101 protein-coding genes and 2 pseudogenes (2 of these 103 only partly in view) are annotated in these 115,343 nt (G+C 58.9%); 46 read left to right on the forward strand and 57 right to left on the reverse strand.

Annotated features, from left to right (window positions below; translation table 11 throughout):
• Positions 1–971, reverse strand: the 5' portion of a protein-coding gene (locus CFE47_RS03930; RefSeq protein ID WP_286835580.1) for a hypothetical protein. It extends 442 nt beyond the left edge of the window; 971 of the gene's 1,413 nt are visible here — the first part of the coding sequence; it begins with the start codon at positions 969–971; the stop codon falls past the left edge of the window.
• Between the two features lie 706 nt (positions 972–1,677).
• Positions 1,678–2,700, reverse strand: a complete 1,023-nt coding sequence (locus CFE47_RS03935) for a zinc-dependent alcohol dehydrogenase family protein (protein WP_286835581.1) — start codon at positions 2,698–2,700, stop codon at positions 1,678–1,680.
• Positions 2,701–2,968: 268 nt separating this feature from the next.
• Between CFE47_RS03935 and CFE47_RS03940 the strand changes: the two genes are divergently transcribed.
• The gene (locus tag CFE47_RS03940; protein ID WP_233081312.1) at positions 2,969–3,883 is read left to right on the forward strand and encodes a LysR family transcriptional regulator; all 915 of its coding nucleotides are present in this window, start codon (positions 2,969–2,971) and stop codon (positions 3,881–3,883) included.
• 371 nt (positions 3,884–4,254) lie between these two features.
• Complete coding sequence (locus CFE47_RS03945; protein WP_286835582.1) at positions 4,255–4,890, forward strand: LysE family translocator; 636 nt, start codon at positions 4,255–4,257, stop codon at positions 4,888–4,890.
• A gap of 27 nt (positions 4,891–4,917) precedes the next feature.
• Here the strand turns inward: CFE47_RS03945 and CFE47_RS03950 are convergent, their stop codons facing one another.
• From CFE47_RS03950 to thrC, 13 genes and pseudogenes are all read right to left on the reverse strand, one after another.
• Positions 4,918–5,682 (reverse strand): methyl-accepting chemotaxis protein, encoded by a 765-nt coding sequence (locus CFE47_RS03950; protein ID WP_286835696.1) that lies wholly within the window; start codon positions 5,680–5,682, stop codon positions 4,918–4,920.
• 93 nt (positions 5,683–5,775) lie between these two features.
• Positions 5,776–6,810 (reverse strand): annotated as a pseudogene (locus CFE47_RS03955) (HAMP domain-containing protein); the annotation flags it as partial.
• Between the two features lie 32 nt (positions 6,811–6,842).
• Entirely contained in the window at positions 6,843–7,346 is a 504-nt protein-coding gene (locus CFE47_RS03960) for an Lrp/AsnC family transcriptional regulator (protein WP_286835583.1), read from the reverse strand.
• Between the two features lie 12 nt (positions 7,347–7,358).
• A complete protein-coding gene (locus CFE47_RS03965) occupies positions 7,359–8,120 on the reverse strand; it encodes an ABC transporter ATP-binding protein (RefSeq protein WP_041021173.1) in 762 nt (253 codons plus the stop codon).
• Positions 8,121–8,172: 52 nt separating this feature from the next.
• Positions 8,173–8,883: an ABC transporter permease gene (locus tag CFE47_RS03970; RefSeq protein WP_041021172.1), complete on the reverse strand. Its 711-nt coding sequence runs from the start codon at positions 8,881–8,883 to the stop codon at positions 8,173–8,175.
• On the reverse strand, positions 8,880–9,608 hold the full coding sequence (locus CFE47_RS03975) for an ABC transporter permease (RefSeq protein WP_286835584.1): 729 nt from the start codon (positions 9,606–9,608) through the stop codon (positions 8,880–8,882). Before CFE47_RS03975 ends, CFE47_RS03970 begins: the two co-directional genes overlap by 4 nt.
• Positions 9,609–9,659: 51 nt before the next feature.
• On the reverse strand, positions 9,660–10,442 hold the full coding sequence (locus CFE47_RS03980; protein ID WP_060752886.1) for a transporter substrate-binding domain-containing protein: 783 nt from the start codon (positions 10,440–10,442) through the stop codon (positions 9,660–9,662).
• A 173-nt stretch (positions 10,443–10,615) separates the two neighbouring features.
• Positions 10,616–10,933 carry a DMT family transporter gene (locus CFE47_RS03985; RefSeq protein ID WP_041021439.1) on the reverse strand — a complete coding sequence of 106 codons (318 nt, stop codon included), beginning with the start codon at positions 10,931–10,933 and terminating at the stop codon, positions 10,616–10,618.
• A 142-nt stretch (positions 10,934–11,075) separates the two neighbouring features.
• Complete coding sequence (locus tag CFE47_RS03990; protein WP_139645610.1) at positions 11,076–12,278, reverse strand: trans-sulfuration enzyme family protein; 1,203 nt, start codon at positions 12,276–12,278, stop codon at positions 11,076–11,078.
• 51 nt (positions 12,279–12,329) lie between these two features.
• The gene (locus tag CFE47_RS03995) at positions 12,330–13,748 is read right to left on the reverse strand and encodes an aldehyde dehydrogenase family protein (RefSeq protein ID WP_286835585.1); all 1,419 of its coding nucleotides are present in this window, start codon (positions 13,746–13,748) and stop codon (positions 12,330–12,332) included.
• Between the two features lie 2 nt (positions 13,749–13,750).
• Positions 13,751–14,800, reverse strand: coding sequence for a homoserine dehydrogenase (locus tag CFE47_RS04000; RefSeq protein ID WP_286835586.1), 1,050 nt, complete (start codon positions 14,798–14,800; stop codon positions 13,751–13,753).
• Positions 14,801–14,917: 117 nt separating this feature from the next.
• Complete coding sequence (locus tag CFE47_RS04005) at positions 14,918–15,355, reverse strand: Lrp/AsnC family transcriptional regulator (RefSeq protein WP_027606629.1); 438 nt, start codon at positions 15,353–15,355, stop codon at positions 14,918–14,920.
• Positions 15,356–15,369: 14 nt separating this feature from the next.
• Positions 15,370–16,773, reverse strand: a complete 1,404-nt coding sequence (gene thrC / locus CFE47_RS04010; RefSeq protein ID WP_286835587.1) for a threonine synthase — start codon at positions 16,771–16,773, stop codon at positions 15,370–15,372.
• A 238-nt stretch (positions 16,774–17,011) separates the two neighbouring features.
• Between thrC and CFE47_RS04015 the strand changes: the two genes are divergently transcribed.
• Positions 17,012–17,494 carry a DinB family protein gene (locus tag CFE47_RS04015; protein WP_286835588.1) on the forward strand — a complete coding sequence of 161 codons (483 nt, stop codon included), beginning with the start codon at positions 17,012–17,014 and terminating at the stop codon, positions 17,492–17,494.
• 55 nt (positions 17,495–17,549) lie between these two features.
• On the opposite strand, the gene CFE47_RS04020 is transcribed toward CFE47_RS04015, so the two are convergent.
• Positions 17,550–18,443: a dihydrodipicolinate synthase family protein gene (locus tag CFE47_RS04020; protein WP_286835589.1), complete on the reverse strand. Its 894-nt coding sequence runs from the start codon at positions 18,441–18,443 to the stop codon at positions 17,550–17,552.
• A gap of 29 nt (positions 18,444–18,472) precedes the next feature.
• On the reverse strand, positions 18,473–19,168 hold the full coding sequence (locus tag CFE47_RS04025) for a B3/B4 domain-containing protein (RefSeq protein WP_286835590.1): 696 nt from the start codon (positions 19,166–19,168) through the stop codon (positions 18,473–18,475).
• Between the two features lie 160 nt (positions 19,169–19,328).
• On the opposite strand from CFE47_RS04025, the gene CFE47_RS04030 reads away from it, so the two are divergent.
• Entirely contained in the window at positions 19,329–19,931 is a 603-nt protein-coding gene (locus CFE47_RS04030; protein WP_286835591.1) for an XRE family transcriptional regulator, read from the forward strand.
• Between the two features lie 298 nt (positions 19,932–20,229).
• Here the strand turns inward: CFE47_RS04030 and CFE47_RS04035 are convergent, their stop codons facing one another.
• The 3 genes from CFE47_RS04035 to CFE47_RS04045 are packed head-to-tail and all read right to left on the reverse strand — an operon-like array spanning position 20,230 to position 24,537.
• A complete protein-coding gene (locus CFE47_RS04035) occupies positions 20,230–21,891 on the reverse strand; it encodes a N,N-dimethylformamidase beta subunit family domain-containing protein (protein ID WP_286835592.1) in 1,662 nt (553 codons plus the stop codon).
• A 14-nt stretch (positions 21,892–21,905) separates the two neighbouring features.
• Positions 21,906–23,237, reverse strand: a complete 1,332-nt coding sequence (locus tag CFE47_RS04040) for an MFS transporter (RefSeq protein WP_286835593.1) — start codon at positions 23,235–23,237, stop codon at positions 21,906–21,908.
• A gap of 49 nt (positions 23,238–23,286) precedes the next feature.
• Positions 23,287–24,537: an MFS transporter gene (locus CFE47_RS04045; RefSeq protein WP_286835594.1), complete on the reverse strand. Its 1,251-nt coding sequence runs from the start codon at positions 24,535–24,537 to the stop codon at positions 23,287–23,289.
• Positions 24,538–24,639: 102 nt separating this feature from the next.
• On the opposite strand from CFE47_RS04045, the gene CFE47_RS04050 reads away from it, so the two are divergent.
• The gene (locus CFE47_RS04050) at positions 24,640–25,608 is read left to right on the forward strand and encodes an AraC family transcriptional regulator (RefSeq protein ID WP_286835595.1); all 969 of its coding nucleotides are present in this window, start codon (positions 24,640–24,642) and stop codon (positions 25,606–25,608) included.
• Positions 25,609–25,645: 37 nt separating this feature from the next.
• Here the strand turns inward: CFE47_RS04050 and CFE47_RS04055 are convergent, their stop codons facing one another.
• From CFE47_RS04055 to CFE47_RS04070, 4 genes are all read right to left on the reverse strand, one after another.
• Positions 25,646–26,407 (reverse strand): SDR family oxidoreductase, encoded by a 762-nt coding sequence (locus tag CFE47_RS04055; protein WP_286835596.1) that lies wholly within the window; start codon positions 26,405–26,407, stop codon positions 25,646–25,648.
• A 28-nt stretch (positions 26,408–26,435) separates the two neighbouring features.
• Positions 26,436–27,263, reverse strand: a complete 828-nt coding sequence (locus tag CFE47_RS04060; RefSeq protein WP_286835597.1) for an EamA family transporter — start codon at positions 27,261–27,263, stop codon at positions 26,436–26,438.
• Between the two features lie 74 nt (positions 27,264–27,337).
• Positions 27,338–28,243: a transcriptional regulator GcvA gene (gene gcvA, locus CFE47_RS04065; protein ID WP_286835697.1), complete on the reverse strand. Its 906-nt coding sequence runs from the start codon at positions 28,241–28,243 to the stop codon at positions 27,338–27,340.
• A gap of 185 nt (positions 28,244–28,428) precedes the next feature.
• On the reverse strand, positions 28,429–29,346 hold the full coding sequence (locus CFE47_RS04070) for a LysR substrate-binding domain-containing protein (RefSeq protein WP_286835598.1): 918 nt from the start codon (positions 29,344–29,346) through the stop codon (positions 28,429–28,431).
• A gap of 188 nt (positions 29,347–29,534) precedes the next feature.
• Between CFE47_RS04070 and CFE47_RS04075 the strand changes: the two genes are divergently transcribed.
• From CFE47_RS04075 to CFE47_RS04090, 4 genes are all read left to right on the forward strand, one after another.
• Positions 29,535–30,284: an SDR family NAD(P)-dependent oxidoreductase gene (locus CFE47_RS04075; protein WP_286835599.1), complete on the forward strand. Its 750-nt coding sequence runs from the start codon at positions 29,535–29,537 to the stop codon at positions 30,282–30,284.
• A 96-nt stretch (positions 30,285–30,380) separates the two neighbouring features.
• Positions 30,381–31,682 carry an MFS transporter gene (locus CFE47_RS04080; protein ID WP_502695431.1) on the forward strand — a complete coding sequence of 434 codons (1,302 nt, stop codon included), beginning with the start codon at positions 30,381–30,383 and terminating at the stop codon, positions 31,680–31,682.
• 17 nt (positions 31,683–31,699) lie between these two features.
• Positions 31,700–32,548: a transketolase gene (locus CFE47_RS04085; RefSeq protein WP_286835600.1), complete on the forward strand. Its 849-nt coding sequence runs from the start codon at positions 31,700–31,702 to the stop codon at positions 32,546–32,548.
• On the forward strand, positions 32,545–33,573 hold the full coding sequence (locus CFE47_RS04090; RefSeq protein ID WP_286835601.1) for a transketolase family protein: 1,029 nt from the start codon (positions 32,545–32,547) through the stop codon (positions 33,571–33,573). Before CFE47_RS04085 ends, CFE47_RS04090 begins: the two co-directional genes overlap by 4 nt.
• A 52-nt stretch (positions 33,574–33,625) precedes the next feature.
• On the opposite strand, the gene CFE47_RS04095 is transcribed toward CFE47_RS04090, so the two are convergent.
• The 4 genes from CFE47_RS04095 to CFE47_RS04110 all read right to left on the reverse strand — a co-directional run bounded on the left by CFE47_RS04095 (position 33,626) and on the right by CFE47_RS04110 (position 36,057).
• On the reverse strand, positions 33,626–33,946 hold the full coding sequence (locus CFE47_RS04095) for a hypothetical protein (protein WP_185709938.1): 321 nt from the start codon (positions 33,944–33,946) through the stop codon (positions 33,626–33,628).
• Positions 33,947–34,210: 264 nt separating this feature from the next.
• Positions 34,211–34,669 carry an acyl-CoA thioesterase gene (locus CFE47_RS04100; RefSeq protein ID WP_286835602.1) on the reverse strand — a complete coding sequence of 153 codons (459 nt, stop codon included), beginning with the start codon at positions 34,667–34,669 and terminating at the stop codon, positions 34,211–34,213.
• Positions 34,663–35,400, reverse strand: coding sequence for an SDR family oxidoreductase (locus tag CFE47_RS04105; protein WP_286835603.1), 738 nt, complete (start codon positions 35,398–35,400; stop codon positions 34,663–34,665). The genes CFE47_RS04100 and CFE47_RS04105 overlap by 7 nt, the downstream gene beginning before the upstream one ends.
• An 84-nt stretch (positions 35,401–35,484) precedes the next feature.
• Positions 35,485–36,057 carry a TetR/AcrR family transcriptional regulator gene (locus CFE47_RS04110; protein WP_286835604.1) on the reverse strand — a complete coding sequence of 191 codons (573 nt, stop codon included), beginning with the start codon at positions 36,055–36,057 and terminating at the stop codon, positions 35,485–35,487.
• An 88-nt stretch (positions 36,058–36,145) separates the two neighbouring features.
• On the opposite strand from CFE47_RS04110, the gene CFE47_RS04115 reads away from it, so the two are divergent.
• Complete coding sequence (locus CFE47_RS04115; protein ID WP_286835605.1) at positions 36,146–36,730, forward strand: 2-hydroxychromene-2-carboxylate isomerase; 585 nt, start codon at positions 36,146–36,148, stop codon at positions 36,728–36,730.
• Between the two features lie 56 nt (positions 36,731–36,786).
• A complete protein-coding gene (locus tag CFE47_RS04120; RefSeq protein ID WP_286835606.1) occupies positions 36,787–38,382 on the forward strand; it encodes an AMP-binding protein in 1,596 nt (531 codons plus the stop codon).
• A 79-nt stretch (positions 38,383–38,461) separates the two neighbouring features.
• On the opposite strand, the gene CFE47_RS04125 is transcribed toward CFE47_RS04120, so the two are convergent.
• The 5 genes and pseudogenes from CFE47_RS04125 to CFE47_RS04145 all read right to left on the reverse strand — a co-directional run bounded on the left by CFE47_RS04125 (position 38,462) and on the right by CFE47_RS04145 (position 44,367).
• The gene (locus CFE47_RS04125) at positions 38,462–40,732 is read right to left on the reverse strand and encodes a penicillin-binding protein 1A (RefSeq protein WP_286835699.1); all 2,271 of its coding nucleotides are present in this window, start codon (positions 40,730–40,732) and stop codon (positions 38,462–38,464) included.
• 107 nt (positions 40,733–40,839) lie between these two features.
• Positions 40,840–42,750, reverse strand: a complete 1,911-nt coding sequence (mrdA, locus tag CFE47_RS04130; RefSeq protein ID WP_286835607.1) for a penicillin-binding protein 2 — start codon at positions 42,748–42,750, stop codon at positions 40,840–40,842.
• 35 nt (positions 42,751–42,785) lie between these two features.
• A complete protein-coding gene (locus CFE47_RS04135; RefSeq protein ID WP_286835608.1) occupies positions 42,786–43,415 on the reverse strand; it encodes a penicillin-binding transpeptidase domain-containing protein in 630 nt (209 codons plus the stop codon).
• 56 nt (positions 43,416–43,471) lie between these two features.
• Positions 43,472–44,008, reverse strand: a pseudogene (locus tag CFE47_RS04140) (penicillin-binding protein 2); the annotation flags it as partial.
• Positions 44,009–44,046: 38 nt separating this feature from the next.
• Entirely contained in the window at positions 44,047–44,367 is a 321-nt protein-coding gene (locus tag CFE47_RS04145) for a peptidoglycan-binding domain-containing protein (protein ID WP_286835609.1), read from the reverse strand.
• A 168-nt stretch (positions 44,368–44,535) separates the two neighbouring features.
• On the opposite strand from CFE47_RS04145, the gene CFE47_RS04150 reads away from it, so the two are divergent.
• Entirely contained in the window at positions 44,536–45,447 is a 912-nt protein-coding gene (locus CFE47_RS04150; protein WP_286835610.1) for a LysR family transcriptional regulator, read from the forward strand.
• Between the two features lie 7 nt (positions 45,448–45,454).
• Here the strand turns inward: CFE47_RS04150 and CFE47_RS04155 are convergent, their stop codons facing one another.
• Positions 45,455–45,859: a hypothetical protein gene (locus tag CFE47_RS04155; RefSeq protein ID WP_286835611.1), complete on the reverse strand. Its 405-nt coding sequence runs from the start codon at positions 45,857–45,859 to the stop codon at positions 45,455–45,457.
• A gap of 325 nt (positions 45,860–46,184) precedes the next feature.
• Between CFE47_RS04155 and CFE47_RS04160 the strand changes: the two genes are divergently transcribed.
• The 5 genes from CFE47_RS04160 to CFE47_RS04180 all read left to right on the forward strand — a co-directional run bounded on the left by CFE47_RS04160 (position 46,185) and on the right by CFE47_RS04180 (position 53,750).
• Positions 46,185–48,611 carry a TonB-dependent receptor plug domain-containing protein gene (locus CFE47_RS04160; RefSeq protein WP_286835612.1) on the forward strand — a complete coding sequence of 809 codons (2,427 nt, stop codon included), beginning with the start codon at positions 46,185–46,187 and terminating at the stop codon, positions 48,609–48,611.
• Between the two features lie 62 nt (positions 48,612–48,673).
• The gene (locus tag CFE47_RS04165) at positions 48,674–50,284 is read left to right on the forward strand and encodes an ABC transporter substrate-binding protein (RefSeq protein ID WP_286835700.1); all 1,611 of its coding nucleotides are present in this window, start codon (positions 48,674–48,676) and stop codon (positions 50,282–50,284) included.
• Positions 50,281–51,231: an ABC transporter permease gene (locus CFE47_RS04170; RefSeq protein ID WP_185709858.1), complete on the forward strand. Its 951-nt coding sequence runs from the start codon at positions 50,281–50,283 to the stop codon at positions 51,229–51,231. Before CFE47_RS04165 ends, CFE47_RS04170 begins: the two co-directional genes overlap by 4 nt.
• Before the next feature lie 3 nt (positions 51,232–51,234).
• The gene (locus CFE47_RS04175; RefSeq protein WP_185709859.1) at positions 51,235–52,134 is read left to right on the forward strand and encodes an ABC transporter permease; all 900 of its coding nucleotides are present in this window, start codon (positions 51,235–51,237) and stop codon (positions 52,132–52,134) included.
• Entirely contained in the window at positions 52,131–53,750 is a 1,620-nt protein-coding gene (locus CFE47_RS04180) for a dipeptide ABC transporter ATP-binding protein (protein ID WP_286835613.1), read from the forward strand. The genes CFE47_RS04175 and CFE47_RS04180 overlap by 4 nt, the downstream gene beginning before the upstream one ends.
• Before the next feature lie 141 nt (positions 53,751–53,891).
• Here CFE47_RS04180 and CFE47_RS04185 read toward each other — a convergent pair whose 3' ends face one another.
• Both CFE47_RS04185 and CFE47_RS04190 read right to left on the reverse strand, forming a co-directional pair.
• On the reverse strand, positions 53,892–54,455 hold the full coding sequence (locus CFE47_RS04185; protein ID WP_286835614.1) for a carboxymuconolactone decarboxylase family protein: 564 nt from the start codon (positions 54,453–54,455) through the stop codon (positions 53,892–53,894).
• 12 nt (positions 54,456–54,467) lie between these two features.
• Positions 54,468–55,796: an aspartate aminotransferase family protein gene (locus tag CFE47_RS04190; RefSeq protein ID WP_286835615.1), complete on the reverse strand. Its 1,329-nt coding sequence runs from the start codon at positions 55,794–55,796 to the stop codon at positions 54,468–54,470.
• Positions 55,797–56,052: 256 nt separating this feature from the next.
• On the opposite strand from CFE47_RS04190, the gene glnH reads away from it, so the two are divergent.
• From glnH to CFE47_RS04215, 5 genes are read left to right on the forward strand one after another with little or no spacing between them, the layout of a single operon-like run.
• Positions 56,053–56,796, forward strand: coding sequence for a glutamine ABC transporter substrate-binding protein GlnH (glnH, locus tag CFE47_RS04195; protein ID WP_286835616.1), 744 nt, complete (start codon positions 56,053–56,055; stop codon positions 56,794–56,796).
• A gap of 30 nt (positions 56,797–56,826) precedes the next feature.
• Positions 56,827–57,483: a glutamine ABC transporter permease GlnP gene (glnP, locus tag CFE47_RS04200; protein ID WP_185709864.1), complete on the forward strand. Its 657-nt coding sequence runs from the start codon at positions 56,827–56,829 to the stop codon at positions 57,481–57,483.
• Positions 57,480–58,202 carry a glutamine ABC transporter ATP-binding protein GlnQ gene (gene glnQ, locus CFE47_RS04205; protein ID WP_185709865.1) on the forward strand — a complete coding sequence of 241 codons (723 nt, stop codon included), beginning with the start codon at positions 57,480–57,482 and terminating at the stop codon, positions 58,200–58,202. Before glnP ends, glnQ begins: the two co-directional genes overlap by 4 nt.
• 9 nt (positions 58,203–58,211) lie before the next feature.
• On the forward strand, positions 58,212–59,273 hold the full coding sequence (locus CFE47_RS04210; RefSeq protein ID WP_286835617.1) for a C45 family autoproteolytic acyltransferase/hydrolase: 1,062 nt from the start codon (positions 58,212–58,214) through the stop codon (positions 59,271–59,273).
• 34 nt (positions 59,274–59,307) lie between these two features.
• Positions 59,308–60,213 (forward strand): MurR/RpiR family transcriptional regulator, encoded by a 906-nt coding sequence (locus CFE47_RS04215; RefSeq protein WP_286835618.1) that lies wholly within the window; start codon positions 59,308–59,310, stop codon positions 60,211–60,213.
• On the opposite strand, the gene CFE47_RS04220 is transcribed toward CFE47_RS04215, so the two are convergent.
• The 5 genes from CFE47_RS04220 to CFE47_RS04240 all read right to left on the reverse strand — a co-directional run bounded on the left by CFE47_RS04220 (position 60,197) and on the right by CFE47_RS04240 (position 66,406).
• Positions 60,197–61,015 carry a sugar phosphate isomerase/epimerase family protein gene (locus CFE47_RS04220; protein WP_286835619.1) on the reverse strand — a complete coding sequence of 273 codons (819 nt, stop codon included), beginning with the start codon at positions 61,013–61,015 and terminating at the stop codon, positions 60,197–60,199. The genes CFE47_RS04215 and CFE47_RS04220 overlap by 17 nt on opposite strands.
• Before the next feature lie 9 nt (positions 61,016–61,024).
• Entirely contained in the window at positions 61,025–61,726 is a 702-nt protein-coding gene (locus tag CFE47_RS04225) for a hypothetical protein (protein ID WP_286835620.1), read from the reverse strand.
• Between the two features lie 69 nt (positions 61,727–61,795).
• Positions 61,796–63,610: a thiamine pyrophosphate-binding protein gene (locus tag CFE47_RS04230; RefSeq protein WP_286835621.1), complete on the reverse strand. Its 1,815-nt coding sequence runs from the start codon at positions 63,608–63,610 to the stop codon at positions 61,796–61,798.
• Entirely contained in the window at positions 63,603–65,186 is a 1,584-nt protein-coding gene (locus CFE47_RS04235; RefSeq protein WP_286835622.1) for a GMC family oxidoreductase, read from the reverse strand. Before CFE47_RS04235 ends, CFE47_RS04230 begins: the two co-directional genes overlap by 8 nt.
• Before the next feature lie 17 nt (positions 65,187–65,203).
• The gene (locus CFE47_RS04240) at positions 65,204–66,406 is read right to left on the reverse strand and encodes an MFS transporter (protein WP_233081585.1); all 1,203 of its coding nucleotides are present in this window, start codon (positions 66,404–66,406) and stop codon (positions 65,204–65,206) included.
• A 317-nt stretch (positions 66,407–66,723) separates the two neighbouring features.
• On the opposite strand from CFE47_RS04240, the gene CFE47_RS04245 reads away from it, so the two are divergent.
• Entirely contained in the window at positions 66,724–67,590 is an 867-nt protein-coding gene (locus CFE47_RS04245) for a helix-turn-helix transcriptional regulator (protein WP_185709872.1), read from the forward strand.
• Between the two features lie 42 nt (positions 67,591–67,632).
• Here the strand turns inward: CFE47_RS04245 and hisD are convergent, their stop codons facing one another.
• A complete protein-coding gene (gene hisD / locus CFE47_RS04250; protein WP_185709873.1) occupies positions 67,633–68,916 on the reverse strand; it encodes a histidinol dehydrogenase in 1,284 nt (427 codons plus the stop codon).
• Between the two features lie 352 nt (positions 68,917–69,268).
• Between hisD and mexE the strand changes: the two genes are divergently transcribed.
• From mexE to CFE47_RS04270, 4 genes are all read left to right on the forward strand, one after another.
• Positions 69,269–70,510, forward strand: coding sequence for a multidrug efflux RND transporter periplasmic adaptor subunit MexE (mexE, locus tag CFE47_RS04255; RefSeq protein ID WP_185709874.1), 1,242 nt, complete (start codon positions 69,269–69,271; stop codon positions 70,508–70,510).
• Between the two features lie 15 nt (positions 70,511–70,525).
• On the forward strand, positions 70,526–73,705 hold the full coding sequence (locus CFE47_RS04260; protein ID WP_185709875.1) for an efflux RND transporter permease subunit: 3,180 nt from the start codon (positions 70,526–70,528) through the stop codon (positions 73,703–73,705).
• Positions 73,702–75,117 carry an efflux transporter outer membrane subunit gene (locus CFE47_RS04265; protein ID WP_286835623.1) on the forward strand — a complete coding sequence of 472 codons (1,416 nt, stop codon included), beginning with the start codon at positions 73,702–73,704 and terminating at the stop codon, positions 75,115–75,117. The genes CFE47_RS04260 and CFE47_RS04265 overlap by 4 nt, the downstream gene beginning before the upstream one ends.
• Before the next feature lie 137 nt (positions 75,118–75,254).
• Positions 75,255–75,785: a hypothetical protein gene (locus tag CFE47_RS04270; RefSeq protein ID WP_286835624.1), complete on the forward strand. Its 531-nt coding sequence runs from the start codon at positions 75,255–75,257 to the stop codon at positions 75,783–75,785.
• A 760-nt stretch (positions 75,786–76,545) separates the two neighbouring features.
• Here CFE47_RS04270 and CFE47_RS04275 read toward each other — a convergent pair.
• Together CFE47_RS04275 and CFE47_RS04280 are read right to left on the reverse strand one after the other, a co-directional pair.
• The gene (locus CFE47_RS04275) at positions 76,546–80,106 is read right to left on the reverse strand and encodes a hypothetical protein (RefSeq protein ID WP_286835625.1); all 3,561 of its coding nucleotides are present in this window, start codon (positions 80,104–80,106) and stop codon (positions 76,546–76,548) included.
• A gap of 114 nt (positions 80,107–80,220) precedes the next feature.
• A complete protein-coding gene (locus tag CFE47_RS04280) occupies positions 80,221–81,237 on the reverse strand; it encodes an AraC family transcriptional regulator (protein WP_286835626.1) in 1,017 nt (338 codons plus the stop codon).
• 167 nt (positions 81,238–81,404) lie between these two features.
• On the opposite strand from CFE47_RS04280, the gene efeU reads away from it, so the two are divergent.
• From efeU to efeO (CFE47_RS04300), 4 genes are read left to right on the forward strand one after another with little or no spacing between them, the layout of a single operon-like run.
• Positions 81,405–82,250, forward strand: coding sequence for an iron uptake transporter permease EfeU (efeU, locus tag CFE47_RS04285; RefSeq protein WP_286835627.1), 846 nt, complete (start codon positions 81,405–81,407; stop codon positions 82,248–82,250).
• Between the two features lie 10 nt (positions 82,251–82,260).
• Entirely contained in the window at positions 82,261–83,463 is a 1,203-nt protein-coding gene (gene efeO / locus CFE47_RS04290) for an iron uptake system protein EfeO (RefSeq protein ID WP_286835628.1), read from the forward strand.
• A gap of 14 nt (positions 83,464–83,477) precedes the next feature.
• Positions 83,478–84,782 carry an iron uptake transporter deferrochelatase/peroxidase subunit gene (gene efeB / locus CFE47_RS04295; RefSeq protein ID WP_286835629.1) on the forward strand — a complete coding sequence of 435 codons (1,305 nt, stop codon included), beginning with the start codon at positions 83,478–83,480 and terminating at the stop codon, positions 84,780–84,782.
• 27 nt (positions 84,783–84,809) lie between these two features.
• Positions 84,810–85,628, forward strand: a complete 819-nt coding sequence (gene efeO, locus CFE47_RS04300; RefSeq protein ID WP_185709883.1) for an iron uptake system protein EfeO — start codon at positions 84,810–84,812, stop codon at positions 85,626–85,628.
• A 45-nt stretch (positions 85,629–85,673) separates the two neighbouring features.
• Here efeO (CFE47_RS04300) and CFE47_RS04305 read toward each other — a convergent pair whose 3' ends face one another.
• Together CFE47_RS04305 and pssA are read right to left on the reverse strand one after the other, a co-directional pair.
• Positions 85,674–88,571, reverse strand: coding sequence for a hypothetical protein (locus tag CFE47_RS04305; RefSeq protein ID WP_286835630.1), 2,898 nt, complete (start codon positions 88,569–88,571; stop codon positions 85,674–85,676).
• Between the two features lie 267 nt (positions 88,572–88,838).
• Entirely contained in the window at positions 88,839–90,182 is a 1,344-nt protein-coding gene (gene pssA, locus CFE47_RS04310) for a CDP-diacylglycerol--serine O-phosphatidyltransferase (protein WP_286835631.1), read from the reverse strand.
• A 124-nt stretch (positions 90,183–90,306) separates the two neighbouring features.
• Here pssA and CFE47_RS04315 point away from each other — a divergent pair, with 124 nt between their 5' ends.
• Positions 90,307–90,870, forward strand: a complete 564-nt coding sequence (locus tag CFE47_RS04315) for a TetR/AcrR family transcriptional regulator (RefSeq protein ID WP_286835632.1) — start codon at positions 90,307–90,309, stop codon at positions 90,868–90,870.
• A gap of 54 nt (positions 90,871–90,924) precedes the next feature.
• Complete coding sequence (locus CFE47_RS04320) at positions 90,925–91,404, forward strand: nuclear transport factor 2 family protein (protein ID WP_286835633.1); 480 nt, start codon at positions 90,925–90,927, stop codon at positions 91,402–91,404.
• A 160-nt stretch (positions 91,405–91,564) separates the two neighbouring features.
• Here CFE47_RS04320 and CFE47_RS04325 read toward each other — a convergent pair whose 3' ends face one another.
• Positions 91,565–92,722, reverse strand: a complete 1,158-nt coding sequence (locus CFE47_RS04325; RefSeq protein WP_286835634.1) for a PQQ-dependent sugar dehydrogenase — start codon at positions 92,720–92,722, stop codon at positions 91,565–91,567.
• Between the two features lie 11 nt (positions 92,723–92,733).
• A complete protein-coding gene (locus tag CFE47_RS04330) occupies positions 92,734–93,048 on the reverse strand; it encodes a hypothetical protein (protein ID WP_286835635.1) in 315 nt (104 codons plus the stop codon).
• Between the two features lie 184 nt (positions 93,049–93,232).
• Here CFE47_RS04330 and ku point away from each other — a divergent pair, with 184 nt between their 5' ends.
• Positions 93,233–94,066 carry a non-homologous end joining protein Ku gene (gene ku, locus CFE47_RS04335; protein ID WP_286835636.1) on the forward strand — a complete coding sequence of 278 codons (834 nt, stop codon included), beginning with the start codon at positions 93,233–93,235 and terminating at the stop codon, positions 94,064–94,066.
• Between the two features lie 3 nt (positions 94,067–94,069).
• Entirely contained in the window at positions 94,070–96,493 is a 2,424-nt protein-coding gene (gene ligD, locus CFE47_RS04340; RefSeq protein WP_286835637.1) for a DNA ligase D, read from the forward strand.
• Between the two features lie 17 nt (positions 96,494–96,510).
• On the opposite strand, the gene lpxO is transcribed toward ligD, so the two are convergent.
• A complete protein-coding gene (lpxO, locus tag CFE47_RS04345) occupies positions 96,511–97,410 on the reverse strand; it encodes a lipid A hydroxylase LpxO (protein WP_286835638.1) in 900 nt (299 codons plus the stop codon).
• A 256-nt stretch (positions 97,411–97,666) separates the two neighbouring features.
• The gene (locus tag CFE47_RS04350) at positions 97,667–98,983 is read right to left on the reverse strand and encodes an LPS O-antigen chain length determinant protein WzzB (protein ID WP_286835639.1); all 1,317 of its coding nucleotides are present in this window, start codon (positions 98,981–98,983) and stop codon (positions 97,667–97,669) included.
• A gap of 397 nt (positions 98,984–99,380) precedes the next feature.
• Between CFE47_RS04350 and CFE47_RS04355 the strand changes: the two genes are divergently transcribed.
• The gene (locus CFE47_RS04355; RefSeq protein WP_286835640.1) at positions 99,381–99,767 is read left to right on the forward strand and encodes a TIGR03067 domain-containing protein; all 387 of its coding nucleotides are present in this window, start codon (positions 99,381–99,383) and stop codon (positions 99,765–99,767) included.
• Positions 99,768–99,903: 136 nt separating this feature from the next.
• On the opposite strand, the gene CFE47_RS04360 is transcribed toward CFE47_RS04355, so the two are convergent.
• Complete coding sequence (locus CFE47_RS04360) at positions 99,904–100,716, reverse strand: class I SAM-dependent methyltransferase (RefSeq protein WP_286835641.1); 813 nt, start codon at positions 100,714–100,716, stop codon at positions 99,904–99,906.
• A 155-nt stretch (positions 100,717–100,871) separates the two neighbouring features.
• Here CFE47_RS04360 and CFE47_RS04365 point away from each other — a divergent pair, with 155 nt between their 5' ends.
• The 4 genes from CFE47_RS04365 to CFE47_RS04380 all read left to right on the forward strand — a co-directional run bounded on the left by CFE47_RS04365 (position 100,872) and on the right by CFE47_RS04380 (position 105,604).
• Positions 100,872–102,110, forward strand: coding sequence for an MFS transporter (locus tag CFE47_RS04365; protein WP_286835642.1), 1,239 nt, complete (start codon positions 100,872–100,874; stop codon positions 102,108–102,110).
• 43 nt (positions 102,111–102,153) lie between these two features.
• Positions 102,154–102,480: a DUF2388 domain-containing protein gene (locus CFE47_RS04370; RefSeq protein WP_286835643.1), complete on the forward strand. Its 327-nt coding sequence runs from the start codon at positions 102,154–102,156 to the stop codon at positions 102,478–102,480.
• A 198-nt stretch (positions 102,481–102,678) separates the two neighbouring features.
• A complete protein-coding gene (locus CFE47_RS04375; RefSeq protein WP_010210624.1) occupies positions 102,679–104,265 on the forward strand; it encodes an ABC-F family ATPase in 1,587 nt (528 codons plus the stop codon).
• 163 nt (positions 104,266–104,428) lie between these two features.
• Positions 104,429–105,604 (forward strand): MFS transporter, encoded by a 1,176-nt coding sequence (locus tag CFE47_RS04380; protein ID WP_286835644.1) that lies wholly within the window; start codon positions 104,429–104,431, stop codon positions 105,602–105,604.
• On the opposite strand, the gene CFE47_RS04385 is transcribed toward CFE47_RS04380, so the two are convergent.
• Positions 105,598–106,635, reverse strand: coding sequence for an alpha/beta hydrolase family protein (locus tag CFE47_RS04385; protein ID WP_286835645.1), 1,038 nt, complete (start codon positions 106,633–106,635; stop codon positions 105,598–105,600). The two genes, CFE47_RS04380 and CFE47_RS04385, sit on opposite strands and share 7 nt — an antisense overlap.
• Positions 106,636–106,876: 241 nt before the next feature.
• Positions 106,877–107,488, reverse strand: coding sequence for an FMN-dependent NADH-azoreductase (locus CFE47_RS04390; RefSeq protein ID WP_286835646.1), 612 nt, complete (start codon positions 107,486–107,488; stop codon positions 106,877–106,879).
• A gap of 124 nt (positions 107,489–107,612) precedes the next feature.
• Here CFE47_RS04390 and CFE47_RS04395 point away from each other — a divergent pair, with 124 nt between their 5' ends.
• Entirely contained in the window at positions 107,613–108,521 is a 909-nt protein-coding gene (locus tag CFE47_RS04395; RefSeq protein WP_185709944.1) for a LysR substrate-binding domain-containing protein, read from the forward strand.
• Positions 108,518–108,874: an MmcQ/YjbR family DNA-binding protein gene (locus tag CFE47_RS04400; protein ID WP_185709900.1), complete on the forward strand. Its 357-nt coding sequence runs from the start codon at positions 108,518–108,520 to the stop codon at positions 108,872–108,874. Before CFE47_RS04395 ends, CFE47_RS04400 begins: the two co-directional genes overlap by 4 nt.
• On the opposite strand, the gene CFE47_RS04405 is transcribed toward CFE47_RS04400, so the two are convergent.
• Both CFE47_RS04405 and CFE47_RS04410 read right to left on the reverse strand, forming a co-directional pair.
• Positions 108,863–109,246: a DUF1294 domain-containing protein gene (locus tag CFE47_RS04405; RefSeq protein ID WP_185709901.1), complete on the reverse strand. Its 384-nt coding sequence runs from the start codon at positions 109,244–109,246 to the stop codon at positions 108,863–108,865. The two genes, CFE47_RS04400 and CFE47_RS04405, sit on opposite strands and share 12 nt — an antisense overlap.
• A complete protein-coding gene (locus CFE47_RS04410; protein WP_286835647.1) occupies positions 109,243–110,073 on the reverse strand; it encodes an undecaprenyl-diphosphate phosphatase in 831 nt (276 codons plus the stop codon). Before CFE47_RS04410 ends, CFE47_RS04405 begins: the two co-directional genes overlap by 4 nt.
• A gap of 219 nt (positions 110,074–110,292) precedes the next feature.
• On the opposite strand from CFE47_RS04410, the gene CFE47_RS04415 reads away from it, so the two are divergent.
• From CFE47_RS04415 to CFE47_RS04425, 3 genes are all read left to right on the forward strand, one after another.
• The gene (locus CFE47_RS04415; RefSeq protein ID WP_286835648.1) at positions 110,293–111,927 is read left to right on the forward strand and encodes a methyl-accepting chemotaxis protein; all 1,635 of its coding nucleotides are present in this window, start codon (positions 110,293–110,295) and stop codon (positions 111,925–111,927) included.
• Positions 111,928–112,028: 101 nt separating this feature from the next.
• Positions 112,029–112,592 (forward strand): nicotinamide riboside transporter PnuC, encoded by a 564-nt coding sequence (pnuC, locus tag CFE47_RS04420; RefSeq protein WP_286835649.1) that lies wholly within the window; start codon positions 112,029–112,031, stop codon positions 112,590–112,592.
• Positions 112,589–113,137, forward strand: coding sequence for an AAA family ATPase (locus tag CFE47_RS04425; protein WP_286835701.1), 549 nt, complete (start codon positions 112,589–112,591; stop codon positions 113,135–113,137). The genes pnuC and CFE47_RS04425 overlap by 4 nt, the downstream gene beginning before the upstream one ends.
• On the opposite strand, the gene CFE47_RS04430 is transcribed toward CFE47_RS04425, so the two are convergent.
• Positions 113,099–113,539, reverse strand: coding sequence for a MarR family winged helix-turn-helix transcriptional regulator (locus CFE47_RS04430; RefSeq protein WP_286835650.1), 441 nt, complete (start codon positions 113,537–113,539; stop codon positions 113,099–113,101). The two genes, CFE47_RS04425 and CFE47_RS04430, sit on opposite strands and share 39 nt — an antisense overlap.
• A gap of 73 nt (positions 113,540–113,612) precedes the next feature.
• Between CFE47_RS04430 and CFE47_RS04435 the strand changes: the two genes are divergently transcribed.
• Complete coding sequence (locus CFE47_RS04435) at positions 113,613–114,743, forward strand: FAD-dependent oxidoreductase (protein ID WP_286835651.1); 1,131 nt, start codon at positions 113,613–113,615, stop codon at positions 114,741–114,743.
• On the opposite strand, the gene ggt is transcribed toward CFE47_RS04435, so the two are convergent.
• On the reverse strand, positions 114,737–115,343 hold the final stretch of the coding sequence (gene ggt / locus CFE47_RS04440) for a gamma-glutamyltransferase (RefSeq protein WP_185709907.1). Its footprint extends 1,118 nt past the window's final position; only the last 607 of its 1,725 coding nucleotides appear in the window; the start codon falls outside the window, past its right edge; its stop codon occupies positions 114,737–114,739. The two genes, CFE47_RS04435 and ggt, sit on opposite strands and share 7 nt — an antisense overlap.

The raw sequence follows: 115,343 nt of genomic DNA on the forward strand, positions 1-115,343 counted from the left end.
AGATCACGCAGGCATTCCCCCTGCAGGCCATGCAGATGAGCCATCAGTAACGGATTGGCATAGGCCGGCTGACTAAAGTGAAAGTCGAGCGGATCTGTCGCATAGGCCATGAAGTCGTTGAGCAAGGACGAGGATGCGGGCACCACACTTTCCAGCAGGTCGGCAATGCCGATATAAGCCAGATGGCGATGACACGCCTTGCTGGGGTTGCTGCTGGCGACGTAATGCTCGCCGTACATATCGCGGTAGTACCCCTCGCTCCATTCGGTCATGCGAGTGAACAAGCCGTTGAGAGTCGGCGGACGGGCGCTCGGTATGGCCACGCCCGCGCCTTGGGCTGACTTCTTGAGCCAGGCGAGCAGTTGGCTCTGCTTACGCGGGGAATCACCGCTGACCAATGCATGGACGCCGCCATGCCACGTGGTGACGCGTTGATGGAAATCACCCAGTGCCAAATAGGTGTCACTGCACAGTATCGCCCTACAGTCTCCTGAGGTCAGGTGGCCCGCCATCAGCATATTGCGCTGACTGGTTTCGCGACCCATGCTGGACGCCGGGCGCTGATGGTTGAAGGGGTGAACTTCCTGGTTGTCCACCATCAGCAGTTCTACCCGCGAGTCGTCATGGAAAAACAGCCGGCCGTAGCCACGGTTGAGCGTATCAAGCGTGCCTTGGGTCATGCCTGCATGCCGTAGGGTTGCGACTCGCAGCTTGAAGGTCCGAGGGGACCGACCCGCAATCGTCAATTGTGCGGCCCGCAACAGCGCCAGGGTGTAGCTGCTCACAACACCGCCGCCATGGGCGATCAAGACTTTGTAGTCGCCGATCTGCTCCATACCACCGGCTGACACAATGATCCGCTGAATCAACAATTGAAGTACCGTGCGTTCCTCTCGAGTAAAGTGCCCAATCAACCGTTTCAGAACTTGCTGGTAAACATAATTCATGGCCTGTTCGTGAATAGCGCTCATTGTTCTACTACCTACGTTTAAATATCAGTTTCGAGCAGCTGAAAAGTATGTGCCCGATCTATTGTGCGTGTAAGAGATTTGCTCGGCGCACCGTACGCCGATGAATAAACACTAGCACTCAGCAGCCATTCAAAATCGACACACTCACGGAGGATCCGAGCATGTCTCATGCACGCAAATGCAGCATTTACCGAGTGTTTAGGGCGGAAAGCACCGCCCTAGGATCGTTCCGACAAACTCCTACACACCTTTAACCAATCAATTAAAGAAGCGTCCCACCTACAGAACTCAAACAACTTATCCATTTGTTGAATTGAGACTTTCCTCGGGCCTTGTTGTTTCCATGATCCCACATGAGTGCTGCGTTGTTAGTTATGGCAACTACCAGCTGCGACTTCGAAGATTCAATCATTGCTCAGTCCTTGAGATGAAAGTGAAGATGCAATTATCAATGCTGGAGTATCGATTAACAGATACAGAACCTGGCCGAAAACCAGTCCAGATTGACACCAAGCGACAGGATGATGGCGCGCACACAACGACGCCGCGCTGGAATCCGGCGCGGCGTAAAGGAGAAAGGTAGATTTTGCTGGGCTAAAGCGCCAAACCGACGCTTTAGAGGTAGAGCAGGATGAGTCCTGTCAAATGGCGCTTTTGCCCCATTCGCCAGCGGGCTGGAAGAGTCGTTTGCGAATCTTCCTACACCCTAAACAGCTTCTACCTGCAACGCTACGCGTTCACGGCACGGACATTCGTCCATATAGCGGTGTGCTTCCACGAACTGGTTGAATGGAAACACTGTAGTTTTCAATGGCACCAGCACGCGATCAGCCGTGAGTTGGTTGATGTCACGCAGGGCACGTTGCAAAGCCACTTGGTCTTGGGTAATGCCCAGCTCCGGCTTGCCGGTGAAATTGCCTATGCAGTGCACAAAGAACTGAATGTTTTTCTGGAATGCAGCGCATGCCGGGAATGGCGTCTGGTTGCCACCCTGCAGGCCGTAAAGCACCAAGCTGCCACGGGGTGCCAATACATCACCGAGCAATGACATCTGCGGACCGCCAAGGCCGTCGAATACGACGTCCACGCCACGGTTATCAGTGAACTTGTTGACCTGCATCAGCAGATCCTGCTCTTCGGTGACAATGACTTTTTCCGCCCCGAGAGACAGCAAGTACTCGCGCTCTGCGCTGTCTTTGGTCGCGGCAATCACCCGCACACCCAAGGCTTTGCCCAGCTGTACAAAGGACGGGCCGGCGCAGTGGCTGGCGTCGGTGACCAGGGCGAACTGCCCAGGTTTGACGCGTGCCAGGTCCATGTACGCAAAGTAGGCAATCAGCAGCGGCGTGTAGTGCACGCTGGCTTCGATCGGGCTCAAGACATCCGGGTAACGGGTCAGGGCCGAACGGGGCAGGACGATCTGCTCGCCATACACCGGGTAATCATTGGGGCTCTCGGCCGGAAAACTGGCCACCTTATCGCCCACCGACAAATCTTCCACGCCGTCGCCTACTGCGACCACGACTCCGGCCATCTCATGGCCAAGCCCCGAGGGCAGGCGTGCATGGGAAGACGCCAGGTTCTGGCGCCACAAAATGTCATACCAACTGATGCCAATCGCTTCGACTCGCACCTGCACTTCGCCCGGTGCGGGCAACGCGGCTGCATGCTCTTCGCACTTGAGCACCTCGGCCGGACCAAACTTGTGAAAACGGATCGTGCGGGACATCGCAAACCTCGTCAAAGTAACCTCTAATGCCATGAACTCTATCTGGGCTTTCCCGGTAAGACCACAGGTCGCCGTTAATAGTCGACATGCCTGTCATTGATTCCGCACATGGGGAAAAGACTTCAGCTAACGTAGGAAAATTCAATTAGCCGGTGCAGAGTACCAGCCTTTCCCCGTAAGATTCATGCCGGTCATGCTTCTAAATGGAATCTGAAGGGTTCTGATATGGCCGCTCTCGTCAAGCAAGCTGACTCTTCCAGGACACAAGATGAACCGTAACGACCTGCGTCGTGTCGACCTTAACCTCTTGATCGTATTCGAAACCTTGATGCACGAGCGCAGCGTAACCCGCGCCGCCGAGAAACTCTTCCTCGGCCAGCCGGCCATCAGCGCGGCATTGTCACGCCTGCGCAGCCTGTTCGACGACCCGCTGTTCGTGCGCACCGGACGCAGCATGGAACCTTCGGCGCGCGCCGTGGAAATCTTCGCCCTGCTCTCTCCGGCCCTGGACTCGATTTCCACCGCCGTCAGCCGCGCCGCCGAGTTCGACCCGGCCACCAGCACCGCAGTGTTCCGTATCGGTCTGTCCGACGACGTCGAATTCGCCCTGTTGCCCCAACTGCTCAAACGCCTGCGCGCCGAAGCCCCGGGCATCGTACTGGTGGTACGCCGCGTCAACTACATTCTGATGCCCGGCCTGCTGGCCTCTGGCGAGATCTCCATCGGCGTCAGCTACACCGCCGACCTGCCGGCCAACGCCAAGCGCAAAGTCCTGCGCCGCAGCCTGCCCAAACTGCTGCGCGCCGACAGCGTGCCCGGCTCCCTGAGCCTGGACGACTTCTGCGCCCGCCCCCATGCACTGGTGTCGTTTGCCGGTGATTTGAGCGGCTTTATTGACGAAGAACTGGACAAGCTCGATCGCAAACGCCACGTAGTACTCGCCGTACCGCAGTTCAACGGGCTGGGCACTTTGCTGGCGGGCACGGATATTGTCGCCATCGTGCCGGACTACGCCGCCGAGGCACTGACCGCAGCAGGCGGTTTGCGTGCGGAAGAGCCGCCGTTGCCAGTGCGCTCGTTTGAGTTGCACATGGCGTGGCGTGGGTCGCAGGACAATGATCCTGGGGAGCGGTGGTTGCGGTCGCGAATTCAGATGTTTTTCGGGGACCCTGAGAGTCTCTAGGGGCCGGATGGCGGGCTGTTTATCCGATCACTTCTGCCTGTTCAAGGGCCATGGAGATCCATCCACCTCCAGCGCATTGCTACATTGGGGGCATATCTGAGGGCATGCTTTGGATGGTTAGAAAAGGATGGCCCCAGTCTAAGGTCTAGCAGCCCAAATCTCGAAAAATCACACGCTGATGACGGGATTGGCAGGGGCAAACTCGGCGTAGGACTACAGGAAGTTGGCGATGGAAAACATCCCATTGAGCGCGATCCAGTCCCACGAGATGAGAATCAAATAAGCCAGAAAATTCAGCTAAAGAACCCAATGACGAATAGCTTATGAACACTTAAGCTGCGAGCTATTACAAGCAGCTCGAGGGTCGACTGATGTCATTTGATTTCCACCACCTTCTACTCGTTTTTACCGCCTACATTGTTGGAGCGGCAAGCCCGGGGCCCAGCAATATGCGGATCATGGGCGTTGCCATGCACCAAGGCAGAAAACCTGCGCTGATGCTTGCAGCCGGAGTGATCAGTGGTTCTTTTTTTTGGGGATCGATGGCCGCCACAGGCGTCTCGGCCATTCTGCTTCAGTTCGCAGAGGCACTCTTCGTGCTCAAGATCGTCGGCGGAGCATACTTGCTTTTCCTAGCCCTGAAAGCGGGACGTTCTGCCCTGACACCTGACGAGAAAATTGAGAAAGCGCTGGGCGCAGCACCGCCTATCTCGGGTTTTGGCCTCTACCAGCGGGGCTTGCTTATGCACCTGACCAACCCAAAGGCATTACTGGGTTGGATCGCCACGATGACGCTCGGCCTGGGACCACAAGCGACACCTGAAACAGTTATGATCATCCTGGCTGGCTGTGCCGTGTTGAGCATTTCTATTTTCTGCGGTTATGCGATCGTTTTCTCCACGGCACCGATGATTCGGGGTTATCGCAGGGCGCGCCGATGGATTGAAGGCACCCTTGCGTTGGTCTTTGGCGCAGCAGGTTTTAAGCTGCTGTTCTCGCGCGCGTGATTCTATGCCTGCTCTTGTAGGGATGGCCTAAGTTCGAAAGCCATCCACCAGCTGCTTGAGTCGTGTGGCTTGTCGTTCAAGATCGTCACAAGCAAGCAGTGTGGCCTGCAGGTTTTCCACCCCTTCCTGGTTGAGGTTTTTGATCTCGGTGATGTCGATGTTCAGTGAACCGATGACCGAAGTTTGCTCTTCAGTTGCTGTCGCCACCGACTGGTTGATTCCGTCAATCTCGCCGATGCGCTGACTGACGCTGCCCAGCCGCTCACCGGCCTGGTTGGCGATAATCACGCCGTCCTTACTGTAGCGCTCGCTTTCGTTCATGGTGAGTACCGCCTCACGTGCGCCCATCTGAAGCTCTGCAATCATTGTATGGATCTCTTGGGCTGACGTCTGCGTGCGGTAAGCCAGGCTGCGAACTTCGTCAGCTACAACAGCAAACCCACGCCCGGCTTCACCCGCCCGCGCGGCCTCGATCGCGGCATTGAGTGCCAGCAGGTTGGTCTGTTCGGAAATGCCCTTGATGACTTCAAGAATTCGACCGATATTTTCGGTCTTACCATTCAGCGACTCTATGTTGCTGCATGACATGCGGATTTTCCCAGAGAGCGCGCCCATGGCATTTATCGTTTGGGTCACCACCTCGCGGCCATCTTCAGCCTGGCACCGGGCATCCGAAGCCTGAAGGGAAGCGTCACCCGCGTTACGCGCGATTTCCTGGGCCGCCGCGCCGAGTTCGTTAATCGCGGCCGCAATACTGTTGGTGCGATTGGCCTGGTCGTCCGAGTTCGACATTGACGCACTAGAGGTCTGCGTTACACGCCTGGCCACTTCATTGACATGCTCGGTAGCAGAAGACACTTCACGTATTGAGTGCTGAATACGTTCCACGAAAAGGTTGAAGTCTGCGGCCAGTTCTCCGAACTCATCTTTCGAATGCGCACTCAAGCGGCGGGTAAGGTCGCCCTCTCCCTGGGCGATATCCCGCATGGTTGTACCTATCAACCTCAGGGGCCGCATCAGTACGCGAATAAGCAAGCCCAGCAAAAGCAGCGTGGTCGCAACGGCAATAACCATCGACAAAATGGCGGAAGTGCGAAAATCATCAAGTGCCGCATAAGCTTTGCTTTTGTCGAGGGACAAACCGATATACCAGTTCACCGAAGGCAGTCCCTTGATCGGCGAGAACATCAAAATTTGAGGTTTTCCGTCCTGCTCCGTCTCGCTGATATGGGAGCTAAGTGATGGCGTGTTCAGGGGGTAAATATCGCTCAATTGCTTCATCACCCGTTCTTTTTCTGGATGAACCAACACCCTGCCATCTGCGTTGACCAGAAAGGCATAGCCAATTCCACCTAGGTCGAGCGAGCTGACAATGGTCGCCAGCGTCTCCAGTGTAAGATCCCCGCCTACCACTGCAAGCGGCTGGCCGTCCTGACTGACCGGCGTTGCAATGGTAATCATCAGTTGCCCTGTCGTCACATCGAGGTAAGGCTCAGTCAGCGTTGTCCCTCCTGCAGCCATTGCGTCGGTATACCAAGGCCGGGTGCGAGGATCGTAATCAGCAGGTAGATCGTCCTTTGGCCGGATGACAAAACTACCGTTACGACTGCCTAGATAAGTGAAGGTAAACGTCGATAGCAACGACCTCTGCTCCAGCAGCCGCGTGATGTTTTGCGACGCGGGATCATTGGCAACCGTCTGGGCAACATGATCTATTAGAAGTACCCGCCCAGAGAGCCAGGACTGAACGCTTGCAGCCGTGATCTTGCTCAGTTCCTCTAGGTGGTTTTCAAGGTTCGAGCGAATGGTTTTGCGCTGGATCGAGTCGTTGTAAAGCGTAAAAAGCGAAAACGCTGCGACAACAACGAATGATGCCGCAAGCAATACCTTATGACTGAACTTCAGGTTCGCAATCATCATGGTTTATCTCTAGGCGTGAAGTGTTGTAATTGTTATTCAATACCAAGGTGCGTCGATGAAGGCTTGATGACGGCCAGCTGTGGATAGGCCACCAGTTTCTCGAGGTGCAGTTCAGTGCTCTCCAGCCATGATTCAGTGATTGATCGGAAATGTTCCATATCCCGGCAGCGTATTCGGAGGCAGTAATCAAGCGCACCACTCACCAGGTGACACTCAATGACTTGCGGGCAAGCACTGACAAGCGCCTCAAATACCTTTTGCGTGCTGCATCCCCTGCCCTCAGCCAGTGTCACTAGAACCACCAGTGATAAACCGGGTAATAGCTTGCGCTCGTCAATAAATGCCCCGTAACCGCGGATGACGCCCAGCCTCTCCAGCTTGCGAACGCGTTGCTGACAAGGGCTCTCGCTCAAGTGCACCAGTGAGGCGAGTTTTTTATAGGTGATGCGCCCATTGCGGCGCAGTACGTCGACGATGGCCGCGTCGATGCGTCCCAAACCCTCATGGGCCGCGTGGTTCTTTGTTCCGCTGGTCATAGCCAAAGCATTTCACTTAAGCCCGTTGGACAGAAACTGCTGCAGGCGCTCGCTTCTGGGGTTATCCAGAATTTCAGGTCCGCCCTGCTCTTCAACCAGTCCTTGATGAAGGAACAGCAGTTGGTTCGACACTTTGCGTGCAAACCCCATTTCATGGGTCACCATGATCATGGTGCGCCCCTCTTCAGCAAGCCCCTGGATGACTTTGAGCACCTCGCCCACCACCTCAGGGTCAAGCGCCGAGGTGGGTTCGTCGAACAGCATGACTTCGGGCTCCATGGCGAGGGCGCGGGCGATCGCTACCCGCTGCTGTTGACCACCGGAAAGAAATGCAGGGAACTGATCGGCAACACGGGCAGGCAAGCCGACTTTATCCAAGTATCGCCGCGCACGGTCTTCTGCGTCTTTTTTGCTGACGCCTAGCACCCGGCGCGGGGCAATGGTGATGTTTTCCAACACGGTCATGTGTCCCCACAGGTTGAAATGCTGGAAGACCATGGCCAAGCGGGTACGCAGTCGTTGCAGCTCGCGGTCATCCGCCACACGTAATCCAGCATGATTTTTAACCATGCAAATTGGTTTGCCATCCAAACTCATGGCACCGTCGTTGGGTGTTTCGAGAAAATTGATACAGCGCAGGAACGTACTCTTTCCCGAACCGCTCGCGCCGATCAGGCTAATGACATCGCCCGTTTTGGCCTGCAGGGAAACACCCTTGAGTACTTCATGGGTACCGTAACTCTTGTGTAGTCCGTCAACCGTCAATTTGTACATGTTCGCAATCATCCTCTAAGCGGGTTGGGAGCGGCCCTGTCAGATACAGGGCTCAGTGAGTCGGCCCTAAAAAGGCCAGCCAATGACGTTCGGCAATTCGGAACACTCCGACCAACGCAAAGGTGACCGTCAGGTAAATCAGTGCCGCAATCCCAAACGATTGAAAGGTTAAAAAGGTCGCTGAGTTCGCGTCACGGGCAACTTTGAGAATGTCCGGCACCGTGGCGGTGAATGCCACCGTGGTTGAGTGCAGCATCAAGATCACTTCGTTGCTGTAATACGGCAGCGAGCGACGCAAGGCTGACGGCATGATCACAAACGCATAGAGTTTCCATCCCGAGAGGCCATACGCTTTTGCCGCCTCGACTTCGCCATGAGCGATGTTGCGAATGGCCCCGGCAAATATCTCGGTGGTGTAAGCGCACGTGTTCAGAGCGAAGGCAAGAATGGTGCAGTTCATTGCATCGCGAAAGAATGCGTCCAACACAGGCTGAGCGCGTATTGCGGCGAGGCTGTAGATTCCGGTGTAGCAGATCAGCAGTTGGATGTAGAGCGGTGTCCCCCTGAACAGGTAGGTATAAAACTGCACTGGCCAGCGCACGTAAAACCTGGGGGACACGCGTGCGATGGACAATGGAATAGATACGATAAAGCCGATGAAAAGCGATGCGCTGAGCAACCATAGTGTCATGGCCAGACCAGTGATTTGCTGGCCATCGCTGTAGACGAATGACCTCCAGTACTCCTGCAGTAGTTCGATCATCGCACTGCCTCCCGTAAACCCGCGGCGTAGTGTTTTTCCAGACAGCGCAGGACGAAGTTGGAGATGCTGGTGATGATCAGGTAGGTCAGTGCAGCCAGTACCAGGAAAAAGAACAATTGATAGGTACTTTTTCCTGCGTCCTGGGCAGCCTTTACCAAATCAGCCAGGCCGATGATCGACACCAATGCGGTGGCTTTAAGAATTACCATCCAGTTATTACCCAGCCCCGGGAGGGCAAACCGCATCATTTGCGGGAATACCACAAAGCGAAAACGCTGGGCGCGACTTAACCCATAGGCAGTAGCGGCTTCGACCTGTCCACGGGGTACGGCCAGCATGGCGCCACGGAAAGTTTCGGTGAAATAGGCGCCGTAGATAAAACCAAGGGTGATGATTCCTGCGACGAAGGGATTGATTTCGATGTACTGCCAGCCCAATGCCACTGTGATGACCGTCAGCCAGGTTTGCAGACTGTAGAAAATCAACAGCATCAGCACCAGATCCGGCACCCCACGAATCAGTGTGGTGTAGAGCTGCGCGGGCATACGCAGCAGCTTGAGACTGGACAGTTTAGCGCTGGCGCCCATCAACCCGAGCAATACGCTAAGCAAAAGAGAGCACAGGGACAGCTTGACGGTCATCCAAGCGCCTTCGAGCAGCAGCGGGCCGAAGCCTTGCAAGCTGAATGCAGAGAGCCCCAATGCGCCTAATAATGTTTCAAACATGATCAACAACCTATAGCGAAAACGCCCATCCAGCGGACGAGCGCCGGGTGGTTATTTGCCGCTGTAAAGATTCAGATCGCCAAAATGCTGCTTCTGGATCGAATCATAGGTGCCATCGTCGTGAAGAGCCTGGATCGCTTTGTCCAGCAAGGCCTTGAGCTCTGTATTGCCCTTGGCGATGCCGATGGCTGTTTTGGAGGGAAGATAAGGGCTCTCGACCGACGGGCTCATTTCGTAGTCAGCGCCCTGGGGGGAGTTGATAAAACCCAGTTGGGCTTGAAGCGCATCCTGAAGGGATGCATCCAGCCGACCCGCTACCAGGTCGTAATACACCTGATCCTGGTTCTGATAGGACTGGATTTTTACCCCGGCTTTGTCCAGCACGGCCTTGGCGTAAGCTTCCTGGATACTGCCTTGAAAATAGCCAACCGTTTTGCCTTTGAGTGATGCCACATCCGTGCTCAGGTCCGACCCCTTCTTGAACACATAGGACGTGAATCCGGAGAAAAGCTCGCTTGAAAAATCAATGGCTTTTTCACGAGTGGCCGTCACGGTCATGGATGACAGGATACCGTCGAACTTGCCGGCCCTGAGGCCTGGAATCAGGCCATCAAAATCGCTTTCCACCCAGATGCATTTGACTGAAAGCTTGGCGCAAATCGCGTTGCCCAAGTCAATATCAAATCCCTTGAGGCTGCCATCGGCGGCCTTGGACTCAAACGGCGCGTAATTGGCATCTACGCCGAAACGCAAGGTGGAGTATTCTTTGGCAGACACTGCACTTGTGCACAACGCCAAGCCCATTACTAAACATAGCTTCTTTAGCGAAATCATAATTACATCCCTAGATATTGTAGTTGGATTAAGGGCAGTAAACATCCGACAGCATTAACCATGACGCTCGTTATTATTTAACGAGACCTGCGTCTCGACTTGAACGTTACCTGAGTACGGCGACTTTACGAATATGGCAAATTGAACGTTATCACGAGCAAAATGCTCGCCTTTCAAGCAGACACCAATTTCATCATTAACAATCCACTGACAATCAATACGGCGGCCACGATACGCAACAGCGTGGCGGGTTCACCCATGAAGAAAATACCCGCAGCAAAAGCCCCCACAGCGCCGATCCCCGTCCAGATGGTGTACGCCGTACCCAGCGGCAAGCTCTTCATCGAGAAGGATAAAAGCGCGAAACTGGCAACCACGGTGACAAATGTAATGACCGTGGGCACCAATCGCGTAAACCCTTCAGATTGTTTCATCGAAAAAGCCCACACAACTTCAAATATCCCCGCAACTATCAAACTCACCCAAGCCATGAGCAACTCCCAATCAATAAAAAACACCAAGACTGTTTGCGCCAGGCGCAATTAATACGTCAACGTTATTAAAAAGACCCCCGCGAGGACGGGGGTAAAGACGGGTTGACCAAACCCTGGTTACATAGCGCCCGTATTCAAATCACTTGAATGTTGCGTCCAGCGCGAACGCAATATCCTTGATCAAGTCTTCTGGGTCTTCCAGCCCTACAGAAAACCGCAAATGACCGTACTGGCGGAACTCTTCGGGGTACTTGTCAAAGCCACCTCGACCCTCTGCACCTACGTGCACGATCAGTGATTCGTCATGCCCTAATGAAACGGCCGACGTGATGATGCGCAGGTTCGAGACAAAGCGATTCTGGGTATCAGGATCACCCTCTACGGCAAACGCCATCACAGCACCATAGCCCTTGCCCGCAAATTGCCGGCGCGCCAACTCATGCTGCGGGTGGGAGGGCAAACCGGGGTAGTAGACGTAGGCAATCCGATCATCGCTATCCAGAAACTGAGCCAACTTTTCGGCCGAGTTCAATAATTGCTTCAAGCGCAAAGGCAACGTGACCGAGCCGCGCATGATCATCCACGCGTTGAACGGCGAAATGGTCGCGCCGAGGTCAACCAAGGCATCATTCTTGATCTTGTTGATCAACTGGTTGGAGCCGATCACTACCCCGCCCATCGCATCACCATGGCCATTGATGTACTTGGTCAATGAGTGAATGACGAAGTCGACACCGTGTTGACTTGCACGAAAAAATGGAGGCGGCGTGAATGTGGCATCCACAGAGATCAGCGCGCCATGGGCGTGCGCAATCTCAGCCAATGCGGCAATGTCAGCAACTTTCGTGGTGGGGTTGGCGATCGTTTCAGTGTGGATCAGCTTGGTATTGGGGCGAATGGCGTTACGTACCGATTCCAGGTCACCTACGTCTACGAAGGTTGCCTCAATGCCGTAACGTTCAGGCAGTAGTTCGGCGAAAAGCCGCCAGACTGCCTGGTAGGTGATGTCACTGACGATGACGTGATCACCACTTTTCAAGAATGAAAAAAATACCGAGTGCAAAGCAGCAACACCGGTCGCGAATACTACCGCGTCTTCACAACCCTCAAGGGCTGCGAGTTTTTTCTCAAGGCAAACCTGGTTGTGGCCTTGATTGCGTGTGTACACGAGCCCGTCCGGGCTCGACCAGTCCATGGTCGCCGGATCTTCCGGCAAGAGATAGGAGTTCGCCATGACCAATGGTGTACGGACGGCGCCACTGGTGACATCTGCGACATTGCCGCCATGAACAGCAAGTGTCGCTGCAGATAATGTCGAAAGGTTGTGCTTATCGGGGCGCATGTCGTTTCCTCTTTATTGTTGTGTGTTTCATTCTGGAGTTGAGCGAGTTGCTTAGCTTCCACTCACACCGTTAATGCAAACGACCTTGGGTTGCGTCATGTCTTCGTAAGCGAAACGTACGCCCTCACGACCCATGCTCCCGTACTTGAAGCCGCCGAAAGGCATTGCATCAAAACGGTAGTCGGAAGAGTCGTTGATCATCACCCCGCCCGCCTCCAGGCGTTTAGCGGCGGTCATTGCAACCTTCAGATTGCTGGTGAAGATCCCAGCATGCAGGCTGTATTCAGGTTCGTTAGCCAGTGCCAATGCTTCATCCAGGGAGGCGACGCTCTGAAGTATGACTACCGGACTGAACACCTCTTCGCACCACAACTTGCATTGGCGGTCGACGCCTTCCAGCACGGTAGGTGAATAGAGTGAGCCGTTACATGTGTTGCCAAACAACAACGTGGCGCCTTTGGCAATGGCGTCATTGACCACTTCCTCGGTACGCTTGGCTGACGCCTCGGTAATCATCGGCCCTACGTCCGTCTGCTCATCTGCAGGGTTACCGACGATCAACTTAGAGGTCTGTTCAACAAAGCGCGTTTTGAAGGCTTCATAGAGTGAGGCCTCGATGAGGATCCGTTGGGTACCGATGCAGTTTTGTCCGGCCGCCCAGAAAGCCCCCGACACGCATGAATCAACGGTTTCATCCAAATCACAATCAGCCATCACGATGACCGGCGCATTACCGCCAAGGTCCATCGCTAGCTTCTTGAGGCCAGCTGTACGAGCGATCTGCTCACCCGTGACAAAGCCGCCGGTGAAAGACACCATGCGCACCGCACGGTGGGCCACAAGCGCCTTGCCCAGGGCGGCGCCGCCTGTTGCGACGGTGACAACAACCGGAGGCAGACCCGCGTCGATCAAGCACTCCACCAGCTTGATCGCTGATAGCGGTGTGAGCTCAGACGGCTTGAGAACAACTGCATTTCCTCCTGCAATGGCAGGCCCCAATTTATGCGCGACCAGGTTAAGCGGGTCGTTGTAAGGGGTGATGGCGACGATGACGCCCAACGGTTCACGAGTGAACCAGCCCTGGCGGGACTCAGACCCGACATAGGCGTCAAAAGGAATGACTTCACCGGCATTGCGCTTGGCTTCTTCGGCAGACAACTTCAAGGTATTGACGCATCGCAACACCTCCTTTCGCGCCTGCTTCAGCGTTTTTCCTGACTCCGCGACGATCAGTTTGGCAAAGGAGTCCTTGTCACGCTCGACTGAGCTTGCGGCCTTTTCCAAGATACGCGCACGCTCATGGCGTGGCAGATCCTTGGCAATCAAGGCACCTAAAATGGCGGTGTCAACTATCGTGGTAGCGGATGATGCGGGTATGTCTGCCACTTCACCCACTTTGCTGCCGTCAAACGGGCTGAGCACCGTAATGGCCTTATAATCAGCAGCGAGCAAGAGACTCAAGCTATTCATGATTACTTACCTGACGTGGTTTTGTGGTTGTGGATGCTTACGATGTCGGCGAGCAAGGCAAATGCGGTTTCAAAACGACCTGCCCCCGCACCCACTACAGTGACGGGACCGAGAATGGCCGTGTTGAAGGTAATTGCGTTGGTGGCTCCGCTCACGGCTGAGAGCGCGTCGCTCGCCGGCAAGAGCTTCGGACTCACCGATGCTGAAATCGAACCATCGCTGCGTTTCTCTGCGCTGCCAATCAGCTTCCAGCGGGCATTCGCTTTCGACGCCTCGGCAATATCCTTGGCCGTGATTTCAGAAATCCCTTTGCACAGGACGTCGCTTGGTTTGAGTTTTGCGCCTAGCAGTTCATTGGCGAGGATGACAACCTTCAAGCGCACATCGTGCCCTTCTACATCCGCTGTTGGGTCAGCTTCGGCATACCCCAATTCCTGCGCTTTTGCGACAGCACTGGAGAAGTCCAACCCCGTCTCCATGCTGGAGAGGACAAAGTTTGAAGTACCGTTGAGGATCCCCTTGAAGCCGGTGATTTCCGAGCCTGCCAGTGACTCCTTGGCCAAACGGATAACCGGGGTCCCGCTCATGACAGAACCTTCAAATTCAAAGCGGGCGCCGGTGCTATCGGCCAGCGTCTTCAAGCTTTGTGCATGCAGCGCCACGGGCCCTTTGTTGGTGGTCACGACACTGACGCCCTCTTCCAGAGCCCAGCGGCAGAAGGTCGTAGCCGGTTCACCATCCACAGGATTGGTGAACGTTGCCTCAGCGACAATATCGGCGCCAGAGAAGCGGATAACGGTTTCGTTTGCCGGCTCAGCAGTCCCGCCGGCCAGGGTCCTGAAACTGCCTTTAGCAGCAGGCACTGCTGCCAATTCACGAGCGTCCAGGCCGTCTTTGTTAATGATCGAACCGAGGTAAAGGTCACTGACACCGACAATCTTCAAGGTAAAACCTAATTCATCGGCCCAACGCGAATTCTTATCGGCAATAAGCTGGGTCAGCGCGCGGTTAACGCCACCAAATCCAAGCAACGCAATTTTGTATTCAGTCACGACAGGGTTCTCATTGTTATGTTGTGGTGCTGAGATAGTAAGCCGCCGACTTAACTTTACGAATATGGCAAACAGAACGTTGTTGCGAGCAAAATGCTCGTACAACAGCGCAACTTGCTATTTTGTGCTCGACAGAACAAAAGACGTTACGGTATTCAGGACTCCCGGCAGCGTCGAGATCTCACTCCATACCCTGTGGATACGATCTGCATTCATCGCCTGAACCGTCAGTACAATATCGAGGTCGCCACTCATCACATTGCAGGAAATAACTTCAGGCATTGCACCAACGGAGCGAACAACTTCTGAATCTCGCATACGATCCTTACGATAAACGAAGATTAACGCATTAATGGGTCCTGCATCAGCTGAAGGCATACCTTTAATAATTGTGTAGCCTCGGACATACCCATCGCGCTCCAATCGCTCAATCCGCAGCCTGACTGCGTTCCTGGACAAATTGACTTTTAGGGCAATATCGTTGTGGGCCAACCGTGCATTGCGAGTTAGCTCCTCCAAAATCTTTTCATCAACTTTATCTAAAACACGTTTCATCTCTGGCTCCGGACTTATAACGAGTGAGACTCCGTGTCCTTTGATAATGCCCTGACCAATGAGATCAGCGACCTGACGTCGTTGGGAATTGAAGTACAGTCTTGTTCAGCAACTACAGGAACACCCATTGTATTTAGGTGGCCAACCATCTCTGACTTTTGGGTTGCAGTGCCAACTTTCGACGGATGTGTGGTTGCCAGGCAAATCATGGGGATCATCAAGCTGCGTCTGCTTGCACGTGCAGCGCGCAAGCCGATAGCGGTATTGGGACTGACCAGATATCCACTCTCTGCAAAGACCTCATGAATACAACTGAATGCGTCTGCATCGTCCACAGCCAGTGAGTCAAACAGTTTGCGTGCCTCCAACCATTCATCCTGCGCTAACTGAATAGTTCCCTCGCCTTCTAGCAACTGCATATTACGAGCTACTTTTTCTCCGCATCGATTTAAAATGCTCCACTGTAGGCGCTCAAAATTAGAGGCTAATGAAACATTCATAGTGGGAATTTTGGTAGTACGAATTTCATTTCGACTGTACAGATTTGATTGGAGAAAGTTATGCAGTCCGGCGTTAGCATTCGTGGCAACGATAAGCTGTCGAATCGGCAGTCCCATTTGCTTGGCAATATAACCAGCGTACAGGGCGCCAAAATTTCCAGTCGGGACACTGAAAGCAATCTCTCTTTTAGGCGCACCGAGCTGAAGAGCAGAATAGAAATAGAAGGCGAGGTGCGCAAGTACGCGAACCCAATGCACTGAGTTGAACGAAATAAGATGCTGCCGTGCATTATTACTTTGTTTCAGGAACTGCTCACACAAACGATGACAATCAGAATAGTCTCCGTCGACCGCAACATTCACAACATTATCTTCGTGCGTACTCAGTAAGCGTAGGCGATCCTCCGCCGTTAACCCCATGGAAGGATGCAATACCAACAACGTAACGCCCTTCATTCCCGAAAATGCTTTTATTGCTGCGGCGCCAGTATCTCCACCTGTACAACCTATAATCAGCGCCTTCTTACCAGACCTGAGTAAATCATGATCGATAAAGCGAGACATCAACTGAAGGCCAACGTCTTGGTAGACGCCTGACGGCCCATGAAACAATTCGAGTATCCACTCGTTACTTGCGGTCTGGTACAGCGGTGTCACTGCATTGCTTTTAAAACAATCAAAAATCTCCTCAAGCATCCGAGACAACAGATCCTGCTCGATCCATCCCCCCAGAAAGGGCTCGATTACGTAGCGAGCCAATTCATGGAAGGGCAACCATTCGAGCTTTGAGAGCTCCTCCTTTTTGAAGCGGGGAACCTTGTGCGGCACGTACAAACCACCGTCAGGCGCGTACGCCCCCATCAGCACCTCGCTGAATTCGTACGTTCTACCCGGGGTCCGTGTGCTGACGTATTTCATGATCCAAGACACCCTCAAGCCATTTCCGAGCCGGCCGCCTGCAAGCTGGGGCTTCTGCGGAATTCAATGCGGTAGCGTTAATCGCCTTTGATCCAGCTTCATACCAATGACCATAAAAGTCAATATATCGACTATTATATCTCGCTAACGGTATTCCGTTCCCGTTACACGAACCCCCCTTTTGTCCAAGCCCATGGGATGTGCGAGGGCCGACAATGCTTAGAAATGGGAGAACACCATGTGTGCCAAGAATCTGCTGCACTCGCTTTATCAGTACAAGGCATGGTCTGAGGATGTGTTATTCAGGTGCTTGAAAGCGCCCATTTCGCAGTCGTTTCCTGTGGAAATGGAGAAGGCCTGTTATTGGCTCAGGCACATCAATATTGTGGACCAACTATTCATCGCCAGGCTGCAGGGAAAACCGGAGGAATTTGACGACGTCGTCACTGAGCAGCGGCAAGACATTCGTCAGTTGGAAGAGGCTTTCACAACGGCAAATCAATGGTTTGTCGATTACACGAAATCAGTCACTGCAAAGGAGCTGTCTGAACCGGTGGAATTTATTTTCAAGGATGGCAAACCCGGCAACATGACCAAAGAACAAATCCTTGCTCATGTGCTTTCTCATGGCCTGCAGCATCGAGGAAGTGTTAGCACGATCCTACCCAGGGAAATCCTGGAGGGACACCAAGATCATTTCACGACGTTTTTGAAACTGTAGGCAGTTGGATTTCTGCCTCCTCAACCATGATGAGGCAGAGTGTTCACCGCAGTGCTCAGCTCAGTTCGAGCGCGTCTATCACCGCTGCAATTTGCTTGCGTCCTTCCCCTTCGATGGTTCTAAGCGGCAAAGGCACGCTCGGAGAGTGAGTAATGCCGCGTAGCTCCGCTGCAGTGGCTATCACGCGAAAGCTACCGCCAAATTGGCTGAACAATGCCCAAAGCGGCTTCAAGGATTCGGAGAGACGCATAGCCTCAAAGGCGTCACCTGACAATGCTGCTCGTGTGATGGCGAGCGCCGTATTGGGGAACAAACCGCCCATGACCGAATACCAGGCATCGCAGCCGGCATTCATTCCAACAGCGGCAAACGCATCGCCGCTTATTCCAATAGTCACGTGACTCGGAATCAATTTCTGCAGGCGCTCCACACGCTCCCTGGCCAGATGCGGCGCCTCGGGGACGCCAGGGATTTTGATTGAGCTGACATTGGGTAGCTCTGCAATACGCCCGTGTAACTCATCGGTAAATTCGAAATGAGTGGTACCAGGATTGTCATAGACACATAGCGGGATTGAGACGTTGGCCGAAACCATTTCGTACATCGAGAACACATCGTCCTGAGTCAGTTTTTGATATGACACGGGTGGCAGCAGCAAGGCTTTGACCCCCACGGCTTGCGCATCCTCAGCCAGCAGCAAAACGTCGCGTGTACGCAGCGCGCCGATGCTCACCATCACAGGCACGTCCTCCGCGGCCTCTACTGCCAACTGAGCAACTCGAGAACGTTCGGCTCGAGAAAGATACGCATAGCTTCCGGTGGATCCTAGAGCCCCGATGGAATCTACTTTAGCTGCCACCAATTGCTGCACAAGACAAGTAAAAGCATTTTCGTCCACACCCTGCTCATCCATAGGGGTCAGAGGAAATGCACTAAGACCGGTAAACATCGTCATCACTCCTTGCAGTGGTCTATGGACTATTTGGCCCCAGGACCAATCAGTGAGCTTTCGATCTGGACGCCTGGCATCATTTGCTGCAACCCTTCGATGAGTTTGTCCCCCGCTTCCGTCAGGGCTTCAAGCGGCATCGCCGGCAGACTCTCCAGAATGAACCACATGCTCCTCGCGTCAGCACCGAGACGGGTCCTGACACCTTGCCGCCAATTCCAGCGACGGCAGGTCACGCCTTTGTCATCGCGCCAGACAACCTCGCCGGCATCCGGATACTCGAAGGCAGCAGCCCCCTCTTTCATCGTGTCAAAAGCCTCAGTGCCATCAGCGACTACGAGCCGTGGGGAGCCCACATAGGCTTCAATGTTTTCCCCGCCAACCGGGATGGCGTACTCAATGCTGATTGCGTTGTAGAGATCGACGATGGGATCCAGGCTAGGCAAGCTGCCGTCACGTAAAACTCGTTTACGCAGCGCTTCAGCTGAACAAGGTGTGCGCTGCGGCTTGGCCCCAAACTTTCGAAAGGTCTCAGCCCATGCAGCCAGATGGCCTTCTCCCCAGCTTGGCCCACCTTCCTGCACAGACTTGCAAGCACGGTCCAGCGCAGCCTGGGCCACCTCAGGATGAGCCAGTGGTGCAGCTTCCACCACGATACTCAGGGCCCTGAACTCCGGCGCCAGCTCGGCAACGGCTTGATCGATTAACGGCAGTACGGACAGCATCAAAAACCTCCAGGAACCTAAATGTCATTTCATGCTAGTCAGCGACGACCAATAAAGTCAATATAATGACTATTATCATCTACTATAACGGCTGATCCGATTGACGGAGCTACTTATAAAGGCCGAGAATCCCAGCACATTTTTCTCATGACCTTCATCAATGACCACCAATACCAGCCTGTCGAGTACCCCTGGCGCTGATGCTCATGCCGTCAGCCTGGCCGTTGCGCGCACACTTAAACAGGCACGCAAAACACAGAAGATCACGCTGGATGAACTTTCCCGCCGTGCTGGCGTGAGCAAAGGAATGGTTGTCGAAATAGAGAAATGTACGGCGAACCCCAGTATCGGCATCCTTTGCAAAATCGCCGCCGCGCTGGGCCTGTCCGTTGCAGACATCGTCAATGTGAGCGAAGCCCCGTCCGCCCATATCATCGACAGCCAAGACATCCCCACGCTCTGGACCGGGGACCTGGGAGGAACGGCGCGCCTTCTGGCTGGAACGTCCGGACCAAATATGATCGAACTGTGGCGTTGGGAAATGCACCCAGGCGAATCCTTCTCTTCACAGGGGCATCCTCAGGGCACGCTTGAGCTGTTTCATGTGGAAAAAGGCGCGCTGAAATGTGTGGTAGGGGAAACAGAGTTGGTCATTCCTGCGGGGAGTTCGGCAGTGGCCAAAACCGATGTTCCCCATTCCTATTCCAACGCTGGCAGATCCAAGTTGGTATTCACTATGTCCGTGACCGAGATGCATCAGTAGATAGCAGCAGGCTGGCCGTCAGTAAGCATCTGCAAAGTGGACGAACCTGCCAATTTCAAAGGGGTTGTTACCACTGAACCCGATCAATTACTGCGGTGGATCACCACCAGGGCGCGCATTCACAATTGCTCGAGCAGCGCATGTGACTGGGGGCAAAATTGGGGGCACATTTAGCATTTTACAGCCTAAGAACACTGTTCTAGAGCCCAGTCAAAATGTTTTTTGGCGACCCCGATAGCCTGTAAACACGATCGCACCCGACTCCAAACCCTTTAAAACAACCTCCTTTTTAAGGAGGTCAGCGAACCTGCCTACTGCGCAAGAAACGCTCAAGTACATTTTTTGTGATCATCACGGTGTAAATGTCTGCCTGCATGAGCCCATGTACCCACTCGCAGGTGGCGGCGGTAAAGACCTCGCCTCGTCCTTTGTGGAAGTGCACTACCATGCCGGCCCCACGGCTGTGAGACGCGATGCTGGCGTCGCTGAGTTCGGGTGCCAGGATGGACGCGCGAAACCGGGCGTCGCCGTCGCCGAGCATGAATGAATAGTCGTCCTCGGACCGGCCGTGCTCGGCGTTGGTCGCCCAGCCCATTGCGAGAATGTGCACTCCGTTGGGCGCTCCGTCGGTGCCGAGCGGTTCTGGAAGGCCGTCGATGAACGTGTATTCGAGGCCATCCACTTCATAGCCAAAGATGTTGGCTTCGTCGCCGAACATGTCCGCGTAGCCAAGGCCCGTCCCCCTAAACGCCCAGTGCTCAGGCCTGAAGACTGTGTATCCGCGCGGGTGGCGCGGTGCCATTCCCCCAAAGCTGCCGTATATCCCGCGCAGCGCATTCACCCCGAACGTCGATGCCCCGGGGTGATTTACCCTCGGATCTTCCCAGGCCCCTGTTAGCCGATGCGGCTCGGTAGCCGCTACAGGATCGAGCGCGCCGGCATCGTACTTGTAGGCCACCTGCCGCCGACCCTCATCCTCCAGGCGAATCTGCCACATAAAATTGCCGGCAAATCGCGCGACCTTACCGCCCTCCTCGACAAAGGCGTCGACATGGTCGCGCATTTCCCGAGTCCAGTACTCGTCGTGTCCGGCGAAGACGGCGCAGGCGTAACCCTCCAACGCGTGCGGGTCGTGATGCAAATCGTCCTGGGTGAGGATATGCACCGTATAACCTTGCTGTTCGGCCCAGACCACAAAGGGTCTCTCGAAAGAGGCCCACCCCGCCAGCGCGTAGTACTTGGCGTAACCGTTAAGGCCAGCCCATTCGATGAACTCATAGCGCGCCGGCCCGGGCTTGCGGGGCCGGCGCGCATTGACGCAACGTGGCGCATCGTCCGGCAGCCACACCTGCCCTCGCGCCCAGGGACGCTGTGCCGACAGCAACGGTGAGCGTCCACGTGGCGTGCCGGGGTGGAGGCCAAAGTAATGATTGGCACCGCCCCAGTCGTTATAAGCGGCCCACGTTGATGTGGCCGCGACGAGTACCAAGGCATCGGCACGCTTGCGTAGCGCCTTGACGATAAACAGATGATGCCCGAGGACGCTGCCAGCGCTGTCGCGTACTTCCACTATGTAGCCACCCTGCTCGGCATCAGCGGGGATTGGCCATTGCAGGAAGACTGGCCAGTGGCAGCCATGCTCATAGGCACGTTCAGGCAGGGGGTGGAATCGAGCATCCAGGCTGCCGGTGGTATGCAGCGTGCGCGCAATGGCGCCATCGCGATAGATCCTGAGGCTCACCTGCGGGCAGTTCGACGACAGATAAAGGCAAACCGAATCACCCGGGCTATAGGCGCGGCGATCCGAATAGCACCAGGCCGCCGCCGGGCCTGATTCTGAAGGGACTTCCACCCAGGTCTCGCGTGCGGCCTGGCGTGGCCCTGAAGTCTGGCTGACGGTCACGTTGGCGCCGGGCCGTTCACCTCGTGCAGCGGGGTTTTTGAGGTCTGTGGAATTCATTGAGTCGTACTCCTTTATTCGGCTGATTTGGCGGATCGACCAGCCAAGGTATGTGCGCTGGCTCGAGCGCCAGGCGCCTCGATGTGCGCAAGGTCGATGCCCGCCGTTTCGTCGATCAGAAACCCTGCCAAAACGGTCACTACGCCCAACCCGATCACATAGCTGACGTACAGATAGCCAAGGTCGGCGCCGCTAAGATAGGTGTGCAGGTAGGGAGCAGTGCCGCCAAAGATCGCCACTGACACCGACGAGACCAAGCCGACGCCTTGGGCCCGTGCCTGGGTGGGTACCTGCTCGGAGAGCACCGCGGGGAAAATCGCCGCAATCAGCGACCACGCGCCGAGCCCCAGCAGTTGGGCCAGGAACAGCGTGTAGGGCTCAGTGGTCACCATTATCGAGAGCGGATAGGTCAGTACGATCACCCCCAGGCCCCAGGCAATGACCATGGGCCGGCGCCCTACCCGATCGGACAACATTCCGCAGACCGGCAACCAGCACACACAGAGGATCTGCGCGAGAAGACTGGCGACGTAGGCACCCGTGGCGTCCATGCCTTGGGCAATCGCCGTCGCAGCGCCGAACGTGACCCAGGCGTAGTAAGTGACATTGGCGGCCGCAGCAAGCATGACGATGTTACGTGCAACGCGGAGCATCTCCCCCGTGGACAGCTTGCGCGGCGGCCGCGCCTGCCCCTGCTGCGCTACAAACACATGAGACTCCTGCGCACCGCGGCGCAAGAACAGCGCGTAAATACCGAGCACTCCACCGATAGCGAAACCTATCCTCCAGCCGTAATCACCCATGGCCTGCGCGCCCAGCAGCCAGGTGAGTGTCGCCGCCACGGCCGTCGCAGCCATCACCCCCAGCGTCACCCCCACATAGACCGAACTCGACCATAAGCCACGGTGTTTGCTGGGAGCGATCTCGGCGACATAGGTGTAGGAAACTCCTGTCTCGCCACCATGGGCGAGCCCCTGCATAAGCCGGAAAAACAGCAGCGCGACCGAGGCATACAGGCCGATGCTCTGGTAGTCAGGAATCAGCGCGATGCCCAGGCTGCTGATCGCAAGCAGCAGCATGGTGAGCACCATGATGGTCCGACGCCCCAGCCGGTCACTCAGTCGGCCAAACAACCATCCGCCGACAGGGCGTGCGACAAAGCCAACCGCAAACACAGCCAGAGTCGCGAGCATCGCCGAGCGTGCATCGGTCTTGTCAAACAGGTTGCTTGCCAGGTACACCGAAAAGGTTGCGTAGAGGGTCCAGTCAAACCATTCGAGCGCATTGCCGATACCGGCCGCGCGCAACGATTTGAGGCGTCCTTGGTGAGACGTCGTATTGTTCATGGGTTAATTCCTGATTACGGATGGGATTGAAGCGATTTTGCAAGCCGGATCAAAGGTGCAGCGCGGGCTTGGGCTGGCGAGCGCCATGGGCAGAAGGGACGCGGACCCGCAACGCAATCAGCAGCGCGGCCAGCAGCATCAGCACGGCCGCTGCAACGAATACGCCTGCGCTGCCACCGACGCTGAACACCGCACCACCCGCAGCGGCGCCTGTTGCGATGGCGGACTGCACAGAGGCCACCACCATGCCTCCGGCGCTTTCCGCCTGATCAGGTACCGCACTGGCAACCCAGTTCGACCACGCCACCGGCACCCCACCAAAGGCCAGGCCCCAGATCGCCAGAAGTACCGTCTGCCCGGGCAACGACGCTGGCAACAGCACCAACGCCAGTGCTGCAACGCCGACCAGCGCGGGCATCAACACTAATGTGGCCAGCGGGTGGCGCTCCAGCAGCCTCCCGGCCAACAGCGTGCCGACGAAATTGGCCACACCGAAGCCCAGCAACATCAGTGAGAGCCCTTGCGGGCCAATGCCGGTCGTCCCTTCAAGAAATGGCCGAACATAGGTGAACATCGCGAAGTGCCCGCTGTGCACCAGCACACAACCGAACATCCCGATGGCAATGCCTGGGCGCCGCAACACTTCTAAAACTGTGCGCAGCCTTGCCGGCCGACGCGGCGCGAGACGCGGCAGAGTGAACGACTGAAAAGCCAGGGTCAGCATGCCTACCGCCGCCGCTGCAAAAAACGCGCTGCGCCAGCCATACAGCCCGCCCAGATAGCTGCCCAGCGGCACTGCAACGACCGTCCCGATGGCAATGCCGCTGAAAATAATCGATAGCGCCCGGGGCAGTAGAGCGCTCGGCACCAACCGCATCGCTACCGCCGCGGCCATGCTCCAGAACCCGCCAAGGGCAATGCCCAGCAAGATGCGCATCAACAACAGCACCGCGAAGCTGGAGGAAACGGCGACCAACACATTGGATGCGACCATCAACGTGGAAAACCCCAGCAGCACCCAACGCCGGTCGATGCCACGGGTCAGGCCTGGCACCAACAAGCCGGCGAACAGCGCTACGACGGCTGTCACCGTTACCGCCTGGCCAGCCAGCGCTTCGGACACGCCCAGGTCAGTCGCCATCAGCGTCAACAAACTGGCCGGTAGGTACTCGGCGGTCAGTAACCCGAACACCCCCATTGCCAATGAGAACACGGCCATCCACGCGGGGGTCGCAGGTTCTACATCCAAGCCGACGCCAGGATGGCGGTCGGGTACGGCGTTACATACACAGTCAGTCATTGCACGGATCTCCCAATCTTCATTGCGAGCCGCAGTCTAGGCGTCGGGACCCGGATGATCTATGATCGAAAATCTCTACTTTTTGACTAAAACACCTGAACGATGCCTGCAGATCAGTTTGCTCTTTCCTCGGACCTCATCAACGAGCTGTTGCGCGGCATGCGCCTGCGCGGTGTCGAATATCGGCGTATCCAGGCCGGCCCTACCTTCGGCTTGGGCTTCACGGAAAAACCTGGGCATGCGTGGTTCCACTTCATAGCCGTCGGCAATGCGGTGCTGCGAATGGAGGATGGCACCACCTACGAACTGTCTGCCGGCAACGCCGTGTTCATCTCCCATGGCGCGGCCCATCAACTGCTTTCACATCCGGACGCGCCTGTTCTGGACATCGACCGTCTAGACGGCGCCCCACTGGGTGATACGGTCAGCGCAGTGGCTACCGGAGCCGATGCCAGCCGCACGCCGTGCACAATTTTGTTCAGTGGTTGCATGGAATTTGAACTGGGCAGTATCCATGGCATTGGCAGGCTGATGCCGGGCCTGATGCTGATTGATGCCGGCGGCCAGCGTTACCCCGGCCTGGTACCGATCCTGACCACCATGGAGCGCGAGGTTAGCGCCGCACGTGTCGGCTTCGCCGGTATCCTCGCGCGTTTGGCCGACGTGGTGGCTGCCATGGTCGTTCGCGGCTGGGTGGAGTGCGCCTGCGGCAATGCCTCAGGCCTGGTCGCCGCCTTGCGCGATCCACGCTTGGCCGGTGCACTGCTTGCGCTCCATCAGCAACCGGGGCGCGACTGGACCGTTGCGCAATTGGCAGCGCACTGCAACACCTCACGCTCGGTCTTCGCGGACCGCTTCCAGGTGACGATCGGCATGGCCCCGCTGCGCTATGTCACCGAACTGCGCATGCGGCTTGCGAGCCAATGGCTGACCCTCGAAAGGCTGCCGATTGAAGAGGTGGCGCAGCGTTTGGGCTATACATCGCAGGCCGCTTTCAGCCGTGCATTCAAGCGTATTACGGGTAAGACACCAGGATTAAGTCGCAAGGTGAGGCAGCCCGCTGTGACTTGAAACCGAGCGCAATCGGTCGATGGTCCATGCCCCGGACTCATTTACCGCCCGTCACGTCGAGGAATGTACCGGTAACGAATGATGCCTCCGCGCTCGCCAGCCACAGAATCGCGCGTGCCACTTCGTCCGGCTGACCACCTCGCCCCATGGGGATCGAATCCTTGACACGATCGACCCGCCCCGGCTCACCGCCACTGGCATGCATATCGGTATAGATATGTCCGGGGCGAATACAGTTGACGCGTATGCCTTCTCGAGCGACCTCCTTTGCAAAGCCAATGGTGAACGTCTCCAGCGCCCCCTTTGACGCCGCATAGTCGACGTACTCATTGGGACTGCCAAGGCGCGCCGAGGCCGACGAGACATTGATCACCACGCCGCCCGGGCCGTTGTGACGGTAAGCCATGCGCTTCACTGCCTGTTGGGCACAGAGAATTGGCCCAATGGCATTGACCGCAAAAATACGCTGCATCCGCTCGAAGCCGAGGTCTTCCAGGCGTGACTGAGGCGCAAGCATCCCGGCATTGTTCACCAGCACGTCGATGCGTCCGAACGTGCGGTCGATGCCTGCAAACAATTCGGCCACTTGTTGGGGGTCCGCACTGTCGGCCCGTATCGCCAACGCCCGGCGCCCCAATGCTTCTACATCCGCAGCCACGGTGAGCGCTGCAGACTCGTTGGCCACGTAGCTGATAGCTACGTCATAACCTCTTGCGGCCGCCAGCCGGGCGGTGGCCGCCCCCACTCCACGACTTCCACCGGTGATTAGAATCAACGGTGCCTGCGAGACATTGACCATGAAATAAGCTCCTGAGCCGTTGGCTGTATCAGCCGATGATGAGGATGCCGCTGGCAATGACGACGCATGCCAGTATCCGGCGTGCGGTGAGCGTCTCGCCGAGAAACACATAGCCGATCAACGCCGCAAACAGCACGCTGGTTTCGCGCAATGCGGATACCGCGCCCAAGGGCGCTTCGTTCATGGCGTAGATGACCATTCCATACGCGAGCAAAGAGACTAGCCCGCCGACCAAAGCGGTGACTGTTCCGGGCCGCACGGAGAACAAGCTGCGGGCGTCACGCAGGCCGATGTAAACCACTGGCATCAGTACGCCCCACAAGGCGCACATCCAAACCGTGTAGGCAAGCGGCGCACCGGAAAGCCTGGCACCGATGCCGTCGACCACGCTGTAGGCCGCGATAAAGCCGCCGGTTCCCAGCGCATAGGGCAGGCTGGGAACCGACAGACTGCGCCCTCTGAAGGCCAGAGAAATAATCCCACCTGACACCAGCGCAATGCCGAGTAACTCTCCCGGCGTGATGCTTTCTCCGGCGAAAACGGCTGCCCCCAAGGTAATCAGCACCGGTGACGACCCACGTGAAATCGGATAGACCTGCCCCAGGTCGCCGACTCGGTAACTGCGCACTAGAAAAAGGTTGTAGCCCACATGCAGCAACCCCGAAAGCACCGCGTAGCCCCAGCTCTCAATCGCGGGGGGTGTCATGAACACTGCGGCGACGACACTGGTGATGGCGATGGCAATGCACATTACCGTCATGGACCACAGCCGATCGGCACCGCTACGCAGCAGCGCATTCCAGCTGGCATGCAGGAGAGCGGCGAAAAGCACGAGCAAGATGATATGAATAGGCATGCGCCACTGTAGGCAATGCGCCGCCAGGACTAAAGCAAAGTCTCCTCATCGCAGCATGAACGAATACTCATGACTCACTCATCCAGCTGATGGACTTTCAGTGCCTCGCTGACCAACCATTGCCGAAAGCTGGCGATGTGCGGTTGCGATTCGATGCCCTTGGGGCAGACGAAGTAGTAAGCCAATGGCGAGGGAAACGGCACATCAAACAGCCGCACCAAACGTCCATCGCTCATTTCGTTCTCGACATGCCCGCTGCGCACCAATGCAACGCCCTGGCCGAGCAAGGCGGCCTCGACCGTCATGTTGGTGTCGCCAAATCTGACGCTCTCCTTGAGCGGCAAATAGGCCAGCCCGACGGCTTGAAACCATACCTCCCACTTAGGCACCATCTGCGCACCATCGCGTGTCAGCAGCGGGAAATTCAACAGTGCGGCAGGGCTCTGCGGGGTCCCGACGCGTCGCAACAGTTCAGGGCTGGCCACAGGAAATACCTGCTCCCCAAACAGGAACTCAGAATACAGACCGGGGTAATTGCCCTTGCCGAGCCTGATCGCAACATCAGCCTGGCCGTGAGAGAAGTGAATGATCTTATCCGTGGTGTCCAGCGAGACCAACAGCTCGGGGTGCAGGCGAGAGAGACGCGGCAAGCGTGGCAGCAGCCATTTGAGCGCGAAGGAATAGGTGGTGCTGACGCTGAGTCGAACCCGGTCTTTTTGCTCGCGCAAATCACCCAGAGTCGCCTCCAGGCTGATGAAAAACTCCCGCACGATGGGCGCCAGCGCAGCCCCCGCTGCCGTGAGACGTAACACCTTGCTACGCTCAAACAACTGCACGCCCCAAAGCGCCTCAAGATGCTTGAGCTGGTGGCTGACCGCACTTTGAGTCACATGTAGCTCCTCTGCGGCCGACGTAAACGTCAAGTGCCGGGTCGCAGCTTCGAATGCGCGCAAAGTCGCGGTGGGCGGCAGGTCTCTCATAGGGGCGGTATCCAGCGGCTTATCAGAAATGGGCATGCATGAGCACTAGTTCATGATAGAGCTAGACTCACTCGGAACGTAACCTAGGAAGCCATTACATCAGCGTGAGCGGCTTACCTCCTTTCAGCTCCACATGAGGATTAGTAGCTGATATCAAAGCGGTTGCCCTTCGGACGGCCATAGCTTTAAAACACAAAGCTGTGCCCTAGCTCCCCCTCCATCCAACCCAAAAAACGCCTGACGCGAGGAAAACTGGAGTGAGCCTTCGGGAACACTAAATGATGGGCGGCGACCGGGGCGCTCAGTGACTCGGGGGCAACTTCAACCAGCGAACCAGCGGTGAGATATTTTTGCGCCAGCAGCGTGCTTTCTAGGGCAAATCCCAGGCCATGGCTTGCAGCTTCCAGACTCATGTAGGAGCGGTCAAAACTCAAGGTGTAGGGCTTTTCAGGGCGCGCCAGGCCATGCTGGGCGAACCATTCAGGCCATCTGAGCAAGGTCGCCTCGGAAAGAATCAGATCTTCAGCCAACAGATCTGCCGCATGTTTTACCGCACAGCGCTCGATCAATTTAGGGGATGCCAGCACAGCGAAACTCTCGTTGCGTACCGTGCGCACTTCATAGCTGGGCCAATTAGGCCGACCGTGACGAATATCAACATCAATTTTGTCTTGGCTGAAATGCAGCGACTCATAGGAACAAGACAAATTGATCTGGATGTCCGGGTTACTCAAGCGAAAGGACTCCAACCGCGGCATCAACCAGAGCAAGCCAAAGCTGGGGGAGGAATGCAGCCGCAGGCAATCCAGGCTGACGTCACTCGCTGCCCGCTCGGTAGCAACCTCAAGGCTCTGCAATAGACCGGAAATGTCCTTCAAGTACTGCTCACCCACCGGAGTCAGCGTCACCCCTCGCGCCGCCCGAACAAACAACTGTCGACCGATCATGACCTCAAGTTTGGCCAGTTGATGACTGATTGCTGACGGCGTGAGGTCCAGCACTTCGGCGGCGCGCGCCAGGTTGCCAAAACGCGCGGTTTGCTCAAAGGCTTGAATGGCTCTCAACGGTGGAAGTTTGGATGAAGGGAAATCGTCTTGGTGCATCAGTCTTCAGCCTATTGTTTTGGGCTCGTACGGGAAGCTTCATTCAAGCATCTGCTGCCTGCAATGACGAGTGCTGAATTTTTTTCATGTAGCAGTGACGTTTGCGTTATTGCTCGGTCCATCGCGCCAGACCACTCTGAGTCATCGATCACTGGGTCGAACCATAAAAACAATCAGAGGTACCTATCATGCTTCTTCAAGGCAAAGTCGCGATTATTACAGGCGCTGCATCGGCACGTGGTATCGGTCGCGCAACGGCGCAGACCTTCGCCCAACATGGCGCACGCGTTGTAATACTGGACCTCGACGAGTCCGCCGCCCGTGACGCCGCAGCCTCGCTCGGCGAAGGCCATCTGGGGCTGGCGGCCGACGTCGCCGACGAGACGCAAGTCAAGGCAGCCGTCGCCAAGGTGGTCGAGCGTTACGGCCGCATCGACATACTCGTCAACAATGCCGGCATCACGCAGCCGATCAAGACCCTGGACATTCGCCCGAGCGATTACGACAAGGTCCTGGATGTGAGCCTGCGCGGCACGCTGTTGATGTCCCAGGCAGTCATTCCGGTGATGCGCGCTCAGGCTTCGGGCAGCATCGTTTGCATGTCATCTGTATCGGCTCAACGCGGCGGCGGCATTTTTGGCGGCCCACACTACAGCGCAGCCAAAGCCGGAGTGCTGGGACTGGGCAAAGCCATGGCGCGCGAATTTGGCGCGGACAACATCCGCGTCAACGCCATCACTCCCGGTTTGATCCATACAGACATCACCGGTGGCCTGATGCAGGATGACCGCCGCCACGCGATCATCGAAAGCATTCCCCTGGGTCGGCTGGGCGCAGCGCAAGACGTCGCCAATGCGGCGCTGTTTCTCGCCAGCGACTTGTCCTCTTACCTCACCGGCATCACGCTGGACGTAAACGGCGGCATGTTGATCCATTGACCACAGGTGTCACCACTCGCTGTCCATTAAGTTCTGGATCGAAGATACGTCGAGCCTCAAGCCTGGCGTTCTATAAAAACAAGAGATCAGACCCTCATGATGACCACCATGACGCTCGACGCTGTGTCCACAGTGCGCTCAAGTGCGTATCGCAAAACTGCCTGGCGCTTAATGCCATTCCTGATGTTGTGTTACCTGTGCGCCTACCTGGACCGGGTAAACGTTGGGTTTGCAAAGCTTCAGATGATGAACGACCTGTCCCTTAGCGAAACCGTATATGGGCTCGGCGCGGGCGTGTTCTTTCTTGGCTATTTCCTCTGCGAAGTACCGAGCAACCTCATCCTCCACAAAGTCGGTGCCCGTCGCTGGATCGCGCGCATCATGATTTCGTGGGGCATCATCTCCGCCCTCTTCGCCTTTGTAGAAACGGCCTGGCAATTCTATACGCTGCGCTTTCTGCTCGGTATTGCCGAAGCAGGTCTCGCACCGGGCCTGCTGCTCTACCTCACCTACTGGTTCCCCTCCTACCGCCGCGCCAAAATGACCGTGTTGTGGTTCATCGCCATCCCGCTTTCCGGCATGATCGGCGGCCCGCTCTCAGGCTACATCATGACCCAGTTCGCCGGCGTTCATGGCTGGGCGGGCTGGCAGTGGATGTTCGTGATTGAAGCCATTCCGACCGTCATCGTTGGCCTGATGGTACTGGCTTACCTCAAGGATGGTGTGCACCAGGCGACCTGGCTGACTGAGGAAGAGAAAGCGCTGGTCAGCAAAGAACTGGCGGAGGACAACAGCCGCAAAGTCACCCACACATCAGTCGGGGCATTCCTTCGCGACCGCCGCCTGTGGATCCTCGCTTGCATCTATTTTTGCGTGGTCATGGGCCAATACGCGATCACCTTCTGGCTGCCGACACTTATCCGTAACGCTGGCGTCGCCGATCCGATGCACATCGGCTTGCTCACCAGCCTCCCCTACCTGTGCGCCATCGTCGCGATGGTGCTCATGGGGCGCAGCGGCGACAAGCACCAGGAGCGCCGCTGGCACTTGGTAGCGCCGATGATTGCCGGCGCGCTGGGCCTCACGTTGGCCGCAGTATTCGGCACCAGCCTGATGCTGTCGGTGTTGTGCCTGTGCCTTGCAGCAGCGGGTGTGCTGTCGGCGTCTTCACTGTTCTGGATGCTGCCTACCACCCTGTTGGGGGGTGTCTCCGCCGCTGCGGGGATCGCTGGAATCAACAGCTTTGCCAATCTTGCAGGGTTCTGCTCGCCCTACCTGATTGGATGGATCACCACCACGACCGGCTCGAGCGCTATCGGCATGTACCTGATTACCGGTGTGCTGTGCATAGGTGCCTGTTTGGTCCTGCGCATTCCTGCCGCTTCAGTCAATCGTTGAGTTAACGGAGAACTTCCATGACTGCCACTTTATCTCGCGCATCGTCCACCACACTGGTGCAACGTGCCCATAACATTCGCCGTCATGCCTTGCGCATGGGGCAAGTCCAAGGCCAAGGCTATGTCGGCCAGGCGCTGGGCGCCGCAGACCTGCTGGCCGTTTCGTACTTTCATGCCTTGAACTACAAGCCCGAAAACCCAGAATGGGAACAGCGTGATCGTTTTTACCTCTCCATTGGCCACTACGCGATCGCGCTGTATGCCGCGCTGATTGAGGCTCAAATCATTCCAATGGATGAGCTTGAAACCTACGGTTCGGATGACAGCCGACTGCCCATGTCCGGCATGGCCGCCTACACCCCCGGCATGGAAATCACCGGTGGCTCACTGGGCCAGGGACTCGGCATCGCGGTGGGTGCCTGCCTGGGGTTGAAGCGCAAACAGTCCAGCTCTTTCGTCTACAACCTGCTGTCGGATGGCGAACTGAATGAGGGCTCTACCTGGGAAGCGGTCATGTCTGCTTCGCACTGGAAACTCGACAACTTGATCGCCATCGTTGACGTGAATAACCAGCAAGCCGACGGACATTCCAGCGAAGTGTTGGCCTTTGAACCCATCGTTGACCGATGGCAAGCCTTTGGCTGGTACACCCAGCGGGTAGACGGTAACGACCTGAACGCCCTGGTCAAAGCGTTCGACGCGGCCCGCAGCCATCCTGGCGAGCAACCGCGCGTCATTATCTGCGATACCAAGATGGGCAAAGGTGTTCCGTTCCTGGAAACCCGTGAAAAGACTCACTTCATCCGCGTCGATGAGCATGAATGGGATGTGGCCCTGAACAACCTCGAAGAAGGCAAAACCCTATGAGCAACGCAACCAACACAACGGCTCAGGCGCCTGCCGGCCCGAAGAAAAAACTGACAACCTCCGCGATGATCGCCTCAATTGCTGCTGAAGGTCAGCCCACCCGATCCGCGCCGTTTGGCCACGCATTGGCCGCGCTTGCAGACCAGCGACAGGACATTGTCGGTTTATCGGCTGACTTGTCCAAATACACCGACCTGCACATTTTTGCGAAGGCGCACCCGGACCGTTTCTACCAGATGGGCATGGCTGAGCAATTGTTGATGAGCGCCGCAGCGGGCATGGCTCGGGAGGGGTTTGTGCCCTTCGCGACTACTTACGCGGTATTTGCTTCTCGCCGAGCGTATGACTTCATCTGCATGGCGATTGCCGAGGAAAACCTCAACGTCAAAATCGTCTGTGGTCTGCCTGGACTCACCACCGGGTACGGCCCCAGCCACCAGGCGACTGACGATCTGGCGATCTTTCGCGCCATGCCAAACCTGATGATCGTCGACCCCTGTGATGCCTTGGAAATCGAACAAGCCGTGCCTGCCATAGCCGCGCATCAAGGGCCGGTGTACATGCGGCTGCTGCGCGGCAATGTACCGATGGTGCTCGACGAATATGGTTATAAATTCGAGATTGGCAAAGCCAAAACCCTGCGCACGGGCAACGATGTCCTGATCATCTCCACCGGCTTGATGACAATGCGCGCCTTGGAAGCCGCCAAGGAGCTTCAAGCCGACGGTGTGGATGTCGCGGTGCTTCACGTCCCCACCATCAAGCCTTTGGATGAACAGGCTATCCTGGCTGAGGCCAGAAAGCCGGGACGCCTGGTAGTGACGGCAGAAAACCACTCCATCATTGGCGGATTGGGCGAAGCGGTGGCGACTGTGCTGTTACGCAATGGCGTTACGCCGACGTTCCGGCAAATAGCTTTGCCGGATGCGTTTCTCGATGCCGGCGCGCTTCCGACGCTGCACGATCGTTACGGTATTTCTACCTATGCTGTGTGCGCGCGAGTCAAGGACTGGCTATCAAGGTAAAACTGCTGGGAATAGCCGACTCAACCATTAACCGTCGAGCCGGCCTTCATCCCTACAGCAACACGGTCGACAACATACCCAGCGCCCCCAGGCAAAACCCTATCAGCGCGCCGCGCCCTGGGGCTTCTTGGAACAAGCCCCAGACCACGAGCGGCTCAAGCAGCAGCAGTGAAGTGACGGAAACGACGGTGACAATCCATATGTCCCCCACCGCCACATACCCGAGCCAATAAGCACCCAAGAGGCAAAGCCCTGCGAAGCACATCAGCAGGACGGGGATGACGAATGACGTCCATGCGCTGCCATCATTCGCTTGTGCAAGCCGGGCGGTTGCGACCTCGCTGTAGATCGCACAAAACTCACCCAGCACCATCAGGACTAGAGCAGAAACTCCGAGTAGTTCTTTGGACATATCAAAAATTCCTTCGTATTCAGGGACAGGTTTTTAAGCTCCCAGCCCGTAATGGCGCTGCTGGCGGAGCCGGCGCTGTGATACGAAGTCGTCTTGAATAGCCCTGAATTGTCGAAGTACTTGTCCATGCCAATCTCCTGAGGCGTTTGGCGGCCGTCTGCCGCCGTGGTGGAGACTGGCATGAACGCTTGAATCACGTAAACAACCTAGCCGATTTTCCTTCGGCTAATGCAGGTCGACATCAGGTATTGCGTGGCCAACTGCACCGTCATAACGGACAGCAAACTCCACAGGCAGACGCTTTGGCTTGCCCGTGGAGAGTTCGACACAGGCAAATGTAGTGATCGCGCGTAACAACACGCGCGCGTCTGCCTCACGCACCACCTGAAAGTGCCGAACCAACTTGATCCGTTGCACGCTGACGATCCAGGTGGCTATCAGCAAGCGTTCGCCCAGGTAGGCGCTCGCCAGGTAATCGACCTCATTGCGCAGCACCGCCAGGCCGCGATCTGATCGACGGTAGTCGGCAAACGTGATGCCCAGGTCCCAGGAATGTGACCAGGCACAACGCTCCAGCCACTTGACGTACACCGAATGATTGACGTGCCCCAACTCATCGATGTCGCCCTCGCCGACATCGAGTTCGAGTATGAATGGGGCCGGCAAATCCCAAGGGTTTACCACTTCTCGATCCACGGGCGCAGATCGAGTTCGAAGGTCCAGGCATCGCGTGGTTGCGTGTGCAGGTACCAGTAGTTGTCAGCGATGTGTGCCGGGTTGAGGATGCCGTCCTGATCCTTGAGCGCGTAGCGTTCGGGAAATTGGGTGCGGATGAAGTCGGTGTCAATCGCACCGTCGACCACCACATGTGCGACATGAATGTTCTGCGGCGCCAGCTCTCGCGAAGCACTTTGCGCCAAGGCGCGCAGCGCGTGTTTGGCGCCGGCGAAGGCCGAAAAATTAGCCGCGCCACGCAACGCAGCAGTGGCACCGGTGAACAGGATCGTACCGCGCTGGCGGGTCACCATGCGCTTGGCCACCTCGCGGGTGTTGAGAAACGCCGAGAAGCAGGCCATTTCCCAGATCTTGAAATATTTGCGCGCCGTCTCGTCCAGGATGCTGCAGGGCACATTGGCGCCGATGTTGAACACCAACACCTCGATCGGTCCAATCTGCGCTTCGATTTGTTCAACCAGCGCGATCACTGCTTCTTCCTTGCGCGCATCGGATGCAAAGCCATGAGCCACACCACCCTGCTCGCGAATGCTGTCGACCAGCGGTTGCAGCTTGTCGGCGTCACGGCGTGTGACACAGGCGATATAGCCCTCGGCGGCGAATTTCTTGGCGATGGCACCGCCGGTGGAATCACCTGCGCCGATGATCAACGCGACCTTGTTTTCGGTTGGTTTGGACATTGCAGCTCCTTTGGTGAACGATCGTTTTTTTATAAAACATACGCTCACCCCCAACGCCGGTCAAGGCGCCCGTTGCACGCTTATTTATTGGTCGTCGGGCGTGTGCAGATGGTGTTTTTCGATGACGCGCAGGTTGGCTTGGAGGATTTCCTCGCGGGTTGCTTCGCTCTCAACCATGCGAGCCAACGCCAGCGCGCCAATGCATTGGGCGATGACAGCCCATGCAGCGTCACCGTCTGAAGTGCGCGCGCTCCAGGCCTTTTGAATGCCCGTCACAGCAGCCTCTACCGCCGAACGCACTTCGGGGCCCGATCGGGCAATTTCTGGCCCCAGCGTGGGCAGCACGCAGCCGTCGTCAGGGTGCAGGGCGTGGGACACGCTCAGGTATTTGCGCAGCCACTTGATGACGTGGTCGTCGGAAGAGTTTTCATCGCCGGCGAGCATCTCCCGACTGTTTTGCACTTCCTCTTCGATCACCGCCTGGAACAACGCTTGCTTGGACGGGAAGTGGTTGTAGAACGCCCCACCCGTCATGCCCACCGCCGACATCAATGTGTCGACGCTGGTGACGCTGAAGCCACCCTTTTTGGTAATCGCCCGGCTGCTGTTGAGCAGCTTGAGACGCGTCTCGTCTTTGTGTGTTTTTGAATAGCGCATGAGCCCGGACCGGCGGTTTGACAGAGCTGAAACAGTAGCATAACGTTCGTTTAGTAAACGATGGTTTTTCTATGAGCGAGGGGTTTGCATGAAGGTTGAATTTTTCTTCGATGTGGGCAGTCCGGCGTCCTACCTGGCGTGGACGCAGCTGCCAAAAATCTGCGCGGCAAAAGGTGCCGAATTGGTTTTCCGGCCGATGCTACTGGGCGCTATCTTCCAGGCAACCGGCAACGCATCCCCCGCCGCCGTGCCGGTCAAGGGGCGCCATTCGGGTATCGACCTGGGGCGCTTCGCCAAGCGCTACGGCGTGCCGTTGGTGATGAACCCACACTTCCCTGTCAACACCTTGCAACTGATGCGGGCGGTGACCGGCGTGCAGATGCACCAACCTGAACGGTTCGAGCATTTACTGAAAGCGCTGTTTGACGCGCTGTGGATCGACGCCTTGAACCTCAACGAACCTGCCTTGATTGGCCGTACGTTGATACGCGCAGGTTTTTCCATCGACGAAATCCTGGCATTGGCCAATAGCCCGGACGTCAAGGCACAACTGCGAAGCACCACCGACGAAGCGCTGGAACGCGGCGTATTTGGTGCGCCGACCTGCTTCGTGGGCGACCAGATGTTCTTTGGCCAGGACCGACTGGATTTTGTGGAGGAAGCGCTCGCCTGAAGCCGCACACACCTCTTCTCACCTGCCAATAAATACAATGACAACAGGAGTGAATCATGGACCCGCACGCCAGGCATCCGGCCTACCCCGCCAGCTTTCCCGATGAGCTTGAACTGGGTGAGCAAGACACACTGATCACCACCCTTGAGCAATCCTTCGCCCGCTACCCACAACGAATCGCCGCCACCTGCCTTGACGAAACACTGAGCTATGCACAACTGGCCCGGCACTCAAACAACTTCGCCGTTTACCTACACCAAAGCGGCCTGCAACGCGGTGATCGTGTCGCGCTGATGATGCCCAACAGCCTGCCCTACCTGATCGCGCTGGCCGGTGTGATTCAAGCCGGCATGGTGGTGGTCAACGTCAACCCGCTGTACACACCCCGCGAACTGGCCCATCAACTGAAGGACTCGGGTGCCCGTAGCATCGTGATTGCCGAGCCGTTCTTGACCACACTCGAGCAGGTGATCGAACACACTTCGGTCCAGCAGGTGCTGGCGACGCCCGTTCTTGGGCTGCTTGAGCAGTTCGATAGCGAGCACGCGTCGCCGTTCGCCAAGGCCCTCAGGGACCAGGTCACTGCGGTGCCGACAGAGGTGGCGCCTACCGATATTGCGTTCCTGCAATACACCGGTGGCACGACCGGCGTGTCCAAAGGCGCGGTGCTCACCCACCGCAGTGTCGGTGCCAGTTTGAAGATGATTCTGTTGTGGTTCACGCCCGCGAATATCACCCATCCGATGGCAATCGTCTTGCCGTTGCCGCTTTATCACGTCTACCCGATGTCGGTCGCACTGATGTCCATTTCCCTGGGTGCCAACCTGCGGCTGGTGCCGAACCCACGGGACACGACCTCGGTCATCAATGAACTGAAACGCGCACCGTTCGACATGTTCATGGGCGTCAACACGCTGTTCAACAGCCTGGTGGAAGACCCTCAACTGCACACCGTGGATTTCAGCACAACCTACGCCGTGATCGGTGCCGGTGCGTCGGTGCAGCAACCGGTGGTGGAGCGCTGGATCGCCGCCGGTGGCGCACCCATCACTGAAGCGTATGGGCTGACCGAAACGTCACCGTGCATGATGTTCAACCCACGCGGGCGCAACGGTAGCATCGGCATTGCCATGCCCTCTACCGCGTTGCGTGTGGTGGATGATCAAGGTCAAACCGTGCCCGCTTCAGCCTCGGGAGAGCTGCAGGTCAAAGGGCCGCAGGTGTTCGCAGGCTATTGGCAAAATGCGCAAGAAACGCGCGCAGCCTTCACCGATGACGGATGGTTCAAGACCGGCGATATCGTGACGGTTGCCGAGGATGGCTTCATGCATCTGGTTGACCGTAAAAAGGACATGATCCTGGTGTCGGGCTTCAACGTGTACCCCAAAGAAATCGAAGACGTGGTGGCCAGCCACCCAGGCATCCTCGAGTGCGCCTGTATCGGTGTGCCCGACGAGCGCTCGGGTGAGGTGCCCCACCTGTTCGCCGTGCCCCGCGCCCCAGGTGCGGCCGTGACGGTCGATGAGTTAAAGGCGCACTGTCGGTCTGGCCTGACCGCCTACAAGGTGCCGCGCTACATCACCTTCGTTGAGTCACTGCCCAAATCATTGGCCGGGAAGATACTGCGTAAGGACCTGCGCACCGCGCACTAAGCGTCAGATGCGAGGGCGAACAGGAACTGCCGATGCTGGCGCGGCATGCCCTAGGGTGTTGGCCACGGGAGTAAAGGCGCTAAAACAGCTCTTGCAACGTCTGCGGTACACTCTGGGAGCTGTCGATTGAAGGGTCGGAGGGCGGAACATTGTCACTCCTGAAGACTTCCATTTCCGAGCGGCTCGCAGCCTTGCCGTCTTGCACTGCGATGCGCCGCCTCACGATCCCGTCAGGTTCGGGCTGGGAGTAGGCAGGTATTCCGGCGAGTGCCGCTGTCATGTAGTCCATCCAGATCGGCAGTGCGATGGTAACGCCCCACTCCCGTCGCCCCAGGCTTTCGGGTTGGTCGAACCCGGCCCAGACACTGGTGACCAAACGACCGTTATAGCCGGTAAACCACGAGTCTTTAGCCTCGTTGGTGGTGCCGGTCTTGCCTGCGATGTCAGGACGATGCATGGCAGCAGCGGCGCGGCCGGTGCCTCTTTTGACCACGTCCTGAAGCATGCTGGTCAGGAGGTATGTGGTGCGACTATCGACCACCTGTTGCGCGACAACCTCGGGGGTCGGGTTTTGTTCGCTCGGGGCGGCGCTTGGGGTGGTTTTGAAGATGACCTGCCCCTTTCTGTCTTCGATTCGGTCAATGAAGTACGGCGTGATTTTGAAGCCACCGTTAGCAAAGACACTCCAGCCCGCCACCACCTCCATGGGCGTTACCGAGGCAGTTCCCAACGCCAGTGAGAGGTTGCGCGGCAGGTCCTGTGGGTCGAGGCCAAAGCGCGTTATGTAGTCGACGGTTTTATCCACGCCCATCGCTTGCAATAGGCGGATCGACACCATGTTTCGTGAGCGATTGAGTGCCTCACGCAAACGTATGGGGCCGAGAAACGTGCGGTTTTCATTTTGCGGGCGCCATGTGGGCCCAGCGTAATCATCCCCCAGTACGATAGGTGCATCGTTGACGATGCTGGCCGGTGTATAGCCGTTGTCGAGTGCAGCGCAGTAGATAAACGGCTTGAAGCTCGAACCGGGTTGGCGCTTGGCTTGTACCACGCGGTTGAAACTGCTCTGTTGAAAGTCGAAGCCACCTACCAGCGCTTGTATTGCCCCATCTTCCGGATCTACGGAAACCAAGGCGCCCTGGGCCTTGGGAACCTGGCTGAAACTCAGTTGATTGCCCTGCGCTTCCACACGAATAACGTCCCCGCGCTTGACCACATCCGACGGTCGCACAGGCACGCGCCCAAGAGCATTGCTGCCAATAAACGGACGCGCCCATTGCATGCTCGCCCAAGCGACCGATTGCTCCTGCCCAGCCTGGTCGACGACGCTGATGGATTGGTCAGATACCCGGGTAACCACGACGGCTTTCAAGCCGCCAAGCGAAGGGTAATGGTTGAGTTGTTCAAACCACGGGGCGTTCGCCGTGATCGTGATATGCCCTTCAGGCCCGCGATAACCATGCCGTTTGTCATAGGATTTCAAGCCTTTTTGAAGTGAGGCGTTGCCCGCCGTCTGCAATGAACTGGACACCGTCGTGACCACCCTCAAACCCTGCGTGTAGGCGTCCTCGCCCAACCTGCGGACAATTTGCGCCCTGGCCATTTCAGCAATATAAGGTGCTTCGACCTCGGGCTCCGGCGCGTGGTAACGGGCGTCAACCTCCTCGTTAAGCGCCGCATGGTAGTCAGCGGCGTCAATGCTGCCCAACTCATGCATGCGGCCAAGAATCCAGTCGCGACGCTGTTTGGCCCTGGCGGGATTATTGATCGGGTTATAGCGCGATGGCGCCTTCGGCAGTCCGGCAATCATTGCTACCTGGGCCAACGTCAACTGCGAAACCGGCTTGCCGTAATACACCTTGGCCGCCGCGACGATTCCGTAGGCGCGTTTGCCCAGATAGATCTTGTTCACGTACAGGTTGAAAATTTCGTCCTTGCTCAAGCTTCTCTCGATCTGCAGTGCCAAGAGAATCTCGGTCAACTTGCGCGAGAAGGTCTGTTCGCGGCTCAGGAAAAAGTTCTTCGCCACCTGCATGGTAATGGTGCTTCCCCCAGATCGAACGTGACCGCTCTTGAGCAGTTGAACCGCCGCCCGCAGCAAGCCAGCGGGGTCAACACCGGCATGGTGATAGAAGTTGCCGTCTTCGGCGGCCAGGAAAGCCGATCGAAAGTTGGGCGGAATATCTGGGCTAGCGATCGGGATCCGTCGCACTTCGCCAAATTCGGCGATCAATTTCCCGTCCCTGGTCAATATTTGCAGCGGCTCCTGGAGATGAACGTCTTTCAGGGTTTCCACGTCCGGTAGTTGCGGCAGCAGATACAGGTACGAACCGCTTGCCGCGAGCAGCATTACGCTCAACAACGCGAGAACGCCCCACCCCAGGTATTTAATGACTCGCACCCGTTATTTCCTCAGTGACAGACTTGAATGTGAACGTGAACCTTGCAGGTGGCCGCTCATGTCGCGCGGGCACTTGCCTTGTTCAAGCGCGCCCCAACGGCAGCAGGCTCGGCAAACTGCGGCTTCAAACGCCCGCTGGCGCCCAGCAGCCAGGCATCCATGACTTTCCTCACGACCGGGCCGGCGACCCGAGCACCGGCCTCACCGTTCTCGATCATTACCGCGACCACGATGGCCGGGCGCTGGGCAGGCGCAAAGCCAACAAACAGGGCATTGTCACGATGCCGCTCGCGGGTCTGGTTGCGGTTGTAGCGTTCGCCTTGCTTGATCGCGACCACTTGGGCGGTGCCGCTTTTTCCGGCGATCCGGTATTGCGCGCCTCTGGCAGCGCCTCGGCCAACACCACGGGGGTTGTGCATCACCCGTTGCATGCCATCACTGACTTGATCCCAAATGCGCGGGTCGCCCAGAACGATGTTGGGCATAGGGCTGGAATCTATTGGCGGTCTGCCGCCAACCGACAACGCGAGGTGCGGCCGTTGCCACACCCCTCGATTGGCGATGAGGCTGGTGGCCTGGGCCAACTGCAACGGCGTGACCTGCATATAGCCTTGGCCGATGCCCAGGATCAGGGTTTCGCCGGGGTACCACTGTTGGCGATGGGTTGAACGCTTCCACTCTGGGGACGGCATCAACCCCGCAGACTCCTCGAACATATCCATCGAGACCTTCTGCCCCAGGCCAAATTCGCTGAGGTAACTGTGTAGCCTCCTGACACCCAGCTTGTGGGCCAGGTCATAAAAGTACGTGTCATTGGAACGCATGATCGCGTCGTACATGTCCACCCAACCGTCCCCTGCACGGTTCCAGTTACGGTATTTATGCTTGTAGTTCGGCAGCTCGTAATACCCCCGGTCGAACACCCGGCTGGTCGGGGTTGTGACGCCACTGTCCAACCCAGCCACCACCACCATCGGTTTGATGGTCGAGCCCGGTGGATAGAGCCCGCGCAGCACCCGGTTGAACAGCGGCATATCGGCGGAGTCCCGCAACGCGGCGTAACGGTGGGTGGAGATACCTTTGACGAAGGGATTGGGATCGAAACTGGGCCGACTGACCATTGCCAGCACCTCACCGGTAGCAGGCTCCAACGCGACCACCGCACCGCGCCGGTCACCCAGGGCTTCCTCGGCTGCACGTTGCAGTTGCGCGTCAAGGGTCAGCACGATGTCCTCCCCATCGACCGGATTGTGGCGGCGCAGCACACGCATCACCCTGCCCTGGGCATTGGTCTCGACTTCTTCAAAGCCCATTTGACCGTGCAACGCGGTTTCATAAAAACGCTCGATGCCGGTCTTGCCGATCAGCTGGCTTCTGAGGTACTTGGCCGGATCAAGGCTGCGGTACTCCTTCTCGTTGATTCGCCCCACATAACCGACCGAGTGGGCAAAGTGCTCCCCAAGTGGGTATTCCCTCAGGAACTGTGGTTGCACCTCAATACCCGGCAACAGGAACTGGTTCACGGCCACTAAGGCGATCTGCTTTTCGCTGAGGTCCAGCATCAGCGTAACGGGTTCGAAGGCCCTTCTTGCATGGCGCATGTCTTTCTCGATGCGGCTCTTTTCAGCTGGGGTAAGGTCCAGGATCCTGGCCAGGTTATCGACCACCGCGCCTGTATCGCCGGCCAGCTCACGGCTCAAGGTCAGGTTGAAGACCGGCGTATTCTTAGCCAGCACTGCTTTATTGCGATCATAAATAACACCGCGCGCTGGAACGATCGGCCGCAAATGAACCCTGTTCTTCTCCGCCACCGAAACCTGGTAATCATGTTGTGTCACCTGTAGTGCATACAGTCGGATAACTAACGCCAGGGAGAGCACCATGACCAGTACTGCACTTGCGATTATCCTCCCGTTTATGACATCAGCTTCTTTCTGCTGGTCATTCAGGTTAATCAAGTCCGTCATCACTCACTCTTAGTGTCTATAGATAGCGGGTGAATTCAGAGAGCGTCCGGCACTACATGATTTAATCGCAGGGTCTGCGACATAATGCGACTGAATAGCGGTGCGGCTACCAAACCACCAAAGAAGCCATGTTTCGTTGGGTTATCAACGACGACTACAACGACATACCGGGGATTGGCTGCGGGTGCGAAGCCGGCGAATATGGCGCGGTAGGACTTAGTCAAATAGCCCTTTTCACCGGCACCGGTTTTCCTTGCCGTTCCACTCTTGCCGCCCACATGAAAACCGGGCACTTGGGCACGGTATATTCCTCTGGGCCCTTCAACTACTTGCACCAGCATCTTTCTCACGGCATTGGCAACACTCGCAGGGATAACTTGATGACCCTTGGGTACTTCAGCAATGCGTAACAGCGACGTGGGAACACTGACACCGCCGTTAACTAACGTGGCATAAGCCTTGGCCAATTGCACCGAGGTCACCGACACGCCATAGCCATAGGACAGCGTCGCGGTTTCGGTGGGCCGCCACTCACGCCGCGCAGGCAAAACCCCGCTCTGCTCACCGGGAAAACCGATACCCGTCTCCTGGCCCAGACCGACCCGGTGCAACACGTCGTAAATGCGTTCTGCGCCAATATCAAACGCGACTTTGCTGATGGCCACGTTTGCTTGCCATCACGACCGGCAAGCACAGGCTCATACTCCAACTCCACGCCTTCACTGCCCCGATTGTCGATATCGGTAAAGCCGGTGACATGCGCGGCAACTGACCCCGCGGGGTAAAACCTGCGGGACTCCTGCAGCGTATAAACACCCGTGACCTTGAGCGGGCGCAGGTTCTGCATTATCCCCTCCGCGGATTGCGGTGGAATGCGTCGGAGCAGGTAGACGAATTCCTTGTTTCGGTTGCGCAGAATGATCGAACTCAACTCAGCCTCAGGCATACCCAGCGCGTTCGCCAACGTTGCCCAACGGTGTTTTTCCAGCAGCAACTCCTTGGGGTTTATCCAGATCGTCGTCACGGGCGTGCTCACGGATAACGGCTGTCCATTACGGTCCGTGATCAAGCCTCGGTACGCCGGTAAAGTCATATATCGAACGCTGCGAGCATCGCCTTGGCGGATCAAAAATGCCTTGTCGGCAACTTGCAGCTGGATAATTCGGACACACACAATAACCGCCATGGTTATTACAAAAATAACCGCCAGGCTGAATCGCCATGGACAGCGCGGCGATGTTGCCTTGGTCAAAGCCATAACATTTAAATAATTTCCTAATCGGTAATATCGGGCACTTACTCAGACAGCCATGCAGGAGAATCTATATTCAACTTCTCTAACGTCTCAAGATTAATACTGCCGGTTAACGGCAGTTCACAATCCATCTGAAAGAGGAAGATCGCTTCTGCAGTTTGCTCGCCTGCGACACCGTCCAACGCACCTTGATAATAGTTGCGCACCGCCAACTCACGCTGCAGCGCACCGACTACTTCTTCGGCCACGGGCGCATGGGTGTCTTTTAATACGTAACGGTTATCGGCTGCGCCGCATCCCTGTAGTGCCAACACACAGCCAGAGAGCAAGACAAAGCCAAAACTCGGATAATGGCGCATCATCGTTATGCCTCAGGCCTTAATGCCTTTTATCGACCCTTCGCACTAACACATACTTTCCAACGACAAAGAGTTTGCCCATCAGTCATTCGTGATGAACTACAAATCGTTTGGTAGGCCATTTTTACGGCTGCTAGAATATAGATCAACACGCAATCCAGGCTATCTGATATGAATCACATTGATATCGAAACGGTTGACCTCAATCTATTGAGGGTCTTCGTTGCCCTGATCGAAGAAGGCGGTGCCAGCCGTGCGGCTATCAGGCTCGGTGTCACCCAGCCGGCCGTCAGTGCCTCACTCGCTCGCTTGAGGGACATCTACGCAGACCCGCTGTTTGAGCGAACCGGACGCGGCCTGCGGCCAACCATGCGCGCGAACGAGCTGTACCCGTTGATAGAAGAGGCAATCAACCGCTGCAGATTGGCGCTGGCCTTATCATCCGGTGGTCAGCAAGTGAAGGGTCGCACCATCACCATCGGGTTGTCGGATGACAGCGAAATAGCACTGGGGCAGCAGATTCTTTCGGTCGTGGAAGAACGCCTGCCGGGGCTGCGCATCATTTTCCGGCAAACCCACAGCGGCGTCGTACAAGACATGCTCATGGGGCAGAAAGTAGACATCGCGATCTCGGCGGGCGGCTTGTCGTCGCAACTGATCACCAGGATCCGCCTCGGCAGGGGCAACTACCTGTGTGTGGCAGATGCCGACAACCCCATTCCGCAAACAGCACAGGATTACGCGCAACGTCCGCACCTGCTGGTGTCTTCTGGCGGTTATATCGGCATCGTCGACGAAGGCCTGAACAGTGTCGGCCTGACCCGCACGGTCAAGGCCTCGACCTCACACTTCGCCGCAGTGCCGTTTTTGCTGATCGGCTCAAAACTGATCACCACCGTGCCCACCCATGCCGCACGGGCGATGGAAAAAATCACCACGCTGCGGATTTTCCCCTGCCCCGTGCCTATGCCGTCCTACGAACTTGAACTGGGCATGCGCGTCGGCAGCAAACACGACAGCACGCTGCAGGTGGTCAAGTCACTGCTGTTGGAGTCGATCAAACAGCACTTCTTCCTGCAATGAGCGGCCCCTACAGGACGATAGATGTCCCTGGATAGAACACCGTGTTGAGCACAAACAACAGCATCCAAAACCCGATCTCCAAGGTTTCCGAAATCGGTTGGATGCGTTTAAGCGCGCCATACACATGCACGACAAACATCAGCGCAAACACCACAAACAGCAGATCGAACGCGTAACTGAAGCTGGTGCCAGTGGTGGCTGAGCGCAACATCGCCACTTCTATCACCAGGATGAACGCCCCCAGGCACCGGCCAAAATAAATCGCCAGGTGCTGATGCTCGGGGATCGCCCAGCCCATGAGACGCGCCCAGGTGATGGGGGCAACAAAGATCGGCAGGGCAAAAAACAACGTGGTGGTGAGCATCAGCACCGTGATGTAGTACTGGCTGTAGTGGGCGTAGTAACCGAGCATGGCGAGCGTCCTTGTCTGTGAGGGAGCGCTACGCAGAATTGCAGCCGCGCCCGCCGCCGTCCAACGCAACGAGGCCCTACACGACCAAAGAGAAAGGGCTTGGGCACCTGGGATTAATACGGAAGTGGCAGGCACATTAAATAAAAATAGATGATCTTAAGCACCTACAAGATAACAATTTATAATAATTAGCTTATTCCAAAAAAGACTTTCACTCAGGTTTTTTATAGGAATATCTTCACATCACAGACCGACCCCTTACCTGGTGGAGGACGTACATCCGACCACCAGCCGCCTGATCCAGGCTTAAGGGATGCTTCTCGATATGCCCGACACCACCTACCCCTTCACCAGGTTTCACCTGTCATTCTTGACCAGCTCCCTGCTGCTAGCCGTAACGCCCTCCTTTGCCGAAGCAGCAACCGAAGACGCCAAACTCGACACCGTCACCGTGATCTCCACCGGCCTGCGTGGCCAGGAACGCACGGTGGCGGACAGCCCGGCACCGATTGACGTGATCAACAGTGACCAATTGCTCAAGACCGGCCGCGCCGAGCTCTCGGAGGCGATTGCCAAGCTGCTGCCGTCGTTCAACTTCGGCACCAATATCGCCGGCTACAACTCGGTGACGCGCCCGTTGAGCAACCGCAGCCTGGGCCCCGCGTATACGCTGGTGCTGGTCAACGGCAAGCGTCGCCACAACGGCGCCACCGGCCAGCGCGGTTCCATCGACAACAGCGGTGCGAACGCGGTGGATATCGACCTGATCCCGGTCAGCGCCGTGGACCATATCGAAGTGCTCAAAGACAGCGCTGCCGCGCAGTACGGTTCTGATGCGGTGGCCGGTGTGATCAACATCATCCTCAAGAACACCAAGAGCGGCGGCCACCTGGAAACCAGCTACGGCCAGCTGTATTCCGGCCAGGGCGAAACCATCAAGGTGGCCGGTGACCAGGGTTTCGAGCTTGGCCAGGGCGGCTTCTTTCACCTCTCCGCCGATGCGCGCAAGCGTGGCAGCGCGTCGTGGAACGACAAGGCCGACAGCAGCGTGCGAGCCTTCAATGACCCGGCCAAGCAAGCAGCCTGGGACCGCGTGGCGATCAAGAACGGCGACCCCGACCTCAAGGCCTTCAACCTCGCCTACAACGCCGAGCTACCGCTGCAAGACCTGACGCTGTACTCGTTTTCCACCTACGGCGAGCGCGATGCCGAAGCTGCCAACTACTTCCGCCTGCCCACCGGCACGGCGGCGGTGCCGGAAGTGTTCCCCGACGGTTACTTCCCGCTGAACAACATCAAGGACCGCGACTACCAACTCTTGTTCGGCGGCAAGGGCCAGGTCGCCGACTGGAACTGGGACCTGAGCACCACGTACGGGCGCAACAATGTGCACCACTCCAGCGACTTGAACATCAACCCGTCTCTGGGCACTGCGTCACCGACCAATTTCGATAACCTGGCAACCTTTCGCTTTGAGCAATGGGTGAACAACCTCGACTTCACCCGCCGCTACGACAGCCTGTTCAACCTGACGTCGCCGGTGCAGGTATCGGCCGGCCTGGAACACCGCTGGGAGCATTTCAGCACCTTCGCCGGTGACCGCGAGGCGTATATCACCGGCACTTACCCAGCGGCTTCGGGGGCGCAGGCAGCGGTGACGATTCGCCCGGAAGACGAGGTGAGCCTGATCCGCAATAACTACGCGGGTTACCTGGACCTGGGCTTTGACCTGACCGAGCGCTGGTTTCTCGACCTCGCTGGCCGCATCGAACATTACGACGATGACTCGGGCAACACCTTTGGCCTGAAAGTGAACTCGCGCTATGAGCTGACCGACACCGTGGCCGTGCGCGGCACCGTGGGCACCGGTTTCCGTGCGCCATCGCTGACCCAGATCGGCTACACCGTGGCCGACAACCGCGTGGCGATCGACGCCAACGGCAACGTGGTTCCGGCAGTGACGCGCCTGACCCCGTCCGGCAGCAACCTGGCCAAGGCCCTCGGCGGCGATGACCTCAAGCCGGAGAAATCGCGCAACCTCGGCCTGGGCCTCACCTGGCAACCGGCGCCGCGTACCAGCATCACCGCCGACGCGTACCTGATCGACATCGACGACCGCATCGCGCTCACCAGCAATATCTACGACCGTGGCAACGGCGCCATCAACTCGATCCTCACCGCGCAAGGCGTGCCTTCGGGCACCTGGGTCAACTACTACACCAACGCCTTCGACACCCGCACCAAAGGCCTGGACGTGGTCGCCGACCACACTACGCCGCTGGACGCCTGGGGCGATGTGCGCTGGAGCCTGGGTTTCAACTGGAACAAAACCACGATTGAAGGCAGCCGCGACACCCCGGCTGCGCTGGCTAACTCGGGCGTGACCCTCGTGGGCCGCGACCGCGAAGGCGACCTCACCGATGCCTCGCCCAAGACCAAATGGATTTTGGGGGCCAACTGGAAGGTCTCGGACCTAGCAGTGAACCTGCAAACCGCACGCTACGGCTCGGTCAAGACCCTGGCGGTCAACCCCAGCGGCGACCGCAGCTTTGGCGCCAAATGGATCACCGACCTCGACGTCAGCTACACCTTCGTCGACAGCCTGACCGTGAGCATCGGCGGCACCAACATCTTCGACGTGCGCCCCGACAAACACGCCGTCTACAGCAACCTGGGCCTGGCGGCCTACGGCAACCCGCCGTTCTACCCCGGCGGCGGCTACTGGTACACCAAGCTGGCCTACGACTTCTGATCCGAACCTCCCACGCACCCGAATCGCCATACGAGGGCAAACCATTGAATACCTCCAACTTGATGAGCCGTCTGCTGGCCCCCTGCGCCCTGGCCTTGAGCCTGGCCGCGTGTTCTCCGGGTAACGACACCCAGGCGAACAAGACCTTGAACATCGCGTTCTTCGGCGACAACACCATCCTGGTCAGCATCGACCCCTTCCAGGTCTATTGGCTGGAACACCGCGTGCTGCTGCGCAACGTCGCCGAGTCCCTGACCGACCAGGACCCGGACACCGGCAAGATCATTCCCTGGCTGGCCAAAAGCTGGGAAGTGAGTGACGACGCACTGACCTACACCTTTCACCTGCGTGAGGACGTGACGTTCAGCAATGGCGAGCGTTTCGATGCTAAGGCAGTAAAAACCGCGTTCGACAGTGACAAGGCCCTGGCCACCGAGTTGCCGGCGACCTTTGGTGCGACTTACCTGGCGGGCTATGACCACGCCGAAGTGGTCGACGATTTCACCGTCAAGCTGGTGCTCAACAAGCCTAACGCCGGCTTCCTGCAAGCCACTTCCACGACCAACTTGTCGATCCTCGCACCGGCGTCCTACGCCCTCACCGTCAAGGAGCGTTCGCTGGGCAAGATCATCGGTACCGGCCCGTTCGTACTGGCGAGCTACACCCCGGAAGTCGGTGCGCACCTAACCAAGCGCAAAGGCTACGCCTGGGCGTCGGCGAATATGAAAAACCAGGGCGAAGCGCATCTGGATGCCGTAGACGTCACCTACATCCCCGAAGAGAGCGTGCGCAACGGCCTGTTCCTGCAAGGCAAGGCCGACATCCTGTGGCCACGCAACCCGTTCTCGGAAGTTGACTTGAAGCTCTTCCAGTCCAAGGGTGCGACCATCCAGAGCCGCTCGCTGCCGGGCCCATCGCTGAACCTGTTCCCCAATACGCGTGGTGAGCGTGTGCTGGCCGACCAAAACGTGCGCTTGGCCGTGCAGAAATCCATCGACCGCAAGAGCTACGCCAGCACCGTGTACAACGCCGAGTTCCCGGTGGTGCAAGGTGTGTTCGATGTGACCACACCCTACTTCAAAAGCCAGGCGGACAAGCTTGCCTACGACCCCGCAGGTGCCGAGCAATTGCTCGAACAAGCGGGCTGGGCCAAGGGCGCAGACGGCTACCGGCAGAAAAACGGCAAGCGCCTGAGCCTGAGCTACAACATCAGCCCGGCGGAAACTGCCGGCGACGTGCTGATCCAGGACCAACTGCGCAAAGTCGGCATCGAGTTGAAACTCAGCGTGGTGACCCGTGCCGAATGGGTGGCCAACAACTCCGCCGGTAACTACGACCTGACCATCAACTACATGACCCGCGCCGACCCGATCATTCTGCAAACCATCCTCGACCCACGCAGCGCCAACAGCTCCACCGTCGCGACCAATACCTACACGCCTGCTGTGCTGGACAAAGCCAAGGCCTTGTTCGATGCCGGCATCACCGCCACCCAAAGCCCGCAACGCGCAGCCGCGTATGGCGACCTGCAAGACCTGCTGATCGATGAAAGCTCGGCGTTCCCGATCTACGAGCGCGTGTGGCAGGCGGCAACCTCGGCCAAAGTGAAGAACTTCCGCTGGACCGCCGAAGGCTTCGCGCTGCTGGGTGATATTGAGATCGGCACGCCATGAGCCGCTATGTGATCGGTCGTGTCGGGCAAGCGCTTGTGGTGTTGTGGGGTGCCTACAGCATCACCTACTTCATCTTGTACCTGCTGCCGGGTGACACGCTGTCGCTGATGCTCAGCGCTTCGGGCATGGAAGCCGACTCGCTGTCGGTGGAAGACCTGGCCAAAGCGCGCGCCTATTACGGCTTGGACAAAGGCGTGTTCGAACAATATTTCGACCTGCTGTGGGGCGCGTTGCGGGGTGACTTCGGCCAGTCGCTTTCGCTGAATCGCCCGGTGGCCGAGCTGCTGGTGGAGCGGCTGCCGCAAACCCTGTCACTGGCGGGCTTGGCCATTGTGCTGTCACTGCTGGGCGGTATCGGCCTGGCTTATCTGACCGCCTATATCCGCTGGCAACCTTTGAAAAAAGCGTTGACCCGCCTGCCCTCCCTGGGTTTTTCGGTGCCGGTATTCTGGATGGGGTTGCTGCTGATCCAGGTGTTCGCCTTTGGCCTGGGTTGGTTTCCGGCGACCGGCAGCAAGGGCTTTGAAAGCCTGATCCTGCCGGCGGTGACCCTGGCCATTCCAAGTGCAGCGGTGTACGCCCAGGTGCTGCAACGCAGTTTCCAGGGCGTATGGAAGGAGTCCTATATCGCCACCGCCTATGCCAAGGGCCTCAGCCGTGGCCAGGTGCAGGCGCGGCACGGGTTCAAGAACGCTGCGCTGCCGATCCTCACCCTGATCGGCTTGCAGGTGGGCAACACGGTGTCCGGGGCGGTGTTGGTGGAAACCATCTTCGCCCGCTCCGGTATTGGCCGGCTTGCCCAAGAAGCGGTGCTGCGCCAGGACATTCCGGTGGTGCTGGCCATTGTCGCCGTGTCGGCGGCGGCGTTTGTACTGGTGAACCTGCTGGTCGACCTGCTCTACCCCTGGTTCGACCCGCGTATTTCCCACACGCCAAAGGTGTCGTAGATCATGACCATCCTCCAGCAAAACCTGCACGGCAAAGCCATCCCCGCCAGCCATCCATTATGGCGTCGCCGCAGCCGCCTGCAGCGCGCGTCAGCCGTGTTGCTGCCGCTGCTGCGACGGCCCGGTTTCAGCCTGGCCCTGTTGCTGGTGTTATTCGCGCTGGCCTCAGCCGTGGCACCGCACCTGCTGACGGGCTTCGACCCTTACGCCACCTCCCCCGTCGACAAGCTGCGCGCACCCAACCTTACGCATTGGTTCGGCACCGATGAGCTGGGCCGCGACCTGTTCACACGGGTAGTCTACGGCGCCAGCCTGTCAATGCTCGCGGCCTCGCTGGCGGTGGGGATTGCCTTGGTGGGCGGGCTGGGGCTGGGCATTTTGTCGGGGTTTGCTGGTGGGCGTATCGACTCAGTGATCATGCGCTTTGTCGATGTGCTGCTGGCGTTGCCCGGCGTGCTGCTGGCCTTGGCGATTGTCACCGCCATCGGTTTCGGTACGGTGCCGGTGGCCATCGCGGTGGGCGTCGGCATCATTCCGGGATTTGCCCGCACCACCCGCGCCGAGGTGCTGCGGGTCAAGACCTTGCCCTATGTGGAAGCCGCGCGCCTGGGAGGCGCGAGTTGGGGACGTACCTTGCTGCTGCACATCCTGCCGAACGCCTGGGGCCCGGTGGCGGTGTTGGCGACACTGGATTTCGGCGCCGCGATTCTTGCGACGGCGGGGCTGAGCTTTCTCGGCTTTGGCGCTGTGCCCCCGGCCGCCGAATGGGGCACCTTGATCGCCAACGGCCGCCACTTCCTGATCACCGCGCCTTGGGTGTCGCTGCTGCCGGGCTTGTTCCTGGTGGCCGTGGTGTTCAGCCTCAACCATATCGCCCGTACCTTCGAGGAGAACCCGCGATGAACGCTTTAGTGGATGTTCGCCAACTCAGTGTCAGCTACCGCACCAACGGGCAGGTCAATCACGCGGTACGCGCGTTGTCGTTTGCCATCGCCAGAGGTGAAACGGTGGCGATTGTCGGCGAGTCCGGCTCGGGTAAATCCACCCTGGCCAACGCGATTCTCGGCTTGTTGCCGGACACGGCGCAGATCAGCGCCGGCCAGTTGTGGGTGGACGGCAACGACCTGACCCACGCCAACGAACGCCAGAAGCGTGCACTGCGCGGGCGTACCGTGGGACTGGTGCCGCAGGACCCGATGGTCAGCCTCAACCCCACGCTACGCGTCGGCCAGCAGATCGCCGAGGCGCTGATCCTGGCCAAGGGCAAGCGCTACCCTGCCGTCGATGCCGACATTGTCGAACTGCTGCAACAGGTGGGCATCGACAAACCCGTATTGCGCGCTCGCCAGTATCCCCATGAGCTGTCCGGCGGCATGCGCCAACGCGTGTTGATCGCCATCGCATTGGCCGGCAACCCACGGCTGATCATCGCCGACGAGCCCACCAGCGCCCTCGATGTGACGGTGCAGCGCAAGATCCTCGATCACCTGCAGCGCCTGGTCAGCGAGCGTGGCATTTCGCTGCTGATCATCACCCACGATTTGGGCGTGGCCACCGATCGCGCCGACCGCATCCTGGTGATGCAACATGGCGAGTTGGTGGAACAAGGCCCGCCCCGGCAGATCCTTAATGCGCCGCAACATGACTACACCCGTGCGTTGATTGCCGCCGCCCCGGCGTTCGCCAAGCGCCGCGAACCGTTGATTCGCATCGACCCGATGGAAGAACCGATCCTGAGCCTGAAAAACGTCGGCAAGACGTTCGCCCTGCCCAAGGTCAAGGGTGAAGACAACACGTTCGTGGCCCTGGAAAACCTGAACTTCGAGGTATACCCCGGCCAGACGCTGGCGATTGTCGGTGAGTCCGGCTCAGGCAAAAGCACCGCGCTGCGCATCGCCCTCGGCCTGGAAAAACCTACCCAGGGCCAGGTCTGGTTCGAACAGCAAGACGTCACACACCTGAGCTGGCGCGACTTCCGCCCGCTGCGCCAGCGCCTGCAATTGGTGCAGCAAAACCCTTTCGCCGCGCTCGACCCGCGTTTTACCGTGTTCGAAAGCATAGTCGAACCGCTGGTCTCGTTCGGCCTGCTCAAGGGCCAGGCCCTGGAACACGCAGCGCGGGAGTTGATCAACCGTGTGCATTTACCGGTGAGTTTCCTCGATCGTTTGCCACGCGAGTTGTCCGGCGGCCAATGCCAACGGGTGGCCATCGCCCGCGCCTTGGCGCTGAAGCCAGACCTGTTGCTGTTGGATGAACCGGTCAGCGCACTGGATGTGTCGGTACAAGCGCACATCCTCGACCTGCTCGAAGAGCTGCAACGGGACATGGGTATTGCGTATGTGCTGGTGTCCCATGACCTGTCGGTGGTGGCCAACTTTGCCCATGAGGTGCTGGTACTGCGCAATGGCAAGGTAGTGGAACAGGGCACGGTGGAACGTATCTTCAACCGCCCGGCCAGCGACTACACCCGCGAGTTGATTGCGGCTATCCCTGGCCAGCAAGCCACCGCCGCTGCCTGAAAGTGATCAGATTCAAATGTGGGAGCGGGCTTGCTCGCGAAAGCGATGTGTCAGCCGATGAATATTTAGCTGATTCACCGCCTTCGCGAGCAAGCCCGCTCCCACATTTCGACCGAGTTGTATCTGATATCGCGCGGGTAACTATGGTTCTGCAAAAGGCAGGGGGGCGTCGGTGTCACGCCGTACGGCGAACACATTCAAGGTCATCGCCACCAGCGCGTAATAGCCAAAAACCCCCACCAATTCGACCACTGCGGGCTCACCGAACGCTTCAATCGCCTGCGCATAAAGTGCATCGTCGATTCGCCGCGTCTGGTACATCGTCTTGCCCAGCCGGTACACCAGTCGTTCGTCTTCTTGCGTGAACGGCGGTTCCGTCTGCTGTTGCAGGGCGACGATCACCGCATCACTCACCCCCGCCGAGCGCGCGATAGGCGCGTGAATCTGCCATTCGGCCTGGGATTGCCACCAGGCAGCGGTGAACAGAATCGCCAGTTCGGTAAGGCGCAACTCCAGCCGGGTGCCATAACGGCAGAATGCACCCAGCAGCTGGGCATGGTTGGCCAGTTCCGGGCTGTGAATCCACGCCAGAAAAGGCCCGTCGAGGTTACCTCGCGGCCCCGCCAGGATGTCCTTGAGCACCGCGCGCTGCGCGTCGTCCATGGTTGCGTCGGTCAACGTGCCAAGGCGCGATTGGATTGCCATTGCAGGGTTCCCTCAGAGTTTTTTCAAGGTGGTGTTGATCGCTGTCAGGAGCTTGCCAGCGATCTCATCGAGGTGATGGTCCTCAAGAATAAACGGCGGCGCCAGCAGGATGTGATCGCCGCGCTGCCCGTCAAGGGTGCCGCCCATGGGGTAGCACATCAGGCCTTCAGCCATGGCCGCTTGCTTGAGCTTGGCGTGCAACTTGAGCGCGGGATCAAATGCGGCCTTGCTGTCACGGTCGGCCACCAGTTCGATCCCTTGGAACAGCCCGCGACCGCGAATATCGCCGACGTGCGGATGATCACCCAAGCTCGCTTGCAAGCGCGCGCGCAAGCCGTCGCCCAACTGATTGACGCGGGCTAGCAAGCCTCGCGACTCAATCGCTTTTTGCACCGCCAGTGCCGCCGCACACGCGGTGGCGTGACCAATATAGGTATGACCATGCTGGAAAAAACCCGAGCCGTTGGCGATGGCGTCGCGGATTTTCTGGCTGACCAACGTTGCGCCGATGGGCTGGTAACCCGCCCCCAGGCCTTTGGCGACGGTGATCAGATCGGCCGTAATGCCTTCCTGCTCCGCCGCAAACAAGGTGCCGGTGCGTCCCATGCCGCACATGACTTCATCGAGGATCAGCAATACGCCGTGGCGATCACACACCTCGCGAATGCGCTTGAAGTAGCCCGGCACGGCGGTGACGGCCCCCAAGGTCGCGCCAACCACTGGCTCGGCCACAAACGCCATGACGTTCTCAGCACCCAACCGCAGAATTTCTGCTTCCAGTTCCGCCGCCAGGCGCACGCCCATGGCCTCGGCGCTTTCACCCGCTTGCTGCTCGCGGTAGGCGTAGCAAGGGCTGACGTGGCTGACACCGATCAGCAGCGGCTCGAACTGCTTGCGCCGCCATTCATTGCCACCGGTGGCCAAGGCGCCCAGGGTATTGCCGTGATAACTCTGGCGCCGCGCAATCAGGTGTTTGCGCTGGGGTTGGCCGATCTCGATGAAATATTGGCGGGCCAGTTTCAGTGCCGCTTCAATGGCCTCCGACCCGCCTGAAACGAAATACACCGAGTCGATGCCTTTCGGCGCGCGGGCCACCAGGAAGTCCGCCAGCTCTTCCATCACCGACGTGGTGAAGAACGAGGTATGTGCATACGCCAACTGACCCATCTGCTTGCGTATGGCCTCGATCACCTCGGGGTCGCTATGACCCAGGCACGACACGGCAGCCCCGCCGCTGGCATCCAGGTAGCGGCGGTTGTCGCTGTCGATCAGGTAAGGCCCGTCACCTTGAATGGCAGTGGGATAACGCTGTGTGAGGCTGCGATGAAAGACGTGGCTCATGGTGCCGCTCCGGAGGGTTTTGCAAATAATAGGTGCACGAATTTTAAATGCAATTATTTTTTGCATAACCAGTAAATGCATGTATATTTTGCGAAACAGCAAAAATATCGTGCGCCTCCTCTCTCAGGTGGCTAGCCGGGCTAACAACAAAAACAGTGGAGTGAATCGTTATGAATCGCTCGAAAAATTGACTGCCGCTATCCCTACTGCCCCAGGTTTGCCCTGGGGCCTGTATCCCCCTGAAGAGAAAACATGCATGAAGAACTTTCTGAAGGTTTCACTGGCGGTAATGGCATTGGCTACCGCCTCTGGCAGCTTTGCTGCGAGCAAGCAATTGCTGGTGGCCACCGACACGGCGTTCGTGCCTTTCGAGTTCAAGCAAGGCAACGAATACGTGGGCTTCGACATTGATTTGTGGGCGGCGATTGCCAAGGAAATGGGGGTGACCTACCAGCTCAAACCCATGGACTTCAACGGCATCATCCCTGCCCTGCAAACCCATAACGTCGATGTGGCGCTGGCCGGCATCACCATCAAGGAAGAGCGCAAGCAAGCCATCGACTTTTCCGACGGTTACTACGACAGCGGTTTTCTATTGATGGTCAAAAGCGACAACGACACCATCAAAGGTGAAGCAGATATCGCCGGCAAGACCCTGGCCGTGAAAAGCGGCACATCATCGGCCGACTACGCCAAGGCCAACCTCAAGGCCCGCGACCTGCGCCAGTTCCCCAATATCGACAACGCCTACCTGGAACTGCGCACTGGCCGCGTCGATGCCGCCATGCACGACACGCCGAACGTTCTGTACTACATCAAGACCGCCGGTGAAGGCCAGGTAAAAGCGGTCGGCCCGCAGATGCTTGCCCAGCAATACGGCATCGCCTTTCCCAAGGGCAGCGAACTGCGTGAACCAGTCAACGCGGCGCTGAAAAAGCTCCGTGAAGATGGCACCTATGCGCAGATCTACCGCAAGTGGTTCGGCACCGATCCGCAATAACCCCCGTCTTTCACCCATAGAGAATTCAGCATGCATTTCCAATGGAGCGCCATTTGGGATGCGCTGCCGGTACTGCTTGAAGGCGCCAAACTGACCTTGTGGATTTCGATCCTGGGTCTGATCGGTGGCGCCGTCATCGGCGTGGTCGCGGGCTTTGCCCGCGCCTACGGCGGTTTTATCAGCAGCCGTGTTGCGCTTGTTTTCATCGAATTGATCCGTGGCACCCCGATCATGGTGCAGGTCATGTTCATCTACTTCGCCCTGCCCATGATGGTGCCGGTGCGCATTGATCCGTTCACGGCGGCTGTCGTGACCATCATGCTCAACTCCGGCGCCTACATCGCCGAGATTACCCGCGGCGCGGTGCTGTCGATCAATCGTGGGTTTCGCGAAGCCGGGCTGGCGTTGGGCCTGTCCAAGCGCGACACCCTGCGCTACGTCATCGCCCCGTTGGCGTTCCGGCGCATGATCCCGGCGCTGGGCAACCAATGGATTGTCAGCATCAAGGACACCTCGCTGTTCATTGTTATCGGGGTCGCTGAGCTGACCCGCCAGGGCCAGGAAGTCATCGCCGGTAATTTCCGTGCGATGGAAATCTGGTCGGCGGTCGCCGTCATCTATCTGATCATTACCCTGGTGCTGAGCTATGCACTGCGGCGCATGGAATCGAGGTTGAAAATCCTATGATCGAATTCAAAGGTGTCTCCAAGCACTTCGGCAGTACCCAGGTGCTGCATGACATCAACCTCAACATCGCCAGCGGCGAAGTGGTGGTGATCATCGGCCCTTCGGGGTCGGGCAAGTCGACGCTGCTGCGCTGCATCAACAAGCTGGAAGAAGTCAGCGGTGGCCAACTGATGGTCGACGGCCTTGAGGTGAACAACCCCAAGGTCGATGAACGCCTGATTCGCCAGGAAGCCGGCATGGTGTTCCAGCAGTTTCACCTGTTCCCCCAGATGACCGCGCTGCAGAACGTCGCCTTTGGACCCGTGCGGGTGCGCGGTGCCAGCCGCCAGGAAGCAGAGCAGCTCGCCGCCGGGCTGCTGGCCAAGGTCGGCCTGGCTGACCGCGCCAATCACTACCCGTCCGAATTGTCCGGTGGGCAGCAACAGCGCGTTGCCATTGCCCGGGCGCTGGCGGTAAAGCCCAAGCTGATGTTGTTCGACGAACCGACGTCGGCCCTCGACCCGGAGCTGCGCCACGAGGTGCTGACCGTGATGAAGTCGCTGGCCGATGAAGGCATGACCATGGTGATCGTCACCCATGAAGTGGACTTTGCGCGCAAGGTCGCCACGCGCCTGATCTTCATCGACAAGGGGCGCATTGCCGAAGATGGCGTGCCCGCCGAGCTGATCGCCAACCCACCCAGCGCCCGCCTGCGGGAATTTCTGCAACACGTGTCGTGAGGAGCTGCAATGACACTGCCTTCTATCCATCTTGACGGTAGCGCCTACGCCATTGGCCACGGGTTGGGCGTGTTCGGTCGCGCTGCGGTGCTTGAGCACCTGCGCCCGCTCGCGCTCTGGAAATACCTGGCAGCGCAAGCAACCACACCAAAAGCCTTGCAGATGCGCCAACAGGTGCAAAACGAATTTCCGCGTTACTGGCAGGAAATCGAGGGGCTGGCCGATGGTTTGCAGTTGCCACTCGATGAAGTGTTCATGTGGAACTGCCGGGGTGACTATGTGCACGCACAAAGCGTGGACGGCTGCACCACCGTTTTCGGACCTACACACACCGGCACGCTGATCGCGCACAACGAAGACGGCTTCCCGCAACTGCGCGGGCACTGTGCGCTGCTGCATGCCACACCCGAAGCAGGACTTGCGTTCACCAGTTTCGTCTACCCAGGCTCGCTGCCAGGACACACCCTGGCCGTGAACGAGCGCGGCGTAGTGGCGACCGTGAACAATCTCCGGCCAACGCAGATCCCCGTCGGCATCCCCCGGCAGATCCTGGCGCGTGCAACCCTGGACGCCGCCTGTGTGGACGAGGCGATTCGTATCGTCACCCGCACGGGTCGCGCCGGTGCCTTCCACCACACCTTTGGCCAAGCCGGCAGCGCACGCGTGGTCAGTGTCGAGGCGTGTGCCGAGGGCAGTCACGTCAGTGAAGTGCAATGGCCGGCTGGGCATTCGAACCATCTGGTGTCGTTGTCGCTGGACCCGGTCGAACAACGCATCACCGCCAGTTCAGGTGCCAGGCAGCGGTGTGTAGACCAACTGCTGCACGGGATAACGGCGGATCTGGATGCGGATACAGCGCTGAAGATTCTGCGTGACACTTCAGGTGGCGCCCTGCCCGTTTACCGTTGCGCTGCGGATGATCCGGACGATGAAAACACCCTGGCAACCGGCGTTTTTCTGATCAGCGCCAACACTGTAGAGTGGCGCGTCTATACGCGGCCAAACACTGACCAACCCGATGCCGAAGGCGTGGTCCATCGCTCATTGATCGACGCCTGTTCAGGTCGATGAAGGTTTGGCGCTCACCCAATCATGGATACCGTTGATGAATAAAGCCCTGACTGCACCTCCCGACACGCTGGATGGTCTCAAGCAATTGCTCGCCGCCATCGAGCGGCGCGAGGTCGACATCGCGTTGGGCAGCAGCTCCAGGCGCGTCCTGATGGCGCTGATCGAATCCCCGCAACGCACGGCGGTATCATCGATCAGCGAGCTTGCGGAACAACTGGGCGTAAACGCCTCGACCCTGTCACGGCTGGCGCAGCGCCTGGGTTATGGCGGTTTCAGCAAACTGCAGGATGTGTTCCGGCGGGAGATTACCGAAGGCAAGCACTTCTATAGCGACCAGGCCTCGCGGCTGGTGGTCAACAGCGAGGACAAGGACGTTCTCAACCAGCTGACCCGCCTGGGTCGGCAGGAAAGTGCCAACATCGTCAGCATGATTGAACAGGTCGATGCCGACGTCTTCGTACAAAGCGTCGAACTGCTGGCCAGTGCCCGCCGGATAAGAATCCACGGTATGCGCCAGTTCAATTCGCTGGCGTTGTTCATGTCTTACGGCCTGGGCATGTTGCGCCCGGATGTGGCGGCGCTCGACTCCAGCCGCCAGGGCGTGGCCGATGCCCTGGCGCAGCTGGAAGAAGGCGATGTGTTGGTGGTTTCCAGCTGCTTCCCCTACACCCCCAGCGTGCTCGCAACGGCAGAGGTCGCTGCCCGCCACGGGATCAAGGTCATTGCGCTGACCGACTCCGCCAGCTCGCCGCTGGCCAAGGTGGCGTTGCACAGTTTCTATGTGCCCAACCACAGCCTGTTTTTCAGCAACAGCATGTGCGCGTTCATGTTGCTGGCGCAGGGTTTGTTGAGCGCGGTTGCCGGCAAGTTGGGCGAGCAGGCGATATCGGCGTTGAAGTACCGTGAGACGCTGATCGACGAACTCAACGCATCGCTGTGAAATAGCCACGCCAGCTTCTGGCGCTGTCGCGTACCTGGGCGTCCAACACCAACATATCCGCTTCACTGACGGGAGATTGCCCCGGCAACAGTTGGGGCAACACCAACTCGATAGACACATCACCTGCAAACCCGTTGGCCATCAACGCCTGGTGCTGCGCCTGGAAATCAATATGGCCGCTGCCTATGCCCCCGCGTCCCGAATCCGAGATGTGGTAGATCGCCGTCAAACCTGCGTGGTCGCGCAAGGTTTGCAGCGGGTCGGGTTCATTGATGTTCATGTGGAAGCTGTCCAGCACCATGCGCAGGTTCTCGCCGCCCACCTCACGGATCAGCGCCCGGCATTGGGCCGCCGTGTTGATCAGCGGCAGTTCGAAGTGGTTGCAGGGCTCGTACAGCGTCGGCACACCGCGTGCTTGCGCATAGGCGTCAATCGCCTTGCAGCACGCCAGCAACCGCGCACGCGCCGAGGCCGTGTCGGGGCAATTGCGCGTCCACAGTGACAGGCCTTGCAGCGTGACCGGGACATTGCCCAGCGCGGCGGCAAAATCCACCACCTTGCGGTAGTACGCCAGGGCGTCTTCAGGCGTGGCCTGGGCGGGGTCCTGCGGCCCACCGTTGATCGGGTCGACCGCCAGGATAGCGATACCTGCCTGCCGTGCCTGTTCGCGCAGGTTCACCGGGCAGACGTCGCGGTGGTCGCCGGAATACTGGATCGCGTCCAGCCCCAACGCCACCGCTTTGGCCAGCACCTGCTCCGGTGCCGTGATGCCGAGGGTCCAGGTGACAACAGCTATCTTCATGGCGCGCCCTCAGGCCTTGGGATGAAATTCAATGGCCAGCCAGATCGCGTCCGAATCGGACCAATAGCGGTGCCAGGGGTACGTCGGGTTGCCCGCATTATCGACATGCACAAAGGGGTCATGGGTGTAACCAGGCGCCATGCTGATCTGCTTGTAAAGGGTGTTTTCATCGCGCGCCAGGAATTTCTGGATACGCCCCGAACCGTGGATCTGGGTGTGGATTTCCAGGAACGGATGCTCGTTGTGCAGGTAGCAATCGGTGTTGGTCGGCGCCCACCACAGGTTCAGGCGGATGCCGTATTCGCGTAGGTCGACGGCCTCTGCCCGCTGGTTGGCGAATGCATACGGGTCCAGGCGCACATCGCCAATTTCGTCGTAGCGCGAGATGTACAGCGGCGTGGTGCGGGGGAACTTGGCCAAGCGGTTGCCGAACCAGTCCCACTCACCGAGCACGATACCGCCCAGGTCAACCTCGCTGCGCACGCGAAACACCGCAACACGGTTGGCACTGGCAATCACCGCATTGAACAATACGGTGGATTTCCAGCCAGGCACCACAGTGGGCACAGGGCCGCCGATGTGCATCGGGGCATGGTCGAGGTTGACTGCTACGCCCCCCTCCACCTTGAAGTCTTTAACGTTTTCGACCAGGTAACACGCTACAAACTGGTCGCTGAATTGCAGCTCACGCTGCTGATTGATTTTTGTCATTTGTCAGGCCTATGGCAGTGCATGAAGGCCTGCGTTCGTCCCTGAACACAGGCGATTCGATCGCGGGAATCAGAAGCCGCGGTTCTTCACGTACTCATCGCGGTACTCGCCGAGGTAGTCCGGCACGGTGATGTCCCACCAGCCGGTCGGGTGCATGTTGCTCCACGGCCGCTCAATGGAGCACATCGCCTCGATCACGTACGGACGGTTGGACGCCAGTGCCCGGTCCACGGCGGCGCCGATCTGCAGCGGGTCGGTCACACGCTCGGCAGCAGCCCCCAGCGACTTGGCGAAGTCGGCGATATTGGCCTCCCACGACGCGCCATCCGGGGTGCGGAAGTCGGTGATGATTTCGCGGTCTTCACCGAACATGTTCAGTTGCAGGTTACGGATCGCGCCCCAGCCGCCGTTGTTGATGATCAGGAAAATCGCCGGAACGCCCATCATCACCGCAGTCGCCAGTTCCTGGCCGGTTTGCAGGAACGCACCGTCACCGCAAATGGCAACCACCGGCTGGTTTGGCGCGCCCATCTTGGCGCCGATGGCGGCCGGCAGTGCGAAGCCGATACCGGAGAAACCGCCCGGCGTGATGTGCTGTTTAGGCCCGTACACCGGAAATTCGTTGAACACCTGGTTTTGCGGGTTACTCGAGTCGGTGACCACGATGGTGTTGCGCGGCAGGATCTTGCGGGCTTCGAACAACACCTGGGAAACCGTCATCGGCGACTGGTTGCACGTACGCAGCGGCGCCAGGTGCTCTTCCCACTTGGCCTTGAGGTGCTGCAAGCGCTGGAACATCGGCGAGGTGCTGTAGTCCCGCGCTGGGCAACTGTTGCGCAGTACCGCCAGCAGGTCCTGCAGGATCGGCCCGGCATCGCCGACGATGCCCACTTCCACCGGGTAGTTCTTGCCCAGTTCGAAGCCATCGATATCGATCTGGATCAGCTTGGTCTTGTTGGGAATGTCGAAGGTCACGCCAGGACGATACGAAGACGTGATGCGGTCGCTGAAACGGCAACCGATGGCCAGGATCACGTCAGCTTCGCGGGTCATCGCGTTGCCCGGAATCGAGCCCAGGTCACCGCACGGCCAGGCGTACAACGGATGATCTTCGGGGATCGAGCCCTTGCCCATGAACGAGGTGGTCACGGCTGCGCCCACATGCTCGGCGATGGCCACCAGGTCGTCGCTGGCGTTGGCCGCGATCACCCCGCCACCGGCCATGATCACCGGGCGCTCTGCTGACAATAGCAACTGCACGGCACGGGCAATGTCTGCTGGGTCGCCGTGCAGTCGGCCGTGGCCGCGATGGGTTTGCGGCGAAGGCAGCTCGATCTCGGCGCATTCGGCTTGCAGGTCTTGCGGCAGGTTGATCAGCGTCGGGCCGCGACGGCCCTCAAGCATCACGTTGAACGCCTGGGTCATCACGCCCGGCAATTGGGCCACGGTGCCCGGCTGCCACCAGCGCTTGACCACCGGTTCGGCCATGCGCGGGAAGTTGTCGCCGTGGGGGCGATCCAGTTCCTGCAACACGCCTTTGCCGAGCATGTAGGTGTGTACGCCGCCGCTGATCACCAGTTGCGGCAACGAGTCGGCGAACGCGGTCGCGATCCCGGTCAAGGTGTTGGTGGCACCCGGGCCGATGGACGCACACACCGCCGCGATCTGCCCGCTGGCGCGGTAGAAACCGTCGGCCATGTGCGAGGCGCCTTGCTCATGCATCGCAGGCACCAGGGTGATCTCCGACTTGCGATCAACAAAGGCGTCCAGCAGCGCGGTGTTGCCGTGCCCGGGAATGCCAAACACGTACGGCACTTTTTCGCGGATGAGGTACTCGACCACGATCTGCCCGCCGGTCATTTTTGTTTTTTTTGTATCAGTCATGCTGCGCTCCTGCTGTTTCGTAGATGAATACGGGTTGGGCCTGCACGTCGTCAGGCCTCTTGATGTGGGTGATGCCAAATTCTGTGTGGAGGATGTGTTCGGCCGCGCGCAACGCCTGAGCGGCGATGGTCAGCGCCGGGTTGACCGCCGCCGACGAGGGCATGAACGACGCATCGATCACGAACAGGTTGGCGTGGTCGTGGCTGCGGCAATAAATGTCCAGCGCGGAGGTTTTTGGGTCGGTGCCGAACCGCACCGTGCCGCACTGATGGGACGTGGAGTGCTTGAGCAGTGGCTTGGTCAGCACGATCGGGTAGCCGCTGGCCCGCAGCAGCGTCACCAGCTTCTTGATGAAGCGCCGATGGGGCCCGAGGTTGTTGCGCCGGATCGCCATCTGGATTTGGCCGTCCTTGAGCACAATGCGGCTCTCGGGGTCGGGCAGGTCTTCGGAAAAGGCGATCCAGTCCATGCTGTGGCGGGCCATGGTCGAACCCACCGCCTTGGGCATGAACGGCACATTGGCCGACAGCATGCCGCCCTGCAGCTTGCCGAGCATCTGCGCATGCCCCAGCGGGTACGGGTAATCCGGGGCGCCGAAGTAGAACTCGTTCATCGACACGGTTTTCTGGAACACCGTGTCGTTGGGGCGCATCGACAGCCCCATCAGCGCAGTCTGTTTATGCGCCATGTAATGGCGACCCACCACGTCGGAGCTGTTGGCCACGCCGTTGGGCGCCGCCTCGCAGGCTGAGCGCAGCAATAGCGCCGCACTGTTGACCGCTCCACAGGCCACCACGATGAGCCTGGCCGTGAGCACTTCGCTCTTGCCGTCGGTTTCAACCACCACACCGGTGACCTTCTTGCCGTCTTGGCTCAACAACAGGCGTTTGACCAGGGTGTTGGTACGCAACGTGACGTTGCCCGTGGCCAGGGCCGGGCGTACCAGCGCAGTTTCCGCTTCCATTTTTGCCGAGATTTTGCACGGGAATCCGTCGCAGGTTTTGCACAGCGTGCAATTGCCTTCGCTCGAGTAATTTACCGCCAGCGGCATGGCCGAGGTGCGCGCGCCAGCGGCCCGCATACCCTTGCACATGGCCTCGACGATAGGCGCAGAGGCCACGGCAGGATACGGATACGGCGCACTGCGCCATGGCGCTGACGGGTCGTCCTTGTCGTCGCCGTGCACTTTGAAGATCTGCTCGGCCTGGGTGTAATACGGCTCAAATTCGGCGTAGCTGACCGGCCACGCCGGTGAGACGCCCTCCTCGTGCACCAGTTCTTCAAAATCCCGCTCGCGATAGCGGATCATCGAACCACCGTAGAACTTGGTGCAGCCGCCCACGTTGTAGTAAATGCTCGGGCGAAACGCTTCGCCACGGGCATCCAGCCAGGTGTCGTGGGCGGTGTACTTCTTGTCGAAAAACACCGAGGCCACGCGCCAGTTGTCCGGTTCCTTGGGCACCCAGTCGCCGCGCTCAAGCATCAGTACATTCACACCATTCTCGGCCAGGCGGCGGGCGGTCATTGCGCCCCCCACACCACTGCCGATCACGATGACCTCAGGAAATACCTTCATGTCCGCCTCGCTCGCAGTTATTCAGCAGTGACCGACAGCGCCGGCTTGGATGGCTTGGCATCGGGTTTTATGCGCATCAGCAGTGGGCCGAAGATGGCGATCAGGCTCATGAGCACCAGCGGCATGTAGAACAGCGCACCAATCCCGTAAGTGCTCACCAGGTAGGAATAGATCGCCGGGCCGCCGAGCATGCCGCCAAAGCCGATGCCGTTGACGATGCCGACGTTGCGGCCCGAGTTGGCCGGGTCCTTGCGCCCTGCGGCCGACAGCATCAGTGGCGCGATGCACGCCAGGCCCAGGCCGAGCAAGGCAAAACCGGCCATGCCCAGCACAGGTGAGTGGCTGAGGGTGGAGAGGAAGATGCCGATGATCGAGATCACGCCGCAGCAGAACACCATCGCCGCCGCGCCGATGCGGGTGGCCAGCCAGTCACCGGTCATGCGTGCGATAAACCCTGCGCCGGTGAAGAAGCTGATGGCCAGGCCGGCGGTGGAGATGGTCATGCCGGTCTCGCGTACCAGAAATTCCTGGCCCCAATCACTGACCGAGCTTTCGCTGATCATTCCGGCAATCAACAGTGCGCCGAACGCGATCATCAGCATCAGGATCTTCCAATTACGCGACAGCGGCGCGGCGGTGGCCTTGGCCGGTTCGGCGGCCACAGGCAACAACTCATCTTTGCTGAGCATGAACTGGCTGGTCAGCAGGCTGAGCAGTGCCAGGGACAGGCCGGCGACGGTGAAGGGAATCATCGCGCTTTCGGTGGAAAAACCGGCCAGGTAACTGGCCAGGATGCCAAACAGAAACCCGCCCAACGAAAAGAACGCATGAAACGCCGACATGATCGAGCGCTGGTAGAAGCGTTCGACCTGCACGCCGTGGGCATTCAGTGCGGTGTCCACGGCGCCACGCAACGCCCCCAGCACGCAGCCGAACATCAACGCGAAGGTGTACGCGGAGGCGTATCCCAAGGCGATCAGCGACAGTGGGTAGGCCAGCAAGATAAGACGGATAACACTGCGCGGGCCGAAGCGGTCGACAAAGTGCCCGACGATAAAGGCGCCGATGGTGCCGCCAATGGCGATCCCCAGGGCGACCATGCCGAAGTTAAGGTCGCCAAGGCTGCCTTCCATGCCCAAGTGGTTGCGAAACGCACTCACCCCGACCGACCAGGTGTAGAACAGCGCGCCCATGATCATGAAACCGGCGAACGTGGCCATCCGCGCTTTCTTGATTCTGGGGGTAACGAGGGAGTTGTCGTGTTTGCTCGATAGCATGGTTCACCTGTCGAGGGGCTATGGCCCCTTCGTTATTGGAATTCAGGCTTCGAGTATCGAGAGATCACGCACCGGGCTCAATTTCGCACCTGGCTCGTGGGTGACGCAAACCGACGCACATGTGCTGCATGCGACAGGCGCTGCCTGCGAGGCTAGACGCTCGCAGGCAGACTATCTAGCATGCGCAAACCGCAGCTCGCGCCTGATTGACTGTACGAAAAAAACGATAAAACGCCGTACCTGAGGAGAGACATCCGCCCATGCCAGCTGTAACCGCCCCCTCCCATGGTGAGCGCCACCAAGTGCGCAGTGACCTGCAAGGCAACGTACAAAGAAACCTCGCCACGCTGGTGGAGTCGTGCCGGTCAGTCGCTGACATGTGCCGCAAGATCGATGTGAACCGCCAACAGTTCAACAAGTACCTGGCCGGCCAGCATGTGCCGTCGCAGAAGATCCTGCAGAAGATCGCCCGCTATTTCATGATGGAGGCCGAGGACCTGTTTCGGGAGCCGGCGGACTTCAAGAAGTTCTACGAGGGCTTTGAGAACGAATTGCCCATCGGCCTGCGGGCGTCGGCGCAGTTCAACCACTTCCTGCCACTGGCCAAGGCCTCCGTGCAAGGGTTGGACGACTACCTGGGCGTGTATTACCGCTATCACAACTCGTCGATCTATAAAGGTCGCATCCTGCGTTCGGTCACGTGCCTGTACCGTGCAGACTCGATGGTGCAGTACGTCACGGTGGAGCGCTTCCCGTTGCAGGATGGCAGCGGCAAGACCGGTTATTCATTCACCTACCACGGGTTTTGCCTGCTGCTCGGCGACCGTTTGTTCATGGTGGACTTCGAAGGCAAGCAACGTAACGAGATCACTTTTTCGATCCTGACCCCGCAGCATCGTCGGCCGATTCGTTTTCTGCATGGTTTGGTCACGGGGGTGGCGTCGTCGTCTTACCGACAACCGTTTTCCACGCGCCTGACGTTGGGTTATGTGGAAAAGGGGCTGATCCGCAAGCGTCACCTGCGCGAGGCCACGGTGCTGCTGCCGGGGGATGCATCGCTGCCGTTCGAGGTACGCGAATATATGACGGGGGACAATGCGGGGATTGTCTGGGGCGGGCAAGACTGACTGCCCTGCCCCTGCTGCCCATTGCGGGCAGCAGGGTTGGGTTCAAGCGGTCTTCTTGTAACGCCGGATGCGGATATCGGCCTGCTCCTTGTGACCGGCAAAACCTTCCATCCCGCAGAGGCGGGAGCAGTACTCGCCCACCAGCACCGAGGCCTCATCCGTCAGCACATGCTGATAGGTGCACGTCTTGATGAACTTGCCGACCCACAGCCCACCGGTGTAGCGCGCCGACTTGGTGGTAGGCAGGGTGTGGTTGGTGCCGATGACTTTGTCGCCGTAGGACACGTTGGTGCGCTCACCCAGGAACAGCGCACCGTAGTTGGTCATGTGCTCCAGGAAATACAGTGGATCGCGGGTCATCACCTGGACGTGCTCGGAGGCGATGCGGTCGGCCTCTTGCACCAGTTCTTCCACCGTGTCGCACAAGATGATCTCCCCGTAGTCACGCCAGGCCACCGAAGCAACGGCGGCGGTTGGCAGCACGGCGAGTTGGCGCTCGATCTCGGCAGGAATCGCATCGGCCAGCGCCGCGCAATTAGTGAGGAACACCGCTGGGGAGTTCACCCCGTGTTCGGCCTGGCCCAGCAGGTCGGCCACGACAATTTCTGCGTCGGAGGTTTCGTCGGCGATCACCAGCGTCTCGGTGGGGCCGGCGATCAGGTCGATGCCGATCTTGCCGTACAGCTGGCGCTTGGCTTCCGCCACATAGGCGTTGCCGGGGCCGACCACCATGTCCACCGGCGCAAAGGTGTCAGTGCCCAACGCCAGCGCAGCGATGGCTTGCACCCCGCCCAGGCAATAGATCTCGTCGGCCCCCGCCAGGTACATCGCGGTGACGATCGCCGGATGCGGTCGGCCATCAAACGGCGGCGCAGCAGCCACCACGCGTTTTACGCCAGCCACCTTGGCGGTGAGCACGCTCATGTGAGCCGAGGCCAGCAACGGGTACTTGCCGCCGGGAATGTAGCAACCCACTGAGTTCACGGGGATGTTCTTGTGCCCAAGGATCACCCCCGGCAGCGTCTCGACTTCAACATCCACCAACGCGGCTTTTTGCACCTGGGCAAAACGGCGCACCTGCTCTTGGGCGAACTTGATATCGCCGATTTCCTGCTCCGAGAGACTGGCAACACAGGCGGCGATTTCTTCATCCGACAAACGAAAGCTGACGGGGTCCCACTGGTCGAACTGCTTGGAATACTCGCGGACCGCGGCGTCACCGCGGCGACCGACGTTGGCAATGATGTCCGCCACGACGTCGCGAACCTGGCTGGCAATTTCAGCCTGCGCAGCCACTGGCTTCGCGGTCTTGAGGTGTTGAATCATGGTGTGCTCCCGTTGAAAGACGCGTCTTCGGCCAAGGCTCCAAGCCCTGGCAACTGCAGTCGATTTTCCGTACGGAGCGCCGGGCCCACCATTTCGCACTGGATATTCATGTGACGCACAATGACGCACGCCAATAAGGCGGGTGTCCGGCGTTTAGGGATGATTGCGCTGCGTGCAACAATGCTTTGTCATCAAGGCCATTGATAGCACCCTAACGAAAAGCCCATGCTAGAGGGCTTTTCCAGCGCTTATATCATTCCGAATGATAGTTACCTTTGCTTCATTCGATTCGTGACATAGCACCTCGCCGCGCATGATCCGCCCATCTCAAATACATTGGCGGATGCACCTCATGGAACAGTCACTCAAACATTTGCGCTTCCCCCTGGCGATTTTGGCCGTGGTGGTGATGAGCGCGTGCGGCAAAACCCCGGAGCAAGCGGCCGCCATGCCAGCTGCAGCGGTCAGCGTGGCCAAAGTGCTTGAACAGCCGGTCAACGAGTGGGATGAATTCACCGGTCGCCTCGAAGCTCCCGAAACCGTGCAGATCCGTCCGCGCGTGTCCGGCCAGATCGACCAGGTGGCCTTCACCGAAGGTGCCCTTGTCAAGAAAGGCGACCTGCTGTTCCAAATCGACCCGCGTCCGTTCCAGGCTGAAGTGCGTCGTCTTGAAGCCCAACTGCAACAGACCCGCGCCGCCGCCACCCGCAGCGATAACGAAGCCCAACGTGGCGAGCGCCTGCGCCAGAGCAACGCGATTTCCGCCGAACTGGCCGACTCGCGCACCACCGCTGCCCAGGAAGCTCGCGCGGCTGTCGCCGGCATTCAAGCGCAGTTGGACCTGGCCAAGTTGAACCTGAGCTTCACCCGCGTGACCTCGCCGATCAGCGGTCGCGTCAGCCGTGCCGAAATCACTGCCGGCAACCTGGTGACCGCCGACGTTACCCCGCTGACCAGCGTGGTTTCCACCGACAAGGTCTACGCCTACTTCGACGCCGATGAGCGCGTGTTCCTTAAGTACACCGAACTGGCCCGCCAAGGCCGCCGTGGCGCGACCACCCCGGTGTACCTGGGCCTGTCCAACGAAACCGGCAACCCGCACCTGGGCCAGATGAACTTCGTCGACAACCAGGTCAACCCGGCCACCGGCACCATCCGTGGCCGTGCCGTGTTCGACAACAGCAAGGGCGAATACACCCCTGGTTTGTATGCTCGCCTGAAGCTGGTCGGCAGCGGCACCTACTCCGCTGTGCTGATCAACGACGAAGCCGTCGGTACTGACCTGGGCAAGAAGTTCGTGCTGGTGATGGAAGGCGACAAGCCGGCTTATCGTTCGGTGGAACTGGGGCCGAAAATCGAAGGTTTGCGCATCGTGCGCAGCGGCCTGAACAAGGACGACACCATTATCGTCAAGGGCTTGCAGCGCGTGCGTCCTGGCTCGCCGGTCGCCCCGGAAACCATCCCGATGGCCAGCAAGGAAACCCTCGCCGCCTTGGCCCAACAACGACAAGCGCTTGAAGCCAGCAACCTGGAGCAAGTGGCGCCGGAAAAAACCGCGCCCAAGCTCGCAGCCGTTGCGACTCCACGCGGTTAAGGGATACGACTCAAGATGAATTTTTCCAAGTTCTTCATTTCGCGGCCGATCTTCGCAGCGGTGCTGTCGCTGTTGATCCTGATCGCCGGTGCGATCTCGCTGTTCCAATTGCCGATCAGCGAATACCCGGAAGTGGTGCCGCCGACCGTGGTGGTCCGCGCCAACTTCCCGGGTGCCAACCCTAAAGTCATCGGTGAAACCGTGGCGGCCCCTTTGGAGCAAGCCATCACCGGCGTCGAAAACATGCTGTACATGTCTTCGCAGTCGACCGCCGATGGCAAGCTGACCCTCACTATTACCTTCGCCCTGGGCACTGACCTGGACAACGCGCAGGTGCAGGTGCAAAACCGCGTCACCCGGACTCAGCCAAAACTGCCGGAGGAAGTGACACGCATCGGTATTACCGTGGACAAGGCCTCCCCTGACCTGACCATGGTGGTGCACTTGACCTCCCCGGATCAGCGTTACGACATGCTTTACCTGTCCAACTACGCCTTGCTTAACGTGAAGGATGAGTTGGCGCGTTTGGGCGGTGTGGGTGACGTGCAGTTGTTCGGCATGGGCGACTACTCCCTGCGTGTCTGGCTCGATCCGAACAAGACCGCCTCGCGCAATTTGACCGCCACCGACGTGGTCAATGCGATCCGTGAGCAGAACCGTCAAGTGGCCGCCGGTGCGCTGGGTGCACAACCTGCGCCGAATGCCACCAGCTTCCAACTGTCGGTGAACACCCAAGGCCGCCTGGTGACCGAGGAAGAGTTCGAGAACATCATTATTCGCGCAGGCGATAACGGTGAAATCACCCGCCTCAAGGACATCGCACGGGTAGAGCTGGGTTCCAGCCAATACGCGCTGCGCTCGTTGCTCAACAACCAGCCGGCGGTAGCGATCCCGATCTTCCAGCGTCCGGGCTCCAACGCCATCGAGATTTCCAACGAAGTCCGCGGCAAGATGGAAGAGCTGAAAAAAAGCTTCCCGCAAGGGATGGACTACAGCATCGTCTACGACCCGACCATCTTCGTGCGGGGCTCCATCGAAGCGGTGGTGCACACCCTGTTCGAAGCACTGATCCTCGTGGTGCTGGTGGTCATCCTGTTCCTGCAGACCTGGCGCGCCTCGATCATTCCGTTGGTGGCGGTGCCGGTATCGTTGATCGGTACGTTTGCGGTCATGCACCTGTTTGGCTTCTCGCTTAACGCCCTGTCGCTGTTCGGCCTGGTACTGGCTATCGGTATCGTGGTGGACGACGCCATCGTGGTGGTGGAGAACGTCGAACGGAACATCGAGCTTGGCCTGGAACCGTTCCCCGCCACTGAAAAAGCCATGAGCGAAGTGACCGGCCCGATCATCGCCACCGCGTTGGTGCTGTGTGCGGTGTTCATCCCGGCGGCCTTCATCAGCGGCTTGACGGGGCAGTTCTACAAACAGTTCGCCTTGACCATTGCGATCTCGACCGTTATCTCGGCGTTCAACTCCCTGACCCTGTCGCCAGCACTGGCAGCCGTATTGCTCAAAGGTCACCACGCACCGAAGGACGCGTTCTCGCGGTTCCTCGACAAGTTGCTCGGTGGCTGGTTGTTCAAACCGTTCAACCGCTTCTTCGACAAGGCCAGCCATGGCTACGTCGGCACCGTGCGCCGAGTGATTCGCGGCAGTGGTATCGCGCTGTTCCTGTACGCCGGCTTGATGGTGCTGACCTGGCTGGGTTTTGCCCACACGCCCACCGGTTTTGTACCGGCCCAGGACAAGCAATACCTGGTGGCTTTCGCTCAATTGCCAGACGCCGCAAGCCTGGACCGTACCGAAGACGTGATCAAGCGCATGTCCGACATCGCCCTGAAACAGCCTGGCGTGGAAAGCGCCGTGGCGTTCCCGGGCCTGTCGATCAACGGTTTCACCAACAGCCCGAACAGCGGCATCGTGTTCGTGACCTTGAAACCGTTTGATCAGCGTAAAGACCCAAGCATGTCGGCGGGTGCAATCGCTGGCGCACTGAACGGCAAGTACAGCAGCATCCAGGAAGCCTACATGGCGATCTTCCCGCCGCCGCCGGTACAGGGCCTGGGTACGATTGGTGGTTTCCGCCTGCAGATCGAAGACCGTGGCAACCTGGGTTACGACGAGCTGTACAAAGAAGTGCAGAACGTCATCACCAAGAGCCGCACGACACCGGAGCTGTTCGGCCTGTTCACCAGCTATACGGTCAACGTGCCACAGGTCGATGCTGCGATCGACCGCGAAAAGGCCAAGACCCACGGCGTGGCGATCAGCGACATCTTCGACACTTTGCAGATCTACCTGGGTTCGCTGTATGCCAACGACTTCAACCGCTTTGGCCGCACGTACCAAGTCAACGTACAGGCTGAGCAACAGTTCCGCCTGGATGAAGACCAGATCGGCCAGTTGAAAGTACGCAACAACAAAGGCGAGATGATCCCGCTGGCGACCTTCATCAAGGTCAGCGACACCTCGGGCCCCGACCGCGTGATGCACTACAACGGCTTCATCACCGCAGAGATCAACGGCAACGCTGCACCGGGCTACAGTTCGGGCCAGGCAGAAGCGGCGATTGAAAAACTGCTGAAAGAAGAACTGCCCAACGGCATGACCTACGAGTGGACCGACCTGACTTATCAGCAAATCCTCTCGGGCAATACCGCACTGTTCGTGTTCCCACTGTGCGTGCTGTTGGCGTTCCTGGTACTGGCGGCCCAATACGAAAGCTGGAGCCTGCCACTGGCGGTGATCCTGATCGTGCCGATGACGCTGCTGTCGGCCATCACCGGGGTGATTATCTCGGGCGGTGACAACAACATCTTCACCCAGATCGGCCTGATCGTACTGGTGGGACTGGCCTGTAAGAACGCGATTCTGATCGTCGAGTTTGCCAAGGACAAACAAGCGGAGGGTCTCGACCCACTGGCTGCGGTACTGGAAGCCTGCCGTCTGCGTCTGCGGCCGATCCTGATGACCTCGTTCGCGTTCATCATGGGTGTGGTGCCACTGGTGTTGTCCAGCGGTGCGGGTGCCGAGATGCGTCATGCCATGGGCGTGGCGGTGTTCTCCGGGATGATCGGTGTGACCTTCTTCGGTCTGTTACTGACGCCAGTGTTCTACGTACTGATCCGTCGTTATGTGGAGCGCAGCGAAGCACGCAAAGCGGCCAAGGCCTTGAAGCTGGAGACACAGCAATGAGCGTGAAAGTATTCCTGCCGAGCTTGCTGGTACTGGCACTGAGCGCCTGTGCCGTAGGCCCGGACTATAAAACCGAGAAGCTGGAGGCGGCCAATATCACGGCCGCCGCCGATGCCAAGCAGTATGACCACGCCAAGTACGAAGGCATCTGGTGGCAGCAGTTCGACGACCCGACCCTCAATCAACTGGTCACTCAGTCGCTGAGCGGTAACCGTGACCTGCGCGTGGCCTTTGCCCGCCTGCGGGCAGCCCGTGCGATCCGTGATGACGTGGCCACTGACATCATGCCCGTGGTCACCTCCCGCGCCAGCAGCGATGTGGGCAAGGGCCAGATCCCCGGCCAGACTACCAAGCGCGTCAACAGCGAGCGCTATGACCTGGGCCTGGACATGGCGTGGGAGGTGGACCTGTTCGGTCGTATTCGCCGCAACCTGGAGGCCAGCGACGCAGACCAACAAGTAGCCGAAGCCGACCTGTACCAACTGCAAGTCACCATGATTGCCGAGCTGGTGGATGCTTACGGTCAACTGCGTGGCGCTCAACTGCGCGAACGCATTGCTTTGGACAACCTGAAAAACCAGCAGGAATCGCGCACCATCACCGTCAGCCTGCGCGATGCCGGCGTGGGCGATCAGTTGGATGTGGAACGTGCCGATGCGCGCTTGGCAGCGGTCGAAGCCAGCGTGCCGCAATTGCAGGCTGAACAGGTGCGCGAGCGTAACCGCATCGCTACCCTCCTCGGCCAACGCCCGGACAAGTTGACGGTGGACCTGAGCCCCAAAGACCTGCCGGCGATTGCCAAGGCGTTGCCGATTGGCGACCCGGGGCAACTGCTGCAACGTCGCCCGGACATCCTCAGCGCCGAACGTAAATTGGCCGCTGCTACCGCGCGGATCGGCGTGGCCAAGGCCGACCTGTTCCCACGGGTCAGCCTCAGCGGCTTCCTCGGTTTTACGGCCGGGCGTGGTTCGCAGATCGGCTCGGCGGCTGCCAACGCCTGGTCCCTCGGCCCGAGCATTACCTGGGCCGCCTTCGACCTGGGCAGCGTGCGTGCCCGTTTGCGCGGTGCAAATGCCGAAGCCGATGGCGCGCTGGCGACCTACGAGCAGCAAGTATTGCTAGCGCTCGAAGAGTCCGAGAACGCGTTCAGCGACTACGGCAAGCGCCAGCAACGCCTGGTGTCGCTGATCCGCCAAAGCGAATCCAGCCGCGCCGCCGCCGACCTCGCCGCCATTCGCTATCGCGAAGGTACCGTGGACTTCCTGGTGCTGCTCGACGCGCAACGCGAGCGCCTGGCCGCCGAAGACTCCCAGGCCCAGGCCGAAGTGGACCTGTATCGCGGCATCGTCGCGATCTACAAAGCCTTGGGTGGTGGCTGGCAGCCGGACACGGTGGTCGCCAGCAACAAGTGATGTAAAGAGCTCCTTTGGTTGGTCGCATCCAGCCAATTTTTAGCCCTGCGGCCTATTCGGACGCGGGGCTTTTTTTAAAGTGTGATCAACTGAGGTCGATACAGGGAGGTAGCTTTCGATTGCTGGAGAATTAGAAGATGATCATCTCTTCGCCTACGTCGACAGGAAAAATCAGCAAACAAGATCCGGGATACATAATTAAAGAACCCAAAAAGGTGATCACTGATTTCACTGTCAAAGACGATTCGCAAGCGGCAAAGGTGTTAACACTCAAAGACGATGTGCAAATTTCCGACTTAAAGAAATTTTTAAAAAAATACGACATGACCCACATCACAAACATGGAGCTTAAACAAGTTGGTCGTAAGCTGTATGAAAACAAACTGATCAGCGAGCAGGCATTTGGTGTTTTCATCGATGGCACCAACGCGGTCGATAAAGACGGCCACCAGGCAGACCTTCACGTCAAATTCAACGCGATCGCGCTATTTGACCAAAGGCTTGAAGAACAAACATCTTGGATGTCTAGTTATACCGAACAACAAAAGCAAGAACCACTGTTCTGGCCATGGAGGCAAGGAATGATTGATGCCAACAAGGCAGTTAATGCACTCGCCTACTTTGCTTGGTCATCTCGAAAAGACTTCGCAGTCGATGAGCAAGCATAAACTACTCCGATAAAAACGCAGGGCGTTCAAATGCTCATCTCGCGCCCTGCGCCGATCTAGACTTAACGTCCGTAGCGGACGGTCCCTGAATAGGATTTAGGCGCAGCCTCCGAATTTCTGACCCTCACGCGATAATTGCCATGAGGTCCAGAAAAGGACGCGTTATTTCCTATGCTGAACGTCACTCGGCTCCATGAGCCTCCTACTTCGCGTTCGATATAAATCTCTGGGGCTCTACCTGCGCCACCGGCAGATACTGTTGCATTAATACTCGCTCCAGCGCACCCGCCCGCCGATGTTATAGAGAACGGGCCATTGGCCGTGTCCGTCGTATCAGGCGGCACTATTCCGCTAAAGCTCTCCGTAATATACAAACACAACGCATTTGCCTGAAACGATGTCAGCGCCAAAGCCAAAAAGGGGATTGCAAAAAGACTTTTCATGGTTCTCACCTCACGGGTTAAACAATTAAGTTATTTGCGTTTAAACCATCGACTTTTTATTTATACATAGGCCGCCCTCAAGGCAGCACGCCACCGTCTGCGCAGACACGTGCCGACCATAGAAAAAGTTATCCGAGCTCAACAGTAGGACCCGTGGCGATGACTATGCATGACTTATTACTTGAGGTAAGCCGGCGGCTTCCTAAAATATTGAAAGACGGCTCTGTAGTACAAATTAAGCACCCAGTAAGTTATTTCCTAGTCCCTTGCTGCAGCAGCATCACCGGCAAAATCACCCCCACTGTTCCTCGCCGCATTCAAAAAACAAGATGCTCCTGGATATAACTTTTGAATGCCTGGCTGCGCGCCGGCTGTTGAAAAGGTGGCTTCTGCGGATCAATAGAGCCCGGCGGATGTTGCATTAGCCTGAACACACCGAGCAGCTGCTGGGAGCTCCGATCGACCATATACATCAACCCCGGCGCAGGCGTGTTGATGGATCGTTTGCTGACTATCTTGATGGGGACCTGCTCGGTGATGGCTGACGCGCCAAATGAATTCAGTGCATTTTCGATCATGGTGCGGTTTTGCTTAAACAGCGCCGGGTCGGTCTTTAACTGCGCCAGCAACGCCACGCTGGTCATGGTGGACTCTGCATTCAGGCTCCCCGCGCGTGACCCAAACATGTTGACGCCTGTGTTGTCCACCAGCGCCGATGCATCCTCTCCCGCACTCACGAATGCTTGTGGCTCAGTATGGCCTTTCGCCAAGTTCAAAAGGCCGGCCGCATTTTCCTCGTTCTTATTCAGCCGTGTGAGGTAGGCAAAATCGAGTGACCCCTGAGTCAGCTTGCCTGGAAGGTGGTCCAGCTCATGGATCAGCGCATTGCTCATTGCACCCTCATTCGAGCCGAAATGCTGGTAGTAACGTTTGGCACCGTCGATATTGACTTCAATGAACTTCCCCGACCGATCTAGCTTGAAATCCTCGGGATTGACCTGTGCAACCCAATCGTGGTTTTTCGAACGCATGAATTTTACATTATTCGCCGTCAGTACCTCAGCCTTGGCCTTGAGACCGGACAGTCGAGAGTTCATCAATTTGCGCGCCTGTGTGGGGGACATCCCCTGAAAATTCTTGAGCACAAAATCAACATCATCAGTCAGTGCCGGGTCTGCCATTACCTGCAGCGCATCGTCGAGTTTTGAAACCATCAGGGGCTGCGCACGCTCCACTATGTGTTTGACTTCTGCACGTGTTGCGCGTGTTTCAGGCGTGGCGTTGGCGGCAACGGCCTTCTCCTTGCCCACGGTTCCAGCCTCTTTGAGCGACCCTCGGCGCATTTGCATAGGCCGCCCGGCCCGTTGCTCGTCCAGTTGCGCTCTCCAGGCGTCACGCTGCGGGCCCTCACGGCGGCTGAGCCGCAACAAAGACTTATCCTTGAGCCACTTGCTCGCATTGGCTAGCGGCTCGGCAAGCCCGGCAACGGGGTTAAACAATCCGTTAGTAATTGAGCCCACGGCACGAGTGGCCTCCCCCAACCGGGAAAGCCCAGACTCCGCCCGAGCAATGGCACCCGCCCCTGCAGCAACGCCTCCCGCAACAACGGAGATGGCCGTCACCGCATCAGTGGCGCACCCCGCCATTGCACCAAGATCCTGTTTAACACGACCAGACACGACATCGTCGTAGCACGCCTTAAAGGGAATGAGCGTGTTTACCACCGTCTTCACTACCAGTTTGGCGCGTTGTTCAAAGTCTTCTCGCGGGGTGCTGCCTGAGGCTAGAGCCTGGAGACTATCGAGTTTCAACACCAGATTCTGCTTGGAAACGTGCTGCGCAATCGCTTCGGCACGAGGCGAAAAAAAGCCAAGAGGTGATAACGGCGCAGTTGACCCCGAAGCCGCTGGCAGTGTCTGGCGCAATGCCCTGACTTGGATCTCGGACGCGCCGGCATCGCTGCCATCGACATGGGACTTCATCCGGATATTCCACAGGTTCGGGACCACTGCCTCGCCATTGTCCAGCGCGGCAAGAAACTCCGGCCGCTCAACATACGCGCCGCTCATGGGCAAAAACTCGAAACACTTGGCGTCTTTTCCTTCTCCCGCGCTGATCAGGAAGCCATAACGGCCCTGCACAGCATCCAATTGTGCTTGTGCACTTTTCCTAGAGGTTCCTTTGCCATCAATCGATTCGGCTTGTACCTGATAAAACGTCAGCTTCTGGGTTTCCAGCGCTCGCCTGTCTGCGTAGGGCATTTTGCTGAGAATGTCCTTCAGGCCTGTTGATATCGCGCGGTGAAAGCCGATCGAATTGTCCTTGGTTGCTTGATCAAGCATTTGCCTGGAGTACTTCAGATGCTTGAACTGCGTTTTCAAGCCAGCAAATTCGGAGGTAAACCGACTATTGGACGGCATACTGATCAGCGAGGAATCCCGCCGTAGCGAATCAAACTTGCCATCTTTCAAGACTCCCATCATATGCAGGTCGACCAGGCTTTGCTGGTAGCCCACATCGTGAGTCGGCGCAAAAATAAGCACGTTTTCCACAAAGTGCACCGGCTTGTTGACGTCTCGCCCAGGAAACACCCGTTTCAGGTCCGCCTCGGCCAACGCTCTCCTGCCAGCCACCGGTGTACTGAGTATCTTGGTTGCCTGGTGAGTCGCCTCGATGTAGGCGCTGTATTGTCGGATGGCTTGTTTCAAGTCCTCGGCGGTGTACTGATCATTCTCGCGTAACGCGATGACACCGTGCATTGTTGCCCAATCGAGCAGAGGGTCAGTTTCGGCGGCGTGAAAAAGCACAGCTTGCTCGGGTGTCAGTGGTTCAAGCGCAGAGCGCTCGAGCACCTGGTCATACGTCAGGGTGCGACTGGAACCCGCTGCGGACTCTTCCAGCAGCGCAACCGTTTTCCTGAATGCCAACCAGGCAGGCGAACCGATGTGCAAAGTAGCCGGCGTGTCACGCACCAGAAACTCCGGGGCAACATTGGCCAGCATGATATGCGCAGTGGCTTGCACGGCCTCCGGCCTTACGCCTTTATTGCGCACCAAATGGTCCTCCAGCGCCTCTCGGACCTGCGCCAAGGTACGCCCTGCATTGGCGGTAGCGTAGAGGTCGAAGCCTGCGATGTGGTTCCGTCGCAAACCCAGCTCGGAGTCGATGTGCAGCATGCGAGCAGTGAGCAGTAATTGGTTGCACTGTACTTTTGTAAGTCCCGCCTCACTACGGCCTATTGACGCGAGCAACATCTGCTGTCGGAAGCGATTGAGCGGTGTACGACTGTGAAGATGCTGGGTGATTCGCTGGTCCATATCCTCGTTGGTCGCCGGTAGGCTGTTTAGGATGCCACCCCCCACGTCACGTTCGAACGCCGCGATCAACTGTCGACGCTCTTGCGGGAGCAGTCCAGGAAGAACGGGCGACTGAGCCCCCAGCCAAGCGCCGGAATAACTGCCCATTGCAGGACTCGCCGGCAGCGGGTGCCGTAGCCATTTGATCAGGTTGCGCACCTGCCCAGCCGTAGTGGGGGCGTTCTGCGCGTTCATATGCGGCCATAGTTGTTGCAAGAACTGCAGGGCGGTCGTCTCTTTTACGTCGCGATCGCCGCCCCGCGCCAGGTCGAACCGGATGTCTTGCAAATCAAGGCGTATATCGTCGGCCTTGCCGTTTGCACGCGCCTCGAGCGCCATCAACCAGCGTTCTTTTTCACGTGCATCCAGCACGGCAGCGGCGAGCTCATGCTGTGAAACCTTGGGGCGTTCAGCTTGTACCACGGGGCGCGAGCGCTCTGCGATCGTTGGCGCAACGTAGGGTGGAATCTTGAATGGTCTAAAGTCGGCGAATTGGGAAATGCGGGGGAAGGTTGATGACATGTCGTGCACTCATCTGTAGCTCAAGAGTGCTCAGCTTGTTGGGGGCGTCAACCGGGAGGAATAAGATAACGCTGTGGACCGAGCCAGACGTTTCGGCATACAGAGAACTCTCGCCTAGCCCTGCTCCCCCAGAATCAAACTTCTGTAATGCCCGGGATTGGACCCTGCCCACTTACGAAACGCTTTATAGAACGAGCTGGTATCGGCAAACCCCAACCGCGCCGCAATCTCGGCAAAACTGATCTGCGGTTCCGCCAACCAAACGATCGCCAGTTCCTTGCGCACGCTGTCCTTGAGGCCTTGGTAGGTCTGCCCTTCCTCCGCCAGACGACGACGCAGGGTAGATGCGGAGATGCACAGGCTGGCGGCCAGCCCGTCGGTTTCCGGCCAGGTGTCGGGGGGCATCTGGCGCAGGTCGTGTTTGATGCGGGTCGCCAGGCTGTCGGGGTCGCGGTATTTGACCAGAATATTGGCCGGCGCATGGGCGAGGAAGCGTTTGAGCTCTTCAGCGCTGCGCTTGACTGGCAGGTCCAGGCACTCGGCGGAGAAGATCATGCGGGTACGCGGCCGGTCGAAGCGCAGGTTGTCGGAAAACATCACCTGGTAGTCGTCGCAGAAGTCCGGCTGCGCGCAGCGCAATTCGACCGCCAGGATCGGAATCCGTCTTCCGGCCAGCCAACAGGCGACACCGTGCACGATCATCCAGTAGGTGAAGCAGGTAAACGCGCGCTTGGGTTCCAGCTCGGGCTCCAACAACACGATTTCAGCCAGGCTTTGTTGCCGCACCAATTGCGCAGGCATCCGCTCCAACATCAACGACAGAAAACCCAAGCCGGTTTCCAGGCTCGCACCCAAGGTCGGTTGCGCCATTGCCACGCGACAGAGGAATTCCAGGCTGCCGGACTTGAGCTTGCGGGGATCCATGCCGAAGAACTCATCATCCATGCGCCGCGCCAACAAGCGCCAAAAGCGTGCGTAGGATGTGGCCGACACCCGTGCAGAAGGCTGCTCGAGCACCGACGGGTCGATGCCGGCTTTGCCCAGCACTTCGACCGTGGCGGCGCCCGGCGCACAGCTTTGCAACAAGGCTTCGCGCACGAGGTGGATGGAGATGGTGTCTTTTTCCGACATAGGGGATCGTGCATTCGTTGCCGCAGATAATGGCGTGCATCATAAGGTGGCTTGCGTTTCGCCACCACCGTTCAGCCGCAGTTCAGAAAAGGTCAAGATTGCTTGTTTAGTAATGAGTATCATTATGTTACAAATTAGCATCCTATCTAATCGTGATGCGGTGCCGAATGCTTGTTCCCTTTCTGATCATGCTGCGCGAAGGCATTGAAGCCGCCCTGATCGTTGGCATTATCGCCAGTTACCTGCAACAAACCGGCCGTGGCCAGTGGATGCCCGCCGTGTGGATTGGCGTGTTTCTCGCCGCCGCCCTGGCCCTGCTGGTCGGTGGTGGCCTGGAACTGGTCAGTGCCGAATTCCCGCAGAAACAACAGGAACTGTTCGAAGGTATCGTTGGCCTGGTCGCTGTGGGCATCCTCAGCTCCATGGTGTTCTGGATGCGCAAAGTAGCGCGCTCCATCAAGCATTCCCTGCACCAATCCCTTGATCATGCGCTGGCCGGTTCCAAGCATCAGGTCACCGCCCTGATCCTCATGGTGTTTTTCGCCGTGGCCCGAGAAGGCCTGGAAACCGTGTTCTTCCTGCTGGCCGTGTTCCAACAGAGCGAAGGCCCGGGTGCGCCGATTGGCGCCCTGCTCGGCCTGATCCTGGCGATCATCGTGGGTTTCCTGATCTACACCGGCAGCATGCGCCTGAACCTCGGCGCGTTTTTCCGCTGGACCGGCCTGTTTATCCTCGTGGTGGCCGCCGGCATCCTCGCCAATTCGGTACAGGCCCTGCACGAAGCGGGCGTGTGGAACCACTTGCAAACCGTATTGTTCGACTTCAGCGCGGTGTTGCCGATGGACAGCCCCTTGGGCTCGGTACTCGCGGGCATGTTCGGTTATCAGGAAGCACCTACCGTCAGCACCTTGGGCGCCTATCTGATTTACCTGGTGGTGGCCCTGGTGATGTTCTTCCTGCCTGCGGCACCGCCCAAGCCTGTTTCTGAATCTTCTTCCGTTTCCAGCCAGTAAGGACCGTCCCTTGTCCAACCCAACCCCTAAACCGGCTTCGCCTCCCCGCGCGCTGCGCTGGGCCGTGGCGGGCTCGGTGGTCGTGATGATCGCAGCCGGTGGCCTGTTTTATTACGCATCGCAGTTGGCCGCGAGCAAGCGCCAGACCAACCACAATGAAATCGCGGTGACCATCCATGGTCACGCCTGCGAGCCCAATGAACTGACCGTGCCTGCCGGGCGCGCGAGCTTTCGTATCATCAACCGCTCTGACCGGGCGGTGGAGTGGGAAATTCTCGACGGCGTGCTCGTGATCGAGGAGCGCGAAAATATCGCCCCTGGCCTGAGCCAAGTGATCAACGCCAACCTGTTGCCAGGCGATTACGCGATCACGTGCGGCCTGCTGAGCAACCCGCGTGGCACCTTGCACGTTACGCCAACCGCCGAGTCCGATGCCCAGGCCAAAGCCAAGCCGTCGATGGTGGCGTTTATCGGCCCACTGTCGGAGTTCCGCGTTTACTTGAGTGGCCAGGGCAGCGCGCTGGTCAAGGCTGTCACTGCCCTGCAACAGGCCATCGACGTTGGCGACCTCACCCAAGCCCAGGCGCTTTACGTGCCAGCCCGTGAGGCTTACCAGCGCCTGGCCCCGGCCTCCCAACGCCTGGCGGAACTGGACAACGCGATCAACGCGCGCGCCGACTACTTCGAAAAGCGTGAACAGGATCCGGCGTTCAGTGGCTTCCACCGCCTCGAATACAGCCTGTTCCAGCAACGCAGCCTCGACGGCCTGGCCCCGGTTGCCGCGCGCCTGGTGAGCGACGTCACCACACTCAAGCAGCAATTGCTCGCCCAGTCCCTGCCACCAGAGCAATTGGTGAACATCGTAGTGCGCAACCTCAATAGCTTGGCGGATGTGCGCGCCGTCAGCGGTGAAGAGGAGCGCTACAGCCACATCGACCTGAATGGCTTTGCCGCCAACCTGGAGGCCGCCCACAAGGTTGTCGAGTTGATGCGCCCGCTGCTGGTCAAGTCCGCCGCCGACTTGCTGCCAAAAATCGACACTGCGCTCGCCGCATTCGATGCACAACTCAATGGTTTGAAAGTCGACGGCCAGTACAGCCGCTACGACAGCGTTACGGCCGATCAGCGCAAGCAGATCGCCGACAAGGCCAAGGCTCTGGCCGCAGCACTCGATGGAATCGACCCAGCCCTCGGCCTTTCCGGCCTGCAGTGAAGACGACCGCACACATGAGTGATTCAGAACACACCAACCTTCAGCGTCGCCGTGTCCTGCTGGGCATGGCGGCCACCGGCGCCGCAATTGCCGGGAGTGCCCTGACCTGCCCGGCCATGGCTGCCGCCGCCGAGCAAGTCACCACCGCACCGCGCAGCGACAAGACCCAGGATCATCACGACTTTTTCGGCAAACACCAAAGCGGCATCGTTACGCCACGCCCTGCCTGCGGCATGGTGGTGGCATTCGACGTATTGGCCAGCGACCGCGAAGACCTGGAGCGTTTGTTCCGTACCCTGAACGAACGCATCGGCTTTTTGATGACCGGCGGCACCGTGCCGCAAGTCGATCCGAAGCTGCCGCCCACCGACTCCGGGATCCTCGGGCCAGTGGTCACACCGGATAACCTGACCATCACCGTCTCCATCGGTGAATCGCTGTTCGACGAACGCTTCGGGCTTGCCAAAGCCAAGCCCAAGCGCCTGATTCGCATGGTCGGCTTCCCCAACGATGCGCTGGAACCTGCGCAGTGCCACGGCGACCTTAGCCTGCAATTCAGCTCCAACACGCCGGACACCAACATCCATGCCCTGCGCGACATCGTGAAAAACCTGCCCGACCTGCTGTTGGTGCGCTGGAAACAGGAAGGCAGCGTGCCACCGCAGGCGCCGAGCAAACCCGGAGAGCCGGCACAAAGCGCGCGCAACTTCCTCGGTTTCCGTGACGGTTCGGCCAACCCGAACTCCAACGACGACACTGCCATGAACCAGATTGTGTGGGTGCAGCCCGGCAGCGACGAACCGACCTGGGCCGCCAACGGCAGCTACCAGGCGGTGCGCATCATCCGCAACTTCGTCGAACGTTGGGACCGTACCCCGCTGCAAGAGCAAGAAAGCATCATTGGCCGCGTCAAGACCACGGGCGCGCCCATGGATGGCCAAAAAGAAACCCAGGTTCCCGACTACAGCAAGGACCCGGAAGGCAAGTTGACCAAGCTCGATGCCCACATCCGCCTGGCCAACCCACGCACCCCGCAGACTCAGGCCAACCTGATCCTGCGTCGGCCGTTCAACTACTCCAACGGCGTCAACAAAAACGGTCAGCTGGACATGGGGCTGCTGTTCATCTGCTACCAGGCTGACCTGGAGAAAGGCTTTATCAGCGTGCAAACCCGGCTCAACGGCGAGCCTCTGGAGGAATACCTCAAGCCAGTCGGCGGCGGCTACTTCTTCACCTTGCCGGGGGTCACGGGACCCAAGGATTTCATTGGCCGCACGCTGCTCGCTGCAACGCACCCTCAAACCACTGCCAATACCTAAAACAAACCCCAGAGCGGAAATCGTCCCATGAAAAAGTCGTCTATCGCGTTGTCGTTGCTGCTGACCCTTTCACCGCTGGCAGCGTTTGCCGCTACCGCGCCGCTGGACCTGGTGGGCCCGGTGTCGGACTACAAGATCTATGTCACCGAAGAAATCGGCGAACTGGTCACCCAGACCAAAGCGTTTACCGACGCCATCAACAAGGGCGACCTGGCTACCGCCAAGAAGCTCTACGCGCCGACCCGTGTGCACTATGAGTCCATCGAGCCGATCGCCGAGCTGTTCAGCGACCTCGACGCCTCCATCGACTCCCGTGTCGATGACCACGAAAAAGGCGTGACTGCCGAAGACTTCACCGGCTTCCACCGCATCGAATACGTGCTGTTCTCGCAGAACACCACCAAAGGCCTGGAAGAGTTGACCGCCAAGCTCAACACCGACGTCAACGACCTCAAGACCCGTGTCGACGGCCTGACCTTCCCACCCGAGAAAGTCGTGGGCGGCGCCGCAGCGCTGCTGGAAGAAGTTGCCGCGACCAAGATCTCCGGTGAAGAAGACCGCTACAGCCACACCGACCTGTACGACTTCCAGGGCAACATCGACGGCGCGAAGAAAATCGTCGACCTGTTCCGTGGCCAGATCGAGAAGCAAGACAAAGCCTTCCTGGCCAAGGTCGACAAAAACTTCGCCACCGTGGACAAGATCCTGGCCAAGTACAAGACCAAGGACGGTGGCTTTGAGACCTACGACAAGGTCAAGGAAAACGACCGTAAAGCCCTGGTTGGCCCGGTCAACACCCTGGCGGAAGACCTGTCCACCCTGCGCGGCAAGCTGGGTCTGAACTGATGCGCTGGGGGGCACTCATCCCCGTTGGATGAGTGCCCCTTGCGCTCATTCCGACTTTATTGCCGGCGGCTTGCCTGGATCGACCAGGCCAGTCCCCACCAGGAAGTAACACTTCAATTTCTCCTCGGCCATTGCCAGATGAGGCAAGGCTTTACTCAGCCCCAAATGGTTTGTGGTCGCCAGCCTTGGCAGCTTGGTCAAGCCTCGGGATGTAGCACCCAGCAACCGCGGATAGCCGTCCAGAGGGTTGAAAACCGCGTTGAAAAATTGCGTTGTCTGCTTTGAAAAATCCAAGGCTGCATCGCTGAATCTGAGCTTTGGCTCATTCCATGACCATGCCACTTTGGGTGCCCAGGGCTTGACTGAAGCGCTCAGCTTTCCACGCGTCGGCGCCAGACTGCCTAACGTAAACGCTTTCCCCGAGCCAAGTAACTTACGCGCCTGGCCACCGGCGCCAACCAGCACACCGCCCACATCCAGGGCCAGGCTTTGAAGGCCTTTGGTGATGTTGCCATCGGCGAAATCCTGATAAGCCCCCACGAACGGCACAAGCGAAGTCAGCAGGTTGATATCTCGCGCATGCTCCGCCCGGCTCTTTTCCACAGGCAATTGCCCCTTGGCCCTTTTGAGCATCTGCTCCGCACTTTCATAGAAGTTCTGCTCCGCAATCTCACACGCAATGAACTCGACACGGTCCGACTGGTAACTGTCGGGCACAAAAGTGGCCAGGGTCTGATTTGCGGGAAGCGAGCCAGCTTCTGCATTGCGTCCCAGTCGGTCGATGATGACGTCCGACGACGTGACGCCGGGCCTTGGCTGGCTACCGCTGGCATAGGCTTCAAAATCCAGCGGCACATCATGCCCACTGCGGATGTAACTTTGGCCCTGCAACTTGTATTGCCCCAGGTAGGATGTATCGCGCATCACTTTGTCGAGGGCGCTCGTAGTAGCAGGGTCGTCATGCCGAATAATCCTGCCGCTATTGAGCACTTCGTAGTAAGTCACCGCCTGATCATGCAGTACGCGCATCAGTGTGCCCTGACGCCCCGTCACAGCTGCCCGGTCATCATCCGATTCCCACACCTGTTGCTTGCCGGTTTTTTTGCGCAGGGTAAACAAGTCCACGGCGCCCAGTTCGATACGTTGGCGGTCAGCCAGGGGCAACTTGGCGAACATCAGCTTCAGTTTTGTCACAAATGCTCTTTGCTGCGCGTTGTGGTGTTTGCTGACGGCAGTTTTGAGCAAGTCGTCCAAAACAGGCAGTCGCCGGATCAGCCCGTCCAGTTTGTTGCGCGCGAGCATGGGAAGTGTTTCATCGTTCTGAAATTGAAAAGGCGTACGTGGCGCTTGCCCGGGGCCGGTTGGAGGCACATCACTGCTCAATATCCACTTGCCGGGCACCAGGTCACCGGTCATGTAGGTATCGATCAGTGAGCGCGTACGAGGCTCGGAGGCTCTCAGGTTTCTGCGTTCTTTTGCATCGACCAACTGGACCGTCATGGCCTCCAACTGACGGGCACTTTTATCCGGGAACACTTTTAACAACTCTTGCTGGGCCAGCAGCCTGCGCGTTGGCAATGGCGTGCCAGTGATATTGAACGCCCGCGTGGCCAGTTTGCGCTGGCGATTGAATACCTCGGAAGCCTTTTTCAGGTCGCTTACCGTATGTTGCCCCTGGGGCTTGGCAGGCACAATTCCGTTGAGCACCGCCCAATCAAGCAACACTCGGGACGCACGAACCTGCATCAACGTGCGCTGCTCGTCGGAGGTCGGCACCAACGTCGTCAGCGCACGCACCTGATCTGAATTCAATGCTCGCGAGGTGCCAGGTGCCACGGCTTCCGCCATCTCGCCCCCCAGGCGCAGTTCGGCCCAGGCGGGCGTTCCGATCGTTGTGGCATCGGCCCCTTCACGCACCAGGAACTCCGGGGCAACCTGGGCCAGCCCGATGGTCGCAACCTGCCCTGCAAGGCTGGGCTCCAGGCCCTTCTTATCGCGCAGGTGTTGTACCAGGTCGTTGCGCACTTCGCTGAAGGTACGGCCCATATTCACGGGATGGTAAAGCTCGAACCCACCCACGGTGCCAGGAGGACTCTCCAGGGCGCGCCATTGCGCACGCGCTGGCTGGCTGGCGTCCAGCCCACTGTAGTCACCCTCGGCCGGAGCAGGTGGCAACGCCACGCGCAGCCACTCGATGACGTGGCGTGAGGCCCCAGCCGTCTGGGGTGAGCCCAGGCCCTTGTACTGGAGCAACTGGTCGACGTTGTAGCGCGCCTGATGCCCGATACCTTCGGCGGAAGCGGGCGACACGTTTATCTGCTGCAGCGTCCAGTCAATGGGGCGATCAGCGGGCATGTCCAATAAATGCGCCTCCATCAAGGAGGCCAAAAAGGCCCGCTCATCCAGGTCGGCAATCACGCGCCTGACGTCCTTCATGCCAACCACCACGGTAGGAGAAAGCACCAGCGGACTCGTCGGCGCTTCTCTCACTGGCAGGTCATACGCCGATGTTGCGACATGCAGAGGGACTTGGTATTCGCCGCTATCAAGGTAAGGCATCCCCTTGTCTTCGGGGTCCAGAAGATCGCGGATGGCGCGCATTTTCGCCGAGACTTGCCACCAGCCGCTGTCATCGGTAGCACTGAATGCGACAGCGGTGCGCACACCGTCGCGGGTGGTGTAGCCCTTCACCTCGTGTTTGTGCAAGGTCAGGCTATTCAATTCGAGCCCTTTGCGCGCAAACCATTCCAGTGCCTGCGGTTGATTGAGCAAGTCGCGATAGAGCTGCAAGGCCTTTTCCAGGCTGCTGCCGTGGGGAACGTTAACCCGCACTTCCCCACTGCTCACGGCGCTGCTCAAACGTCCAGCCAGGACGGTGTCGCCCTGGCGGGTACTAACGTTTTCGCCAGGCGCTTCAAGGGTCCAGGTCGGCGTCGCAATCACAGGCTCTTCTTCAGCCGTAGAACGAGTACGACGCACCGATGAAGGAGTAGGCGTTAGCGCTTCAGAATGAAAGGGAATTTGGCGAAACACGGGAGGTGGTGAATACGAGGAAATGGATGACATGAGAGTGTCCTCTGCTGGCTGAGTCCTGACGGAAAAGCCGCGCATCCCTGCCCGGTAGGCAGCCAATCTATTGAGAACACAGAAAGTCGCACTGTAAGCGAAGTCTTAGTCGCTACGCCTACAGTGCTGCAATGAATGCAGGATTTATAGAATGCGGTACAACAACCGCTCAATCCGCACCCGGCTGACTCGCCGCAGGAATTTGCCAACCGCCGCCGGGTAGTCCACCAGCGTTTGCAGGTCTTGGTAGCGCTCTATTCGCGTGGTGTGCTGGAAAATCTGTGCCAGCTCGGTGCGTCGCGGCTCAAGCCACTGGCCCTGTGGGTCGTCGATCAGCAAGGCGTTTTCCAGGTCGAGGCGAAATGCTCGTGGGTTGAGATTGTTGCCGGTGAGCAAGGTGTAGCGCTGATCGACCCACATGCCCTTGAGGTGATAGCTGTTGTCGCCGTCGTGCCATAAATGCAGGTTCAACTGGCCATTGTCGATGTCGCGCTGATGACGTTTGGCGAAGCGACGCAGACTGATTTCATACAGGTAAGGCAACGCCGCGATGACCTTGAATGGCTCGCTGGGCGGGATGTAGAAGTCGTTGGCAGTCTTGTCACCAACGATGATGTCGATCTTCACCCCGCGCGCCAGGGCACGGTTGATTTCGCGGGTTACCGGCAGCGGCAGGTTGAAGTAAGGCGTGCAGATCGTCAGTTGATGCTGGGCGCTGGCGATCAATTCGAGGATCACCCGGCTCAGGGGGTTGTTCTTGCCTACACCGAGCAGCGGGCTGACGGACAGATGACCATTGGGCAACTGCCCCGCCGTGGTGTCGTAGGCCGCGTGTTTGAGCCGGCTGCGCAGATCACCAATGTCGTTGCGCAAACTGCGGGTGGTCGGCGGGTTGGGCAGGTCAAGGCGGTGCACCGCCTTGGACGCCACCAGGCCGTGCTCTACCAAGTGTTGCATGGAGTCGGCCAGCGGTTTGCTGTGGATCAAGTGGTAGCGGTCGAAGCGGTACTTGTCGAACTTGTGCAGGTACACGTTGTTCAGGCTCGCGCCGCTGTACAGCACGGTGTCATCGATCACAAAGCCCTTGAGGTGCAGCACGCCGAACAGCTCGCGGGTTTGCACCGGCACACCGTACACCGGCACTTCGCTGGCGTGTGACTGGGTCATGGCCTGGTACCAGGCGCTGTTGCCCGGCTGCTTGCCGGCGCCGATCAGGCCGCGTTGGGCGCGCAGCCAATCGACCACCACCACGATCTCCAGTTCCGGTCGTGCGGCCTTGGCGGCGTGCAACGCGTCGTAGATCTCCTGCCCCGCCTCGTCCTGCTGCAAGTACAGCGCGACGATATAGATGCGCCGTGTGGCCTGGGGGATTTTCTCCAGCAGGCAACGACGATACGCATCGGCGCTGGGCAGCACGTCAATCGCGTCGGGAGTGAGGGGGAAACCGCGCAGTTTGGGCAACAGGGAGCGTTTGAAGAACGACGGCATAAGGCTCGCAATGGGTCGAATCCGAAGAGGCCCCGAGCTTACACCATGGGGGTGCCCAGGTCTCGTTGCTGGGCATGGAAAAAGTTGATTGACCAAGAAGAACGATCGTTCTACTGTTAGCAACATGAACGAAACGACCAACAGTGAAACCCGCGACATTATCCTCGACGTCACCGAGAAACTGATCTATCGCCATGGTATCGCCGCCACTGGCATGGACTTCCTGGTGAAAACCGCCGGTGTGTCGCGCAAAAGTATTTATCGCTACTTCGCCAACAAGGACGAATTGGTGCTCGCCGCCCTGCAGCGCCGCGATGAGCGCTGGATGCACTGGCTGCGCAGCGAAGTTGAACGCAGCGAAGGCACCGGTGAACGTCTGTTGGCGCTGTTCGACGCCCTCAAGGCCTGGTTCGGCTCAGCGGATTTTCGCGGCTGCGCGTTCATCAACACGAGTGGCGAAACCGGCGACCCGCAAGACCCGGTGCGGCTGCTGGCCAAGGCGCATAAACAAAAGCTGTTGGAGTACGCACTGGAACTGTGCCAGGCACATGGCAGCGCTGACGCCGAGCGGAAGGCCGCGCAGTTACTGATCCTGATCGACGGCGCCATCACCGTTGCCCTGGTAATGGGCGATTCAACCGCTGCCGATAACGCGCAACAGATGGCACGAACGTTATTAAAGCTTTGACCGCACGACCCCGTACAACTTCCGATGAACCTTATAGTTTTGAGGTACTGCCCCATGTCTTCTCCTGCCGAAACACGCCCGCCGCTCCCCCCCTTTACTCACGCATCGGCCCTTGAAAAAGTGCGCCTGGCCGAAGATGGCTGGAACTCTCGGGACCCGCAGCGTGTGGCCCTGGCCTACACGCAAGACACCCAATGGCGTAACCGGGCCGAATTCGTGCACAGCCGCGAACAAGCAGCGGCCTTTCTTGCCCGCAAGTGGGCCAAGGAGCTGGACTACCGACTGATCAAGGAGTTGTGGGCATTTACCGATAACCGCATCGCCGTGCGCTATGCCTATGAATGGCACGACGATTCGGGCAATTGGTTCAGGTCCTACGGCAATGAGAACTGGGAGTTCGACGAGAACGGCCTGATGGCGAATCGTTTTGCCTGTATCAATGACCTGCCGATAAAGGAGAGCGAGCGCAAGTTTCATTGGCCGCTGGGCCGGCGCCCGGACGATCACCCCGGCCTGTCCGACCTGGGTTTGTAGTGAGCGGGCTTGTCGAACCGTCGCACCGCCCGCGCTGGGCTGCGTAGCGGCCCTAATTCGGCAAACGCATTCTTCCAGAAAGAACTTGATTGCCCGGTTTTGGGGCCGCTACGCAGCCCAGCGCGGGCGGTGCGACGGTTCGACAAGCCCGCTCACTACACTAATCCTGGTTCAGGCCAACGCGGTACAGCACGCCGTTGTCCTCGTCCGTCAGCACATACAGGTAACCGTCCGGCCCCTGTCGTACATCGCGAATCCGCGCTTTCAAGCCGCCCAGCAAACGCTCCTCATGGATCACCTTGTCACCATCAAACTGCAGTCGAATCAGTTCCTGGCTGACCAGTGCGCCAATGAAAACGTTGTGCTGCCACGGTTTGAAACGGTCGGCGTCATAGAACGCCATGCCGCTGATGCCCGGTGATTTCTCCCAGACATGATGCGGCGGCACAGTCCCTTCCACCGTTTTGCCCTGGGCCTCGGGGATCGGCGTCAGGGAATAGTTGATGCCGTGGGTCGCCAACGGCCAGCCGTAGTTCTTGCCACGCTCGATGATATTGATCTCATCACCGCCACGCGGGCCGTGTTCATTTTCCCAGATCGTGCCGCTCCACGGGTTCAGCGCCAAGCCTTGTGGGTTGCGCTGGCCGTAGGACCAGATCTCGGGACGAACGCCTTCCTGACCGACAAAGGGGTTGTCATCCGGCACGCGGCCATCGGGGAAGATTCGTACGACCTTGCCTTGCAGCTTATCCAGGTCCTGGGCGGTGGGCCGGTCGTTGTTTTCCCCGAGGGTCACGAACAGATAGCCATCACGGTCAAACGCCAGGCGTGAACCGAAGTGGTTACCCGTGGAGAGTTTGGGCTCCTGGCGCAGGATCACCTTGAAATCGGTCAAGCCTTTCAGGTCAGCCGACAAACGCCCGCGTCCGACCGCAGTGCCGGCCGTACCGCCCTTGCCGCCGCCTTCCGCGTAGGAGAGGTAGACCATGCGGTCCTGCTTGAAGTCCGGCGACAGCACCACATCCAGCAAACCGCCCTGCCCTTTGGCCCAGACCTCGGGCACCCCGGTCAACGGCGCAGAGAGCTTGCCGTCCGGGCTGACAAAACGTAAATGACCGGGCCGTTCGGTCACCAGGAAGCCTTGTTTGTCTGGCAGGAAAGCCACGGCCCACGGATGGTCCAGGCCTTTGGCAATCGGCGTGGCAGTGATGCTGCCTTGTTCGCTGGGGAACTGTTGGCCATCAGCCGCATAAACAGCCGCCATGGGCAACATCGCGGTTGCACAAAGAGCGGCGAGAAGGGTTTTGCGTAGCAACATAAGGCGAGTCCTTACCGGCGATTGCCGTTGGCGTCATAGGTGGGCGCTTTGGTTTCAGTGGCGGGTCGGCTGGGAACGGGGTTGCGCTTGGGATAGCTGTTGCCGATACCGCCGTTTTCCACGGTCGGTGCGCGCGGGGTGGGCCCGGTTTGGATACCGCGCGCCGGCGGCGCACTGGGCTGGGTGCCCTGCATGCTATTAGGATTGGCCCGGTGAATCGGGCTGTTATTGGAATCGGTGCTGCCGGGCAAGCTTTGAGCCTGGGCGATTGGCATCAAGGCCAAAGCCACTGCAAGCGCTGCAACGTGACGCATACAACTGTTCATGACAAAGCCTCTCAGGAGCGAGTAGTACGTGCTTTCGATAACACGCTACGCCCTGGGTTCGGCTTTGGTAACTAAATAGTTTCTCATCAGGTGTAACACAATCTGTCCGCACATCTGCCTGCAGAAACTTTTACAGCCTGCGGCGAGTCACCAGAAGACACCCATCTTCTCAAGGAACTCAGGCATGCCACGGGCAATATGGAAAGGTGCGATCAGTTTTGGCTTGGTGCATATCCCTGTGTCGCTGGTGTCCGCTACGTCCGCCCAGGGCGTGGATTTTGACTGGCTGGACAAGCGCAGCATGGACCCGGTGGGCTATAAGCGCATCAACAAGGCCACCGGCAAGGAAGTCAGCAAGGACAACATCGTCAAGGGTGTTGCCTATGAGAAAGGCCGCTATGTGCTGCTCAGCGAGGAGGAGATTCGCTCGGCCCACCCCAAGTCGACTCAGACCATCGAAATCATCGCGTTTGTCGCCAGCGACCAGATTCCGCTGCAGAACATCGATACGCCCTACTTCCTGGCCCCGGATAAACGCGGTGGCAAGGTATACGCACTGCTAAGGGAAACCCTTAAGAAGACCCGTAAGGTTGCCCTCGCGAATGTCGTGTTGCACACCAAACAACACTTGGCCGCACTGATGCCGCTGGAATCGGCACTGGTGCTGGTAATGCTGCGCTGGCCGGCCGAGGTGCGCAGCCTGGACACGTTGGAGTTGCCCAGCGACGTGACCAAACCCAGCCTGGCAAAGGCCGAGCTGGACATGGCCAAACGCTTGGTAGACGACATGAGCGCTGACTGGCAACCCGGCGATTACCGCGACAGCTTTCAGGAAAAAATCATGGCGCTGGTGGCGAAGAAGGCCAAGGCCGGCAAGATCAAGGACGTGGAAACCGTTAAAGGCAGCGAAGAACGCAAGTCTGCCGACGTGATCGACCTGACGGAACTGCTCAAGCGCAGCCTTGCCGGCAAGCCTGTCAAAAAGGCCGCCGCAAAAAAAACCAACAAGGCCTCCTGATCCATGGCCAAGCCCCTGAGCGAATACAACCGCAAGCGCGACTTCGATATCACCGCCGAACCCTCCGGCACTGCGCCCAGCGGCAAACGCAAGGCCAGTGCACTGTCTTTCGTGATTCAGAAGCATGATGCGCGCAACCTGCACTATGACTTCCGATTGGAGCTCGACGGAGTACTCAAAAGCTGGGCGATTCCCAAGGGGCCGAGCCTTGACCCTGGCCAGAAACGCCTGGCCGTGCACGTTGAAGACCACCCGCTGAGCTACGGTGGTTTTGAAGGCAATATTGCTGCCGGCCAATATGGCGCTGGCGATGTCATCGTGTGGGACCGTGGTGTCTGGCAACCCCATGACGATCCCCACAAGGCCTATGCCGCGGGCAAACTCAAATTCAGCCTGATCGGCGAGAAGCTGTCAGGAGACTGGGCGCTCGTGCGCACACGCCTGAAAGGCAGCGGCGACAAAGAGCAGTGGTTGCTGATCAAGGAGCATGACGCACAGGCTCGCCCGAGCGCTGAGTACGATATCGTTCAGGCCCAGCCCAACAGCGTGCTTAGCGGGGCTGGCGTTGGAGCGACCAAGACGCGTGTTAACCCCAAGCAGGCATTTCCAGAACACTTGAAGCCGCAACTGGCCACGTTGGTCGATCACGCGCCGGACGGCGACTGGCAGTACGAAATCAAATTCGACGGTTATCGCATGCTCGCGCGCATTCAGGCCGGCGAAGTGCGGTTGTTTACACGTAACGGCCACGACTGGACCGAACGGCTGCCGCGTCAAGCCAAGGCGGTGCGCGCCCTCAAGCTCAAGGACAGCTGGCTCGACGGTGAAATGGTCAGCCTCAATGGCGACGGCTTACCGGATTTTCAAGCGCTGCAGAATGCCTTTGAAAGTGGGCGCAGCCTGGACATTGTGTATTACCTGTTTGATGCGCCCTTCTTGAATGGGCTGGATCAGCGCCAAGCACCCATTGAAGCGCGGCGTGAGAAACTCAAGTCAGCATTGGCCCCGAGCAAAAACAGCCTGCTGCGTTTCTCCGAAGCCTTCACTGCGCCCCCTCGCGACATCATTGAAAGCGCCTGCGCGCTTAATCTGGAAGGCGTCGTCGGTAAACGCTTGGGCAGCCCCTACGTGTCTGCACGCAGTCCCGATTGGATCAAGCTCAAATGTCGACAGCGCCAGGAGTTCGTCATCGTCGGTTACACCCGCCCTCAAGGCTCACGCAGTGGATTCGGGGCGCTGCTGCTGGCGGTGAATGACGCGTCCGGACTGGTCTATGCCGGACGGGTGGGTACGGGGTTTGATCAGGCCTCACTGAACACTGTCCACGCGCAACTCACGGCACTCGACCGTAAAACCTTGCCACTGGCGAAACCACTGACCCGTGAGCAGGCGCGGGGCGTGCGCTGGGTAGCGCCCAAATTGATCGCTGAGGTGCAATTTGCCGAGTGGACGCGTGAGGGCATGGTGCGCCACGCCACGTTTATCGGGCTACGCAGCGACAAAGCGCACGCACAGGTTGTTCATGAGCAGCCGTCTAAACCTGCGATAAGCATTACGCACGCCGACCGTGTTATCGACTCACAAAGCGGACTTCAAAAACAGCACGTGGCTCAGTACTACAGCGACATCAGCGAATGGATCCTGCCGTTTCTGTGCCATCGGCCGGTGTCATTGCTGCGCGCGCCTGACGGTATCGATGGCGAGCAGTTTTTCCAGAAACACGCTGAACGCCTTGCAATCCCCCATATCAAGCAACTGGCCGCTGGCCTGGACCCGGGGCACGCACGGTTGATGGAGATCGACAGCGCGCAGGCCCTGCAGGGTGTCGTGCAGATGGGTACCGTCGAACTGCACACCTGGGGCGCCACGACAGACAAGATCGAAACCCCAGACCAGTTCGTACTCGACCTTGATCCAGACCCTGCGTTGCCCTGGAAAACCATGCTCGAGGCTGCGCAACTGACGTTGGCGGTACTCGATGAGTTGGGGCTACAGGTATTCGTCAAGACGAGCGGCGGCAAGGGTTTGCATCTCGTGGTACCGCTGGCGCGACGAGACGCCTGGGAGACCGTCAAGGCGTTTTCCAAGGCCATAGCGCAGTTCATGGCCAAGCAACTGCCAGAACGCTTTACCGCCACGTCCGGGCCGAAAAACCGAGTGGGCAAGATCTTTATCGACTACCTGCGCAATGCCCGGGGCGCAAGTACAGTGACGGCTTATTCTTTGCGGGCCAGACCTGGCCTTCCGGTGTCTGTACCGGTCAGCCGGGAAGAATTGAAAACACTGCGCGCAGCCCAGCAATGGACAATCGCCAACGTGCTTGAACGCTTGCAGGGTTTGAAAGCAGATCCGTGGGCAGGCTATGCCCACCGGCAAAAGATCAGTAAGAAGATGTGGGACAAACTAGGGGCCCGTCCACCGGAGTGAACGGCCCCCGCCCGGGTTCAGATATAAATGAAGATCAGCGCCAAGCCGGCAAAGATCGCCCATTTTTCCAGGTAATAGCGCGTGCGGTTGCGTTTTTTCAGCTCTTTACCCCGCAGACGGATCTTGTACAGGCGAGTAAAGGCGCGGTTCAGTCCACCGGTCTTGTCACCGGCATCATTGGGAGAGCCCGCAGCCGCCATCACGTTGCGGCTGAACCAGCGATTGAACGCGGCCGCCCAGCGGTACTTCATCGGTCGCTCGATATCGCAAAACAGGATGATGCGGTTCTGTTGCGTGGTGTTTTCAGCGTAGTGAATGTAAGTCTCGTCAAACATCACCGGCTCGCCGTCACGCCAGTAGTAGTTTTCGCCATCCACATTGATGTAGCAGCCGGGGTCGTTCGGGGTCTCGAGCCCCAAGTGATAACGATACGAACCGGCATACGGGTCGCGGTGACGCACCAGCTTGGAGCCTGGCGGCAACTCGGCAAACATTGCAGCCTTGATTGAACCGATGCTTTGCACCAGCTCAGTCGTGCGTGGGCAAAGCTTCATTGCCGAGGGATGACTGTCGCCGTACCACTTCAGGTAGAAGCGCTTCCAACCCGACTTGAAGAACGAGTTGAAACCCACGTCGTTGTATTGGTCAGAGCGCTTGATCTCACCCGCGCGCATCAGGTTCTGGCCTTCCTGGCGAATTTCTTCCCAATGTTCCTGCAACGGGCTCAGGTCGGGGAAATCGCTGGGCGACAGATACGGTCGGCTGGGTAGCTTGGAGAACAGATAGAGAAAGCAGTTGATCGGTGCCAGGAAGGTTGAATGGTCGCTGAGCTGGCGACCCAGTTTGTGCCGCACCCGGCCACGCAGGTGAACATACGCAATGGAGGTAACGTAGAGAACAACAATGATGAGTTTCAAGAGATTTCGTCACAAGTCAGTAGAGAACAGGCTGCTCCCACGTGCCCACAACGGCCGGGGATTGAAGATGCAGCACCTGAAATCACAATTCACACACTCGGCCAAACCGACTGAATGACCAGCCGGCGCGAGGCCATTGCCAGTTATTTAGCCACAGTTTGTAACCAAAAGTTAACTAAGAATTGTGAAAAGCTGTCCACTGAATGTGTATCAGCGGGCTCGACTTGCGGCGAGCCCGCAGTACGTTTAACCCGTCCTACGGGCGCGGTAAACGGCGATCGCCGGTCAACGAAAACGGCCCCGTTTCACGGCGCACCTGAACGAAATGCAGAAGCAGCGCCACCAGCATCCCTAGCATCAACCCAGCCACCGTGCTCAATGCAATAATCAAGGCCTTCTTGGGTTTTATCGGGCCCATGGGTTCCTGTGCCTGCCGGTCGACTGTCACCAGTTTCAAGTCGGTCATGTCGATATTGAGGCCACGTAACCGCGACACTTCGGCCCGCAACGGTTCAACATCCTGCAGGAACATATCTTCATTCTTACGGTTGTTGAGGACCTCCACCTCACGATTGATATCGAGCATGCGCAACTCCTTGCCGATCTCGGCGACGCGACTATTGGTGAAGTCGTCGTTGGTACGCTGTTTTAGCGCCGCCCTCTCCGCCTCCAGTACCTCACTGCCCATGAAGTACAAGGGGATCGCCTGGTTCGTCACGACAGTACGCATCACCTGGCTTGAGCTACGCGAAGCCTCGCCGCCCATCGCTGAGGGCGTGGTGGGGTTCTTGATGCCAATGGACTTGGCAATCTCGATCGCTTCCGCCAACTCTGCCAGGCGGCTGGCGCGCTCCATCTTCATCTGCAAACGCAAGGCCGTGAGTTCATCCTGCAGTCGGGCACGCTTGACGTTGTCAGCCTCCAGCAACCTGGCGATTTTCGACTCCTTGGCTGTTTCATAGTTAGCGCGAGCAGCATCGATCTTGCCCTTGAGTTCGTTGAGGCGGTTATTCACGATGACCTTCAGGTCGGCGCCCACCTGACCGCGCTCCTGCGCGATGGCGTACTCGACAAATCCATTAAGGATCGCCGCACCGTCAATTCCCTTGGGGTACTGCATTTCCAGGCGAAGAAAACTGTTGAAGGATTCGGACTTCTTTGGGTCAGGCAGGACCAGCGTGATCGCATCACGGTTAAACGCCTCAAAGCTCTGTTCCAGGTTTTGCCCGGGCCGCTCAAACGCTTCGAACAGGACGGGGTTGGCCCTGAAAAAGCCCAGCTTGGATTCATAGGAATCCAGTTGCGCGCCAACCTTGGCCAACGCATCGGCTGGCGGCAACATGTAGACTTCAGACCGGTTGAGTGCATCCAGTTCGTTGATCGCGGCAGGCCGCAACACACTGCTGACTTGGTAAACCTGGGGCGCGAGAAACGCGTAGCCTGCTCCCAGCAGGCCTGTCAGCATCGTGCAGCCGATGACCCATGCCTTGCGCTTCCAGAGCGCCTGAAACAGCTCAAAAAGATCGATCTCGTCCGAGGCTAAATGAGGGTGAAGCTGAGGAGTGTTGTTCAAAATTCATACACCCTGATGAGTTGAAATGCAGCGCCCAAAAACTCAGACCTGAATAACAACCGAATAAACAGGGGGCAACGTCCGGGCTCACGACACGCGTGGCCCTCTGCCGGCAAAGGGACCACCCAATTGACTGACACGCCTGCCAAGCTGCAAGCGGTTTTATTTCAGTTTCACAGGTGCCGTTACTGGCAGGCACCCGGAGCATAGACGATCCGTTACGAGACGTTACCCAGCGGCCAGGCAAAGTAACGCTAATTGCCTGTCTTATAAGGAAAAATATTAGTTAAAACTAAAGAATAGGAATATTCCTACACATGATTACGCGCATGGTGATAAAGCATCCCGCCTTATCCACTTAAAGCAGCGATTAGCCCTTCAGCAAAAAGGAATTTGTATGTCATCCATTTCAGACCCGGATTTCCAAGCCCTTCAAGGTGCGTGGGAGCAAACCTCACTCGAAGACAGTGGCGTGCTCAATCCCGTCGATGCCCACAGCGCTCCCGGGGCAATTACCACGATTACCGACGACCGTTTCAAAGTGAAAACCGTCGATGGCGATGTATTACTGGCTGGACGGTTTTTTCTAGACAGCACCACTGTCCCCAAGAGCATTACCTGGGTGGACTCCATAGGAGAAGACGCAGGTAAGCAATTGCCCGCGAGCTATCGCCTTGAAGGCAATGAATTTGTGTTTATCGCAGCGGATGAAAGTATGCCCAGGCCCATTACATTCAGTACTGGCCCAGGTCAAACCATGCGCACTTTCGTACGCCGAGCTTGATTGCAGAACCATTCAAGCTTGCGACCGCATTTTCACAAAGCCTTCACTTTCAGGTCTATAGGGTGAAGCCTACCTACTCCAGTGAATCCCTTAGCCCGCCTCTTATCGCGGGCTTTTTTTGCCTGTGAAAATGAGCTTAGGCGGGGCGTTTGGTAGCCACCAGGGTGAAACACAGCGGCAGTTGCGCAGGCTGGTGCTCATACTGGTCGTAGAGTTCTTCACGGTTGGAGTGGGCGTATTCCTGCAGGTGCGTAATCTGCAAATCGGCGCAGATGGCTGCACTGATCACGTCGCCCAAGGTGTGGACGAACCAATAGGACGTCGGCCCCGCCTCCTCGCCCAGGCCTTCATAGACAATCGACTCCTGCAGCACAAACGGCTCGCGCTGGAAGTACGAGCTGGCCGGCAACAGGGGCTCGGCGGCCCTGGGGTCGAACACTTCAAGGAAAGGATGGGTTTCATACATCACCAGGCTGCCGCCCGGCTTCAAGGTGCTGGCGACATGGCGCATGAACAGCGCCACATCCGGCATCCAGCCGAGCACACCGATGGTTACCAAGGCGAGATCAAACCGTTCGTGCAACTGCGCAGGCAGATGGTGGATATCGCTTTCGATGAATTCGGGATCATGCGGGGAGACATCGGCCAGCTCACGCGCCTGCTCGAGGAAGGCCCGGGACTGGTCAACCCCCACCACCGAGCGCGCGCCAAGCCCATACAGCGACAGGCTTTCGCGGCCGTTATTGCAGCACAGTTGCACCACGTCCTTTCCAGCCACGCCAAGGTCCTGCAACAACCCGGTGATCGTTGGGTCGAGGCAGGAAAAACCGGGGTTGCTCACCGACTTAAGCAAGGCGGCCCAGGTGTCAGTGGTTTTGTGCAGGCTGGCCGATTGATCCCAGGCGTCCTTGTTGCAGGCAATCGCCTGTTGAGCTGAGGGCATGTCCATTGCGTCTCCAGAAAGTCGATACAGCGAGGTTGAGAAAATAAGCCAAGTGCTCGCCGATTAAAACCCCAAGATGCGGGCGAAACTTAACGCCTGACCGGTAGGTCATTAACGCAATGAGTGTTCAGCCGTTGAACGCCCCTTGCGTAGTCCTCGCTATGGCCAAACACACTGACCTGCGCAATACCCTGTCCCTGGACAGCTTGAATTTCTTCCTGGCGGATGTACGCGACGGTCTCGGCCCATACCTGGCGATCTACCTATTGGCCGTGCACAAATGGGACCCGGCCAGTATCGGCGTGGTCATGACCCTGGCGGGCATCGCCGCGCTGATCACCCAAGGCCCGGCGGGTGCCCTGATCGATCGCACCCGCAGCAAGCGCGCGGTCATCGCGATTGCCGCCCTCCTCGTGACCGGCAGCTGCCTGATGCTGCCCTTTGTCAGCTCCTTTACGCTGGTTGCGTTGACCCAGGCAGCCAGTGCCGTGGCTGCCTCGGTGTTCGCCCCAGCGATCTCCGCGATCTCCCTGGGGATCACCGGCCCGCGTGCGTTCACCCGGCGTACCGGGCGCAACGAAACCTTCAATCACGCGGGCAATGCCGTGGCCGCCCTACTGGCCGGTGGCTTGGCATACCTGTTCGGTTCCGTCGTGGTGTTCTATCTGATGGCGTTCATGGCACTGGCCAGCGTGGTGGCCGTCGGTTGCGTGTCGGCACAAGCGATCGACCATGAAGTGGCCCGCGGCTTCGATCCTGCCCATGCCACCGATCATGCGCAGCCCTCGGGCATCACTGTGCTGCTGGCAAACCGCCCGCTCCTGTTATTCGCCATTTGCTGCGCGCTGTTCCACCTGGCCAATGCCGCGATGCTGCCTCTGGTCAGCCAGAAGCTGTCGCAGATCAACCTGCAGATGGCCACGCCACTGACCTCGGCGTGTATCGTCGCCGCGCAATTGGTGATGGTGCCGATGGCCTGGCTGGTCGGTATCAAGGCTGACCTCTGGGGGCGCAAGCCGTTGCTGCTCGCGGGATTCATGATCCTGCCGCTGCGGGGCGTGCTCTATACCTTGTCCGATGACCCTTACTGGCTGGTGGCCGTGCAGATGCTCGACGGCATCGGCGCGGGCATCTTCGGTGCGTTGTTCCCAGTGATCGTCAAGGACCTGACCCAAGGCACCGGCCGCTTCAATGTCAGCCTGGGCGCACTGTCCACCGTGTTTGGCCTGGGCGCGGCGTTGAGCACAAGCCTCGCCGGTTTTGTGGTGCAACAGGCCGGTTACAACGCGGCGTTCCTGACCCTGGCCGGCGTCGCGGCCGCTGCGCTGGCGCTGTTGTGGCTGGCGATGCCGGAGACATTGGCCAAACCAACGCACGCACAGCATGCAGCCGTGGCTTGAAATAGACGACAATGCGCGCCACTCGAAAGCACGGAAGCATTAAATGAAGTCATGGAAGATACTGACGGCCGCCCTCTTGGTGGGGTCTGGCAACCCGGCCGTCGCGGCAGAAAACAACAACCCCTTCCAGGCCGCGCTGATGATCACCTCGATCATCCCCACCGTGATCATTGGCGGCACAACGGCGGCAACGTCCTACATTCCAGAGCTGTTCAAATCCTCCAAGAGCGACGCGCTAGCATTTATCGGCTCGGACGGCGAGATCCGTGGCGCGCAGTTCGAGCAAGCCGCACGGTATTACCGCGCGACCCACCGCCCCCCCCTGATGTCCGACCAGCAACTTGCCCAGGCGATCGTGACGGCTTTTTGAGCCCGGGCGACGCTAAGCAGCGGCCTCGTCGGTTTCGCCATACAACTGTCGCCTGACATATGCGACAATGCGCGCCAAATTCCAACACACATCCCCAATTTTCTGCTCAGCGACCGGGTTTCGCGCCTTGATGTCGCTGTTGATGCATGCCTGAAGGCTCCTGCCGCCACGCTCGCAACCCATTGATAGGTAAAGTAATTGATCTCCACAGCTAACATCACCATGCAGTTCGGCGCCAAGCCGCTCTTCGAGAACGTCTCGGTCAAGTTCGGCGCTGGCAACCGTTATGGTTTGATCGGTGCCAACGGTTGCGGCAAGTCGACCTTCATGAAAATCCTCGGTGGCGACCTCGATCCGTCCGGCGGCCAGGTCATGCTGGAGCCGAATGTGCGCCTGGGTAAACTGCGCCAGGACCAGTTCGCCTACGAAGAATTCACCGTGCTCGACACCGTGATCATGGGTCACGAAGAGCTGTGGAAGGTCAAGGCCGAGCGCGACCGCATCTACTCGCTGCCGGAAATGAGCGAAGAAGACGGCATGGCCGTGGCCGAGTTGGAAACCGAGTTTGCCGAAATGGACGGCTACACCGCCGAATCCCGTGCCGGTGAACTGCTGCTTGGCTTGGGTATTCCCCTGGAGCAACACTTCGGCCCGATGAGCGAAGTGTCCCCCGGCTGGAAACTGCGTGTATTGCTGGCGCAGGCATTGTTCTCCGATCCTGAAGTGCTGTTGCTCGACGAACCGACCAACCACTTGGACATCAACACCATCCGCTGGCTGGAAAACATCCTGACACAGCGTTCCAGCCTGATGATCATCATCTCTCACGACCGTCACTTCCTGAACAGCGTGTGCACCCACATGGCTGACCTGGACTACGGCGAGCTGCGCCTGTTCCCGGGCAACTACGACGAGTACATGACCGTGGCGACCCAGTCCCGCGAGCAACTGCTGTCGGACAACGCCAAGAAGAAGGCACAGATCTCCGAGCTGCAGTCCTTCGTCAGCCGCTTCTCGGCCAACGCCTCGAAAGCCAAGCAGGCCACTTCCCGTGCCAAGGCGATCGACAAGATCCAGCTGGCCGAGGTCAAGCCTTCGAGCCGTGTGAGCCCGTTCATCCGTTTCGAGCAAAACAAGAAGCTGCACCGTCAGGCGGTCATCGTCGAGCGCATGGCCAAAGGCTTCGACGGCAAGCCGTTGTTCAAAGACTTCAGCTTCCAGGTTGAAGCCGGCGAGCGCGTAGCGATCATCGGCCCGAACGGTATCGGCAAGACCACCCTGCTGCGCACCCTGGTCAACGAACTGACCCCGGACGCCGGTAGCATCAAGTGGACCGACGCCGCCGAACTGGGCTACTACGCCCAGGACCACGCGCATGACTTCGAAGACGACGTCACGCTGTTCGACTGGATGGGCCAATGGACCCAAGGCGAGCAAATGATCCGTGGCACGCTGGGCCGCATGCTGTTCTCCAACGACGAGATCCAGAAGTCGGTGAAGGTGATTTCCGGTGGTGAGCAAGGCCGCATGCTGTTCGGCAAGCTGATCCTGCAAAAGCCGAACGTGCTGATCATGGACGAACCGACCAACCACTTGGACATGGAATCCATCGAAGCGCTGAACCTGGCGCTGGAGAACTACCCGGGCACGCTGATCTTCGTCAGCCACGACCGTGAGTTCGTATCGTCCCTGGCCACCCGCATCATCGAGTTGAGCGCCACCGGCGTGATCGACTTCAGCGGCACCTATGACGATTACCTGCGTAGCCAAGGCGTGGTGTTTTAAGAGCAGCCATTAGCTTTTAGCTATAAGCGGCAAGATAGAGCCCTGTCCAGTGTGACGGGGCTTTTTGCATTTGATGCAAGCACATCATTAATAGTTAGCCAGCTTCCTTTTCCTCCAGACCCTTGCCATGATGCCGTCACCGCCCGCCCGCGAACGAGTGACCATGCCTGCCGCCGCCCCCAGCTCCCTGTCGATCACCCTGCAGATCGTCTCCATCGTCTTTTATACCTTCATCGCGTTCATCTGCATCGGCTTGCCGATCGCAGTGATCCCTGGCTATGTGCATGAGCAACTGGGGTTCAGCGCTGTCGTCGCCGGGATCACCATCGGTTCGCAGTACCTCGCCACCCTGCTTAGCCGGCCGATGGCCGGGAGGATGTCGGACAACGTCGGTACCAAGCGTGCGATTGTGCTGGGGTTGACGGGGATTCTGGTAAGCGGTGTGCTGACGTTTTTCGCGACGCTGGTGGAGAGCATGCCCACACTTAGCCTGGGCATTCTGATCGCCGCCCGGCTGTTGCTGGGTGTGGCCCAAGGCCTGATCGGCGTGGGCACCATTAGTTGGTGCATGGGCCAGGTGGGTGCCGAGCATACCGCGCGCTCGATTTCCTGGAACGGCATTGCCTCCTACGGGGCCATCGCCATCGGTGCGCCGCTTGGCGTGGTGATGGTCGCGCAATACGGCTACACCAGCCTGGGCATCGCGCTCTCGGTGTTGTCGGCGCTGGGGTTGGTGTTGATCCGCAACAAACCGTCAGTGCCGGTGGTACGCGGCGAGCGCCTGCCGTTCTGGGCCGTGTTCGGGCGCATCGCGCCGTTTGGTGCCAGCTTGTGCCTGGCGTCGATTGGCTACGGCACCCTCACTACTTTTATTACCCTGTATTACCTCAACCGTGGCTGGGCCGGTGCGGCGTACTGCCTGACGGTGTTCGGCGTGTGTTTTATCGTGTCACGCCTGGTGTTCATCTCGGCCATCAGCCGCTTCGGTGGGTTCCGCGCCGCGATTGCCTGCATGATCATCGAAACCCTCGGCCTGACCCTGCTATGGATGGCACCTTCGACTGGCGTTGCATTGATTGGTGCTGGACTGACCGGTTTCGGCTTGTCGTTGGTATACCCGGCGCTGGGTGTAGAGGCCATCAAGCAGGTGCCCAACAGCAGCCGTGGTGCCGGACTGAGTGCGTACGCCGTGTTTTTTGACCTGGCCCTGGCGATTGCCGGGCCGTTGATGGGGGCCGTGGCGCTGAACCTCGGCTACGGCTGGATCTTCTTCTGCGCAGCGCTGCTGTCGGTCACCGCCCTGGCCGTGACCGTCGCGCTCATGCGCCGCGCTTATTGATCAGCTGTCTGCATACCGGCACGGGTGGATTGTCCGAGGGTGTGGCTGAAAAAACGCCCCGCCTCGGAAATCAAGTCCCGGTGAATGCCTTCGCGGTCGACACCATCGGCATCGGTGCAAATCGCCGGCATGGCGGCCAATTGATCGCTGTCGCACGGCGCCATAAATACAAAGTGCCCTGCCCCCGCCAGTAGCTTGAAGTCCGGCGGTTCCGGCAGTTTGCGCGCCAGCGCGGCGGCATTCTTGTCCACCGCCACCAACTTGTCGCCGTCGCCGCTGTAGAGCAGCACGGGCACGTGCACGTCGGCCAGGGTATGACGGCCAAACATCAGGCTCAGCGGCGCCATCAACATCAAGGCGTGAATACGGGGGTCGGCTTGGGGTTGCAGGTCATCGCGGTCTACCACCAGCTCGCCCTTGGTGGTGCAGGCGTCGCGGTCTTCCGGGCGCTCTTGGCAGTAGCGGCGCAGGCGGTCGAAGTCGGGTTTGGCGCCGGCCAGAATCAATGCGGTTTCGCCGCCGGCGGAATAACCGATCACCCCCACTTGGTCGACGTTGACGAACGGCGACAACATCGAATCGCCCAACGTGGCGGTGATGGCTTCGGAAATCTGGATCGGCCGCCCATACAGGTTGCTCACCGTGCCCAGGCGGCTGTGGTCTTTGTAGTTGTCACCGGGGTGCAGCACCGCCACCACTACAAAACCTTTGCGTGCAAGCGAGGTGGCCAGGTCATGCAAGGCCAGCGGCGTGCCGGTGTTGCCGTGGGACAGCATCAGCATCGGGAAACGCCCGATGGCGATTTTGGAGTCTTCGGATGCGGCGACATGATAAGCGCCCAACTGCGTGGTGTGCTCATCGTCGGTAGAGGGGTAGAACGCAATGGCTTTCATCGGCTGCAAATCCAGCGGATCGAGAAACGTCATGCGATGGAAGCCCACACTCCAATGCGGGTGCGGTGCCGGCGCGGCGTGCACTGAAACCAGGCCGCCCAGGAGGGAAAGAACCACAACTGCACAAAGACGCATCATGAGGATGTCCACCTTTGTAGCGTGCCCACGTTCAACATCTGCGGCATGTCTGGTTGAAAAGTCCATGGTTCAAGGTACTCGCACCGGGTGGTAAACCCATGCGTGCATAACCTGGGCCAAAGTAATGACAGCGGGTAAACGAAAAAACTCCGTAGTCCGGTCGTTTTGAGGCGATCAGAATACAGAGTTTAGACGCCCTGTTTCAGAATGAAACGGGGACAAGCGCTGTTTTACATAAGCTTTACGCGGCCGCGAACAGTTGTTCGTTGATGAGTACGTTGGCGTCGCTCAGGGACTTGGTGCGGAACTCATCGCCGTATGCGAGGCCGTGGGCACGCACAAATTCGATATCGGTGATGCCAAGGAAGCCCAGCAGCACTTTCAAGTAGTCTTCATGGGCCACACCGGTGGCTTGGCCGGCGTGCAGGCCGCCCGACGTCGACACGATGATGACTTTCTTGTTGCCGCACAGGCCTTCCGGGCCGGCTTCGGTGTAGCGGAAGGTTTGGCCGGCAACCGCGATGCGGTCGATCCAGGCTTTCAATTGGGTTGGAATGGTGAAGTTGTACATCGGCGCAGCGATAACCACGGCGTCGGCGGCGAGGAATTCGGCCAGGGTCTTGGCACTCAGCTCGGCTTCTTGCTGCTGCGCAGCGCTGCGCTGTTCAGCCGGAGTACCCAGGGCGCCCAGGGTCGCGCCGGAAAAGTGGTTGATGCCTTCGGCGGCCACGTCGCGGTAGGTCACTTGCACACCCGGCTCAGCCGCTTGCCAAGCCTTCACTACGCCCGCGCTGAGCTGACGGGAAGCCGAGTTGTCGCCGAGGATGCTGGAATCGATATGCAACAGTTTCATTTGAGTTCTCCGGGGTAGGATCGTCAGTGGCGATCAGATGAGCCAATCCTACGCATGAAACCAATAGCCGATAAGGCGGCTTAAATGCGATAGTTTGTCCCACTGACAGGACAATAGGTTGACCATGCAAGACCTCAACGACCTCTACTATTTCGCCAAAGTCGTCGAAGCCGGCGGCTTCGCGGCCGCCGGGCGACTGCTGGGGATTCCCAAGTCGCGCCTCTCGCGGCGTATTGCCGAGCTGGAAGAACGCCTCGGCGCACGCCTGCTGCAACGCACCACCCGCCAACTCACCCTCACCGCCGTCGGCGAGCGTTACCTGCGCCATTGCCAAGCGATGTTGCTGGAAGCGGAAATGGCCGATGAGGCCGTGGCCAGCATGTCCAGCGAGCCCCGTGGGCGACTGCGGGTCAGCTGTCCGGTGGGCATGGCCCAGCACATCCTGCCGGAGTTGGTGGCGGGGTTTCTCGCCGCCCATCCCCAGGTGCAACTGGAGATGACCTTGGTCAACCGCCGTGTCGACCTGGTTGCCGAAGGCATTGACGTGGCCCTGCGCGTACGCGAGCTGGGGGATGAGGACCCACTGCTGGTGACCAAGCGCTTGCGCCGCGCCCAAACGGTGCTGGTGGCCAGCCCCATCTTTATGCACGACAAGCAGATCGACACCCTCGATGATCTGCGGCAGTTACCGGTGCTCGGCGCGTTGGAGGCCGACCGCATGGTGCACCAGCGCATTCTCGACCCGCAGGGCAACCCCCATGAACTGGTGATGGAGGCCCGCCTGGGCATCGACGACTTCATCGTACGCAAGGCCAGCGCGATCATGGGCCTGGGCTTTACCGTACTGCCGATGATGTATTGCGAAGAAGAACTCGCCAGGGGCCAGTTGGTGCAACTGCTGCCGGAATGGTCGTTGCCGGGCGGCTGGTTGCAGGCCGTGTACCCGCATCGGCGCGGCGTTCTGCCGGCCATTCGTGCCTGGATCGACTACCTGGAAGAAGGCTTCAAAGGCTGCGGAGACCGTTTGCTATGAAAATGACCGAAGACCAAGTCGCCCGTTTCTGCCTGAGCCTGCCGGGCGCGCGCGAAGACTATAAGTGGGGCGGCGTACGTGTGTTCTCGATTGCCGGCAACAAGATGTTTGCCCTGCAGGGCCTGCGCGGCGATTCGCTGGCGTTCAAGGTCGACAAGGAGCTGTTCCTGGGCCACGTGGACCGCCCAGGCATCCACCCGGCGCCCTACTTGGCACGCGCGCAGTGGATCATCATGGACACGCCCTACCCACTGGGCGCTGAGGAGTTGCGTGGCCTGCTGCAGCGCTCCCACCAGTTGGTGGTGAGCAAACTGCCCAAGCGCACGCAGATCGGTTTATTGCTAGAGGACTGACAACAGGGTACCGCCGAGGAATAACTGGTCGAGCCAGAACACCTCATGCAACAGCACAATCACCCAGAACAGCACCTGGTAAGACACCTTGCGCGTCTTGTGCCGGAACACCTGCTGGGCAATCAACGCCCCCGGCCAACCGCCCGCCAACTCCACGGCGTGCAAGATGTTTTCCGGGGTGCGCCAGCGGTCAGTCTGCGCCTTGCGCTTGTCGCTCCAATACAGGAAGAACGCTATCAGGCTGACCACCCCATAGGCCGCCAACGGAATGATGGTCTCACCGCGCAGCCACACCAATACCGACCCCGTCAGCGGCGCAGCGCACAGCAGCACAAAGATCGCCGCTTTCAAGCGTGGGTACTGGATGCTCATGGCTTGACCGCAGTCCAGTCGATCCAGCCAAACTGCCACGTGGCCAGGATCACCAAGCCGAACGCGATCCGGTACCAGGCAAACGCTGCATAGCTGTGGCTGGCGATGAACTTGAGCAAGGCCTTGACCGCGATCATCGCGAAGATGAACGAGGTGACAAAACCGATGGCAAACACCGGCAGGTCATCCGGCTGGAACAGGTGGCGGTACTTGTAGCCCGAATACACCGCCGCACCGACCATGGTCGGCATGGCCAGGAAGAACGAGAACTCGGTGGCGGTCTTGCGCGACAGGCCAAACAGCAGGCCGCCGATGATCGTCGCGCCGGAACGCGAAGTGCCCGGAATCATCGCAAGGCACTGGGCAAAGCCGATCTTGATTGCATCTTTCCAGGTGATCTCGTCGACGGTTTCAGCGTGCGTCCGGTGCTGGCGACGCTCGGCCCACAGCATGATGATGCCGCCCACCACCAGCGCCGCAGCCACGGTGATCGGGTTGAACAGGTAATGCTTGATCAGGTCGGCGAAAATCACCCCCAGCACCACTGCCGGCAACACCGCGATGATCAGGTTAACCGTGAAGCGCTGGGCCTTGCGCTGGGTCGGCAAGCCGATGACCACGTCCAGGATCTTGCGGCGAAACTCCCAGACCACCGCGAGAATCGCACCCAGTTGGATAATGATGTTAAACGCCTCGAAGCGCTCGCCGCCGAACCCGATCAAGTCGGCAACGATGATCTGGTGGCCGGTGCTGGAGATCGGCAGGAACTCCGTGAGCCCCTCCACCACGCCAAGAATCAATGCCTGTATGGCGGTCCAAAAATCCATGCTTCCCCCAAAGGTCATGCTCATTGGCATGCCTCGATAATCTTTTTTAGTGGTTCACTGACGACAAGACCCGGTGTTGGAACTCAACGCCGGTACGGAAAATTCCGTGAGAAATCAGACAGTACTCAGGTTTCCCGATTTCAGGCCGAAAGCCTATCAGACACGCGGGAAAAGTCGATGCAGCGCCCACAATTATAAAAAGCATGGAGTGACAGGACGATGAACAGTTTGCGCAGTATGTCGATCAGCCGCCGTCTCTGGCTGATCCTGATAGTCGCCGTTCTGATGCTGCTGGCCCTGGGTTTGCTGATGCTCAAGCAGATTCACGGCGACCTTTACCAGGCCAAGCGCCAACAGACCCAACACGTGGTGCAGACCGCCAGCGGGATCCTGACGTTTTATCACGGCCTCGAAACCAGCGGCGTCATGACCCGCGAGTCGGCGCAGAAACAAGCCCTGAGTGCGGTGCGTGGGTTGCGCTACGACCATGACGACTACTTCTGGATCAACGACCTCACTCCCGTGATGATCATGCATCCAGCCAACCCAAAGCTGGACGGCCAGAACCTTTCGGCCATCCGCGACCCGGATGGGTTTGCGGTGTTCAACGAATTCGTGCTGCTGGCCAAGGCCAAGGGCGCGGGCGTCGTAAATTACCGCTGGCCCAAGCCGGGCGCAGACGCCCCGGTGGCCAAGACCTCGTATATCCAATTGTTCGAACCCTGGGGCTGGATCATCGGTTCCGGCGTGTACGTGGATGACGTGCAGGCCGAGTTCAGGGGGCAAGTCTGGAATGCGTCCTTGATGGGCCTGGTTATCGCCGCAATCATGGCGTTGCTGGTGGCGCTGATCGCCCGCAGCATCGTGCGCCCGCTGCAGGCGGCGGTGAGCGCGATGGGCAACATCGCCAGTGGCGAAAGCGACCTGACCCGCAGCCTCGACACCCACGGCCGGGATGAAATCACCCAGCTCTCCCACCACTTCAACAGTTTCACCGCCAAGCTACGCCAAGTGGTCAGCCAGTTGCAGGTGTGCGCCAACGCACTGGGCCAATCCTCCATGGAGCTGGGCAACAACGCCACCCAGGCCCACGACCGTAGCCAACAGCAGTCGCAACAGATGGAGCTGGTGGCCACTGCCATCAACGAAGTCACCTACGGCGTGCAGGACGTGGCCAAGAACGCCGAACACGCGGCCAGCGAAATGCGCGATGCCCAGGCCCAGGCGCAACAAGGCCAAGTGAACATCGACGGCAGCCTGCAGCAGATCGACCAGCTCTCCACCACCATCAGCCAAGCCGTTGAGGTAATCCGCACCCTGTCCAGCGAAAGCACGCAGATTGGCGGCGTACTGGAAGTGATCCGCTCGATTGCCGACCAGACCAACCTGCTGGCGCTCAACGCCGCGATTGAAGCCGCCCGCGCCGGCGAGCAAGGCCGTGGCTTTGCGGTGGTGGCCGATGAAGTGCGGTTGCTGGCCCAACGCACACAAAAATCCACTGCCGAGATCCAGGCGATGATCGAGCGGCTGCAAGGTCACTCGGAAGCGGCGGTCAAGGTGATCAGCGACAGCCACAGCGCCTCGCAACTGACCATCGAGCAAGCCGGCCAGGCCGGGGCCAGTCTTACCGCTATCGGCCAGGCACTGCGCAACCTCAATGGCCTGAACGCGTCGATTGCCAGCGCCACGTTGCAACAGGCGCATGTGGTGGAAGACATCAACCAGAACGTCACCCAAGCCGCCGGTTTGTCCCACAGCACCGCGTTGGCGGCCGAGCAGTCCAGTGTGGCCAGCGCCCATCTGCGCGGTTTGAGTGAACAACTCGACGGCCTGCTGCGCCAGTTCAAGGTCTAGCCCACTGATCATTCCCACGCGGGGCGTGGGAACGATCAATTCCTACGCCAATCTTCTTTGGTTACAATCCCCGCCCTCTCCCACGCTCCCAAGGAACCGCCATGTCCGGGCTTGAACTGTTCGCCGCTGCCCTGGGGGTGATCGCTGTCTGGCTGACGGTCAAGCAAAACCCCTGGTGCTGGCCCATCGGCCTGGTGATGGTGTTGCTGTACACCTGGGTGTTTTATGACGTGAAGCTCTATTCGGACATGCTGTTGCAGGTGGTCTACGCCGCGCTGCAAGTGTATGGCTGGTGGCAATGGACACGCGCAGGCGAGGTCAAGCAAGGCCGCCAGGTCACGAGCCTGGGCTGGCCTGCGATCATGACCAGCCTGGCAGTGGGCGCCGTCGGCAGCCTGTTGCTCGGCGCGGCCATGGCGCACTGGACCGACGCAGCCCAACCGTGGCTCGACGCGGCCCTCACCGGCTTCAGCCTGGTGGCACAAATGTGGATGGCGCAAAAACGCGTGCAATGCTGGCCGCTGTGGATTGCCGTAGATGTGATCTTCGTCGGGCTGTTCCTCTACAAAGGCCTCTACCTCACCGCCGCGCTCTACGCGCTGTTCACCGTGATCGCCGTGCAAGGCTGGCGTGAATGGCGTGCCGACCCGGCGTTGCAGCCATGAAGGTGGTGGTGCTGGCAGGCCCGGAGTCCAGTGGCAAAAGCTGGTTGGCGGCTGAGTTGCATCAGCACTTTGGTGGGTTGATGGTGGGCGAATACGTGCGCTACTTCATCGACCACCATCAACGCGACACCTGCCTGGCCGACATCCCGGACATCGCCCGTGGCCAACTCGCCTGGGAAGATGCCGCTCGCGCCGAGCAGCCCAACCTGCTGATCCTCGACACCCACCTGCTGACCAACAAGCTGTGGAGCCAGACCCTGTTCAGCGACTATCCCGCGTGGCTGGACAGCGAACTGCTGGCCCGCCATTACGACCTGCACCTGCTGTTGTCACCCGACGATGTGGAATGGACTGCCGATGGCCAGCGTTGCCAGCCAGAACTCACCGATCGCCAAGCGTTTTTCCAGGCCAGCCTGGACTGGATGCAACAGCATCAACAACCGGCCCTGGTGATTCGCGGCCATTGGGAAGAACGCCGGGCTGTCGCGTTTGCAGCAGTCGAGCAGCTACTCGCCGACACGCTCCAGGTTGGCATTCACCCGTAGCAGCAACGCCAGCAGGGTCGCCTGCTCCTCGTCGCTGAACCCCTCCAACGCCTGCGCCGCCCCCTGCACCATGACCGCGTGAGCCTGGGGCATGCGTTCACGCACCGCATCGGTCAGGGTGATCAAGCGGCTGCGTCTGTCCGCCGGGTCGGCGACGCGCTGGATCATGCCGTCACGCTCCATGCGCCCGAGTAACTGCGCCATGCTCGATTGCTCGACACGGGCAATGCGCACCAACTCAGCCTGAGGCAAACCTTCGCTGTACTTGAGCGCCACCAACACCGGAATCTGCGCAACCGCAAACCCCAAGGCTTTCAGGCGGCCCTCGTACAGACGGATAAAACCGCGGTTGGCCAGGCCGATTTGCTGCATTGGGTTGGGTGCGGGGGATTGAACATTCATGGGCGTTGACTTTCCATAGGATCCTATGAACTAAATGTATAGGATCCTATAAACATCGCCAAGGACAATCTGCATGCATACCTCGTTGCGTATCGCCATCGTTGGCGCCGGCCCCGGCGGCTTGACCTTGGCGCGAATCCTTCATCGCCATGGCATTACGGTCAGCGTGTTTGAGCGCGAAAGCGGTCCTTTTGAGCGCCCACAGGGTGGCACGCTGGATTTACACGCCGAATCCGGCCAACTCGCCCTGCGGCGCGCCGGCCTGGAAGACGCGTTCAAACGCATTGCCCGTTACGAAGACCAGGGCTCGCGGCTGATGAATCACCGCGGTCACTTGCTATACGAGGCCCCCAACCCCGAGGCCGGTGAGCGCCCCGAAGTCGACCGCACCGCACTGCGCCAGGCCCTCCTCGACTCACTACCGCTGGGCTGTGTGAACTGGGGCGCCGGCATCGACGCCGTACACCCGGTGGGCGACGGGCGTTGGACGCTGCACCAAGGCGCCCTGACTCACGGCCCCTTCGACCTGGTGGTCGGTGCCGACGGCGCCTGGTCCAAGGTCCGCCCGCTGCTGTCGCACTATCAACCGCAATACAGCGGGCTGACGTTCATCGAGTTCGGTATCGATGAGGTCGACAATCTGCACCCACCTATCGCCCGCCTGGTCGGCCGGGGCAAGCTGGATATCGACGGTGGGGCCAGATCGATCATTGTGCAACGCAATGCCAATGCCCACCTGCGCGGCTATGCGGTCTTCCGTGTGCCGACCGATTGGGCGGCAAGCCACATCGACCTGTCCTGCGCCGCGTCACTGAAAACTCATTTCGAAGGCTGGCACCCGGACATCCTGGCGTTGTTTGACGCCGCCAATGCGCAACTGGAGTGCAGGCATATCCACGCCCTGCCGGTCGGCCATCGCTGGGCGCACAGGCCAGGGTTGACGTTGATCGGCGATGCCGCTCACCTGATGTCGCCGTTTGGTGGCGAGGGGGTGAATGCCGCGATGCTCGATGCCGCCGAATTGGCGGAGCATCTGCTCAAGACGCCTGACTGCTCGCAAGCAGTTCAGGCTTATGAAAACCACATGTTCGAACGGGTGATGCCGGCAGCCCAGGGCAGCGCCGAGGGCGCCGCCATCCAGTTATCCCATGACAGCCTGGCGCTGTCCCTGGCCCACCTGCATCACCACCTCACGCCTCAGTAACCCAGGGACAAGCCGGTGTTACGACGCGGGTCATTCGCGCCATAGAAGCGGTTGTTACCCACGGGCTTGCCATCCAGGGACGGTGCGCCCACCAGGATTGCCGCCAGGTGGTTGGCATCCTGCGGGCCGGCAAACTTGTGGCCCCAGCTTTCGAGGATCTTCTGGGTGTCCGGGCTCACCGCGAAGGTTTCAAGGTTGGTGGTGTCCGGCATCCATTGCTGGTGGAAACGCGGCGCGTCCACCGCTTCCTGGATGTTCATCTTGTAGTCGATGACATTGAGGATGGTCAGCAAGGTCGCGGTAATGATGCGGCTACCCCCTGGCGTACCCACCACCATCACAGCCTTGCCGTCCTTGGTCACGATGGTCGGACTCATCGACGACAGCGGCGCCTTGCCCGGTGCGATGGCGTTGGCCTCACCCTGGACCAGGCCATACATGTTCGGCACGCCGACCTTGACGGTGAAGTCGTCCATTTCATCGTTGAGGATCACGCCGGTCTTGCTCGCCATCACGCCCGCACCGAACCAGTCGTTGAGGGTGTAGGTCACCGACACCGCGTTGCCCCACTTGTCGACGATGGAATAGTGCGTGGTGTTG

This window comes from Pseudomonas sp. PGPPP1 (assembly GCF_002255865.1).
GTDB classification, from domain to species: Bacteria; Pseudomonadota; Gammaproteobacteria; order Pseudomonadales; family Pseudomonadaceae; genus Aquipseudomonas; species Aquipseudomonas cremoris.

What these genes read in the sequence shown, in the direction of transcription:
- CFE47_RS03935 (WP_286835581.1), bottom strand. Translation starts at nt 2,700, where the DNA reads ATGTCCCGCACGATCCGTTTTCACAAGTTTGGTCCGGCCGAGGTGCTC.
- CFE47_RS03940 (WP_233081312.1), top strand. Translation starts at nt 2,969, where the DNA reads ATGAACCGTAACGACCTGCGTCGTGTCGACCTTAACCTCTTGATCGTA.
- CFE47_RS03945 (WP_286835582.1), top strand. Translation starts at nt 4,255, where the DNA reads ATGTCATTTGATTTCCACCACCTTCTACTCGTTTTTACCGCCTACATT.
- CFE47_RS03950 (WP_286835696.1), bottom strand. Translation starts at nt 5,682, where the DNA reads ATGTCGAACTCGGACGACCAGGCCAATCGCACCAACAGTATTGCGGCC.
- CFE47_RS03960 (WP_286835583.1), bottom strand. Translation starts at nt 7,346, where the DNA reads ATGACCAGCGGAACAAAGAACCACGCGGCCCATGAGGGTTTGGGACGC.
- CFE47_RS03965 (WP_041021173.1), bottom strand. Translation starts at nt 8,120, where the DNA reads ATGTACAAATTGACGGTTGACGGACTACACAAGAGTTACGGTACCCAT.
- CFE47_RS03970 (WP_041021172.1), bottom strand. Translation starts at nt 8,883, where the DNA reads ATGATCGAACTACTGCAGGAGTACTGGAGGTCATTCGTCTACAGCGAT.
- CFE47_RS03975 (WP_286835584.1), bottom strand. Translation starts at nt 9,608, where the DNA reads ATGTTTGAAACATTATTAGGCGCATTGGGGCTCTCTGCATTCAGCTTG.
- CFE47_RS03980 (WP_060752886.1), bottom strand. Translation starts at nt 10,442, where the DNA reads ATGATTTCGCTAAAGAAGCTATGTTTAGTAATGGGCTTGGCGTTGTGC.
- CFE47_RS03985 (WP_041021439.1), bottom strand. Translation starts at nt 10,933, where the DNA reads ATGGCTTGGGTGAGTTTGATAGTTGCGGGGATATTTGAAGTTGTGTGG.
- CFE47_RS03990 (WP_139645610.1), bottom strand. Translation starts at nt 12,278, where the DNA reads ATGCGCCCCGATAAGCACAACCTTTCGACATTATCTGCAGCGACACTT.
- CFE47_RS03995 (WP_286835585.1), bottom strand. Translation starts at nt 13,748, where the DNA reads ATGAATAGCTTGAGTCTCTTGCTCGCTGCTGATTATAAGGCCATTACG.
- CFE47_RS04005 (WP_027606629.1), bottom strand. Translation starts at nt 15,355, where the DNA reads ATGAAACGTGTTTTAGATAAAGTTGATGAAAAGATTTTGGAGGAGCTA.
- thrC (WP_286835587.1), bottom strand. Translation starts at nt 16,773, where the DNA reads ATGAAATACGTCAGCACACGGACCCCGGGTAGAACGTACGAATTCAGC.
- CFE47_RS04015 (WP_286835588.1), top strand. Translation starts at nt 17,012, where the DNA reads ATGTGTGCCAAGAATCTGCTGCACTCGCTTTATCAGTACAAGGCATGG.
- CFE47_RS04020 (WP_286835589.1), bottom strand. Translation starts at nt 18,443, where the DNA reads ATGTTTACCGGTCTTAGTGCATTTCCTCTGACCCCTATGGATGAGCAG.
- CFE47_RS04025 (WP_286835590.1), bottom strand. Translation starts at nt 19,168, where the DNA reads ATGCTGTCCGTACTGCCGTTAATCGATCAAGCCGTTGCCGAGCTGGCG.
- CFE47_RS04030 (WP_286835591.1), top strand. Translation starts at nt 19,329, where the DNA reads ATGACCACCAATACCAGCCTGTCGAGTACCCCTGGCGCTGATGCTCAT.
- CFE47_RS04035 (WP_286835592.1), bottom strand. Translation starts at nt 21,891, where the DNA reads ATGAATTCCACAGACCTCAAAAACCCCGCTGCACGAGGTGAACGGCCC.
- CFE47_RS04040 (WP_286835593.1), bottom strand. Translation starts at nt 23,237, where the DNA reads ATGAACAATACGACGTCTCACCAAGGACGCCTCAAATCGTTGCGCGCG.
- CFE47_RS04045 (WP_286835594.1), bottom strand. Translation starts at nt 24,537, where the DNA reads ATGACTGACTGTGTATGTAACGCCGTACCCGACCGCCATCCTGGCGTC.
- CFE47_RS04050 (WP_286835595.1), top strand. Translation starts at nt 24,640, where the DNA reads ATGCCTGCAGATCAGTTTGCTCTTTCCTCGGACCTCATCAACGAGCTG.
- CFE47_RS04055 (WP_286835596.1), bottom strand. Translation starts at nt 26,407, where the DNA reads ATGGTCAATGTCTCGCAGGCACCGTTGATTCTAATCACCGGTGGAAGT.
- CFE47_RS04060 (WP_286835597.1), bottom strand. Translation starts at nt 27,263, where the DNA reads ATGCCTATTCATATCATCTTGCTCGTGCTTTTCGCCGCTCTCCTGCAT.
- gcvA (WP_286835697.1), bottom strand. Translation starts at nt 28,243, where the DNA reads ATGAGAGACCTGCCGCCCACCGCGACTTTGCGCGCATTCGAAGCTGCG.
- CFE47_RS04070 (WP_286835598.1), bottom strand. Translation starts at nt 29,346, where the DNA reads ATGCACCAAGACGATTTCCCTTCATCCAAACTTCCACCGTTGAGAGCC.
- CFE47_RS04075 (WP_286835599.1), top strand. Translation starts at nt 29,535, where the DNA reads ATGCTTCTTCAAGGCAAAGTCGCGATTATTACAGGCGCTGCATCGGCA.
- CFE47_RS04080 (WP_502695431.1), top strand. Translation starts at nt 30,381, where the DNA reads ATGATGACCACCATGACGCTCGACGCTGTGTCCACAGTGCGCTCAAGT.
- CFE47_RS04085 (WP_286835600.1), top strand. Translation starts at nt 31,700, where the DNA reads ATGACTGCCACTTTATCTCGCGCATCGTCCACCACACTGGTGCAACGT.
- CFE47_RS04090 (WP_286835601.1), top strand. Translation starts at nt 32,545, where the DNA reads ATGAGCAACGCAACCAACACAACGGCTCAGGCGCCTGCCGGCCCGAAG.
- CFE47_RS04095 (WP_185709938.1), bottom strand. Translation starts at nt 33,946, where the DNA reads ATGGTGCTGGGTGAGTTTTGTGCGATCTACAGCGAGGTCGCAACCGCC.
- CFE47_RS04105 (WP_286835603.1), bottom strand. Translation starts at nt 35,400, where the DNA reads ATGTCCAAACCAACCGAAAACAAGGTCGCGTTGATCATCGGCGCAGGT.
- CFE47_RS04110 (WP_286835604.1), bottom strand. Translation starts at nt 36,057, where the DNA reads ATGCGCTATTCAAAAACACACAAAGACGAGACGCGTCTCAAGCTGCTC.
- CFE47_RS04115 (WP_286835605.1), top strand. Translation starts at nt 36,146, where the DNA reads ATGAAGGTTGAATTTTTCTTCGATGTGGGCAGTCCGGCGTCCTACCTG.
- CFE47_RS04120 (WP_286835606.1), top strand. Translation starts at nt 36,787, where the DNA reads ATGGACCCGCACGCCAGGCATCCGGCCTACCCCGCCAGCTTTCCCGAT.
- CFE47_RS04125 (WP_286835699.1), bottom strand. Translation starts at nt 40,732, where the DNA reads ATGCTGCTCGCGGCAAGCGGTTCGTACCTGTATCTGCTGCCGCAACTA.
- mrdA (WP_286835607.1), bottom strand. Translation starts at nt 42,750, where the DNA reads ATGACGGACTTGATTAACCTGAATGACCAGCAGAAAGAAGCTGATGTC.
- CFE47_RS04145 (WP_286835609.1), bottom strand. Translation starts at nt 44,367, where the DNA reads ATGATGCGCCATTATCCGAGTTTTGGCTTTGTCTTGCTCTCTGGCTGT.
- CFE47_RS04150 (WP_286835610.1), top strand. Translation starts at nt 44,536, where the DNA reads ATGAATCACATTGATATCGAAACGGTTGACCTCAATCTATTGAGGGTC.
- CFE47_RS04155 (WP_286835611.1), bottom strand. Translation starts at nt 45,859, where the DNA reads ATGCTCGGTTACTACGCCCACTACAGCCAGTACTACATCACGGTGCTG.
- CFE47_RS04160 (WP_286835612.1), top strand. Translation starts at nt 46,185, where the DNA reads ATGCCCGACACCACCTACCCCTTCACCAGGTTTCACCTGTCATTCTTG.
- CFE47_RS04165 (WP_286835700.1), top strand. Translation starts at nt 48,674, where the DNA reads ATGAGCCGTCTGCTGGCCCCCTGCGCCCTGGCCTTGAGCCTGGCCGCG.
- CFE47_RS04170 (WP_185709858.1), top strand. Translation starts at nt 50,281, where the DNA reads ATGAGCCGCTATGTGATCGGTCGTGTCGGGCAAGCGCTTGTGGTGTTG.
- CFE47_RS04175 (WP_185709859.1), top strand. Translation starts at nt 51,235, where the DNA reads ATGACCATCCTCCAGCAAAACCTGCACGGCAAAGCCATCCCCGCCAGC.
- CFE47_RS04180 (WP_286835613.1), top strand. Translation starts at nt 52,131, where the DNA reads ATGAACGCTTTAGTGGATGTTCGCCAACTCAGTGTCAGCTACCGCACC.
- CFE47_RS04185 (WP_286835614.1), bottom strand. Translation starts at nt 54,455, where the DNA reads ATGGCAATCCAATCGCGCCTTGGCACGTTGACCGACGCAACCATGGAC.
- CFE47_RS04190 (WP_286835615.1), bottom strand. Translation starts at nt 55,796, where the DNA reads ATGAGCCACGTCTTTCATCGCAGCCTCACACAGCGTTATCCCACTGCC.
- glnH (WP_286835616.1), top strand. Translation starts at nt 56,053, where the DNA reads ATGAAGAACTTTCTGAAGGTTTCACTGGCGGTAATGGCATTGGCTACC.
- glnP (WP_185709864.1), top strand. Translation starts at nt 56,827, where the DNA reads ATGCATTTCCAATGGAGCGCCATTTGGGATGCGCTGCCGGTACTGCTT.
- glnQ (WP_185709865.1), top strand. Translation starts at nt 57,480, where the DNA reads ATGATCGAATTCAAAGGTGTCTCCAAGCACTTCGGCAGTACCCAGGTG.
- CFE47_RS04210 (WP_286835617.1), top strand. Translation starts at nt 58,212, where the DNA reads ATGACACTGCCTTCTATCCATCTTGACGGTAGCGCCTACGCCATTGGC.
- CFE47_RS04215 (WP_286835618.1), top strand. Translation starts at nt 59,308, where the DNA reads ATGAATAAAGCCCTGACTGCACCTCCCGACACGCTGGATGGTCTCAAG.
- CFE47_RS04220 (WP_286835619.1), bottom strand. Translation starts at nt 61,015, where the DNA reads ATGAAGATAGCTGTTGTCACCTGGACCCTCGGCATCACGGCACCGGAG.
- CFE47_RS04225 (WP_286835620.1), bottom strand. Translation starts at nt 61,726, where the DNA reads ATGACAAAAATCAATCAGCAGCGTGAGCTGCAATTCAGCGACCAGTTT.
- CFE47_RS04230 (WP_286835621.1), bottom strand. Translation starts at nt 63,610, where the DNA reads ATGACTGATACAAAAAAAACAAAAATGACCGGCGGGCAGATCGTGGTC.
- CFE47_RS04235 (WP_286835622.1), bottom strand. Translation starts at nt 65,186, where the DNA reads ATGAAGGTATTTCCTGAGGTCATCGTGATCGGCAGTGGTGTGGGGGGC.
- CFE47_RS04240 (WP_233081585.1), bottom strand. Translation starts at nt 66,406, where the DNA reads ATGGCCACGTTCGCCGGTTTCATGATCATGGGCGCGCTGTTCTACACC.
- CFE47_RS04245 (WP_185709872.1), top strand. Translation starts at nt 66,724, where the DNA reads ATGCCAGCTGTAACCGCCCCCTCCCATGGTGAGCGCCACCAAGTGCGC.
- hisD (WP_185709873.1), bottom strand. Translation starts at nt 68,916, where the DNA reads ATGATTCAACACCTCAAGACCGCGAAGCCAGTGGCTGCGCAGGCTGAA.
- mexE (WP_185709874.1), top strand. Translation starts at nt 69,269, where the DNA reads ATGGAACAGTCACTCAAACATTTGCGCTTCCCCCTGGCGATTTTGGCC.
- CFE47_RS04260 (WP_185709875.1), top strand. Translation starts at nt 70,526, where the DNA reads ATGAATTTTTCCAAGTTCTTCATTTCGCGGCCGATCTTCGCAGCGGTG.
- CFE47_RS04265 (WP_286835623.1), top strand. Translation starts at nt 73,702, where the DNA reads ATGAGCGTGAAAGTATTCCTGCCGAGCTTGCTGGTACTGGCACTGAGC.
- CFE47_RS04270 (WP_286835624.1), top strand. Translation starts at nt 75,255, where the DNA reads ATGATCATCTCTTCGCCTACGTCGACAGGAAAAATCAGCAAACAAGAT.
- CFE47_RS04275 (WP_286835625.1), bottom strand. Translation starts at nt 80,106, where the DNA reads ATGTCATCAACCTTCCCCCGCATTTCCCAATTCGCCGACTTTAGACCA.
- CFE47_RS04280 (WP_286835626.1), bottom strand. Translation starts at nt 81,237, where the DNA reads ATGTCGGAAAAAGACACCATCTCCATCCACCTCGTGCGCGAAGCCTTG.
- efeU (WP_286835627.1), top strand. Translation starts at nt 81,405, where the DNA reads ATGCTTGTTCCCTTTCTGATCATGCTGCGCGAAGGCATTGAAGCCGCC.
- efeB (WP_286835629.1), top strand. Translation starts at nt 83,478, where the DNA reads ATGAGTGATTCAGAACACACCAACCTTCAGCGTCGCCGTGTCCTGCTG.
- efeO (WP_185709883.1), top strand. Translation starts at nt 84,810, where the DNA reads ATGAAAAAGTCGTCTATCGCGTTGTCGTTGCTGCTGACCCTTTCACCG.
- pssA (WP_286835631.1), bottom strand. Translation starts at nt 90,182, where the DNA reads ATGCCGTCGTTCTTCAAACGCTCCCTGTTGCCCAAACTGCGCGGTTTC.
- CFE47_RS04315 (WP_286835632.1), top strand. Translation starts at nt 90,307, where the DNA reads ATGAACGAAACGACCAACAGTGAAACCCGCGACATTATCCTCGACGTC.
- CFE47_RS04320 (WP_286835633.1), top strand. Translation starts at nt 90,925, where the DNA reads ATGTCTTCTCCTGCCGAAACACGCCCGCCGCTCCCCCCCTTTACTCAC.
- CFE47_RS04325 (WP_286835634.1), bottom strand. Translation starts at nt 92,722, where the DNA reads ATGTTGCTACGCAAAACCCTTCTCGCCGCTCTTTGTGCAACCGCGATG.
- CFE47_RS04330 (WP_286835635.1), bottom strand. Translation starts at nt 93,048, where the DNA reads ATGAACAGTTGTATGCGTCACGTTGCAGCGCTTGCAGTGGCTTTGGCC.
- ku (WP_286835636.1), top strand. Translation starts at nt 93,233, where the DNA reads ATGCCACGGGCAATATGGAAAGGTGCGATCAGTTTTGGCTTGGTGCAT.
- ligD (WP_286835637.1), top strand. Translation starts at nt 94,070, where the DNA reads ATGGCCAAGCCCCTGAGCGAATACAACCGCAAGCGCGACTTCGATATC.
- CFE47_RS04355 (WP_286835640.1), top strand. Translation starts at nt 99,381, where the DNA reads ATGTCATCCATTTCAGACCCGGATTTCCAAGCCCTTCAAGGTGCGTGG.
- CFE47_RS04360 (WP_286835641.1), bottom strand. Translation starts at nt 100,716, where the DNA reads ATGGACATGCCCTCAGCTCAACAGGCGATTGCCTGCAACAAGGACGCC.
- CFE47_RS04365 (WP_286835642.1), top strand. Translation starts at nt 100,872, where the DNA reads ATGGCCAAACACACTGACCTGCGCAATACCCTGTCCCTGGACAGCTTG.
- CFE47_RS04370 (WP_286835643.1), top strand. Translation starts at nt 102,154, where the DNA reads ATGAAGTCATGGAAGATACTGACGGCCGCCCTCTTGGTGGGGTCTGGC.
- CFE47_RS04380 (WP_286835644.1), top strand. Translation starts at nt 104,429, where the DNA reads ATGCCTGCCGCCGCCCCCAGCTCCCTGTCGATCACCCTGCAGATCGTC.
- CFE47_RS04385 (WP_286835645.1), bottom strand. Translation starts at nt 106,635, where the DNA reads ATGATGCGTCTTTGTGCAGTTGTGGTTCTTTCCCTCCTGGGCGGCCTG.
- CFE47_RS04390 (WP_286835646.1), bottom strand. Translation starts at nt 107,488, where the DNA reads ATGAAACTGTTGCATATCGATTCCAGCATCCTCGGCGACAACTCGGCT.
- CFE47_RS04395 (WP_185709944.1), top strand. Translation starts at nt 107,613, where the DNA reads ATGCAAGACCTCAACGACCTCTACTATTTCGCCAAAGTCGTCGAAGCC.
- CFE47_RS04400 (WP_185709900.1), top strand. Translation starts at nt 108,518, where the DNA reads ATGAAAATGACCGAAGACCAAGTCGCCCGTTTCTGCCTGAGCCTGCCG.
- CFE47_RS04405 (WP_185709901.1), bottom strand. Translation starts at nt 109,246, where the DNA reads ATGAGCATCCAGTACCCACGCTTGAAAGCGGCGATCTTTGTGCTGCTG.
- CFE47_RS04410 (WP_286835647.1), bottom strand. Translation starts at nt 110,073, where the DNA reads ATGGATTTTTGGACCGCCATACAGGCATTGATTCTTGGCGTGGTGGAG.
- CFE47_RS04415 (WP_286835648.1), top strand. Translation starts at nt 110,293, where the DNA reads ATGAACAGTTTGCGCAGTATGTCGATCAGCCGCCGTCTCTGGCTGATC.
- pnuC (WP_286835649.1), top strand. Translation starts at nt 112,029, where the DNA reads ATGTCCGGGCTTGAACTGTTCGCCGCTGCCCTGGGGGTGATCGCTGTC.
- CFE47_RS04425 (WP_286835701.1), top strand. Translation starts at nt 112,589, where the DNA reads ATGAAGGTGGTGGTGCTGGCAGGCCCGGAGTCCAGTGGCAAAAGCTGG.
- CFE47_RS04430 (WP_286835650.1), bottom strand. Translation starts at nt 113,539, where the DNA reads ATGAATGTTCAATCCCCCGCACCCAACCCAATGCAGCAAATCGGCCTG.
- CFE47_RS04435 (WP_286835651.1), top strand. Translation starts at nt 113,613, where the DNA reads ATGCATACCTCGTTGCGTATCGCCATCGTTGGCGCCGGCCCCGGCGGC.